109 protein-coding genes and 2 pseudogenes (2 of these 111 running past the window's edge) are annotated in these 114,469 nt (G+C 70.8%); 61 read left to right on the top strand and 50 right to left on the bottom strand.

The window, feature by feature from the left end; genetic code table 11:
• On the bottom strand, positions 1-121 hold the 5' portion of the coding sequence (locus ACFHW1_RS06995; RefSeq protein WP_416568495.1) for a helix-turn-helix domain-containing protein. The gene continues 929 nt to the left of window position 1, outside the view; only the first 121 of its 1,050 coding nucleotides appear in the window; it begins with the start codon at positions 119-121; the stop codon falls past the left edge of the window.
• 1,044 nt (positions 122-1,165) lie between these two features.
• On the opposite strand from ACFHW1_RS06995, the gene ACFHW1_RS06990 reads away from it, so the two are divergent.
• Positions 1,166-1,273, top strand: a complete 108-nt coding sequence (locus ACFHW1_RS06990) for a DUF397 domain-containing protein (protein ID WP_416615088.1) — start codon at positions 1,166-1,168, stop codon at positions 1,271-1,273.
• A gap of 221 nt (positions 1,274-1,494) precedes the next feature.
• Positions 1,495-2,598, top strand: coding sequence for a D-alanine--D-alanine ligase family protein (locus tag ACFHW1_RS06985; RefSeq protein WP_416568493.1), 1,104 nt, complete (start codon positions 1,495-1,497; stop codon positions 2,596-2,598).
• 65 nt (positions 2,599-2,663) lie between these two features.
• Here the strand turns inward: ACFHW1_RS06985 and ACFHW1_RS06980 are convergent, their stop codons facing one another.
• Together ACFHW1_RS06980 and ACFHW1_RS06975 are read right to left on the bottom strand one after the other, a co-directional pair.
• Complete coding sequence (locus ACFHW1_RS06980; protein WP_416568492.1) at positions 2,664-3,263, bottom strand: DUF3515 family protein; 600 nt, start codon at positions 3,261-3,263, stop codon at positions 2,664-2,666.
• Positions 3,260-3,493, bottom strand: coding sequence for an Lrp/AsnC ligand binding domain-containing protein (locus tag ACFHW1_RS06975; RefSeq protein ID WP_123600471.1), 234 nt, complete (start codon positions 3,491-3,493; stop codon positions 3,260-3,262). Before ACFHW1_RS06975 ends, ACFHW1_RS06980 begins: the two co-directional genes overlap by 4 nt.
• A gap of 112 nt (positions 3,494-3,605) precedes the next feature.
• On the opposite strand from ACFHW1_RS06975, the gene ACFHW1_RS06970 reads away from it, so the two are divergent.
• Together ACFHW1_RS06970 and ACFHW1_RS06965 are read left to right on the top strand one after the other, a co-directional pair.
• Entirely contained in the window at positions 3,606-4,544 is a 939-nt protein-coding gene (locus ACFHW1_RS06970) for a thiamine-phosphate kinase (protein ID WP_123600472.1), read from the top strand.
• A gap of 63 nt (positions 4,545-4,607) precedes the next feature.
• Complete coding sequence (locus ACFHW1_RS06965; RefSeq protein WP_416568500.1) at positions 4,608-5,093, top strand: GNAT family N-acetyltransferase; 486 nt, start codon at positions 4,608-4,610, stop codon at positions 5,091-5,093.
• Positions 5,094-5,189: 96 nt separating this feature from the next.
• Here ACFHW1_RS06965 and rpmB read toward each other — a convergent pair whose 3' ends face one another.
• Positions 5,190-5,384, bottom strand: a complete 195-nt coding sequence (rpmB, locus tag ACFHW1_RS06960) for a 50S ribosomal protein L28 (protein WP_123600473.1) — start codon at positions 5,382-5,384, stop codon at positions 5,190-5,192.
• 231 nt (positions 5,385-5,615) lie between these two features.
• Between rpmB and ACFHW1_RS06955 the strand changes: the two genes are divergently transcribed.
• Positions 5,616-7,316: a DAK2 domain-containing protein gene (locus tag ACFHW1_RS06955; RefSeq protein WP_416615086.1), complete on the top strand. Its 1,701-nt coding sequence runs from the start codon at positions 5,616-5,618 to the stop codon at positions 7,314-7,316.
• A 22-nt stretch (positions 7,317-7,338) separates the two neighbouring features.
• On the top strand, positions 7,339-9,552 hold the full coding sequence (gene recG, locus ACFHW1_RS06950) for an ATP-dependent DNA helicase RecG (RefSeq protein WP_416615084.1): 2,214 nt from the start codon (positions 7,339-7,341) through the stop codon (positions 9,550-9,552).
• Between the two features lie 147 nt (positions 9,553-9,699).
• On the opposite strand, the gene ACFHW1_RS06945 is transcribed toward recG, so the two are convergent.
• The gene (locus ACFHW1_RS06945) at positions 9,700-10,167 is read right to left on the bottom strand and encodes an LPXTG cell wall anchor domain-containing protein (protein WP_416590270.1); all 468 of its coding nucleotides are present in this window, start codon (positions 10,165-10,167) and stop codon (positions 9,700-9,702) included.
• Positions 10,168-10,602: 435 nt separating this feature from the next.
• On the opposite strand from ACFHW1_RS06945, the gene rsmD reads away from it, so the two are divergent.
• From rsmD to mutM, 8 genes are all read left to right on the top strand, one after another.
• On the top strand, positions 10,603-11,166 hold the full coding sequence (gene rsmD, locus ACFHW1_RS06940) for a 16S rRNA (guanine(966)-N(2))-methyltransferase RsmD (RefSeq protein ID WP_416553116.1): 564 nt from the start codon (positions 10,603-10,605) through the stop codon (positions 11,164-11,166).
• The gene (coaD, locus tag ACFHW1_RS06935; RefSeq protein WP_278167761.1) at positions 11,163-11,657 is read left to right on the top strand and encodes a pantetheine-phosphate adenylyltransferase; all 495 of its coding nucleotides are present in this window, start codon (positions 11,163-11,165) and stop codon (positions 11,655-11,657) included. Before rsmD ends, coaD begins: the two co-directional genes overlap by 4 nt.
• A 218-nt stretch (positions 11,658-11,875) precedes the next feature.
• On the top strand, positions 11,876-12,373 hold the full coding sequence (locus ACFHW1_RS06930) for a hypothetical protein (protein WP_123604406.1): 498 nt from the start codon (positions 11,876-11,878) through the stop codon (positions 12,371-12,373).
• Positions 12,374-12,454: 81 nt separating this feature from the next.
• Positions 12,455-13,018 (top strand): YceD family protein, encoded by a 564-nt coding sequence (locus ACFHW1_RS06925; protein ID WP_416553114.1) that lies wholly within the window; start codon positions 12,455-12,457, stop codon positions 13,016-13,018.
• A 5-nt stretch (positions 13,019-13,023) separates the two neighbouring features.
• On the top strand, positions 13,024-13,197 hold the full coding sequence (rpmF, locus tag ACFHW1_RS06920) for a 50S ribosomal protein L32 (RefSeq protein WP_123600480.1): 174 nt from the start codon (positions 13,024-13,026) through the stop codon (positions 13,195-13,197).
• A 133-nt stretch (positions 13,198-13,330) separates the two neighbouring features.
• Entirely contained in the window at positions 13,331-14,311 is a 981-nt protein-coding gene (locus ACFHW1_RS06915; RefSeq protein ID WP_416553164.1) for a phosphate acyltransferase PlsX, read from the top strand.
• A complete protein-coding gene (rnc, locus tag ACFHW1_RS06910) occupies positions 14,308-15,168 on the top strand; it encodes a ribonuclease III (protein WP_416553112.1) in 861 nt (286 codons plus the stop codon). Before ACFHW1_RS06915 ends, rnc begins: the two co-directional genes overlap by 4 nt.
• Positions 15,169-15,209: 41 nt before the next feature.
• Positions 15,210-16,064 carry a bifunctional DNA-formamidopyrimidine glycosylase/DNA-(apurinic or apyrimidinic site) lyase gene (gene mutM / locus ACFHW1_RS06905; protein ID WP_416590266.1) on the top strand — a complete coding sequence of 285 codons (855 nt, stop codon included), beginning with the start codon at positions 15,210-15,212 and terminating at the stop codon, positions 16,062-16,064.
• A gap of 11 nt (positions 16,065-16,075) precedes the next feature.
• Here mutM and ACFHW1_RS06900 read toward each other — a convergent pair whose 3' ends face one another.
• Positions 16,076-17,599, bottom strand: a complete 1,524-nt coding sequence (locus ACFHW1_RS06900) for a CAP domain-containing protein (protein WP_416615083.1) — start codon at positions 17,597-17,599, stop codon at positions 16,076-16,078.
• Positions 17,600-18,014: 415 nt separating this feature from the next.
• Between ACFHW1_RS06900 and ACFHW1_RS06895 the strand changes: the two genes are divergently transcribed.
• The gene (locus ACFHW1_RS06895) at positions 18,015-18,209 is read left to right on the top strand and encodes a hypothetical protein (RefSeq protein ID WP_123600485.1); all 195 of its coding nucleotides are present in this window, start codon (positions 18,015-18,017) and stop codon (positions 18,207-18,209) included.
• Positions 18,210-18,491: 282 nt separating this feature from the next.
• Positions 18,492-22,067 (top strand): annotated as a pseudogene (smc, locus tag ACFHW1_RS06890) (chromosome segregation protein SMC); the annotation flags it as partial.
• Between the two features lie 34 nt (positions 22,068-22,101).
• On the opposite strand, the gene ACFHW1_RS06885 reads toward smc, so the two are convergent.
• Complete coding sequence (locus ACFHW1_RS06885) at positions 22,102-23,883, bottom strand: alkaline phosphatase D family protein (RefSeq protein WP_416553106.1); 1,782 nt, start codon at positions 23,881-23,883, stop codon at positions 22,102-22,104.
• 251 nt (positions 23,884-24,134) lie between these two features.
• Here ACFHW1_RS06885 and ftsY point away from each other — a divergent pair, with 251 nt between their 5' ends.
• The 20 genes from ftsY to ACFHW1_RS06785 all read left to right on the top strand — a co-directional run bounded on the left by ftsY (position 24,135) and on the right by ACFHW1_RS06785 (position 42,570).
• Positions 24,135-25,346 carry a signal recognition particle-docking protein FtsY gene (ftsY, locus tag ACFHW1_RS06880; RefSeq protein ID WP_416553104.1) on the top strand — a complete coding sequence of 404 codons (1,212 nt, stop codon included), beginning with the start codon at positions 24,135-24,137 and terminating at the stop codon, positions 25,344-25,346.
• 6 nt (positions 25,347-25,352) lie between these two features.
• Positions 25,353-26,183: a phosphotransferase gene (locus ACFHW1_RS06875; protein ID WP_416553102.1), complete on the top strand. Its 831-nt coding sequence runs from the start codon at positions 25,353-25,355 to the stop codon at positions 26,181-26,183.
• Positions 26,184-26,514: 331 nt separating this feature from the next.
• Positions 26,515-27,768 carry an ammonium transporter gene (locus ACFHW1_RS06870; RefSeq protein WP_416553100.1) on the top strand — a complete coding sequence of 418 codons (1,254 nt, stop codon included), beginning with the start codon at positions 26,515-26,517 and terminating at the stop codon, positions 27,766-27,768.
• Positions 27,769-27,792: 24 nt separating this feature from the next.
• Positions 27,793-28,131, top strand: a complete 339-nt coding sequence (locus ACFHW1_RS06865) for a P-II family nitrogen regulator (RefSeq protein WP_199757473.1) — start codon at positions 27,793-27,795, stop codon at positions 28,129-28,131.
• Positions 28,132-28,165: 34 nt separating this feature from the next.
• Positions 28,166-30,421 (top strand): [protein-PII] uridylyltransferase, encoded by a 2,256-nt coding sequence (locus ACFHW1_RS06860; RefSeq protein ID WP_416615081.1) that lies wholly within the window; start codon positions 28,166-28,168, stop codon positions 30,419-30,421.
• Positions 30,422-30,599: 178 nt separating this feature from the next.
• On the top strand, positions 30,600-32,156 hold the full coding sequence (ffh, locus tag ACFHW1_RS06855; RefSeq protein ID WP_416553096.1) for a signal recognition particle protein: 1,557 nt from the start codon (positions 30,600-30,602) through the stop codon (positions 32,154-32,156).
• 20 nt (positions 32,157-32,176) lie between these two features.
• Positions 32,177-33,256, top strand: coding sequence for an amidohydrolase family protein (locus ACFHW1_RS06850; protein WP_416553094.1), 1,080 nt, complete (start codon positions 32,177-32,179; stop codon positions 33,254-33,256).
• Between the two features lie 105 nt (positions 33,257-33,361).
• Positions 33,362-34,768 (top strand): proline--tRNA ligase, encoded by a 1,407-nt coding sequence (proS, locus tag ACFHW1_RS06845; RefSeq protein WP_416553092.1) that lies wholly within the window; start codon positions 33,362-33,364, stop codon positions 34,766-34,768.
• 65 nt (positions 34,769-34,833) lie between these two features.
• On the top strand, positions 34,834-35,484 hold the full coding sequence (locus ACFHW1_RS06840) for a DUF402 domain-containing protein (protein WP_416553090.1): 651 nt from the start codon (positions 34,834-34,836) through the stop codon (positions 35,482-35,484).
• A gap of 230 nt (positions 35,485-35,714) precedes the next feature.
• On the top strand, positions 35,715-36,212 hold the full coding sequence (rpsP, locus tag ACFHW1_RS06835) for a 30S ribosomal protein S16 (protein WP_416553088.1): 498 nt from the start codon (positions 35,715-35,717) through the stop codon (positions 36,210-36,212).
• Complete coding sequence (locus tag ACFHW1_RS06830; RefSeq protein WP_199757474.1) at positions 36,187-36,447, top strand: RNA-binding protein; 261 nt, start codon at positions 36,187-36,189, stop codon at positions 36,445-36,447. Before rpsP ends, ACFHW1_RS06830 begins: the two co-directional genes overlap by 26 nt.
• Positions 36,448-36,449: 2 nt before the next feature.
• Positions 36,450-37,016 (top strand): ribosome maturation factor RimM, encoded by a 567-nt coding sequence (rimM, locus tag ACFHW1_RS06825; protein WP_416553162.1) that lies wholly within the window; start codon positions 36,450-36,452, stop codon positions 37,014-37,016.
• Between the two features lie 29 nt (positions 37,017-37,045).
• A complete protein-coding gene (trmD, locus tag ACFHW1_RS06820) occupies positions 37,046-37,819 on the top strand; it encodes a tRNA (guanosine(37)-N1)-methyltransferase TrmD (RefSeq protein WP_278174412.1) in 774 nt (257 codons plus the stop codon).
• 156 nt (positions 37,820-37,975) lie between these two features.
• Complete coding sequence (rplS, locus tag ACFHW1_RS06815) at positions 37,976-38,332, top strand: 50S ribosomal protein L19 (protein WP_416553086.1); 357 nt, start codon at positions 37,976-37,978, stop codon at positions 38,330-38,332.
• A gap of 320 nt (positions 38,333-38,652) precedes the next feature.
• Positions 38,653-39,501 carry a signal peptidase I gene (gene lepB / locus ACFHW1_RS06810; protein ID WP_416553160.1) on the top strand — a complete coding sequence of 283 codons (849 nt, stop codon included), beginning with the start codon at positions 38,653-38,655 and terminating at the stop codon, positions 39,499-39,501.
• On the top strand, positions 39,498-40,136 hold the full coding sequence (gene lepB, locus ACFHW1_RS06805) for a signal peptidase I (protein ID WP_416553084.1): 639 nt from the start codon (positions 39,498-39,500) through the stop codon (positions 40,134-40,136). The genes lepB (ACFHW1_RS06810) and lepB (ACFHW1_RS06805) overlap by 4 nt, the downstream gene beginning before the upstream one ends.
• Positions 40,137-40,226: 90 nt before the next feature.
• Positions 40,227-40,727, top strand: a complete 501-nt coding sequence (locus ACFHW1_RS06800) for an NUDIX hydrolase (RefSeq protein ID WP_416568482.1) — start codon at positions 40,227-40,229, stop codon at positions 40,725-40,727.
• Positions 40,721-41,569 (top strand): ribonuclease HII, encoded by an 849-nt coding sequence (locus ACFHW1_RS06795; RefSeq protein WP_416615080.1) that lies wholly within the window; start codon positions 40,721-40,723, stop codon positions 41,567-41,569. The genes ACFHW1_RS06800 and ACFHW1_RS06795 overlap by 7 nt, the downstream gene beginning before the upstream one ends.
• Entirely contained in the window at positions 41,566-41,889 is a 324-nt protein-coding gene (locus tag ACFHW1_RS06790) for a DUF2469 domain-containing protein (RefSeq protein ID WP_123604412.1), read from the top strand. The genes ACFHW1_RS06795 and ACFHW1_RS06790 overlap by 4 nt, the downstream gene beginning before the upstream one ends.
• Positions 41,890-42,012: 123 nt before the next feature.
• Positions 42,013-42,570 (top strand): M23 family metallopeptidase, encoded by a 558-nt coding sequence (locus ACFHW1_RS06785; protein WP_416553078.1) that lies wholly within the window; start codon positions 42,013-42,015, stop codon positions 42,568-42,570.
• On the opposite strand, the gene ACFHW1_RS06780 is transcribed toward ACFHW1_RS06785, so the two are convergent.
• The 5 genes from ACFHW1_RS06780 to ACFHW1_RS06760 all read right to left on the bottom strand — a co-directional run bounded on the left by ACFHW1_RS06780 (position 42,553) and on the right by ACFHW1_RS06760 (position 48,542).
• On the bottom strand, positions 42,553-43,755 hold the full coding sequence (locus ACFHW1_RS06780; RefSeq protein ID WP_416615078.1) for an aminotransferase class V-fold PLP-dependent enzyme: 1,203 nt from the start codon (positions 43,753-43,755) through the stop codon (positions 42,553-42,555). The two genes, ACFHW1_RS06785 and ACFHW1_RS06780, sit on opposite strands and share 18 nt — an antisense overlap.
• 415 nt (positions 43,756-44,170) lie before the next feature.
• Complete coding sequence (locus tag ACFHW1_RS06775) at positions 44,171-45,172, bottom strand: tyrosine recombinase XerC (protein WP_416553074.1); 1,002 nt, start codon at positions 45,170-45,172, stop codon at positions 44,171-44,173.
• Positions 45,169-46,425, bottom strand: coding sequence for a DNA-processing protein DprA (gene dprA / locus ACFHW1_RS06770; RefSeq protein WP_416615076.1), 1,257 nt, complete (start codon positions 46,423-46,425; stop codon positions 45,169-45,171). Before dprA ends, ACFHW1_RS06775 begins: the two co-directional genes overlap by 4 nt.
• On the bottom strand, positions 46,425-47,942 hold the full coding sequence (locus ACFHW1_RS06765) for a YifB family Mg chelatase-like AAA ATPase (RefSeq protein WP_416615075.1): 1,518 nt from the start codon (positions 47,940-47,942) through the stop codon (positions 46,425-46,427). The genes dprA and ACFHW1_RS06765 overlap by 1 nt, the downstream gene beginning before the upstream one ends.
• A gap of 237 nt (positions 47,943-48,179) precedes the next feature.
• Positions 48,180-48,542, bottom strand: a complete 363-nt coding sequence (locus ACFHW1_RS06760) for a YraN family protein (protein ID WP_416553068.1) — start codon at positions 48,540-48,542, stop codon at positions 48,180-48,182.
• Between the two features lie 205 nt (positions 48,543-48,747).
• Between ACFHW1_RS06760 and ACFHW1_RS06755 the strand changes: the two genes are divergently transcribed.
• The 8 genes from ACFHW1_RS06755 (at position 48,748) to ACFHW1_RS06720 (ending at position 56,917) form a co-directional block, all read left to right on the top strand.
• Positions 48,748-49,587, top strand: coding sequence for a hypothetical protein (locus ACFHW1_RS06755; protein WP_416615073.1), 840 nt, complete (start codon positions 48,748-48,750; stop codon positions 49,585-49,587).
• 223 nt (positions 49,588-49,810) lie between these two features.
• Positions 49,811-50,659: a 30S ribosomal protein S2 gene (rpsB, locus tag ACFHW1_RS06750; RefSeq protein WP_416553065.1), complete on the top strand. Its 849-nt coding sequence runs from the start codon at positions 49,811-49,813 to the stop codon at positions 50,657-50,659.
• A gap of 39 nt (positions 50,660-50,698) precedes the next feature.
• On the top strand, positions 50,699-51,529 hold the full coding sequence (tsf, locus tag ACFHW1_RS06745; protein ID WP_416568475.1) for a translation elongation factor Ts: 831 nt from the start codon (positions 50,699-50,701) through the stop codon (positions 51,527-51,529).
• 194 nt (positions 51,530-51,723) lie between these two features.
• The gene (gene pyrH / locus ACFHW1_RS06740; RefSeq protein ID WP_370461410.1) at positions 51,724-52,491 is read left to right on the top strand and encodes a UMP kinase; all 768 of its coding nucleotides are present in this window, start codon (positions 51,724-51,726) and stop codon (positions 52,489-52,491) included.
• A gap of 79 nt (positions 52,492-52,570) precedes the next feature.
• Positions 52,571-53,128 (top strand): ribosome recycling factor, encoded by a 558-nt coding sequence (gene frr, locus ACFHW1_RS06735; protein ID WP_123604413.1) that lies wholly within the window; start codon positions 52,571-52,573, stop codon positions 53,126-53,128.
• Complete coding sequence (locus ACFHW1_RS06730) at positions 53,128-54,519, top strand: phosphatidate cytidylyltransferase (protein WP_416615072.1); 1,392 nt, start codon at positions 53,128-53,130, stop codon at positions 54,517-54,519. Before frr ends, ACFHW1_RS06730 begins: the two co-directional genes overlap by 1 nt.
• Before the next feature lie 84 nt (positions 54,520-54,603).
• Positions 54,604-55,731 (top strand): 23S rRNA (adenine(2503)-C(2))-methyltransferase RlmN, encoded by a 1,128-nt coding sequence (gene rlmN, locus ACFHW1_RS06725; protein ID WP_416615070.1) that lies wholly within the window; start codon positions 54,604-54,606, stop codon positions 55,729-55,731.
• Between the two features lie 37 nt (positions 55,732-55,768).
• Positions 55,769-56,917, top strand: coding sequence for a DivIVA domain-containing protein (locus ACFHW1_RS06720; RefSeq protein ID WP_416553058.1), 1,149 nt, complete (start codon positions 55,769-55,771; stop codon positions 56,915-56,917).
• Positions 56,918-56,999: 82 nt separating this feature from the next.
• Here the strand turns inward: ACFHW1_RS06720 and ACFHW1_RS06715 are convergent, their stop codons facing one another.
• Positions 57,000-57,278: a DUF2631 domain-containing protein gene (locus tag ACFHW1_RS06715; protein ID WP_416553056.1), complete on the bottom strand. Its 279-nt coding sequence runs from the start codon at positions 57,276-57,278 to the stop codon at positions 57,000-57,002.
• Between the two features lie 163 nt (positions 57,279-57,441).
• Here ACFHW1_RS06715 and ACFHW1_RS06710 point away from each other — a divergent pair, with 163 nt between their 5' ends.
• Positions 57,442-59,034 (top strand): Rieske 2Fe-2S domain-containing protein, encoded by a 1,593-nt coding sequence (locus ACFHW1_RS06710; protein WP_416553054.1) that lies wholly within the window; start codon positions 57,442-57,444, stop codon positions 59,032-59,034.
• A gap of 37 nt (positions 59,035-59,071) precedes the next feature.
• Here ACFHW1_RS06710 and ACFHW1_RS06705 read toward each other — a convergent pair whose 3' ends face one another.
• Positions 59,072-60,736 (bottom strand): phytoene desaturase family protein, encoded by a 1,665-nt coding sequence (locus tag ACFHW1_RS06705; RefSeq protein ID WP_416553052.1) that lies wholly within the window; start codon positions 60,734-60,736, stop codon positions 59,072-59,074.
• A 54-nt stretch (positions 60,737-60,790) separates the two neighbouring features.
• Here ACFHW1_RS06705 and ACFHW1_RS06700 point away from each other — a divergent pair, with 54 nt between their 5' ends.
• Positions 60,791-62,986: an MMPL family transporter gene (locus ACFHW1_RS06700; RefSeq protein ID WP_416568470.1), complete on the top strand. Its 2,196-nt coding sequence runs from the start codon at positions 60,791-60,793 to the stop codon at positions 62,984-62,986.
• On the opposite strand, the pseudogene ACFHW1_RS06695 reads toward ACFHW1_RS06700, so the two are convergent.
• Positions 62,964-63,779, bottom strand: a pseudogene (locus ACFHW1_RS06695) (YhjD/YihY/BrkB family envelope integrity protein); the annotation flags it as partial. The gene ACFHW1_RS06700 and the pseudogene ACFHW1_RS06695 sit on opposite strands and share 23 nt — an antisense overlap.
• Before the next feature lie 178 nt (positions 63,780-63,957).
• On the opposite strand from ACFHW1_RS06695, the gene ACFHW1_RS06690 reads away from it, so the two are divergent.
• The 5 genes from ACFHW1_RS06690 to ACFHW1_RS06670 all read left to right on the top strand — a co-directional run bounded on the left by ACFHW1_RS06690 (position 63,958) and on the right by ACFHW1_RS06670 (position 70,700).
• Complete coding sequence (locus ACFHW1_RS06690; protein ID WP_416568469.1) at positions 63,958-64,584, top strand: Uma2 family endonuclease; 627 nt, start codon at positions 63,958-63,960, stop codon at positions 64,582-64,584.
• 63 nt (positions 64,585-64,647) lie between these two features.
• Entirely contained in the window at positions 64,648-65,841 is a 1,194-nt protein-coding gene (gene dxr, locus ACFHW1_RS06685; RefSeq protein ID WP_416568498.1) for a 1-deoxy-D-xylulose-5-phosphate reductoisomerase, read from the top strand.
• Entirely contained in the window at positions 65,841-67,088 is a 1,248-nt protein-coding gene (locus tag ACFHW1_RS06680) for a M50 family metallopeptidase (RefSeq protein ID WP_278167803.1), read from the top strand. Before dxr ends, ACFHW1_RS06680 begins: the two co-directional genes overlap by 1 nt.
• 6 nt (positions 67,089-67,094) lie before the next feature.
• Positions 67,095-68,267 (top strand): flavodoxin-dependent (E)-4-hydroxy-3-methylbut-2-enyl-diphosphate synthase, encoded by a 1,173-nt coding sequence (ispG, locus tag ACFHW1_RS06675; protein WP_416553046.1) that lies wholly within the window; start codon positions 67,095-67,097, stop codon positions 68,265-68,267.
• Between the two features lie 288 nt (positions 68,268-68,555).
• Positions 68,556-70,700 (top strand): cellulase family glycosylhydrolase, encoded by a 2,145-nt coding sequence (locus tag ACFHW1_RS06670; protein ID WP_416553044.1) that lies wholly within the window; start codon positions 68,556-68,558, stop codon positions 70,698-70,700.
• A 154-nt stretch (positions 70,701-70,854) separates the two neighbouring features.
• On the opposite strand, the gene ACFHW1_RS06665 is transcribed toward ACFHW1_RS06670, so the two are convergent.
• Positions 70,855-71,379 carry a MerR family transcriptional regulator gene (locus ACFHW1_RS06665; protein ID WP_416615068.1) on the bottom strand — a complete coding sequence of 175 codons (525 nt, stop codon included), beginning with the start codon at positions 71,377-71,379 and terminating at the stop codon, positions 70,855-70,857.
• A gap of 86 nt (positions 71,380-71,465) precedes the next feature.
• Between ACFHW1_RS06665 and ACFHW1_RS06660 the strand changes: the two genes are divergently transcribed.
• Positions 71,466-72,002, top strand: a complete 537-nt coding sequence (locus tag ACFHW1_RS06660) for a DinB family protein (protein ID WP_416553040.1) — start codon at positions 71,466-71,468, stop codon at positions 72,000-72,002.
• A 49-nt stretch (positions 72,003-72,051) separates the two neighbouring features.
• Here ACFHW1_RS06660 and ACFHW1_RS06655 read toward each other — a convergent pair whose 3' ends face one another.
• The 3 genes from ACFHW1_RS06655 to ACFHW1_RS06645 all read right to left on the bottom strand — a co-directional run bounded on the left by ACFHW1_RS06655 (position 72,052) and on the right by ACFHW1_RS06645 (position 76,737).
• Complete coding sequence (locus ACFHW1_RS06655) at positions 72,052-74,523, bottom strand: low temperature requirement protein A (RefSeq protein ID WP_416553038.1); 2,472 nt, start codon at positions 74,521-74,523, stop codon at positions 72,052-72,054.
• Between the two features lie 190 nt (positions 74,524-74,713).
• Positions 74,714-76,399, bottom strand: a complete 1,686-nt coding sequence (locus ACFHW1_RS06650) for a sodium:solute symporter family protein (protein WP_416553036.1) — start codon at positions 76,397-76,399, stop codon at positions 74,714-74,716.
• Positions 76,396-76,737, bottom strand: coding sequence for a DUF4212 domain-containing protein (locus ACFHW1_RS06645; RefSeq protein WP_416553034.1), 342 nt, complete (start codon positions 76,735-76,737; stop codon positions 76,396-76,398). Before ACFHW1_RS06645 ends, ACFHW1_RS06650 begins: the two co-directional genes overlap by 4 nt.
• 390 nt (positions 76,738-77,127) lie before the next feature.
• Between ACFHW1_RS06645 and ACFHW1_RS06640 the strand changes: the two genes are divergently transcribed.
• Positions 77,128-77,541: a hypothetical protein gene (locus tag ACFHW1_RS06640; protein ID WP_416553032.1), complete on the top strand. Its 414-nt coding sequence runs from the start codon at positions 77,128-77,130 to the stop codon at positions 77,539-77,541.
• Positions 77,542-77,649: 108 nt separating this feature from the next.
• Positions 77,650-78,030, top strand: a complete 381-nt coding sequence (locus ACFHW1_RS06635) for a hypothetical protein (protein WP_416553031.1) — start codon at positions 77,650-77,652, stop codon at positions 78,028-78,030.
• 35 nt (positions 78,031-78,065) lie between these two features.
• Here ACFHW1_RS06635 and ACFHW1_RS06630 read toward each other — a convergent pair whose 3' ends face one another.
• The 7 genes from ACFHW1_RS06630 to ACFHW1_RS06600 form a co-directional block, all read right to left on the bottom strand.
• A complete protein-coding gene (locus ACFHW1_RS06630; RefSeq protein WP_416553029.1) occupies positions 78,066-78,680 on the bottom strand; it encodes a hypothetical protein in 615 nt (204 codons plus the stop codon).
• On the bottom strand, positions 78,677-80,074 hold the full coding sequence (locus ACFHW1_RS06625; protein WP_416553027.1) for a hypothetical protein: 1,398 nt from the start codon (positions 80,072-80,074) through the stop codon (positions 78,677-78,679). Before ACFHW1_RS06625 ends, ACFHW1_RS06630 begins: the two co-directional genes overlap by 4 nt.
• The gene (locus ACFHW1_RS06620) at positions 80,071-80,874 is read right to left on the bottom strand and encodes an ABC transporter ATP-binding protein (protein WP_416553025.1); all 804 of its coding nucleotides are present in this window, start codon (positions 80,872-80,874) and stop codon (positions 80,071-80,073) included. Before ACFHW1_RS06620 ends, ACFHW1_RS06625 begins: the two co-directional genes overlap by 4 nt.
• Positions 80,875-80,978: 104 nt before the next feature.
• On the bottom strand, positions 80,979-81,788 hold the full coding sequence (locus ACFHW1_RS06615) for a zf-HC2 domain-containing protein (RefSeq protein ID WP_416553023.1): 810 nt from the start codon (positions 81,786-81,788) through the stop codon (positions 80,979-80,981).
• Positions 81,785-82,324 (bottom strand): RNA polymerase sigma factor, encoded by a 540-nt coding sequence (locus ACFHW1_RS06610; protein WP_416553021.1) that lies wholly within the window; start codon positions 82,322-82,324, stop codon positions 81,785-81,787. Before ACFHW1_RS06610 ends, ACFHW1_RS06615 begins: the two co-directional genes overlap by 4 nt.
• Positions 82,325-82,507: 183 nt before the next feature.
• On the bottom strand, positions 82,508-82,810 hold the full coding sequence (locus tag ACFHW1_RS06605) for a zinc ribbon domain-containing protein (protein ID WP_416553019.1): 303 nt from the start codon (positions 82,808-82,810) through the stop codon (positions 82,508-82,510).
• Positions 82,807-83,418 carry an RNA-guided endonuclease InsQ/TnpB family protein gene (locus ACFHW1_RS06600; protein ID WP_416553017.1) on the bottom strand — a complete coding sequence of 204 codons (612 nt, stop codon included), beginning with the start codon at positions 83,416-83,418 and terminating at the stop codon, positions 82,807-82,809. The genes ACFHW1_RS06605 and ACFHW1_RS06600 overlap by 4 nt, the downstream gene beginning before the upstream one ends.
• Before the next feature lie 167 nt (positions 83,419-83,585).
• Here ACFHW1_RS06600 and ACFHW1_RS06595 point away from each other — a divergent pair, with 167 nt between their 5' ends.
• A complete protein-coding gene (locus ACFHW1_RS06595) occupies positions 83,586-85,055 on the top strand; it encodes an SDR family NAD(P)-dependent oxidoreductase (protein WP_416553015.1) in 1,470 nt (489 codons plus the stop codon).
• Here ACFHW1_RS06595 and ACFHW1_RS06590 read toward each other — a convergent pair.
• The 3 genes from ACFHW1_RS06590 to ACFHW1_RS06580 all read right to left on the bottom strand — a co-directional run bounded on the left by ACFHW1_RS06590 (position 85,034) and on the right by ACFHW1_RS06580 (position 89,311).
• Positions 85,034-86,446: a hypothetical protein gene (locus tag ACFHW1_RS06590; protein WP_416553013.1), complete on the bottom strand. Its 1,413-nt coding sequence runs from the start codon at positions 86,444-86,446 to the stop codon at positions 85,034-85,036. The two genes, ACFHW1_RS06595 and ACFHW1_RS06590, sit on opposite strands and share 22 nt — an antisense overlap.
• Positions 86,446-86,877: a hypothetical protein gene (locus ACFHW1_RS06585; protein ID WP_416553011.1), complete on the bottom strand. Its 432-nt coding sequence runs from the start codon at positions 86,875-86,877 to the stop codon at positions 86,446-86,448. Before ACFHW1_RS06585 ends, ACFHW1_RS06590 begins: the two co-directional genes overlap by 1 nt.
• A 370-nt stretch (positions 86,878-87,247) precedes the next feature.
• Positions 87,248-89,311, bottom strand: a complete 2,064-nt coding sequence (locus ACFHW1_RS06580; protein WP_416553009.1) for a beta-galactosidase — start codon at positions 89,309-89,311, stop codon at positions 87,248-87,250.
• Positions 89,312-89,543: 232 nt separating this feature from the next.
• Between ACFHW1_RS06580 and ACFHW1_RS06575 the strand changes: the two genes are divergently transcribed.
• From ACFHW1_RS06575 to ACFHW1_RS06565, 3 genes are all read left to right on the top strand, one after another.
• Positions 89,544-90,527 (top strand): ABC transporter permease subunit, encoded by a 984-nt coding sequence (locus ACFHW1_RS06575; protein ID WP_416553007.1) that lies wholly within the window; start codon positions 89,544-89,546, stop codon positions 90,525-90,527.
• Positions 90,528-90,683: 156 nt separating this feature from the next.
• Positions 90,684-91,712, top strand: coding sequence for a LacI family DNA-binding transcriptional regulator (locus ACFHW1_RS06570; protein WP_416615066.1), 1,029 nt, complete (start codon positions 90,684-90,686; stop codon positions 91,710-91,712).
• Positions 91,713-91,769: 57 nt separating this feature from the next.
• Positions 91,770-92,609, top strand: a complete 840-nt coding sequence (locus ACFHW1_RS06565; protein ID WP_416615064.1) for a GNAT family N-acetyltransferase — start codon at positions 91,770-91,772, stop codon at positions 92,607-92,609.
• A gap of 282 nt (positions 92,610-92,891) precedes the next feature.
• Here ACFHW1_RS06565 and ACFHW1_RS06560 read toward each other — a convergent pair whose 3' ends face one another.
• Genes ACFHW1_RS06560 through ACFHW1_RS06550 form a run of 3 tightly spaced genes read right to left on the bottom strand, consistent with a single transcriptional unit; the run spans position 92,892 to position 94,207 of the window.
• Entirely contained in the window at positions 92,892-93,542 is a 651-nt protein-coding gene (locus ACFHW1_RS06560) for a DUF998 domain-containing protein (protein ID WP_416553001.1), read from the bottom strand.
• Between the two features lie 43 nt (positions 93,543-93,585).
• Complete coding sequence (locus ACFHW1_RS06555; RefSeq protein ID WP_416552999.1) at positions 93,586-93,903, bottom strand: hypothetical protein; 318 nt, start codon at positions 93,901-93,903, stop codon at positions 93,586-93,588.
• The gene (locus ACFHW1_RS06550) at positions 93,890-94,207 is read right to left on the bottom strand and encodes a hypothetical protein (protein ID WP_123600563.1); all 318 of its coding nucleotides are present in this window, start codon (positions 94,205-94,207) and stop codon (positions 93,890-93,892) included. Before ACFHW1_RS06550 ends, ACFHW1_RS06555 begins: the two co-directional genes overlap by 14 nt.
• A 141-nt stretch (positions 94,208-94,348) precedes the next feature.
• Between ACFHW1_RS06550 and ACFHW1_RS06545 the strand changes: the two genes are divergently transcribed.
• Positions 94,349-95,152, top strand: coding sequence for a Scr1 family TA system antitoxin-like transcriptional regulator (locus tag ACFHW1_RS06545; protein WP_416552997.1), 804 nt, complete (start codon positions 94,349-94,351; stop codon positions 95,150-95,152).
• Positions 95,149-95,331, top strand: a complete 183-nt coding sequence (locus ACFHW1_RS06540; RefSeq protein WP_281553935.1) for a DUF397 domain-containing protein — start codon at positions 95,149-95,151, stop codon at positions 95,329-95,331. Before ACFHW1_RS06545 ends, ACFHW1_RS06540 begins: the two co-directional genes overlap by 4 nt.
• A 79-nt stretch (positions 95,332-95,410) precedes the next feature.
• Here the strand turns inward: ACFHW1_RS06540 and ACFHW1_RS06535 are convergent, their stop codons facing one another.
• The 5 genes from ACFHW1_RS06535 to ACFHW1_RS06515 all read right to left on the bottom strand — a co-directional run bounded on the left by ACFHW1_RS06535 (position 95,411) and on the right by ACFHW1_RS06515 (position 103,011).
• Positions 95,411-100,972, bottom strand: a complete 5,562-nt coding sequence (locus tag ACFHW1_RS06535; protein ID WP_416615063.1) for an NACHT domain-containing protein — start codon at positions 100,970-100,972, stop codon at positions 95,411-95,413.
• Between the two features lie 104 nt (positions 100,973-101,076).
• A complete protein-coding gene (locus ACFHW1_RS06530) occupies positions 101,077-101,427 on the bottom strand; it encodes a hypothetical protein (RefSeq protein ID WP_416552992.1) in 351 nt (116 codons plus the stop codon).
• Positions 101,428-101,451: 24 nt separating this feature from the next.
• Positions 101,452-101,880, bottom strand: a complete 429-nt coding sequence (locus tag ACFHW1_RS06525; RefSeq protein WP_416552990.1) for a type II toxin-antitoxin system VapC family toxin — start codon at positions 101,878-101,880, stop codon at positions 101,452-101,454.
• A gap of 2 nt (positions 101,881-101,882) precedes the next feature.
• Positions 101,883-102,143 carry a ribbon-helix-helix protein, CopG family gene (locus ACFHW1_RS06520; protein WP_416552988.1) on the bottom strand — a complete coding sequence of 87 codons (261 nt, stop codon included), beginning with the start codon at positions 102,141-102,143 and terminating at the stop codon, positions 101,883-101,885.
• Between the two features lie 181 nt (positions 102,144-102,324).
• Positions 102,325-103,011, bottom strand: coding sequence for an aldo/keto reductase (locus ACFHW1_RS06515; RefSeq protein WP_416552986.1), 687 nt, complete (start codon positions 103,009-103,011; stop codon positions 102,325-102,327).
• Between the two features lie 198 nt (positions 103,012-103,209).
• Here ACFHW1_RS06515 and ACFHW1_RS06510 point away from each other — a divergent pair, with 198 nt between their 5' ends.
• Positions 103,210-104,496, top strand: coding sequence for a S1 family peptidase (locus ACFHW1_RS06510; protein ID WP_416552984.1), 1,287 nt, complete (start codon positions 103,210-103,212; stop codon positions 104,494-104,496).
• Between the two features lie 9 nt (positions 104,497-104,505).
• Here the strand turns inward: ACFHW1_RS06510 and ACFHW1_RS06505 are convergent, their stop codons facing one another.
• From ACFHW1_RS06505 to ACFHW1_RS06445, 13 genes are all read right to left on the bottom strand, one after another.
• Positions 104,506-104,862 (bottom strand): hypothetical protein, encoded by a 357-nt coding sequence (locus ACFHW1_RS06505; RefSeq protein WP_416552982.1) that lies wholly within the window; start codon positions 104,860-104,862, stop codon positions 104,506-104,508.
• 442 nt (positions 104,863-105,304) lie between these two features.
• Entirely contained in the window at positions 105,305-105,877 is a 573-nt protein-coding gene (locus tag ACFHW1_RS06500; RefSeq protein ID WP_416552980.1) for a GNAT family N-acetyltransferase, read from the bottom strand.
• 37 nt (positions 105,878-105,914) lie between these two features.
• Positions 105,915-106,412, bottom strand: coding sequence for a ribonuclease HI (rnhA, locus tag ACFHW1_RS06495; protein WP_416552978.1), 498 nt, complete (start codon positions 106,410-106,412; stop codon positions 105,915-105,917).
• Between the two features lie 11 nt (positions 106,413-106,423).
• The gene (locus ACFHW1_RS06490) at positions 106,424-107,041 is read right to left on the bottom strand and encodes a hypothetical protein (RefSeq protein ID WP_416552977.1); all 618 of its coding nucleotides are present in this window, start codon (positions 107,039-107,041) and stop codon (positions 106,424-106,426) included.
• A gap of 62 nt (positions 107,042-107,103) precedes the next feature.
• Complete coding sequence (locus ACFHW1_RS06485; RefSeq protein WP_416615061.1) at positions 107,104-107,910, bottom strand: IclR family transcriptional regulator domain-containing protein; 807 nt, start codon at positions 107,908-107,910, stop codon at positions 107,104-107,106.
• Positions 107,911-107,939: 29 nt separating this feature from the next.
• Complete coding sequence (gene pcaC, locus ACFHW1_RS06480; RefSeq protein ID WP_416615060.1) at positions 107,940-108,419, bottom strand: 4-carboxymuconolactone decarboxylase; 480 nt, start codon at positions 108,417-108,419, stop codon at positions 107,940-107,942.
• A complete protein-coding gene (gene pcaD, locus ACFHW1_RS06475) occupies positions 108,397-109,215 on the bottom strand; it encodes a 3-oxoadipate enol-lactonase (protein WP_416615059.1) in 819 nt (272 codons plus the stop codon). The genes pcaC and pcaD overlap by 23 nt, the downstream gene beginning before the upstream one ends.
• On the bottom strand, positions 109,215-110,609 hold the full coding sequence (gene pcaB, locus ACFHW1_RS06470) for a 3-carboxy-cis,cis-muconate cycloisomerase (RefSeq protein ID WP_416615057.1): 1,395 nt from the start codon (positions 110,607-110,609) through the stop codon (positions 109,215-109,217). The genes pcaD and pcaB overlap by 1 nt, the downstream gene beginning before the upstream one ends.
• A complete protein-coding gene (gene pcaG, locus ACFHW1_RS06465; RefSeq protein WP_416552967.1) occupies positions 110,584-111,171 on the bottom strand; it encodes a protocatechuate 3,4-dioxygenase subunit alpha in 588 nt (195 codons plus the stop codon). The genes pcaB and pcaG overlap by 26 nt, the downstream gene beginning before the upstream one ends.
• A complete protein-coding gene (pcaH, locus tag ACFHW1_RS06460) occupies positions 111,168-111,914 on the bottom strand; it encodes a protocatechuate 3,4-dioxygenase subunit beta (RefSeq protein WP_416552965.1) in 747 nt (248 codons plus the stop codon). Before pcaH ends, pcaG begins: the two co-directional genes overlap by 4 nt.
• 36 nt (positions 111,915-111,950) lie before the next feature.
• Positions 111,951-112,676 (bottom strand): CoA-transferase subunit beta, encoded by a 726-nt coding sequence (locus ACFHW1_RS06455; RefSeq protein ID WP_416553156.1) that lies wholly within the window; start codon positions 112,674-112,676, stop codon positions 111,951-111,953.
• Between the two features lie 38 nt (positions 112,677-112,714).
• Positions 112,715-113,554 carry a CoA transferase subunit A gene (locus ACFHW1_RS06450; protein WP_416552963.1) on the bottom strand — a complete coding sequence of 280 codons (840 nt, stop codon included), beginning with the start codon at positions 113,552-113,554 and terminating at the stop codon, positions 112,715-112,717.
• A 36-nt stretch (positions 113,555-113,590) separates the two neighbouring features.
• A protein-coding gene (locus ACFHW1_RS06445) for a 4-hydroxybenzoate 3-monooxygenase (RefSeq protein ID WP_416552961.1) crosses the window boundary here: on the bottom strand, positions 113,591-114,469 show its 3' portion. 345 nt of this gene lie beyond the right edge of the window; 879 of the gene's 1,224 nt are visible here — the last part of the coding sequence; its start codon lies beyond the right edge, outside the window; the stop codon is at positions 113,591-113,593.

Genomic DNA, 114,469 nt, shown 5'->3' with positions numbered 1-114,469 from the left:
ACGCCATGATGATCAGCGCCCGCCGCATCCGGACCGAATCGTGCTTGCCCCGGCGGACGAGTTGTTGCAGCTTACGGCCTTCTTCTTGCGTCAACCGCCGTGCCCGTACCGGCTCGGCCACCCCGCCACCTCACTCTCGACAGCCAATATCACCGCCGTCGAGAGTGAGCCGTGACCAGCGACTACCAGCGGACGCCGCCCGGCGTGTCGCCGACCCGGTGAACGTTCATGGACAACGCACTAGGGGGTAGTATTGGGGATTGGGTGTATGGCTGGGGCGAGTGTGGTCTTGGTTGGCATGTTGCTTATTCTGCGAAGGTGGTTGGTGGTGCGATGGAATGTGGTGACCGGTATCGCTTTTCGGTGCGGTTGCTCTGATGGGTAGCCCGAGTTGGCACTTTGTTATCGATGAAATGCGAAATGGGTGAATCGTGATGGGTAATGGTCGAATTCCTTTCTATTCGGAAATTGTTGTCGTCCGGGATCCGCAGCAGACTGGGCAAGATGGTCGACTTGGGGCGGTGGTTGGCGTATCGGAGAATTTCGACGAGGGTGGTAGTTATGCAATAATTCTTGATGGTGAAGACCACGTCGTCGTTTATGATTCAAGGGATATTCGACCTACGGGAAAAATGCGCACTCGTGACTTGTACTATCCCGATGAAACCTTAGAGTGAAAGTCGTACAGGGTTTGGGATCGACCTGCGGACTGGTCAAGTTTCTCGACCTATTTTACATCCGGTAGTGACGGGGGTTGTTTGGCATGTTGACGCCGACGTGATGGTCGTTCACAGGCTTGTGCAGATAGGTGTTCCGAATCTGCGGGTGTAGGTACCAGTAGCGCGGGTCGGCCCAGATCTCGGCCAGCTTTCCCTCTGGTTATCTAGGAAGTGCAGTAGTCCATAATGGTGGGTAGATCGTGATGAGGGGCACACGCGTCTGGCCGGCGCGACCGATACCGTCAACTGCGTGTTTGGGGCGAAGAACCGGGCCCTTGCAGGGACGTCGGGTTTCCCCTGTTTGTTGCTGGGGCGAGGCCCCTCAGAACCGGGCGGGCCCTAATCGGTCGTCGTAACCGTGATGGAATCGTCCCCAGTAGCGAGCCTGGACCCATCATTTCCCTTGTTCGGATGTCCAGTCGCGTCGCTGCTCAAAGGCAATGCCGGTGCTATGGGACAGCAAGGACGCGTCCGGCCCGGTGCTGCGGTTCGAGCCGGGCACGTGGTCGACCTTCGTCGACGGGGCGAAGGCGGGCGGGCTCGCCCACGCGTGACCACCGGTAGGCCGCCGCCCAACGAACGCGGGTCCCGGGTCCTCAGCTACCCGGCGGTTACTCCTTGCATCATCAGGAGGATCCCGGGCCGGTCAGGGCCCGGCAGGCGGGTACGCAGAGTAGGGTCAGCCGCGTGAGCGCGAAGACGTGAACCGCGTACCGCCGGGCTCCCCCGACCTCGCCCGGCGGGCGCGTGCAGGCCGCGAACGAAAGGCACCCCTGTGACCAGCCCAGCCAAGACCCGCGTCGCCATCGTCTTCGGCGGCCGCAGCACCGAGCACGCGATCTCCTGCGTCAGCGCCGGCAGCATCCTGGCCGCCCTGGACACCGACGAGTACGAGATCGTTCCGGTCGGCATCACCCGCGCCGGGCGGTGGGTGCTCACCACCGGCGACGGCAGCCAGCTGGCCATCACCGACCGGCAACTGCCGGAGATCACCGACCGGTCCGGCTCGGCCGTGGTGCTGCCCGCCGACCCGACCGGCAACGGGATCATGGTGCTGGACCCGGCGGACGGCCCGGCCGCCGCGCTGGCCGGCGTCGACGTCGTCTTCCCGGCGCTGCACGGCGCGTACGGCGAGGACGGCACCATCCAGGGGCTGCTGGAGATGGCCGGCATCCCGTACGTCGGGGCCGGGGTGTTCGCCTCGGCCGCCGCGATGGACAAGGAGTTCACCAAGAAGCTGGCCACCGTCGAGGGCATCCCGACCGGCCCGTACGCGGTGCTGCGCCCCGGGGTGAGCCTCAGCGACGCCGACAAGGAGCGCCTCGGCCTGCCGGTGTTCGTCAAGCCGTCGCGCGCCGGTTCGTCGTACGGCATCACCAAGGTCTCCGACTGGGCCGACCTGGACGCCGCCGTCGCCACCGCCCGGGAGATCGACCCGAAGGTGCTGATCGAGGCGGCGATCGTCGGCCGTGAGGTCGAGTGCGGGGTGATCGAGGGCGAGGCCGGCGGCGGCCCCGAGGCGTCCCTGCTGGCCGAGGTACGGGTGGTCACCGACCACGAGTTCTACGACTTCGAGGCCAAGTATCTCGACAACTCCTGCGAGTACGACATCCCGGCCGGGTTGTCGGAGCAGGTGACCCGGCAGGTGCAGGACTACGCCTGCCGCACCTTTACCGCGCTGGACTGCGCCGGTCTGGCCCGGGTCGACTTCTTCGTCACCGACGACAACCAGATCTACCTGAACGAGATCAACACCATGCCGGGGTTCACCCCGACGTCGATGTTCCCGCGGATGTGGGCGGCCGCCGGCCTGGAGTACCCGAAGCTGGTGGACCGGCTGATCCGTACCGCGCTCAGCCGGGGCACCGGGCTGCGCTGACCGACCGCCGGGACCGAGACCGGACCAGAGGAGCGGACCGGACCGGATTCGGACCGGACCCAGAGTCAGGCGCGGCAGCCGCGCGGGGCGGCGTCCGCGTCGCTGGGCACCGTCTCGATCAGCGGGTCGGCGAACGCGGTCACCCACTGGCCCGGTTCGTCGTAGGAGCCGGGCACGCTCACCCGCACCGGGATCTCCCGGTCGACGGTGGTCCAGACGGTGGCGTCGGCCTGCTCGGCGGCGTGCCAGCAGACCCCGTCAAGCGCGTAGACCAGGTCGGTCGGTGGGAACTGCGCCGCCGGCACCCCGCAGGCGACGGTGATCGGCGGTTCGCCGTACGCCGCGTTCTGCTCGGCGCCGTCGGTGACCCGCCGCTGCGGCAGGTCGCGCAGCGTACCCGGCAGTTGGGAGACCAGCGCCCGGCAGACGATCTCGGCGCGTTCGTCCAGCGTCGGGGCGGCGATCTGCACCGGCGTGGTCGGCACCGGCGCGACACCGGCGGACGCCGACGCCGACGGGTCCGCGGCGGCCCCGGGGTCGTCGTCGGACCCGGCCGGGGCGAGCCGGCTGAACGCGGCGAGCGCCACGATCACGGTCAACGGCAACGCCACCACGGTCGCCCAGATGGCCGCCTGCCTGGTCGTCCGGTCCGGCCCACCTGTCACAGTCGTACCACCGAACACGTCAGGGTCCGGGTGATGCCCGGCACCATCTGGACCCGGCTGACTATCATCGTCCCGAGTTCGTCCACGGTGTGCGCCTCGGTGAGCACGACCACGTCGTACGGCCCGGTCACCGCGTCCACCCGGACCACGCCGGAGATGTCCGCGATCGCGTCGGCGACGTCGCGTGCCTTTCCGACTTCGGTCTGGATGAGGATGTATGCCTGGACCACGACCCGACTCCTATCCGCCGCCCGGGAGCGGCTCGAACGTGAAACTACCGTACGGAGCAGGCCGGATTCATGACGGTGCCCGAGTGGAGACGACAATGATCGAGGTGGACCGGTGAATGTGGCACAGGCCGGTGAATTCGGGCTCATCTCCCGGGTCACCGCGCGGCTGCACCCGGGGGCCGCCACCCTGCTCGGCCCCGGCGACGACGCGGCCGTGGTGGCCGCCTCGGACGGCCGGGTGGTCGCCTCCACCGACGTGCTCGTCGAGGGCCGGCACTTCCGGCGGGACTGGTCCAGCGCCGTCGACGTCGGCCACCGCGCGGCCGCCGCGAACCTCGCCGACATCGTGGCGATGGGGGCGGTGCCGACCGCATTGCTGGTGGCGCTCTGCGCCCCGCCGGAGACCGACGCCGGCTGGGCCGAGGACCTGGCGGTCGGCCTGTCCGACGAGGCGGCCAAGGTCGGCGCGAGCGTGGTCGGCGGCGACATGTCGGCCAGCCCGACCCTGACCATCGCGGTGACCGCCCTCGGCGACCTGCACGGCGCGGCCCCGGTGCTGCGCAGCGGCGCGCACGCCGGTGACGTGCTGGCCATCGCGGGCCGGCTCGGCTACGCCGCCGCCGGCTACACGGTGCTGTCCCGCGGCTTCCGGTCACCGAAGCTGCTCGTGGAGGCGTACCGACGCCCCGAGGTGCCGTACGCCGCCGGCCCGGCCGCGGCGAACGTCGGCGCCAGCGCCATGATCGACATCTCGGACGGGTTGATCGCCGACCTGGGTCACGTCGCCACCGCCAGCCGGGTCGGTATCGACCTGCGCCGGGCCGCGTTCGAGGTGCCGCCGCAGATGCGCGACACTGCCAACGCGCTCGGCGTCGACCCGTACCAGTGGATCTTCGGCGGTGGTGACGACCACGCCCTGGCCGCGACGTTCCCCGAGGATCTGCCGCTGCCGAAGGGCTGGCGGCGGGTCGGCCACGTGGTCAAAGGCGCCGGGGTCACCGTCGACGGCCAGCCGTACCAGGGCGTCGCCGGCTGGGAACACTTCCAGTGAGCCCGCGCCGGTCACCGCTGAGCCACCGCCGGTGACCGCACTACGCTTTACCGCGTGACTGATCTGCTTCAGGCCGGCGTCGAGATCCGCCGGGTCCGCTACACCGACGCGGTGGCGCAACGTCTGGTGGCCGCCGCCATGGCCGATCTGGGTGCCCGCTACGGCGGCACCGGCGACGACACCCCGGTCGACCCGGCCCACTTCGACCCGCCCGGCGGTGCCTTCCTGATCGCCCATCTGGACGGGGCACCGGCCGGCTGCGCCGGCTGGCGCAGCCACGGCAGCTCCGGCGAGGACGCCGAGCTGAAGCGGATGTACGTCGCCGACGCCGCCCGCGGGCGCGGGGTGGCCCGCGCGCTGCTGGCCGCCGTTGAACGCTCCGCCGCCGGCCAGGGACGCCGCCGGGTCATCCTGGAGTGCGGCGACAAGCAGCCCGAGGCGATCGCGCTCTACAGCAGCAGCGGGTACGCCCGGATCCCGAACTTCGGCTACTACCGGGACTCGCCGGGCTGCCTGTCCTTCGGCCGGGTGCTCAGCGCCGACTGGTGACGGATGCTCACCGCCGGCTGGTGACCGTACACAGTCAGCCGCCGGACCCGATCGGGTCCGGCGGCTGCTGAAACGTCGAGGTCGTGGGCGGCGCGGTCAGGCGCCCCGGACCACCTTGCCGGCCTTGAGGCAGGAGGTGCAGGCGTTCACCTTGCGGGTGTTGCCGCCACCGGCCGGGGTGCGAACGGTCTGGATGTTCGGGTTCCAACGGCGGTTGGTCTTCTTCTTCGACCACGGCACGTTGTGACCGAAGCCCGGCCCTTTGCCACAGACGTCGCACACGCTAGCCACGGGATACTCCTGGGGATTTGTCGTTCATCAGGTCGCCGGTCGCCGGGACACACCACGCCCAGACAACCTGGCCAGGCTACCCGATCGACCACGCGGGCGGCCAATCGCCCCGCCCCGACCGTCCCGCTGCCGCCGCCCGGCCGCACCGGGTCGTCTCCGCGCGCCGGCCGCCCGGCCGCACGCGGGTCGTCTTCACGGCGGCTGTCGGCGTGCGCCAGTAGGCTCATCGCCGTGCTGGACACCCTTGACGCCGCCGCCGTGCGCCGGTGGTGTTCGGGTGCGCTGGCAGCGCTGCGTCGCCACCAGGGCGAGATCGACGCGCTCAACGTCTACCCGGTGCCGGACGGTGACACCGGCACCAACCTGGTCCTCACCCTCACCTCGGCCCAGCATGCCCTGGCCCTCGACCTGGACAACTCCTCCGAGGGGGAGCAGACCTCGCACGGACGGGTGCTGCGGCTGATGGCCCGGGGCGCGCTGCTCGGCGCCCGGGGCAACTCCGGGGTGATCGTCTCGCAGATCCTGCGCGCGCTGGCCGACACGCTCACCGACACCGCCGTGGTGCGCGGCCGGGCCCTCGCGTCGGCGCTGACCGCCGCCACCGACGCGGCGTACGCGGCGGTCGCCCGCCCGGTCGAGGGGACGGTGCTGACCGTGGTCGCCGCCGCCGCGCGGGCCGCCGACCGGACCGGCTCCGACGACCTCGCCACCGTGGTACGGGCCGCCGCCTCGGCCGCCCGCGACGCCCTCGCCGCGACCCCCGGTCAGCTGCCGGTGCTGGCCCGCGCCGGGGTGGTCGACGCCGGTGGTCGCGGCCTGTGCCTGCTGCTCGACGCGTTGGCCGCCGTGGTCGGCACCCCGGTCCCCGACAGCACCGGCGATCACGCGGCCGACCCCGGCGATTCCGCCTACCGGGTACCCGGTGACCCCGGCGGCGCCGGTTCCGCCGTCGACTCGCACAGTGGGGCCGGTTCCGAGGGGTACGGCTACGAGGTGCAGTTCCTGCTCGAAGCGCCGGCCGGGGCGGTCGACCGGATGCGGGCCGCACTCGCCGAGATCGGCGACTCGCTGGTCGTCGTCGGCTCCGACGCAGGGGACGATGACGACGAGGGCTACGACGCAGGGGACGGCGACAGGGACGATGCCGACGGGCACGGTCCGGTGTGGAACGTACACGTGCACGTCGACGACATCGGCGCCGCCATCGAGGCCGGCATCGCCGCCGGTCGCCCGTACCAGATCTCCGTCACCCGGTTCGCCGACCAGTCGGCGCCGCCGCTCGCCGGCCGGGCCGCCGTGGTGGTCGCCGCCGGCACCGGCCTCGCCGCCCTGTTCACCGGTGAGGGTGCCGGCGTGGTCGGCGGCTCACCGTCCACCGCCGAGCTGCTCGACGCCATCCGCCGCACCGGCGCCGCCGAGGTGGTGGTGCTGCCCAACGACCCGGACACCCAGGCCGTTGCCAACCTTGCCGCCCGGGAGGCCGAGGCCGGCGGCGTCACCGTCGCCGTCGTGCCGACCCGGTCACCGGTGCAGGCCCTCGCTGCGCTTGCCGTCCGCGACCCGCGACGCCGCTTCGACGACGACGTGATCGCGATGGCCGAGGCGGCCGGGGCCTGCCGGTACGCCGAGGTCTGCCACGCCGCCCGGGAAGCGCTCACCGTCGCCGGCCGCTGCCGCCCCGGCGACGTGCTCGCCCTGGTCGAGGGGGAGGTACTGCTGATCGGCACCGACCTGGCCGGCACCTGCCGCAACCTGCTGGACCAGCTGCTCGGCGGCGGCGGTGAACTTGTCACTTTGATCGTCGGCGAGCAGGCACCGGACGGCCTGGGCGACGCGGTGGCGGCGCACGTCGCCCGCTGCTGGCCGTTCGTCGAGGTGCACACCTTCGTCGGCGGGCAGCCGCACTACCCGCTGATGGTAGGGATCGAATGACGCAGCCGTTGTTGGAGGCCGGATGACGCAGCCGTGCACGATGGACACTCCGCTGAAGGTCAACCTGGGCGCGAAGACCGCCAAGGCGATGGCCGACCACCTCGACCTGCACACCGTCGGGGACCTGCTCTACCACTTCCCGCGCCGCTACGACCAGCGCGGCGAACACACCGACATCCGCTCGCTGGAGGTGGGGGAGCAGGTCACCGTCCTGGGCCAGGTGCGGCGGACCACCGTACGGCCGATGCGCCAACGGCGCGGCAAGCTGCTCGAAGTGGTCGTCGAGGACGGCACCGGCGGCACCCTGACGTTGACCTTCTTCGGCAACCAGGCGTGGCGGGAACGGGACCTGAAACCGGGCCGCTGGGGGCTGTTCGCCGGCAAGGTGACCGAGTTCCGGGGCGTACGCCAGCTCAACGGCCCCGAGTACGTGCTGCTCGGGGACGGCGCCGCCGACGGCGAGGTGGCCGCCGAGGACCCGGTGGAGGAGTTCGCCGGTGCGCTGATCCCGGTCTACCCGGCCGCCGCCGCCGTACCGACCTGGGTGATCGCCCGCTGCGTCCGGACCGTGCTGGACGTGCTCACCCCACCCGAGGATCCGATGCCGGCGGCGGTACGGGCCAGCCGCAACCTGCTCGGCCTGCACCCGGCGCTGCGGCAGATCCACCGCCCGGCCGACGAACCCGAGCTGTTCCAGGCCCGGCGGCGGCTCAAGTGGGACGAGGCGTTCGCCGTACAGCTGACGTTGGTGCAGCGCAAGCTGCGCGCCGCCGACTGGCCGGCGCGGCCCCGGCCCCGCGCGGACGCCGGCCTGCTGGCCGCGTTCGACGCCCGCCTGCCGTACGAGCTGACCGACGGTCAGCGGCGCATCGGCGAGGAGATCGCCGCCGACCTGGCCACCGCGCATCCGATGCACCGGCTGCTGCAGGGCGAGGTCGGCTCCGGTAAGACGGTGTGCGCGCTGCGAGCGATGCTGCAGGTCGTCGACGCCGGCGGGCAGGCGGCGCTGCTCGCCCCGACCGAGGTGCTCGCCGCCCAGCACCACCGGGGCATCCAGGAGCTGCTCGGCCCGCTGGGGCGGGCCGGTGAGCTGGACGGCGACCCGGCCGGCACCCGGGTGACGCTGGTCACCGGGTCGCTGGGCGCGGCGGCCCGCCGGGCCGCCCTCGACGAGGTCCGCGACGGCCGGGCCGGCATCGTCATCGGCACCCACGCCCTGCTGTACGAGGGCGTCGACTTCGCCGACCTGGGCCTGGTCGTCGTCGACGAGCAGCACCGGTTCGGGGTGGAGCAGCGCGACTCGTTGCGGGCCAAGGCCGAGCAGCCGCCGCACGTGCTGGTGATGACCGCCACCCCGATCCCGCGCACCGTTGCCATGACCGTGTACGGCGACCTGGAGGTCTCCGCGCTCACCCAGCTGCCCGGCGGCCGGTCGCCGATCGTCTCGCACGTGGTGCCGGCGGCGGAGAAGCCGGCCTTCCTGGAGCGGGCCTGGCGGCGGGTACGCGAGGAGGTGGCCGCCGGCCATCAGGCGTACGTGGTCTGCCCGCGCATCGGTGACGCGACCGGAACCGGCGCCGACGAGGAGCCCTCCGGCGACGGCGACGATCCCGGGGCGCGGCGGCCGCCGCTGGCGGTGACCGAGGTGGCGCCGCTGCTCGCCGACGGGCCGCTGCACGGGCTGCGGATCGAGGTGCTGCACGGTCGGCTGCCGGCCGACGCCAAGGACGCGGTGATGCGCTCCTTCGCCGCCGGTGACGTCGACGTGCTGGTCGCCACGACGGTGGTCGAGGTGGGGGTGAACGTGCCGAACGCCACCGTGATGATCGTGCTGGACGCCGACCGGTTCGGGGTGTCGCAGCTGCATCAGCTGCGCGGCCGGGTTGGTCGGGGCTCGGCGGCCGGGCTGTGCCTGCTGGTCACCGACGCCGCCGAGGGCACGCCGGCCCGCGAGCGGCTGGACGCGGTCGCGTCGACCACCGACGGGTTCCGCCTGGCCGAGCTGGATCTGGAGCAGCGCCGCGAAGGTGACGTGCTGGGCGCGACCCAGTCGGGTCGCCGGTCCCATCTGCGGCTGTTGTCGCTGCTGCGCGACGCCGACCTGATCGGGCAGGCCCGGGCCGAGGCGATCGACCTGCTCGACGACGATCCGGAGCTGACCCGGCATCCGGCGCTGGCGGCATCCGTCGGCACCCTGGTCGACGCCGAACGCGCCGAGTACCTGGAGAAGGGCTGAAATCACGGCCGGGAGCGGCTGCGGCGGACCGGGGTACGGCTGCGGCCGGACAGGCGGAAGGGCGCCGACCGGGGGGATCGTCGACGCCCTTCCAGGGGTGGTGCGGGGGGATGACTTGTCAGTCAGTCACGACCCAGGGTGGCTGACTCAGGCGGTGAAGGTGACCCGCCGACGACGCGCCAGGTAGAACAGCACGCCACCGATGGCCAGCAGCGCGATGGCGCCAGCGGCGAGACCGCCAGCGGCGGCACCGGTGACCGGCAGGGAACCGCCGCCCTCGCCACCGGTGTCACAGTCCTCCGGCAGCTCCCAGGCGAAGGCCTCGGACTCGTCCTCGAAGCCCTCGACGACCAAGGTGACCGCAAGGCCCTCGAACGCGTCGAACTCGGCCACGCCCGACTCACCGGGGCCGACGGTGACGGTGCGGGTGTCGCCCTCGTTCGGTACGAAGTCGACGGTGATGGTCTCGCCGTCCTCCGGATTGTTGATCGTGAAGATCAGCTGGTCGCAGGTGGACTCGATGATGCGCTCGGGCTCGCTGGGCTCCACCGCCGGCGGCTCGGTTGGCTCCGGCGTGACCGGCGCGGTCGGGCTCGGTTCGACGCTCGGCTGCACGGTCGGCTCGGTAGCGGAGACTTCAGACGGTTCACAGGTACTCCCGAGTGAGGGGTTCAGGGGCCCGGCGCGGACGTGCGGCAACCTGACTGGTGAGGTGCAGTCGATGATTGGTGCGACAACGACCCGTGTCGTGCGTCGTGTCGGCGTTGTCCCACCGGCACAGCGCCTGACCTTAGCTGTTCCTGAACTGACAGGGTGCCCCACAGGTCCGGCTAAGGATGATGTTGTCGTTCCGAGATATTTCATAGACGCAACGTGTTTGCCGTCCGCTTTCCGAGTGGTCGTTGCCCACTCGGGTGTCTCTTTGCAACAACAGACGCACCTGGTCACACGAGGGCGGATTAAGCCGTCCGGGTCGGCATTCGACCGGTTCGGCTGATCGCGTAGCGTGCCGGGGATGAGTGCACCGGCCGCCGTGGGGGTCCGCCGCCGATGACCCGGATCATCTCCGGCCGGCTCGGCGGCCGGCGGATCGCCACACCGCCTGGCGCGAACACCCGGCCCACCTCCGACCGGGTCCGTGAGGCACTGTTCAGCACCCTCGGCACGATGACCGACCTGGTCGGGGCGCGGTTCGCCGATCTCTACGCGGGCAGCGGCGCGGTGGGTCTGGAGGCGCTGTCCCGGGGCGCCGAACACGTCCTGCTGGTCGAGTCCGACGCGCGGGCCGCCCGTACCGTGCGGGCGAACATCGCCGCGCTGGGAGCTGGCACCGGTGCGCGGCTGATCACTGCCAAGGTCGCGACCGCGCTGGCCACGCCGCCGGACGGCGGCGGCTACGACGTGGTCTTCGCCGACCCGCCGTACGCGGTGACCGACACCGAACTCCGGACCGCCCTGGACAGTCTCGTCGGCGGCGGCTGGCTCGCCCCGTACGCCGTCGTGGTGATCGAGCGGTCCGCCCGGGGACCGGCGTTGACCTGGGTGGAAGGCGTCACTGCCGAGCGCGGGCGGCGTTACGGCGAGACCATGCTTTGGTACGGTCGGCGATCATGAGACGAGCGGTGTGCCCCGGCTCTTTCGATCCGGTCACCAACGGACATCTCGACATCATCGGCCGGGCCAGCCGGCTGTTCGACGAGGTCATCGTGGGTGTCCTGATCAACCAGTCCAAGGCTGGCCTGTTCACCATCGACGAGCGAATATCGATGCTCCGCGAAGTAACCGGGTCGTACCGCAACGTTCGGGTCGCTTCGTTCCGTGGCCTACTGGTGGATTTCTGCCGTGCTCAGGAGGCGGCCGTCGTGGTCAAAGGCCTGCGGGCGGTCAGCGACTTCGACTACGAACTGCAGATGGCACAGATGAACATTGGCCTGGCCGGGGTGGAGACGCTGTTCATGCCGACCAACCCGCTCTACTCGTTCCTCTCTTCCAGCCTGGTCAAGGAGGTCGCCAAGTGGGGCGGTGACGTCTCGGCCCACCTGCCCGAGGCGGTCCACGACCGGCTGCTCGCCCGGGTCACCGCGCCGCCGACCCAGCAGGTGTGAACCGGGCTGGCCCGGCAGCTCCGGGCGGGCCGACCGAGCCGCGATGAACCGCCCGGCGCGTCGCGACGCGCCCGAACTCGGGGTGGGATGGACCACATGTCGTCCTGGGTCGCATCATGATGGAGCGCCGACCGGTCCGGCAGTTGGGATGATGACGTTCTGGCCCGGCCTTGCCATCATGGTGGGTCGACCCTCCGACAACAGGGAGTGAGATGCCGGTGGATCCATTCGACCGCATCGACGAGATCATCGCGATGGTGGAGACCGCGCGGGCCGTGCCGATGTCCCGGAACAACTGCATGATCGACCGGGCCGAGATGATCGGTGTCCTGGACCAGTTCCGGGCCGAGCTCCCCGCCGACCTGCGCCGGGCGGCGGCGCTGCTGGAGGAACGCGACAAGATCATGGACGCCGGCAAGCGCGAGGCGGACCGCATCATCAGTGAGGGCGAGGCCGAGCATGCCCGGCTGGTGTCGGTGAACGAGATCACCGTCTCCGCCGAGCACGAGGGTGCGCGGATCGTCGCCGAGGCCCGCGCCGAGGCGCAGCGGCTGCGCGCCGAGGTCGACGACTACGTCGACACCGCGTTGGCCAACTTCGAACAGTTCCTTACCCGGGCGCTGGCTTCGATAGAGCGTGGCCGGGACAAGATGCACGCGTTGCGGGAGATCGGTACCTTCTCCGGTGAGGAGAACGAACGCCCGCTGCCCTTCTGACTGACCGGTGCCCCGGTTCGACGCCGTCGCCGCTGCTCGGGTAACCTGTTTTGTCGGCCTCTACCAGGCCGGAGTCCAACTATGCGCAATCACTCGTCGAAGACACTCAACCCCAGGTCGCCGCTGGTTCTCGACACCCGGGAACTGCCGCGTCGCCCTGGCGCGTTGCGTACGGTGAGCCGGGTGGTGCCCGCGCCGGCGGACCTCGGGCTGGAGCTGAACGGCGTACCGGAAGGTGCCGACCTGAGCCTCGATCTACGGCTCGAGTCGGTCTCCGAAGGGGTGCTCGTTTCCGGGACGGTCTCCGGACCGGTCTCCGGCGAGTGCGGGCGGTGCCTGCGCTCGATCAGCGAGTCGCTGACCGTCCCGATCCAGGAGCTGTACGCATACGAGAACAGCACCACGGACGAGACGGCCGACATCGACGAGGTGGGCCGGTTGCAGGGCGATCTGATCGACCTGGAGCCGGCACTGCGGGACGCGGTGGTGCTTGCACTGCCGACCACCCCGCTGTGCCGCAGCGACTGCCCTGGGCTGTGCCCCGACTGCGGGGTGCACTGGGACGAGCTGCCGGACGACCACAACCACCAACAGGTCGACCCGAGGTGGGCCGGCCTGTCGCAACTGACCCGCCAAGAGGAGTAAGAACCGTGGCCGTTCCCAAGCGCCGGATGTCCCGCAGCAACACCCGTTCCCGCCGGTCCCAGTGGAAGACCACGCCGGTGGTGACCGTCGAGTGCCCGCAGTGCAAGTCCGCGAAGCTGCCGCACACCGCGTGCACCGTCTGCGGCACCTACAACGGCCGCCAGGTCATCGAGGTCTGATCCGGTCGTCGTGACGCCGCCGGTCTTCGACCGGGCGGCGCGGATCTCCCGGCGAACGCCGGGTGCCTCGTCCCAGGAGCCGGCCGGTCGGTCGGCACCGGCCGGCGCTGACTCCGGGACCGGCACCTCGCGGATCGCCGTCGACCTCCTCGGCGGGGATGGGGCACCCGCCGTCGTGGTTGACGGCGCTCTGCGCGCCTGCCGCGCCGATCCCGATCTCCAGCTCCTGCTCGTCGGCCCGCCGGATGCGGCGGACGACGTTCGCGCCGCGCTGCCCGACGAGCAGCGGAGCCGGATCACCGTACGGCCGACGGGTGACACCGTCCGCGCGGCGGCCGACACCGGCGAGCTTTCCGTCACCGCCGCGGGTTCTGTCACCGGCCGGGCCGACGAATCGATCCGGGCCGGCATGGCCGCCGTCGCCGACGGCGCGGCCGACGCGTTCATCTCCGCTGGGTCCAGCGGCGCGATCGTCACCGCCGCCGCGCTCGGTCTCGGCCGGTGGCCGACCGTACGCCGGCCCGCCCTGGTCGTCACCCTCCCGGCGGTCGCCGGCCCGGTGGTGCTGCTCGACGTCGGCGCCACAGTAGAGGCGCGCCCGGCCACCCTGACCCAGCACGCCCTGTTCGGGGCCGCATACGGTGCCGTGCGGCTCGGCCTGGACCGGCCCCGGGTCGGACTGCTCTCGATCGGCGCCGAGCCAGGCAAGGGCGACCGGGTCCGGCGTACCGCCGACACTCTGCTGCGGAGCCTCACCCTGCCCGCCGACGGCCGGTATGTCGGCTTGGTCGAAGGACACGACGTCATGCTCGGCGACGGCATCGACGTGGTAATCACCGACGGCTTCACCGGGAACGTGCTGCTCAAGGGCATCGAAGGTGCGTACGCGATGGCCGGCGGCCCGGAACCGGGCCGGGTCGCGCCCCGGGCGGCGGCCCTGCTCGGCGTCGCCGGGACGGTGGTCGTCTGCCACGGTGCCGCCACCGGTGCCGACATCGCCACCGGTATCACCCTCGCCGCCGGACTGCACCGTGGCCGGGTGACCTCGACTCTCGCCCGGATGCTCGATGACATCACCCGGCTGATCGCAGAACAGGACGAGGTATCGCCATGAGTAACAACCAGTCCCGTCGTCCGCCGGTTGCGCACCTGGAGGCCGCGTTCGGTGTGGCGTTCGAACCGGATCTGCTGGAACGGGCGTTGACCCACCGGTCGTACGCGTACGAGAACGGCGGTCTGCCCACCAACGAGCGGTTGGAGTTCCTCGGCGACTCGGTGCTCGGCGTGGTGATCACCTCGGCGCTGTTTCACAGCCACCCCGACCTGCCGGAAGGGCAACTGGCCAAGCTTCGGGCCAGCGTGGTCAACATGCGGGCGCTCGCCGAGGTGGCCCGGTCTCTCGGCCCGCAGGGGCTTGGCCCGTACCTGCTGCTCGGCAAGGGGGAGGAGAGCACCGGCGGGCGGGACAAGGCGAGCATCCTGGCCGACACCCTGGAGGCGCTACTCGGTGCGATCTACCTGCAGTACGGGCTGGACACCGCGTCAATCGTGATCCGCCGGCTGTTCGACCCGTTGATGGCGGACTCCGCGAGCCGGGGCGCCGGGCTGGACTGGAAGACCAGCCTGCAGGAGCTGACCGCGACCCTCGGGCTGGGCGTACCCGAGTACCGCATCGACGACGCCGGTCCGGACCACGCAAAGACCTTCACCGCCTGGGTGGTGGTCGCCGGACAGCGCTACGGCGGGGCCGAAGGCCGCAGCAAGAAGGAGGCTGAGCAGCGGGCCGCCGAAGCCGCGTGGCGTACCCTTTCCGCGCAGATGGTGGACTCCACCGCGGTCGCCGGCACCGCAGCGGCCGTTGACCAGCCGGGTCCGGCTTCCGACGCCGACGCCGGTCCGCCGGGCGAGGTCGCTGCCGGTCCGCCGGAGCCCGAGGACGGGCCGCCGGCCAGCCCGTCCGCCCAGGTCTGAGCACGAGAACACCACCGGCACCGGTCGGAGAAAGGCATGTCATGCCAGAGCTGCCCGAGGTCGAGACGGTCCGGCAAGGGCTGGCTGGCTGGGTGATCGGCCGGCGGCTGGACACCGTGGAGGTGCGCCATCCCCGGGCGATTCGCCGGCACCTGCCCGGCCCGGTGCACTTCGCCGCCGTACTCGCCGGCCGGCAGATCATCGACGTACGCCGCCGTGGCAAGTACCTGTGGCTGCCGCTGGACAGCGGCGACGCGGTGGTCGGCCATCTCGGCATGTCCGGACAGCTGCTGCTGCAGCCGGCCCACGCCCCGGACGAGACGCACCTGCGGGTCCGTTTCCGGTTCGTCGACGGCGACCCGCAGCTGCGCTTCGTCGACCAGCGGACGTTCGGCGGGCTCGCTGTGTCGGCCGGTGGCGCCGAGTTACCGGCCGAGATCGCGCACATCGCCCGGGATCCGCTCGACCCGGACTTCTCCGACACTGCGTTCGTCGCAGCGGTACGCCGACGTCGCACCGAGATCAAGCGGGCACTGCTTGACCAGTCGCTGATCTCCGGGATCGGCAACATCTATGCCGACGAGGCGCTGTGGCGGGCCGGCCTGCACGGCACCCGACCGACCGACCGGCTGCCGGCCGCGACGGTCACCAGGCTGCTGGCACAGGTACGGGACGTGCTGCGGGCGGCAGTTACCGAGGGCGGCACCAGTTTCGACGCGCTCTACGTCAACGTCAACGGCGAGAGCGGCTACTTCGACCGGTCACTCAATGTGTACGGGCGGGAGGATCAGCCCTGCGCCCGGTGCGGGGCGCTGATCCGCCGGGAGTCGTTCATGAACCGGTCGTCGTTCAGCTGCCCGCGCTGCCAACCTAGGCCGCGGGCCGTTCGCCGCTGACCGACGTCAGCTCAGCGCGCCGACCCGAACATCTGCGTCCAGTAGAGGGTCCCGTTCGACGAGGTGGCCGTGCCGACCCCCATGGCGACCGCGTCGCAGTTGAGGATGTTGGCCCGGTGGCCCGGGCTGTTCAACCAGCCCTCCATGACCGCCTCGGCGGTGGGGTAGCCGGCCGCCACGTTCTCGCCGATCGCCTGCTCGTAGCCGGCCCGCTTGGCGCGTTCCCACGGGTCGCTGCCGTCGCTGCCTTCGTGCGACATGTCGTTGTTGGTTGCCTGGTCCTCGCTGTGCAACCGGGACGCCTCGGTCAACTGGTCGTTGATTGTCACCGCGCCGCACCCGTTGTCGTCGCGCGCCGCGTTGACCAGCGCCAGGACCTGCTGCTGCCGGCTGGTGTCCCCGGTGGCGGTCTGCTGCGGCGCGGCGCTGGTCTTCGCCGGCGCGGCGGTCGTGCGCTCCGGACGGGAGCTTTCCGGGGCGGCGGCGCTACGGCGTGGGCTCGGGGCAGCCGAGGTCGGCGGTGGCGGTGCGGGGCTCACAGCCGGGGTCGGGGCGGCACCGAGTTCGGCGTCGAGCACCTCCGGCTCGCCGATCTGCGGGTCCTCCGTACCAGCGGACTGTTCGGTGAGTGGGTCGGTGACCGGATCGACATCCGTTGCCACGACGGTGTCGTCGGTGCCATCGGTTGAGTCGTCGCCGAACCCGGCGCGTAGCATCGCGCCGCCGCCACCGATCGCCACCAGCAGCACGACGACCAGCGTGGCCAGGGTGACCGGCCCGACGGCGAGCCGGCGCCGTCGGCCGTCGGCAACCTCCGGGTCGGAGTCGTCGCGCGCGTCGGACCGCCGCCGACGGGCGACGCGGGTCAGCGACCCGGTGTCGGTCGGGACCTCACGCGGACCCCGGTCGTCGTCGGTCCAGCGATCGTCGCCGCTGGCCCAGCCGTCGTCACCACCGGGCCAGCCGTTGGCCTCGCCGGGTCCGTCGGCCAGGTCTCGCAGCACGCTGTACCGGTGCGTCTCGGTCTCGTCGTGCCGGGTGTCGCGGCCGGCCCCGTCGTGTCCGTGCGGAGCCCCGGCGTACCCCGGTCCGTCGGCGTACCCCGGTCCGTCGACGTACCCCGGCCCGTCCGGGCGGGCGGTCAGGTGGGTGTCGTACCCGTCGTCGGTGGGGAGGCCGTACGGCTGCGGGTGGTGTTCCGCCCCGCCGGGGAGCTGTCCGGTCGGGTCGGCGGGGTAGCCGCCGTGGTCCACGCCGTCGTACGCCGGGTGACCGCCGCCGCCGTAACTGCCGAGGTCGTAACCGCCGTCGCCGGGGAACCGGCCGGCGGTCGGGTAATCGTCGGCCGTCGCCAGGCCGGAGTACTCGTCGGCCGACGAAGGGCCGGGTCGCCAGCCGGCGTCGAGGTGGCCACGCCAGGAACTCTGTCCGAACCGGTCGGTGTCCCAGCCGGCATCACCGAATGCGGTGTGGCCAGCGGGCGGCGTCGGATCGCCGGGGATGGATCCATCGACCCGGTCGTTGCGCCGGTACAAGGTCGTTGCCTCCGCAGGTGGGTGGTCGGCCCAACGGGCCGCGTCCGGTGGGACCGGGGCGCTGTGCCGGGTGCGACGCTAAGGCGTCCGGTCGCGCCCGGCAACGCTGCTAAGACAAACCGGCGATGCCGCTAAGGAAGAGATAAGGCGGACAGCTGTCCGGCTGAGGTTCTGCCGTTGACACTGTGATCTGTGCCGCTAAACCACCGCTCTTCGTACCTTTTGGGCGATAGATTCGTGAAGGAGGTGGGGATCCACGTCTGGTGGAACTTGACGAAGCGGCGACTTCGGCGGACCATGGGGGTGTCGCCAGTCGCGCCCAGTCGCGCCCCCGCATGCCCGGGGGTTGACCGACGTGAGGGTTCACGGGCGCGCGTTGGCCGGCCTTTCCGGCAGCGCATTACAAGGAGACGAAATGGCGAAGGCCCTCTACGGCCACGTTGGTGCAGCACCCGACCGGCGCCTGCTCGACGAGGTCACCCGATTGCGTGCCACTGTACAGGCACTGGAGTTCGAGATCACCCGACTGCGGGCGGAGAACGACCGGCTCGCCGCAGCGGTCGCCGAAAGCGACGACCTGCTGCGGATCCCCGAGCCTGCGCTCACCTGATCTCCACGGGCGCCGGTGCAGGCCGGCGCCCGCCGCCAGTGACCGTACGTACCGCTGATCGCACGCACCCCGCGCGCCGACACTCAAGTGCCGGCGCGCAGCTTTTTGTCCGGCCCCGTCCGTTGCCCCGTTCACGTCCGTCCGTCTGCGGCCCGGTCCGGGCCCCGGCCACGGTGTCCCAGCCGCGTCGGATCCGGTGCCCGTCCGACCGACGGGTTAGCCTGTGCCGTACTGACCAGCACTGACGGCCGCACGGCGACCCGTCGGACGAGGAATCGGACCGTGCATCTCAAGAGTCTGACGGTGAAGGGCTTCAAGTCCTTCGCCTCCGCCACCACCCTGAAGCTGGAGCCCGGGATCACCTGCGTGGTCGGCCCGAACGGCTCCGGCAAGTCCAACGTCGTCGACGCCATCGCCTGGGTCCTCGGCGAGCAGGGCGCGAAGGCGCTGCGGGGCGGCAAGATGGAGGACGTCATCTTCGCCGGCACCGCCGGTCGGGCCCCGCTGGGCCGGGCCGAGGTCACGTTGACCATCGACAACACTGACGGTGCGTTGCCGATCGAGTACACCGAGGTGTCGATCACGCGCCGGATGTTCCGCTCCGGTGAGAGCGAGTACGAAATCAACGGCAACCACTGCCGGCTGCTCGACATCCAGGAACTGCTCTCCGACTCCGGCATCGGCCGGGAGATGCACGTCATCGTCGGCCAGGGTCAGCTCGACGCCGTACTGCACGCCAAGCCGGAGGACCGGCGGGCCTTCATCGAAGAGGCCGCCGGCGTGCTGAAACACCGCAAGCGCAAGGAAAAGGCGCTGCGCAAGCTGACCGCGATGCAGACCAACCTGGATCGGCTGACCGACCTGACCGGCGAGCTGCGCCGCCAGCTCAAACCGCTGGGCCGGCAGGCCGAGGTGGCCCGCCGGGCCGCCGGGATCCAGGCCGATCTGCGCGACGCCCGGCTGCGGCTGCTCGCCGACGACCTGACCACCCTGCGGACCACCCTCGACAAGGAGATCGCCGACGAGACGGCGCTGCGGCACCGACGCACCGAGGTGGAGTCCGAACACACCGAGGTGCAGTCCCGGCTGGCCGAACTGGAGTCGGCGCTGGCCGAGGACGCGCCGCTGCTCGCCGCCGCCCAGGACACCTGGTACAAGCTCGCCGCCCTGCAGGAACGCTTCCGGTCGACCGAGCAGCTGGCCGGGGAACGGCTGCGGCACCTGTCGGGGATGCCGGACGACGAGCGACCCGGGCGTGACCCGGACCAGCTCACCGACGAGGCGCACCGGGTCCGTGAGCAGGAGGAGGAGCTGCGGGCCGCGCTGACCGAGGACCAGATCCGTCTCGCCGAGGCAGTGGAGGGCCGCCAACAGCTGGAGACGCAGCTGGCCCAGGCCGAGCGGGCGCTGGTCGCCGCTGCCAAGGCGATCGCCGACCGGCGGGAAGGGCTGGCCCGGTTGACCGGACAGGTCAACTCCGCGCGGGCCCGTACCTCCAGCGCCGCTGACGAGATATCCCGGCTCACCGCCGCGCACGCCGATGCGCAGGCCCGCGCTGACCAGGCCCAGCAGGACCTGGACGCGGCCACCGAACTGTCCACCGAGGCGGACCGGGACAACGCCGACCTGGACGCCCGGTACGCCGAGGCGGTCGCCGCACACGACGCGGCCGCCGCGCAGGTACGGCAGCTGTCCGACGCCGAGCGGAGGGCGGAGAAGGAGGCCGCCACCTGGCAGGCGCGGGAGGACGCGCTGGCGATGGGGTTGCGCAGGGGCGACGGTGCCGGCGCGCTGCTGGCCCGGGCCGACCAGGTGCCCGGCCTGCTGGGCAGCCTGGCCGGCCTGCTCACCGTCGCGCCCGGACACGAGGCGGCGCTGGCCGCCGCGCTGGGCGGTCTCGCCGACGCGGTGGCGGTCACCGGCGTCGACGAGGCGGCCGAGGCGATGCGGCTGCTCAAGATCCAGGACTCCGGTCGGGCCAGCCTGCTGGTCGCCGGGCCCGCCGGGCCGGGGATGATCGGCTCGCCGGACACCCTGCGGCCGGCCCTGCCGCCCGGGGCGACCTGGGCACCGGACGTGGTCAGCTGCCCCGACGAGCTCCGGCCGGCACTGCACCGGGCGCTGCGGGACGTGATCCTGGTCGGCGACCTCGCGGCGGCCACTGCGGCCGCCGCCGACCATCCGCAGCTGCGGGCGGTCACCCCGGACGGCGACATCGTCGGCGCCTACGCCGCCGCCGGCGGATCCGCCAAGGCCCCCAGCTTCATCGAGGTACAGGCGGCGGTCGAGGAGGCCCGCAGCAACCGGCTCACCGCCGAAGCCACCGTCGCCGAGCTGCGCGGGCAGCTCGACACCGCGCGGGAGGCGGCGGCCGGCCTCAAGGAGCAGGTCGCGCAGGCCGCCGCCGACCGGCGGCAGGCGGAGGGGCAGCGTAACGCCGCCGCTCGCCGGCTCGCCGAACTCGGCGCTGCGGCCAGGTCGGCACGGGCCGAGGCGGAGCGGCTCGGCGCCTCCCGGGACAAGGCCGCCGAGTCCCGGGACCGAGACTTGGCCACGCTGGAGGAGCTGGAGGAGCGGCTCCGGCTGGCCGAGGCGACCCCGATCGACGAGGAGCCGTCGACCGCCGAACGGGACTCCCTCGCCGCGATGCTGCCCGGTGCCCGGCAGAACGAGATGGAGGTCCGACTCGCCGTCCGCACCGCCGAGGAGCGGGTATCGTCGATCGCCGGCCGGGCGGACTCACTGCTGCGGCAGGCGGCGGCCGAGCGGGCCGCGCGGGAACGCGCCGCCGCCCGCCGGGCCGCCCGGGCCCGGGGCGCGCAGATCGCCCGCGCGGTCACCGCCGGGGCCCGGTTCGCGCTGACCAGGCTGGCCGACTCGATGGTCGACGCGGCCGCCGCCCGTGACGAGATCGCCAGCGCCCGCGCCGCGCGGGAGGCCGAGCTGCAGGAGGTACGCGGCGCGGCCAAGCGTCTCGGGGCTGAGCTGGAGCGGCTGACCAGCGCGGTGCACCGCGACGAGGTGGCCCGCGCCGAGCAGCGGCTGCGCATCGAGCAGCTGGAGGCGAAGGCGGCCGAGGACTTCTCGCTGGACGTGGAGACCCTGCTCGTCGAGTACGGCCCGCACCAGCCGGTGCCGCCCACCCAGGCCCAACTGGCGGCGGCCGCCGCCGAGGGCAAACCGGAACCGCAGCCGGTGCCGTTCGACCGGGCCACCCAGGAGAAGCGGTCGGCGAAGGCGGAACGGGAGCTGGCCCTGCTCGGCAAGGTCAACCCGCTGGCGTTGGAGGAGTTCGCCGCGCTGGAGGAGCGGTACAAGTTCCTCTCCGACCAGTTGGAGGACCTGAAGGCGACCCGCAAGGACCTGCTCACCGTCGTCGCGGACGTGGACGACCGGATCCTCGAGGTTTTCTCCAGCGCGTACGCCGACACGGCCCGCGAGTTCGAGCAGGTGTTCACCGTGCTGTTCCCGGGTGGCGAGGGACGGCTGGTGCTCACCGACCCGGACGACCTGCTGACCACCGGGGTGGAGGTGGAGGCCCGGCCACCGGGCAAGAAGATCAAGCGGCTGTCGCTGCTGTCCGGCGGGGAGCGGTCGCTGACCGCCGTCGCCATGCTGGTAGCCATCTTCCGGGCCCGGCCCAGCCCGTTCTACATCATGGACGAGGTGGAGGCGGCGCTGGACGACGTCAACCTCGGCCGGTTGATCACCCTGATGGCCCAGCTGCGGGACCGCAGCCAGCTGATCATCATCACCCACCAGAAGCGGACCATGGAGGTCGCCGACGCACTGTACGGCGTCACCATGCGCAACGGTGTCACCCAGGTGATCAGCCAGCGGCTCAAGTCGGCCGACGAGTCGGCTGGTCCGACCGTGCCGGAGCCGCCAACGCCTACTGCGGAAGCCCCGCAGCCTGCTGAGGAGGCCGAGGCGCCGGCTGCACCGTCGGATCGGTGAGCTGGCGGCGGGCCACCTCACGCAGCGCGCCGTCGGCCGTTGTGCCCTCCAGCGTCACCTCGGCCGTCGCGCCGTTGTGCAGCAGCGTACTGACCGCGTTGCCGAAGTACGGACCGTCCAGTTTGCGCCAGCGCACCGACGGCCTCGGCAGTCCGGCGGAGCGGGCCAGCGCCCGCAGCGCCGCCGTCGGCCCCCGCCACCAGCCCAACCGCATCAACGGCCGCATCAGCGCCGGCACCTGGTTGTGGATCGGTGAGCAGGTGAGCTGGTGCACCGGGGTGCGAACCTGCCCAGGCAGCGCGGCCCGCGCCACGTACGAGTGGTGCACGTCGCCGGAGAGCATGCTGATCGAGGCCGGCGGCGGGTGACCTGGCCCGGCACCGACCCGGGCGAACAACTGCCCGAGGTCGTCGAAGGAGCGCCGGAACGCGGCCCAGTGCTCCAGGTCCAGGACCTGGCGCAGCCACTCCGACGACGCCGCGACCCACCGCCGGGGCGACTCGGCCAGCCGTTCGTTCCACGACTCGAGGTGGTGGATGCCGGGCGGCATCAGCCAGGGCAGCGACGCGCCGACCACCAGATGGTCGTAGCGGCCGTGGGCCCGATCGGTGAACCAGGCCCACTCACCGGCTGGCAACATGCTGCGTGCCCCCGGCCGCAGTACCCGGCTGCACCGGTTGTCCAGCACGATCACCCGGGTCCGGCCGACGTCCAGCGAGAAGCTCCACTGGTACTGCACCTGCGACCAGCGCTGCGGGTCGTGCGCGACGTCCGCCTCGGCGTCCACCCGGGCGCCGAATTCGCGCAGCACATCGGTGGCGTCGTCGGCGGCGGTGACCGCCCGGAACACCGGGTCGGCGGCGACCTCGTCCGGGGCCAGGTTGCCCAGGTGCTGGTAGACCCAGTAGGAGGCGAGTCCGCTGCTGATCCGCTCCGGCCACCAGGGCTCGCCGCGCATCCGCGCCCGCCAGGCGGCCGAGGTGTTCCAGTCGTCGATCACCTCGTGGTCGTCGAAGATCATCACGCTGGGGACGGTCGACAGCAACCAGCGGATCTCCGGGTCCCGCCACGACTCCAGGTACAGCCGGGTGTACTCGGGGAAACTGACCACCTGGTCGGCTGGGGCACCGGGCGGCAGCCCACGATGTCGCCGCCGCCGCCGCAGGAACCGTCGGATCACCGGCGACGTCTCGTCGGCGTACACCTGATCGCCGAGCAGGAGCAGCAGGTCGGGCCAGTCGCCGCCGGCCGGGTCCAGGCCGGCCAGCCGCCGGGCGTACGCGTCGAGCGCGTCCGGCGGCAACCGTCGGGCGGTGGAGTGCTGGGTGGTCTCCCGGCAGGATCCGAAGATCAGCCGCACCGGCTGGGCGTCGTCGTCGGCCCGCCGGGTCCGGATCACACTGCCCGGGTACGGCGAGTCCGGCTCCGGCCAGACCCGCCGGTCGTCGAGGAAGACCTCGTAGCGGTGGCTGGAGCCGGGGGCCAGCCCGTCGACCACCACGAGCGCGTAGTGGTGCCCGAACGCGCTGAAGGTGCGGGCCGAACCGCCCGCCGTGCCCGTCGTCGCGACCCGTACCGTGGCCGGGGCGTCGGTCTCCACCCAGACGGTGGCCTGCCCGCCGACCACCCGCCGCAGCAACGGCCCGATCAGTAGCCGGGGGCCGGCCGCCGGTCGGAGCTGCGGGTCCGGTCCACCGGCGGTTGTGCCGTCGGTCACCGGTGGTCCCTGCCGGGCTGGTGTGCAGACATGGTCGACCTTTCGCCAGGGACGCGGGACGGCCTCTTTTGTACCCCGCATGCAGGCCCGTCACCCAGTTCCCCGACCTGTTCCTGTGGGGTGTGGTCGCCGGCCGGCGACGCGGGTGGTAGGGGTGTGGTCGCCGGCCGGCGACACTGTACCGGGGGGCGGGTGTCACCGATGGGTGCGGTGGGCGGGACGCGGTCGCGGCCATCTGTCAGGATTTCCGCATGGATTACCTCGTCCTTGCCGCGATCCTGCTCGGTGTGCTGCTGCTCGCCGGTCTGGGGCTGGTGGTGCCCCGGTTGCGCCGGCAGCCTCCGCTGCCGCCCGCGCCGCCGACCCCGCTCGGCGGCGAGCAGCCGCAGGAGCGCCCACCGACCGACGCCGACGGCGAGCGTCCGGTCGGCATCGCGGTCGAGGACCGTCCGGTCGCGCCACCGGCCGAACCGGAGCAGGCACCCGCGGAGCCGGTGGCACCGGCCCCGCCGACCCTGGAACGTCCGGAGCCCACGGCCGGGCGGCTGGTCCGGCTGCGGACCCGGCTGTCCCGGTCGCAGGGCCTGCTCGGCAAGGGGCTGCTGAACCTGCTCTCCCGGGACCGGCTGGACGAGGAGGTCTGGGAGGAGATCGAGGAGAGCCTGATCACGGCGGACGTCGGCATCGAGCCGACCCGGGAGATTGTCGACCGGCTGCGGGAGCGTACCCGGGTCCTCGGCACCCGCAGCGCCGCCGAACTGCGTACGCTGCTCACCGAGGAGCTGGTCGCCGCGCTGGACCCGCAGCTCGACCGGGCGTTGAACACCGGCGGCGAGCCGAGCGTGGTGCTGGTCGTCGGGGTCAACGGGGCCGGCAAGACCACCACCTGCGGCAAGATCGCCCGGGTGCTGGTCGCCGACGGCCGTACCGTGCTGCTGGGTGCCGCCGACACGTTCCGCGCCGCCGCCGCCGATCAGCTGACCACCTGGGCCTCCCGGGTCGGGGCCGAGGTGGTCCGCGGCCCGGAGGGCGCGGACCCGGCCAGCGTCGCCTTCGACGCGGTGAAGCGGGGCATCGACACCAAGGTCGACGCGGTGCTGATCGACACCGCCGGTCGGTTGCAGAACAAGATCGGCCTGATGGACGAGCTCGGCAAGGTCAAGCGGGTGGTGAGCAAGCATGGTCCGGTGCACGAGACACTGCTCGTGCTGGATGCCACCACCGGGCAGAATGGGTTGGAGCAGGCCCGGGTGTTCACTGAGGCGGTGGAGGTGACCGGGGTGGTGCTGACCAAACTCGACGGCACAGCCAAGGGCGGTATCGTCATTGCGGTGCAGCGCAAACTCGGCATTCCGGTCAAACTGGTCGGTCTCGGGGAAGGTCCGGACGACCTCGCCCCGTTCGATCCGGCGCAGTTCGTCGACGCCCTGATGGGCGCCGATCCACGTGAGATGGATGCGTAGCCTCGGGTGACGTACCGCAATCAGGAGCCACGTCTCGGGAGACCGTACGTGACCCAGCAGGAAATCCCACTGCGTGGCGGCAACGTCAGCACCGTGGTGCGGGTCGGAGACACCGTCCGGCGCAACGTCGGCCCGTGGACCCCCTCGGTGCACGCGCTGCTGCGGCATCTGGAGTACGTCGGGTTCACCGGCTCGCCCCGGGCCCTCGGCATGGACGAACGCAACCGCGAGGTCCTCTCCTACGTCGAGGGGGAGTGCGGCGAGTATCCGCTGGCGCCGCACTGGGTAAGCGACGAGGCGCTGGTCACCGTCGCGACGATGTTGCGGATGTTCCACGACGCCCAGTACGGGTTCAATCCGCCGCGTAGCGCGGTCTGGCGTTCGTTCGGCCCGCCGCCGCCGGACACCGAGGTGATCTGCCACCACGACGCGGCCCCGCACAACGTCATCTGGCGTCCGGACGGCACCCTCGCCCTGATCGACTTCGACCTGGCGTCGCCGGGGGCGCGGATCTACGACGTCGCGTACGCCGCGTGGACCTGGGTGCCGCTCTTCTCCGACCGGGACTCCTACACGCTGGGCTGGCGGCAACCGGACCGGCCGCGCCGGCTACGGCTGTTCGCCGACGCGTACGGGCTGATCCCCCGCGACCGGCACCGGCTGGTCCGGACCATCCGTAAGCGGGTCGTTGACCATGTGGAGGGGATCCGGCGGATGGCCGCCGCCGGAGATCCGGCGTTCGTCCGGATCGTGCACAAGGGCCATCTCCGCCGGCCGATGCGGGACCTGCGGCTGCTCGACTACGAACGACACATCCTGGAGTACGCGTTGCGCTGACCCGCGGCGGGCCGGGGCGGCAGTGGTCCGGGGACAGGTGACGAGTTCTGTCGTCCTCCGGACAGCCGGCGGTGGCTAATCGGTTGATCTGGCCCTGCCTGATCTGGCGATAGTGAAGTGTTCTTCACATGTTGGAAACAACCCGTCACGTGTTGGAAACGGCACGGGCACCCTGCGTGAAACAGCTGCCCAGCAAGCTTCGCGCAACCGGCGAACGGGCGATGCTGCCTCTTGGAGCCGGTTATGTTTCCAACTGAGAGGAGGCAGCGTGCCGGAACTAGATTCTGGTGCCACCGCCTGGATTTTGACTTCAGCCGCCCTGGTGTTGCTCATGACGCCCGGATTGGCGCTGTTCTATGGTGGCATGACGCGGTCCAAGTCCGTGCTCAACATGATGATGATGAGCTTCGGTGCGATCGGCCTGGTCAGCCTGCTGTGGGTCTGCTACGGCTACAGCATCGCCTTTGGCACCGACGTCGGCGGTGTCACCGGTGACCTCTCCATGGCCGGCCTGCGCGGCATGCTCGAGTCGGGCTCCGAGGGCGGCATCCCGGACCTGCTGTTCGTCGTCTTCCAGATGATGTTCGCGATCATCACCGTCGCACTGATCAGCGGTGCGATCGCGGACCGGGCGAAGTTCGGCGCCTGGCTGCTCTTCGCCGGCCTGTGGGCCACCCTGGTCTACTTCCCGGTCGCGCACTGGGTGTGGGGCGGCGGCTGGATCTTCGAGCTCGGCGTCCTCGACTTCGCCGGTGGTACCGCGGTGCACATCAACGCCGGTGCTGCGGCGCTCGCGCTGGCCCTGGTGCTCGGCAAGCGGGTCGGCTGGCCGAAGGACAAGTTCAAGCCGCACAACCTGCCGATGGTCCTGCTCGGCGCCGGCCTGCTGTGGTTCGGCTGGTTCGGCTTCAACGCCGGCTCCGCAGTCGCCGCCGACGGTGCCGCCGCGGTCGCCTTCATCAACACCCAGGTGGCCACCGCGGCCGCCGTGCTGGGCTGGATCGTCGTCGAGTGGTTCCGTGACGGCAAGCCGACCACCCTCGGCGCCGCCTCCGGTGCCATCGCCGGTCTGGTCGCCATCACCCCGGCCTGTGCCTTCCTGGAGCCGCTCGGGGCGATCGCGCTCGGCATCATCGCCGGTGTGGTCTGCGCCCTGGCGGTCGGCCTCAAGTACAAGCTCGGGTACGACGACTCGCTCGACGTGGTCGCCGTGCACATGATCGGCGGCATCATCGGTTCGCTGCTGATCGGCTTCCTGGCCGTCGAGGTGCTGGCCGGAGAGGGCAACGCCGGACTCATCTACGGCGGTGGCATCGACCTGCTCGGTCTGCAGGCGCTCGGTGTGGTCGCGGTGCTGGTCTACTCGTTCGTCGTCGCCTACATCATCGGCTTCGCGATCGAGAAGACCATCGGCTTCCGGGCCAGCGCCGACGCCGAGGTCGAGGGCATCGACACCGCCGAGCACGCGGAGAGTGCCTATGAGTTCGGTAGCACCTCGGGTGGCGGGTTCGCCGCCGCCGGCATCGGGAAGGCGCCCGCCGGTTCGGGCGAGTCCGCACCGGTCAGCGAGAAGGTCGCCGGATAACGTTCCCTGATGGAGGGGTTAGACATGAAGCTGGTGACCGCGGTCATCAAGCCGTACCAGCTCGACGCGGTCAAGGAGGCCCTGCACGCCCTCGGCGTCGCTGGCCTGACCGTGAGCGAGGTCCAGGGGTACGGACGTCAGAAGGGCCACACCGAGGTGTACCGGGGTGCCGAGTACACCGTCGAGTTCCTGCCGAAGATCCGGATCGAGGTGCTGACCGACGAGATCGACGTCGAGAAGGTCGTCGACGCGGTCGTCACGGCGGCCCGCACCGGGAAGATCGGCGACGGCAAGGTCTGGGTGACGGCCGTCGAGGACGTCATCCGGGTCCGCACCGGTGAGCGCGGTCTCGACGCGCTCTGAGCCGGCGAGCCCACCGAACCGGTAGGGAGAACACATGACCGACGGAGTCGGGGTCCGGCAGCGTTCAGCGGCCGGCCCCGGCCCGTCGCTGTCCGACGGCATCGGTGCCGCCGCCCGCGTGGACCGGGCGGCGGCACTCGATGTCTGGCTGACCTCGCTGATGCCGGCCGGGCTGACCGGTATCGCCCTGGTAGCGGTCGGCGGACTCGGCCGGCTGCAGTGCTCCCCGTACAGCGATCTCGATCTCGTGCTGCTGCACCGCGGCGTCGCCGGGATGGACGAGATCGCCGCCCGCCTCTGGTACCCGATCTGGGACGCCCGCCTCGGGCTGGACCACTCGGTGCGTACCCTGCCGGAGGCGCTGTCCGTCGCCCACGACGACGTCAAGGTCGCGCTCGGCCTGCTCGACGGCCGGCACGTCGCCGGCGACCGGCAACTCACCGCAGAGCTACAGGCCGCCGCGACCGACCAGTGGCGGCGCACCGCCGTCCGCCAACTGCCGGCGCTGCGCGAGGTCACCGAGGCCCGCTGGCGTACCCACGGCGAGCTGGCCTTCCTGCTGGAAGGCGATCTGAAGGAGGCCGCCGGCGGGCTGCGCGACGTCGGCATCCTGCGCGGCATCGCCCTCGCCGGCATCGCCGACAGCATGCGCCCGGCCGCCCGCGCGGCCCACCTGCGGCTGCTGGACACCCGCGACGCGCTGCATGTCGCTGTCGGCCGGCGGGTCGACCGGCTGGTGGCCCAGGAGCGTGTCACCGTCGCCGGCCTGCTCGACCTGGACGACCCGGACACCCTGCTGCGTCGGGTCGCCTCCGACGCACGCACCATCACCCACGCCCTCGACGACGCCTGGCGCAGCGCCGAGCGGTTGCGCTCGGGCCGTCGGCGCGGCGGCGGACCGCCGGTGCGCCGGCCGGTGGCCCGTGACGTGGTCGAGCACGACGGTGAGCTGGTCCTCGCCCGGACCGCGATCGGGGCCCGCCCGGACGCCAGCCTGTCGTTGCGGGTCGCCGCGGCCGCCGCCACCAGCCGGCTGCCGATCGCCCGGGCGACCTGCGAGTGGCTCGCCGCGTACTGCCCGCCGCTGCCGGCGCCGTGGCCGGACGCGGCCCGGGCCGCGCTGATCACCCTGCTCGGTGCCGGTCCCGGTCTGGTGCCCACCTGGGAGACCTGCGACCGGTACGGGCTGGTCGACGGCTGGCTGCCGGAGTGGCCCCGGATGCGCAGCCTGCCGCAGCACAACCCGGTGCACCGGTTCACCCTGGACCGGCACCTGGTTCAGGCGGCGCAGGAGGCGACCGGGTTCACCCGCGAGGTGGACCGGCCCGACCTGCTGCTGCTCGGTGCCTTCCTGCACGACGTGGGCAAAGGGCTGCCCGGCGACCACAGTACGGTCGGCGCCCCGGTGGCGGCGCGGATCGCCGCCCGGACCGGGCTGCCGCCGACCGACGTCGACATGATCGACAAGCTGGTCCGGCTGCACCTGCTGCTGCCGGAGGTGGCCACCCGGCGTGACCTCAGCGATCCGGTGACGATTTCCCAGGTCGCTGCTGCGGTGGGCGACACCACCACGCTCGGCCTGCTGCACGGGCTGGCCCGCGCCGACGCGCTGGCGACCGGTCCGGCGGCCTGGTCGGACTGGAAGGGACGGCTGATTGCCGAACTGGTCCGCCGAGTACACACCGCGCTGGACACCGGGGTGCTTCCCGAGCCACCGAGACCCGATCCGGCGCTGGTGGCGGGTCCGCTACCGGCCGTACACATCGATGGTGGCAACCGGGTCGCGGTGGCCGCCGCGGACCGGCACGGCCTGCTCGCCGCGGTCGCCGGCTGCCTGGCCCTGCACCGGCTGGACGTGCTGACCGCCGACGCCTCCACGGTCGACGGGCGGGCGTTGGTCGAGTTCCGGGTCCAGCCCCGGTACGGCACCCCGCCGGACACCATCGCGCTCACCGCCGACCTGCGGCGGGCGGTCACCGGTGACGTCTCGGTCACCCAGCGGCTTCGGGGCCGGGCACTCGCCGCCCGCCGGGCGGGGGCCGATTCCCGGGTGGTGTGGCACCGGGAGGCCGCCACCGACGCGGTGGTGCTGGAGCTGCGGGCGGCCGACTCGGCCGGCCTGCTCTACCGGGTGACCAGCGCGCTCGACGAGGCCGGCGCCCAGGTGCGGGCGGCCCGGATCTCCACCCTGGGTGGCGACGTGGTCGACGCCTTCTACCTGGTGGGGGTCGGCCCGGACGACGCCGAGCGGGCCCGACTCGAAGCCGCGGTGCTGGCCGCCGCCGGATGACCGGGCGGCGCAGCGGCGGAGCCGGGTGCCGGAGTGGCGAAAGCGGTCGGCTGATGCGGGCGGTGGAGTGGCAGAAGCGGTCGGTACGGACGGCGGCTAGGCTTGCCAGGTCGGGCGGAGTCCCGTCCCGACACCGCCGTGAGTTGCCCTGCCGGATCGACATACAGGATGTTGCGTCGTGTTTGACACTTTGAGTGATCGACTGTCCGGGATCTTCGGCAAGCTCCGGGGCAAGGGTCGGCTCACCGACGCCGACATCGACGCGACGGCCCGGGAGATCCGGCTGGCGCTGCTGGAGGCGGACGTCGCGCTGCCGGTGGTGAAGGCGTTCATCGGCCGGGTCAAGGAGCGCGCCCGTGGCTCCGAGGTCTCCCAGGCACTCAACCCGGCCCAGCAGGTCATCAAGATCGTGCACGAGGAGCTGGTCGGGGTCCTCGGCGGCGAGCAGCGCCGGCTTCGGTTCGCCAAGCAGCCGCCGACGGTGATCATGCTGGCCGGGTTGCAGGGTTCCGGCAAGACCACCCTCGCCGGCAAACTGTCCAACTGGCTCAAGGCGCAGGGGCACCAGCCGCTGCTGGTCGCCGCCGACCTGCAACGCCCGAACGCGGTCGGCCAGCTGCAGGTCCTCGGCGAGCGGGCCGGGGTCGAGGTGTTCGCCCCGGAGCCCGGCAACGGGGTCGGCGACCCGGTGGCCGTCGCGAAGGCGTCGATCGAGCACGCCCGCCGGTCGGCGCGCGACGTCGTCATCGTCGACACCGCCGGCCGGCTCGGCATCGACGCCGAGATGATGGCCCAGGCCGCCGCGATCCGCGACGCGGTCGCCCCGGACGAGGTCATCTTCGTCATCGACGCGATGGTCGGTCAGGACGCGGTCCGCACCGCCGAGGCGTTCCGCGACGGCGTCGGCATCACCGGCGTGGTGCTGTCCAAACTCGACGGCGACGCGCGCGGTGGTGCGGCGCTGTCCGTCCGGCAGGTCACCGGCGAACCGATCCTGTTCGCCTCCACCGGGGAGAAGCTGTCCGACTTCGACGTCTTCCACCCGGACCGGATGGCCAGCCGGATCCTCGGCATGGGCGACGTGCTCACTCTGATCGAGCAGGCCGAGCAGGCCTTCGACGCCGATCAGAAGGAGAAGATGACCGCCAAGCTGATGGGCGGCGAGCAGTTCACCCTGGAGGACTTCCTCGACCAGCTCATCGCGGTGCGCCGGATGGGGCCGATCGCCAACGTGCTGGCCATGATGCCCGGCATGGGGCAGATGAAGGACCAACTGGCCGAGGTCGACGACAAGCACTTCGACAAGGTCACCGCGATCATCCGCTCGATGACGCCCGGGGAGCGGAGCAACCCGAAGATCATCAACGGGTCGCGCCGGGCCCGGATCGCCAACGGCTCCGGGGTCACTGTGATGGACGTCAACCAGCTGCTCAACCGCTTCGCCGAGGCGCAGAAGATGATGAAGCAGATGGGCGGGATGATGGGTCTGCCCGGTGGCGGGCGGCGCAAGGCGACCAAATCGCCGAAGAACAAGCGCAAGGGGAACAAGGGCGGTAACCGTGGCGGCGGTGCCCGCCAGCGCGGCGGCGGGGTGCCGGCCGGCTTCCCGGGCGGTATGCCGCAACTGCCGCCCGGTCTCGACCCGAACGCGCTGGGCGGCGGCGACGGTCTGCCGCCCGGCTTCAAGCTTCCCAAGATCGACTTCAACAAATTGAACAAGCGGGAGAAAGGCTGAGCGCCGTCGACCCCGCAACCGTGCCGCTGCACGTCCGCGGGGTCGTACTGCCCGAGGACCGGACCCGGGACCTGTGGCTGGTCGGTGACCGGGTGACGCTGCACCCGGTGCCCGGCGCGACCACCGTGGTCGACGGCGGCTTCATCCTGCCCGGCTTGGTCGACGCGCACTGCCACCTCGGGATCGCCCGGGGCGGGACGCCGATCGACTCGCTCGACGACGCCCGCCGGCTGGCCGGGGTCGATCGGGACGCCGGCGTACTGGCGCTGCGCGATGCCGGGTCCCCGTACCCGTACCCGCAACTCGACGACGAACCGGATCTGCCCCGGCTGGCCCGTGCCGGCCGGCACGTCGCGCCGCCCCGGCGCTATCTTCGCGACATCGGCGTCGAGGTGCCAGCGGAGCGGTTGTCCGACACGGTGGCCGAGCAGGCCAGGGCGGGCAACGGCTGGGTCAAGTTGGTCGGCGACTGGATCGAGCGGTCCGCGGGGGACCTCGCCCCGGCCTGGTCGGCGGAGGCGATGACCGACGCCATCGCCACCGCGCACCGGGCCAACGCCCGGGTCGCCGCGCACACCTTCGACGAGGAGGCGGTACGGATCCTGGTCCGGGCCGGGGTCGACTCGGTCGAGCACGGCACCGGGCTGAGCCCGGACCTGATCGACGAGATGGCCCGCCAGCGGACCGCGCTGATCCCGACGATGATCAACATCGCGACGTTCGGCGGGATCGCCGACCGGGCGCGGGAGAAGTTCCCCCGGTACGCCGCCCACATGATCAGCCTGCGGGACGGGTTCCCCGAGGTGGTACGCGCCGCGCACGAAGCCGGCGTACCGGTCTTCGTCGGCACCGACGCCGGTGGCGGCATCGCCCACGGCCGGGCCGCCGACGAGATGCTCACCCTGCACACCGAGGCGGGCATGCCGGCCGAGGCGGTGCTGGCCGCCGCCTCCTGGGGCGCCCGGGACTGGCTCGGCTTCCCCGGCCTGGTCGAGGGCGGGCTCGCCGACCTGGTCGTGTATCCGGCGGACCCGCGCGCCGACCTGCGGGTGGTCCGCGCACCTGAGCGGATCATCCTGCGTGGGCGGGTGCTGCGCTGAGCTGGCCGCTGGTCTCGCGCTCACCGTGACGGCCGGTGCTGCGCTGACCCGTCGGCGGCGGGTGCGTCGCGCAGCCGCCACCGCCGGCGCATAGGATGTCCGGTCATGGCCCGCGTGCTCACACCTCGTGCGGAGGACTTCCCCCGCTGGTACCAGGATCTGATCGCCAAGGCGCAGCTCGCCGACAACGGACCGGTGCGCGGCACCATGGTGATCCGGCCGGCCGGGTACGCCATCTGGGAGCGAATGCAGTCCGAGATGGACAACCGGATCAAGGCGGCTGGCGCGGAGAACGCGTACTTTCCGCTGTTCATCCCGGAGAGCTACCTGCGCCGCGAGGCCGAGCACGTCGAGGGCTTCTCACCGGAGCTCGCGGTGGTCACCCACGGCGGCGGCAAGCAACTCGCCGAGCCGGTGGTGGTCCGGCCGACCAGCGAGACGGTGATCGGCGAGTTCATGGCCAAGTGGGTCGACTCCTACCGGGACCTGCCGCTGCTGCTCAACCAGTGGGCCAACGTGGTGCGCTGGGAGCTGCGCCCCCGGGTGTTCCTGCGGACCAGCGAGTTCCTCTGGCAGGAGGGGCACACCGCGCACGCCGACGAAGCCGACGCACGGGCGTACGCCCGACGGATCCTGCACGAGGTCTACCAGGACTTCATGGTCAACGTGCTCGGCATCCCGGTGCTGGTCGGGCGTAAGACCGCCCGGGAGCGCTTCGCCGGAGCCACCAGCACGTACACCCTCGAAGGGATGATGGCCGACGGCAAGGCGCTGCAGCTGGGCACCTCGCACGAGCTCGGGCAGAACTTCGCCCGCGCGTTCGACATCACCTACACCTCCGCCGAGCGGGCCGTCGAACACGCCTGGACCACCTCCTGGGGGGTCTCCACCCGGATGCTGGGCGGGCTGATCATGGTGCACGGCGACGACAACGGGCTGCGGGTGCCGCCACGGCTGGCCCCGGTCCAGGCGTACGTCATGGTGGTCAAGGCCGGCGACGGGGTCGCCGAGGCGGCGGCCAAGCTGCGCGGCGCGTTGCGTGACGCCGGCGTTCGGGTCGGCCTGGACGACCGGGTGGACACGCCGTTCGGCCGCCGGGCTGTCGACGCCGAGCTCAAGGGATACCCGGTACGCGTCGAGGTCGGCCCGCGCGACCTGGCCGCCGGCAACGCGGTGCTGGTCCGGCGTATCGACGGGTCGAAGACCCCGGTGCCGGTCGCCGACGTGGTCGGCGCGGTCCGCGACGCCCTCGACGCCGACCAGCAGCGGCTCTACGACCAGGCGCTGGCGCTGCGTCAGACGCGCACCGTCGAGGTCGGCACCCTCGCCGACGCCGTCGCCGCCGCGGCGACCGGATGGGCCAGGGTGCCGTGGTCGGTGGTCGGCCCGGAGGGTGAGGCCGAGGTCAACGCGCAGGGCGTCACCGTACGCTGCCTGCTGCGTCCGGACGGCTCGGTGCCCGACTCCGACGACGAGCCCGACCTGGTCGCGGTGCTGGCCCGCTCGTACTGACGCTCTGCCCTGCCGTTCGTGGGCGGTGTCGCTGTCGTTGGGCATGGTGAGCGAGGGAGATGAGCATGCGGTTTCAGCCCGGTCAGTTGATCATGCATCGGAATGTGCGGCGCGGGCGTCTCGGCTGGGTCCGTCCGGCCCGGGTCGTCGTCGACGACGAGCGGGGCCTGCTGGTCTGGGTCGACCGGGGCTCGCCGGTGGTCAACGAGGTGGCCGACGACGGCCGTGGCATGCGGGCGATGCCGTTCACCGAGTGGATCACCCGGTCGTACCGGATCAAGCACGGCCGCTGGCTCGGCCCCCCGGTGCTGAAGTTCCTACCCGCCGGAGCCGCCCACTCGGTGTGGTGGTTCCGCGACGACGCCGGGAACTTCCTCAACTGGTACGTCAACCTCGAAGAGCCCGGCGTGCGCTGGGCCGACGGCGACCTCGCCGGGGTGGACGTGGTCGACCAGGACCTGGACGTGGTGGTCCGCCCGGACCGCAGTTGGGTCTGGAAGGACGAGGAGGAGTTCGCCGAGCGGCTCGCCTTCCCGGAGCACTACTGGGTGCGTGACGAGGCGGCGGTACGGGCTGAGGGACGGCGAGTGATCAAAATTGCCGAGGCGGGTGATTTTCCGTTCGACGGCACCTGGTGCGACTTCCGGCCGGACCCGGCCTGGACGCCGCCGGCCGAGCTGCCGCCCGGCTGGGACCGCCCGCCGGCAGCAGGCTGACCGCCGGGCACCGGACTGGCCGGCGACCCACCGGGGCCACCGGGTGTGGCGGTACGCCGCGGGTCTGGCACAATAGCGTGTTGGTATCCGGTACGTGTTCGGCGCCCTCTACCCGGGCACGTCGCCAGTCCACCCGAGCTGCCTCTGGCCCAACCCCACTGTGCCGGTCGGCGTTCACCCGCGCACCGCCCTCGGGGGCCGGTGAAGATCGCAACAGGAGCGAACAAACCGTGGCCGTAAAGATCCGGCTTCTGCGGATGGGCAAGATCCGCAACCCGCAGTACCGCATCGTCGTCGCCGACTCGCGTACCAAGCGCGACGGGCGGGCGATCGAGTTCGTCGGGATCTACCACCCGAAGGAAGATCCGTCGGTCATCGAGGTGACCTCGGACCGTGTCCAGTACTGGCTCTCGGTCGGCGCCCAACCGAGCGAGGCCGTCCAGCGCCTGCTGGAGAAGACCGGCGACTGGCAGAAGTTCAAGGGCCTGCCCGCCCCGCCACCGCTGCTGGTGGCGCCCGAGCGGGCCGACCGCAAGGCGGCGTACGAGGCGGAGGCCAAGGCCGCTGCGGGCGTCGCGGACACGCCGACCAAGCCGGCGAAGAAGGCCGAGAAGAAGGCCGAAGCGAAATCCGGGACGAAGGCCGAAGCGAAGTCCGAGCCGGCGGCTGCCGAAGCGCCGGCCAAGACCGAGGAGCCCACCGGTGCCGGCTCCGGCGAGCAGGCCTGACATGGTCCTCCGGCCCGCGCTGGAGCACCTGGTCAAGGGGATCGTCACCCACCCCGACGACGTACGGGTCCGGCTGGTCGACTCGCGCCGGGGCAAGCGCCTGGAGGTACGGGTGCACCCGGAGGACCTCGGCACCGTGATCGGCCGCGGCGGGCGCACCGCCAAGGCGCTGCGTCAGGTGATCGGTTCGATCGGCGGGCGTGGTGTGCGGGTCGACATCGTCGACTCGTACTGATGCTGTTGATCGTCGGTCGGATCGGCCGACCACACGGAATCCGTGGCGAGGTCACGGTCGAGGTCCGGACCGACGAACCGGAGATCCGGTTCGCCGCCGGATCGGTGTTGATCACCGATCCGGCGGCGGTGCCGGCCGCCCGCGAACCGCAGCAGCCGCCACCGCCCGGCGCGACCCTGGTCCGTGTCCCTGACCGGTTGACCATCGAGGCGGTCCGCTGGCATCAGGGCCGACCGTTGGTGCAGTTCGCCGGGGTTGTCGACCGCGACCTTGCCGAGGCGTTGCGGGGCGTACTGCTCTGCGTGGACAGCAGCGAGATCGCCACCCCGGAGGATCCGGACGAGTACCACGATCACCAATTGGTCGGCCTGTCGGCGGTCACGCCGTCCGGTGAGGCTCTCGGCGAGGTGGCCCGGATCGACCATGCGCCCGCATCCGATCTGCTGGTGCTCCGCCGGCCGGGCGGCGGGTCCGCCCTGGTGCCGTTCGTCCGGGCGATCGTGCCGGAAGTGGATCTCGCCGGTGGACGGGTGGTCGTCGACGCCCCACCCGGCCTGCTCGACCTGTGAGCGCCCCGATGCCGTCCGGCGCGGCGGCGCTGCAGGTAGACGTCGTCACCATATTTCCGGACTATCTGGCGCCGCTGGACCTGTCGCTGATCGGCCGGGCGCGCCGGGCCGGCCTGCTCAGTGTCGAGGTGCACGACCTGCGCCGCTGGACGCACGACGTGCATCGGACGGTGGACGACACTCCGTACGGCGGTGGTGCCGGAATGGTGATGCGCCCGGAGCCGTGGGGTGCGGCGTTGGACGAGTTGGCCGCTGCCGGACGGCCGCCCGCGCGGCTGGTGGTGCCGACCCCGGTGGGGGAGCGGTTCGACCAGGCGATGGCGCAGCGGTTGGCCGCCGAGCCCCGACTGATCTTCGCCTGTGGCCGCTACGAGGGGATCGACCAGCGGGTGATCGACGAGGCGGCGGCAGCGCTGCCGGTGACCGAGGTGTCCCTCGGTGATTTCGTCATCTTCGGCGGCGAGGTCGCCGTGCTGGCCATCCTGGAGGCGGTGACCAGGTTGATTCCCGGAGTGCTCGGCAACGCCGGATCGCTCGTCGAGGAGTCCCACTCGGACGGGTTGCTGGAGGGGCCGGTCTACACCAAGCCGCCGCAGTGGCGAGGACGCGAGGTGCCGGAGATACTACGATCGGGCGATCACGGCCGGATCGCCCGGTGGCGGCGAGATCAGGCGCTGCTCCGTACGGCGTCGCGTCGGCCGGATCTGATCGCCGGACTGCCTGCCGGAAAACTCGACAAAAAAGACATTGCGCTGCTGGTGGCGGCCGGATTTCAACTGCCGGCCGGTGATGTGGCAGAGTAGTGGGGTTGCCGCAGACGGGCATGCGTGTCCGGCTGCGAGGATCCCGCCAGCGGGAAGGCATCGAACGTTGAGGCATCGAGCGTTCCGGCCCGGGATCAGAATCATCCATCCGCGCACCGCGAGACGGTGCGCCTTGAGTAGCCCAAGGATGCAGCGATGAACACGCTGGACGCTCTTGACGCCCAGTCGCAGCGGACCGACCTTCCGGACTTCCGCGCCGGTGACACGCTCAAGGTGCACGCCCGGGTCGTCGAAGGTAACCGTTCCCGGGTGCAGGTCTTCCAGGGCGTGGTGATCCGCAGGCAGGGTGCCGGCCTGCGGGAGACCTTCACTGTCCGCAAGATCAGCTTCGGTGTCGGAGTCGAGCGGACCTACCCGGTCAACAGCCCGGCCATCGACCGGATCGAGATGGTGACCCGTGGTGACGTCCGTCGCGCCAAGCTGTACTACCTGCGGGAACTCCGTGGCAAGGCCGCCAAGATCAAAGAAAAGCGGGAAAAGCAGGTCAGCTGAGCCCGCTGATCCCGGTTCCCGATCTCAGGACTGCCGCTGGGAGCTTTCGCCAACTACCCTTGCGGTAGTGACCGATGGGGAGCGCTACGTCCGCGGCGATCGTCGCGGCGGCGGGAGTCAACTGTGCTACCGCTCGTGGCGCCTGACGAGAGGCGCCGTGGGCGGTAGCGCCGTGTCTCGGGACCGGGGAGATGCGTAGCGTGTATCAACAAGGAGACCAGGATCAGTGGCAGCGGCGGGCCGCGTCGGGCGCGCGCTCGCAGCGCAACCGTCGGGACGGCCGGTCGGTGGCACGCCCGCGTCGGTCGGGCCGGTCCGGCATGCAGATGGTGCAGCGCAGGCGTCGGCAGATGCCACTGTGGCAGGAGTTGCCGCTGTTGCTGGTGGTGGCCTTCTGCCTGGCGGTATTGATCCGCTCCTTCCTGCTGCAGGCGTTCTTCATCCCGTCCGGCTCCATGGAGGACACGCTGCTGGTCGGTGACCGGGTGTTGGTCAACAAAGTTGTTTACGACGTCCGGGATCCGGTGCGCGGCGAGGTCATCGTCTTCCGGGGCACCAACGACTGGGCACCGGAGCCCACCGACGACCCGGACCTCGGTTTCGTCGCTAAACTCGGCCGCACCGTTGGCGATCTGGTCGGGGTTGGTCGACCGGGTGAGAAAGACTTCATCAAGCGGGTCATCGGCGTGCCGGGTGACCGGATTCGTTGCTGCGACGACCAGGGCCGGTTGACCGTCAACGACCAGCCGCTGGACGAGGCCGGCTACGTCCTGGAGGACTCGCCGCTGGACGTCCCACCGAGCCCAGGTGAGTGCCGATCCCGGCAGTTCGCTGAGGTCGTGGTTGAGCCTGGACAGCTGTTCGTGATGGGCGACCATCGACTGGTCTCACAGGACTCCCGCTGCCAGGGCCCGGTGCCGATCGACAACGTCATCGGTCGGGCCTTTGTGATCGTCTGGCCCCAGGACCGCTGGGACGGACTGTCCGTGCCGGACACCTTCGACAGCCTGCCGCCGACGGCTCCGACCCCGGCGGCGGTCGACCAGCCGGCGGACGTTCCGGAGACCTCCGGTGACCTGGTGATCGTGCTACCGGTGATGATTCCGCTACTTTTTGCTTCGCGCTCCGTGCCGCTGTTGCCAGCCAGACGTCGTAGGCTCCGGTTGTGATCGACGAGCAGACCGAGAAAAAGCCCAGTTCCTTCTGGCGCGAACTACCGATCCTGTTGGGTGTGGCGGTCCTCGTCGCGGTCCTGGTCCGGGCGTTCGTCCTGCAGACCTTCTACATTCCGTCGCCGTCGATGGAGCACACCCTCGACATCAACGACCGGGTGCTGGTCAACAAGGTCGTCTACCACTTCCGATCGCCCGAGCGCGGCGAGATCGTCGTGTTCCGGGCGCCACCGGAGTGGAGCAGCAACCCGGACGGCGAGGACTTCATCAAGCGGATCATCGGGGTCGGTGGAGACCGGGTCGAGTGCTGTGACGCCGAGGAGCGGTTGATCATCAACGGCCAGCCGCTGGACGAGCCGTACATCTACTCCGAGGGCGGGATCAGCGATCCCGCCGCGGTCGGTCCGTTCGACATCACCGTGCCGGAAGGACGGCTCTGGGTGATGGGCGACCATCGGTCGGCCTCGGGCGACTCGCTGGAGCACTGGGACCGCAGCGGCGACATCGACTACGCGACCATCTCCGAGGGCGCCGTGGTCGGCCGAGCGTTCACCGTCTTCTGGCCACTGGACCGGGCCACCTGGCTCACCGTGCCGGAGCCGTTCGAAACCGTTCCGAGTTCGGGACCGTGACCGGTCGGTCCACGCCAACCCGGACGGTGCGCTCGGCAGCGGCTGCGGCCACCTGTCGTGCCGGCCGGCTTGTTCTCCTACTCTGGTCGGATGACCGACGCGGAGCTGACGGTGGACCGCGCGCCGGAGCAGGCGCGCAACCGGTACGCGGCCCGGGTCCTGCTCGTCGACTCTGCGGGTCGTGTGTTGCTGCTACGCGGGTGCGATCCGGCCCGTCCCGGACACCGGTACTGGTTCACCCCCGGCGGTGGACTGGAGTCCGGCGAGAACCCGGTCGACGGCGCGGTCCGCGAGTTGGCCGAGGAGACCGGCCTGCGCGTGAAACCTACCGAGTTGGGCGCGCCGGTCTGGCGGGAAACCGTCGAGTTCCCGTTCGACGGCTGGTGGTACCGCCAGGAACAACACTTCTTCCTGCTGCGGGTGCCCAACTGGCAGGTCGACACAAGCGGGTTCGACGACATCGAACGCCGTACGATCGACGCCCATCGGTGGTGGTCGGTCGGTGAGCTCGCGACCACCCGGGAACGGGTCTATCCGCCGGAGCTGCCGACCCTGCTGCGCCGGCTGACGGGAGAGGCCGAACTGTGCTGACTCCACCGCGTACCGTGGTGCGTCGCGACGCCGGGCTCTATGCGTTGGAGCAGGCTCTGCGGCGGCGCGGGTTCGCCCATGTGGCCGGCGCTGACGAGGCCGGCCGGGGTGCGTGCGCCGGGCCGCTGGTGGCGGCCGCAGTGGTGCTCGCGCCGGGCCGCCGGGGCGAGATCGACGGACTGGCCGATTCGAAGTTGCTCACCCCGGCGGCGCGGGAGCGGGTCTACGCCTCGGTTCGTGACCGGGCACTCGCCCACCGGATCGTGGTCGTATCAGCCGACGAGATCGACCGTCGGGGCCTGCACGTGTGCAATCTCGCCGCGATGCGCCGGGCACTGGCCGGGCTCAGCCCCGCACCTGAGTACGTGTTGATCGACGGGTTCGGCGTTGACGGGCTCGGTGTGCCCGGGCTCGCGGTGTGGAAGGGCGACCGGGTGGCAGCTTGCGTGGCGGCGGCCAGTGTGCTCGCGAAGGTCACTCGGGACCGGTTGATGGTCGAGCTCGACGGGCGGTTCCCGGGTTACGGCTTCGCCGAGCACAAGGGCTACGCCACCGCCGAGCATCAGGCCGCGTTGAGTCGGCAGGGGCCGTGTGTCGAGCACCGGTTCTCGTACGTCAACGTGGCGGCCGCCTCGGGCCGGTCCGCGAGTCCACCCCGCTCCCGCCGACCGGCCGCTGAAGCTGGCCGGGCCGATGGAACCGGCTCGGCCGAGATCGGCATCCGTGAGCCGATGGGGCGTCCGGACCCCATCCGGGGTACCGTCGGCGTGGCGTTGGACGAGCAGCTTCGCCAACCGGCGCTACTGGGGAAAGATGTGGTCATGGAAGGCGGATGGCGATGAGCGCCGAGGATCTCGAGAAGTACGAGACAGAGATGGAGCTGCAGCTCTACCGGGAGTACCGCGACATCGTCCGCCAGTTTTCGTACGTCGTCGAGACCGAGCGTCGCTTCTACCTGGCGAACCAGGTCGACCTGCACGTGCGCAATTCTGACGGCGAGGTGTACTTCGAGGTCGAGATGCACGATGCCTGGGTGTGGGACATGTATCGTCCTGCCCGTTTCGTGAAGAACGTCAGAGTAATGACGTTCAAGGATGTAAATGTGGAAGAGTTGGACAAGCCGGAAATCTCACTACCGGCAGATTCCGGATTCAGCGGCTGACATCAATGGCCGGTCCATAGCAGATCGACTGCGGCGAGTTCCGTTTTCCACAGCTGAGCCAGCATCCACAGCCTGTCGTCCGCCCATCGAGGCCGTACCCCGGTCGGGTGCCAGCCTGTCGGCATGAGATTCCTGCTCCTGCCGATACTGGTCGCGGCGATCCTGTTCAGCACTGCGCCCGCAGTCCCCGCCACGGTGTCGGTCGCCGCTGCCAAACCACAACCGACCGGGTCCGCGCGCCCAGCCGCAGACCCGCGTTTCCACCTGCCACTGGCCGGCGCCGTCATGCTGAGCCGCCGATTCGACCCGCCCCCGGTGCCCTGGGGGCGCGGACACCGGGGCGTCGATCTCACCGCTGACGTCGGTGCCACCGTGTACACCGCCGGAGCCGGTACGGTCAGCCACTCCGGTCGGATCGTCGACCGGGGCGTGGTCAGCATCAGCCACCCGGGTGGATTCAGGACCACATACGAACCCGTGGACGGCTGGCTCGCTGTCGGCACTGCGGTCAGCGCCGGCCGTCCGATCGGCGCCGTCACCGAAGGCCATCCAGGCTGTCCTGCCGACGCGTGCCTGCACTGGGGCCTGCGGCTGACGGACGGCAGCTACCTCGATCCGTTGCTGTTGCTCGGCAACGGACGTGTCCGCCTGCTGCCGCTCGGGTCAGCCGGCCCGGTGTAGCAGCGCGGGCAGCAGCTCCGCGAGCCGGTCGTAGTCTGCTGCCCGGTTGTAGACCTGAGCGCAGATTCGCAACCACGCCCGATCGGACCACCAGGCGACCGACACCTCAGTGGCCAGGTCGTCGGCGATCCGACGACGCAGCGCGGCCGCTGCGACAGCGCTGTCGGCCACGCCGGTCGGTAGCGGGACCAGGCGCATGGCCAGCTGGGCCGAATCCGGTCGGTGCGGATCGGGTACCGGCAGCCGCTGCGGCGGGACCCCTAGCGCGTCGGCGATGGTCCGCTGGCCGTAACCGACCAGTGCGGCGTTGTGCGCTCGGACCCGGTCCAGGCCGAGGCTGCGCAACGCGTACAGGCCAGCCGGCGCAGCCAGCCACGCGGTGTAGTCGCGGGTGCCCTGCCACTCCACCCGCGACGGGAACCCGGATTCCTGCTCCCAGGAGACTCCCAGCGGCTCAAGCCGTTCCCGCCATCGGGGCGCGACCGTCAGCAGCGCCGTGCCGCGCGGCGCGAACGCCCACTTGTGCAGGTTGCCCACCCAGAAGTCGGCGCCGATCCGGTCGACCTCGACCGCCAGCATCCCCGGTACGTGGGCGGCGTCGACCAGGACCGGTACGCCGGCGTCACGGGCCACCGGGACCAGCTCGGCGACCGGAAACACCTGCGCGGTCGACGAGGTGACCTGGTCGACCACGAGTAGTCGGGTCCGGCCCGGCCGGAGCGCGGCGCGCAGCCGCTCGACGACCTCCTCGGCCGGTGCCCCCAGCGGCACCGCTACGACTCGTACCGTCGCGCCAGTACGCCGGCACTCCCGCTCGACCGAGAGCGCGACCGCGCCATACCCGTGGTCGGTCAACAGCACCTCGTCACCGCTACCCAGACGCAGCGTCTGCAGCACGGTAGCGGCGGCGACGGTGATGTTGTCGACCAGTGCGGCGCATTCCGGGTCGGCGCCGAGGAAAGCGGCCAGATGGCGGCGGGTGTGGCCGATCCGATCCAGCAGACCCTGGGTGAAGAACCGCGGCGGGTCGGCCTCCATCTCGTCGCGTAGCCGCTGCTGCACCCGCTGTACCGAGACCGGGACCGCGCCGAACGCGCCGTGGTTGAGGTGGGTGACCGCTGGGTCGAGGGAGAACAGCATCCGTGCGCCGGGTAGCGGTTCGGGTGGGGCCAGGCCGCCGCTCATCAGATGCCTTCCGTGGATACTCCGGCCGTCCGGCCGGGGAGGAAACGGACTCCTGCGGAGCAGGACAGGGGAAGTCGATTCGTCGCCGAGGCGGATCGACGTCCAGTACCCGCGCGCCAGGGCACCCGGCGTGCGGACAGGTGTGCTAACGAGGCGTTGCCCTTCCGACGACAACCAAGCCGGTCGGCCTACCTCCGGGCTGGTGGGAAGTAACGTCTGTGGAGTCTGTGTAAGACCGATGGGCGGTACTCTGTCCCTTGCCGTTGATTCGGGTCGGCTGTGGTCGGCGAAGCAGGGAACTCGACCCGTGAGGGTCGAATCTCCCTGCTTCAGCAGGGGGGAGATGCCAACGGCACATTCTAGGCGAGCCGTCTCGGCCCGGTCCGGCGAGCGGCCCCTCCCCGGGCCGGCAGCCTCAGGCCCGCGGATGTGCCTGCCGGTACGCCGCCCGCAATCGCTCCACCGACACGTGGGTGTAGAGCTGGGTGCTGGCCAGCGAGGCGTGCCCGAGCAACTCCTGGACCGACCGCAGGTCGGCGCCACCCTCCAACAGGTGGGTGGCCGCCGAGTGGCGCAGTCCGTGCGGGGTGACGCGGGGTAAGCCCGCGTCGCGGGCAGCCGCGGCGACGATCCGGCGCACCACCGTGGCCTGGAGCCGGCCACCCTTCGCGCCGAGCAGTAGCGCCCCGCCGGAGCGGGGCGACTCGAGCGTCGGTCGCCCCCGGGCCAGCCAGTCGTGGATTGCCGCCCCGGCCGGCACCCCGTACGGCACGGTCCGCTCCCGGCCGCCCTTGCCCAGCACCCGGAGTACCCGTCGGCCCGGGTCGAGGTCGGCGAGGTCGAGCCCGCAGAGTTCGCTCACCCGGACCCCGGTCGCGTACAGCAGCTCCAGGACCAGCCGGTCGCGCAGCCGCAGCGGGCCGTCCGGACCGGTGCCGGTCGGTTCCCGGGTCTGTTTCCCGGCCGGCTGAGCCTCCGAGTCGGTGCCGTCGCCGTCCGGCATCAGCTGCGCGGCCTGCTCGACCCGCAGCACCGCCGGCAGCGTCCGGTGCGGTCGAGGGCTGGCCAGCGCCGCACCGGGATCGGCTCTGGTCAATCCGGTTCGGTGCGCCCAGCCGCTGAAGGCACGGGCGGCCGCCGCCCGCCGGGCCAGCGTGGCGCGGGCGGCGCCGAACGTCCGTTGCCGAGCCAGCCAGCTGCGCAACACCGTGATGTCGAGTCCGGCGGGTGAGTAGACCCCCATCCGGGCGGCGTGGTCGAGTAGCGACACGACGTCACCGACGTACGCCCGTACGGTGTGGGCCGAACGGTTGTCGACCAGAGCGAGGTGCCGCGCGAAGGCGTCCACGGCGTCGCGCAGGCCGGACGGCAACCCGGCGTGCCGCGCGGCGGTGCCCCGGCTGCCGTCGTCGCTCATCCCCCGACCGTCGGCCCGGCGGCCTGATCGGTCAAGTCGCCACGCCGACCGACCCCGGTGGCGGACCGGGGCGGCAACCGGTAACGCCCATCCGCGCCGGTGAGCAGGCCTCGGGCCTGCAGAGCGGAGACCTTACGCATGGCGGTGCGGATGTCGACGCCGGCTCGGCCGGCCAGCTCGTCCAGGTCGACCGAGCCACGGCCGGGAACCGCTTCCAGGACCCGCGCCGCCTGGGGGTCGAGCGAGTCACGGGGACGCTCGGGCCCGCGTGGTGGTGGTGCGAGGTCGATACCGATCCGGCCGATCTCCTCCTGCACGTGGGCGACCCCGGCGACGAGCCGGGCCTGCGGGTGGTCGCGCAGAATCTCGTGACAGCCGACCGACACGGCGGAGGTGATCGGCCCCGGCACCACCATGGTCGCCCGGCCCAGGGCCAACGCGCGCCGGACTGTCTGGGCGGCTCCGCTACGGGCACCGGCCTCGACCAGCACGGTCCCGGCCGTCGCGGCGGCTATCAACCGGTTGCGGGTGAGGAACCGGTGCCGCAGCGGCTCGGCGCCGGGCAGCCACTCACTGACCAGCAGCCCGGACTCGGCGATCTGGTCGAACATCGCGGTGTTGCCGGCGGGGTACGGCCGGTCGATCCCGCAGGCCAGCACCGCTACCGTGCAGCCGCCAGCGGCGAGCGCACCGCGATGGGCGCAGGCGTCGATGCCGTACGCACCTCCGGAGACGATCGTCCAACCCTGCTCGGCAAGGCCGTGGCCGAACTCCATGCTGACGTGACGTCCGTACTCGCTGGGTGCCCGGGAACCGACCACGGCGACCGAACGGGCCAGCGCCTCGGCGAGCGGCCGTGGCCCGCGTACCCACATGGCCAGCGGTGGCGCACCGTCGCGGGAACCCCGGTAACCGGCACCGCCCGACCCGCCGCCGGGGCGACGGGCCAGCCGGGTCAGGTCCTCGACCTGGCGCGGCCAGTCCGGATCCTCCGGCGTCACCAGCCGGGCGCTGACCCGCGCCGCCCGGTCGAGAGCGGCGGCGGCCACCTGCAGCGGATCGGCGGTCGCCAGCCGCGCGGAGCTCGCCGTCCGGGTCGGTTCGTCCGGACTCCACCCGCTGCGTAGCCGGGCCAGCGCCTCGACCGGACCGACCGCCGCCACGAGCCGGTGAACGGCTTCGTTTCCGGGCTCGGCGAGCCAGGTCAACGCGATCCGGGCCAGCCGGCTGCCGGCCGGTTCGGTGCCCGGCATCACAGCTCGCCCGTCCGCAGCTGGATGGCTTCGTCGATGTCGGTCGAGTCCGGCCGGGACCGTCCGTCCAGGTCCGCGATTGACCAGGCGAGTCGCAGAATGCGGTCGAAGCCGCGGGCGGAGATCGCCCCGACGTCCAGCCGCCGCCGCAGTGCGGCGGTCTCGCCGGCGGCCAGCCGCCACGGCGGGCGTCGTAACGCGGGCCCGGGGACCACCGAGTTGGTCCGCCAGCCCTGGCCGGCCCAGCGCTGCCGGGCGGCCTCACGGGCGGCGGCCACCCGGGCGGCCACCGTCGCGGTCGGTTCCGCCGGCGGCTGGTTCGTCATCAGGTCCACGGCCCGCAGCGCGGTGAGGCTCACCTGCAGGTCGATGCGATCCATCAGGGGACCGGACAGCCGGTTGCGGTAGCGGCGCCGTACCACGGGCGGGCACTCGCAGAACTGATCGCCCGCCGGCCGGGCGCACGGGCACGGATTGGCCGCGAGCACGAGCTGGCACCGGGCGGGGTACTCGGTGACCCCCAGGGCACGGGTGATCAGCACCCGCCCCTTCTCCAGCGGCTGCCGCAACGAATCCAGCACCCGGCTGTGGAACTCGGGTGCCTCGTCGAGGAACAGGACACCATGATGGGCCAGTGAGACCGCGCCGGGGCGGGCCAGCCCGGAACCGCCGCCGACCAGCGATGCGACGGTCGCCGAGTGGTGCGGGGCCTGGAACGGCGGTCGGCGTAGCAGGGCGCTGCCCGGTGGCAGCACTCCGGCGATCGAGTGCAGCGCGGAGACCTCCAGCGCCGCCGTGTCGTCCAACGGCGGCAGCAGACCGGGGAGCCGTTCCGCCAGCATGGTCTTGCCGGCACCGGGCGGCCCGATCAGCGCCAGGTGGTGGCAGCCGGCGGCGGCGATCTCCAGGGCCCGCTTGCCGAACGCCTGCCCGGCGACGTCGGCGAGGTCCGGACCGGCCTGGACGACGCCTGGCTTCGGTGGCGGGGGATCGAGCAGCTCGTCGGCGCCGCGGATGAACGCGATCAGCCGGTGCAGCGTGTCGACGGCCTTGACCCGCACCCCCGGCACCACCGCCGCCTCGGCCGCGTTGGCGGCCGGCACCACCACCTGGGTCACCCCGGCCCGGGCCGCTGCCACCACCATGGGCAGCAGGCCGCGCACCGGCCGTACCGTGCCGTCCAGGCCCAACTCGCCGAGCAGCGCCACACCGTCGACCGGGGCAAGCGGCAGCTCTCCGGTGCCGCCGAGCAACGCGGTGGCCACTGCGAGATCGAACCCCGAACCGATCTTGGGCAGCGTCGCCGGTAGCAGGTTGACGGTGATCCGCCGGCTCGGCCAGTGCTGCCCGGAGTTGACGATCGCGGCGCGTACCCGGTCCCGTGCCTCGTGCAGGGTGGTGTCCGGCAACCCCGAGATGATCACTGCGGGGAGCCCGGCGGCGAGGTCGGCCTCCACCTCCACGAGATGCCCGGTGACGCCGACCAGGCCGACGCAGAGCGCCTTCGCGTAGCTCATCGTCCGGTCTCCAGCGGTCGGTCGTCCTCCGTGGATGGTGGTGGTCGGTCGTCGGCGCGCGGCGGGCGATGGATGTCGTTTCTCATGGCACGACGGTGGCTGTCCACGACCGGGCCGCCGGGCCGGGCAGGGGCGCGCCTGTGGACGAAGGTCCCGCTGTGGACAACGCGGCAACCGGTTGACGCCGGCTGCTAGGCGGCGGCTGCCGGGCGACGCCGACGGGTCGGGCGATGCTGGTCAGAAGGCCGCCGTCAGGCGCCGGACCTGGGCCGCGCCGGACCGACCGACGGTCACGCAGATCAGATCGAATCGCACCGGCCGCCGGCCATGTCCCGGGTTGGCGGCCAGCCAGCCAGCGGCCAGCCGGCGGATCCGCCGGGCCTTGGCTGCGGTGACCGCTTCCTCCGGCGCGCCGTAGCGGTCACTGCGTCGGGTCTTCACTTCGCAGAACACGATGGTGTCGGCGTGCCGGGCGATGATGTCGATCTCGCCGGCCGCACAGCGCCAGTTGCGTTCGATGACGATGAGCCCGGCGTCAACGAGGTGCCGTACCGCACAGCGTTCGCCGTAGGCGCCGACGGCCTGCCTGATGTTGGTCATGTCCGGCAAAGTGCCCGGCGGTGCTGGCTCACGCCCGGTGCGGTACGCCGTGGTTGTGGACGGCGGGCTTGCTGTGGATGCCGCGAGGGCACCGGCCGCCGACCTGCTAGCGCCGGTCTACCAGCACCGGTACAAGATCGCCCGAGAGGTCAGTGGAGCGGACCCGAGTGGCGGCGGCGGTTGCGGTGACATACGGTCCCTGTCCGTGGACCCGAACCGAAACTATCCGGACGACCCCGATCCCCGGTGGTACTCCGAGCGCACCTACGTCGATCCGTCCTGGCAATCCACCGAGTCGAGCAGCGACCGCTTCGGTGACGATCCGTTCGGCGGCACCAGCCGGTACGCCAGTGGCGACAGCACCGGTGAACTGCGGGCAGCCCGGGCTGCCCGGGCGGATACGACGGAAGGTGGCCGGCGGCGCGCGGCGCCGGAACCGGCGTCGGCACCGCCGTTTGCTCCGCCGGCGTCGGCACTGCCCGGACCGGCGAGCGGTCCACCGTTCGCGACCCCGGAGCCCCGGCCGGAGCCGGGTCCAACGGTCGATGCCGGCCGCCGGTCCGAGTCCGCAAGGCGGCCCGACCCCGGTCGGCGGTCCGACCCGGCGCGGCCGGACGAGTCGGCTAGTTCGGTCGACATTCCCACCGGGCTCATGCCGCCGGTCACCCCCCGTCCGGCCGGTGATCCACCGTCGATGGGGGAGTACGGCGGCCGGCGGGCACCGGTGGGCAGCGTAGTCAGCGACGGGGTGTACCGCAGTCGACGTCCTGCGCTGGGGATCCTGTTCGCCGTCCTGGTGATGATCTTCGAGGTGCCGGCGTTGCGGCTGTTGCTGGACGGAGCGCTGGCCGATCCGGCCGAGGTCGGCGCGGTGGTCGCCGGTACGGCGCTGATGATCGGACTGCCCGCGTTCGGTATCGGTCTCTACGCGCTGGCCACCGGGGCGACCAAGGTGGGTTCCCCGGTCGAGGCGTGGCTGCGTCCACCGACCGCGCATCTGCTGGTCGGCCTGCTGCTGTTCGTGGTGGCCGGACTCGCGGGCTGAACCATGCGGGCTGGCCGGGTCGTGACCCGGCGCAGGGCGTACACTTGACAACCGGCGACCGCCTCGTGCGGTCGACCTCGCGCGCCCTTCTCCCCGGCGACAGCCGTGGGGGCGACGGTCCCCTGGTCCTGATCATTCAGGCCCACCATGACCGCCGACCGGGCGCCAGGACGCCCGGCCGCCGGCCGGCGTGACAACCAGGGACGTACAGGGAGAAGACACCATGGCCGTGGTGACCATGCGTCAGCTGCTGGAGAGCGGTGTGCACTTCGGGCACCAGACCCGGCGCTGGAATCCGAAGATGAAGCGGTTCATCTTCACTGAGCGTAACGGCATTTACATCATCGACCTGCGCCAGACCCTCGACTACATCGAGAAGGCGTACACCTTCGTCCGTAACACGGTGGCCGACGGCGGCAACATCCTGTTCGTCGGGACCAAGAAGCAGGCGCAGGAGGCCATCGCCGAGCAGGCGACCCGGGTCGGTCAGCCGTACGTCAACCACCGCTGGCTCGGCGGCATGCTGACCAACTTCCAGACGGTGTACAAGCGACTGCAGCGGATGAAGGAGCTGGAGGCGCTGGACCTGACCGGCACCGCGCAGGGCTACACCAAGAAGGAGACCCTGCAGCTGTCCCGGGAGAAGGACAAGCTCAGCCGTACGCTCGGCGGCCTGCGGGACATGCAGAAGGTGCCGGCGGCGATCTGGGTCGTCGACACGAAGAAGGAGCACATCGCCGTCGACGAGGCCCGCAAGCTGGGCATTCCGGTGATCGCGGTGCTCGACACCAACTGTGACCCGGACGAGGTCGATTTCCCGATCCCGGGCAACGACGACGCGATCCGCTCCGCCGAGCTGCTCACCCGGGTCGTCGCGACCGCCGTGGCGGATGGTCTGATTGCCCGTTCCGGCAAGTCGCGTGGTGCCGAGGAGAAGCCGGAGCCGGGCGCCGTGGCCACCGACGAGCCGCTGCCCGAGTGGGAGCGCGAGCTGCTTGAGGGGCCGGCCAACAAGGAGAACGAGCCCTCGGCCGGCAAGGAAAACGAGCCCGCTGCCGCCGCTGCGGAATGACGACCACCCAAGCCGTCTGACGAGACTGAAGAGAGAGTCATGTCCAACTTCACCGCCGCGGACGTCAAGAAGCTCCGCGACCTCACCGGCGCCGGCATGATGGACTGCAAGAAGGCGCTGCAGGAGGCCGAGGGCGACTTCGACAAGGCCGTCGAGATTCTGCGGATCAAGGGTGCCAAGGACGTCGGCAAGCGGGCCGGCCGCACCGCCGCGAACGGCTTGGTGGCCCACGCCGGGTCGGCGCTGCTGGAGCTCAACTGCGAGACCGACTTCGTCGCGAAGAACACCGACTTCATCGATTTCGCGCAGTTGCTGGTCGAGCACGGCGAGCAGATCAAGGCCACCGACGCGGAGGCGCTGCTCAGCTCCACCCTGCCGGACGGTCGGCCGGTCGCCGACGCGGTTCAGGAACAGTCCGCCAAGATCGGCGAGAAGCTGGTGCTCAACCGGTTCGCCCGGCTCGACGGCACCGTCACGGTCTATCTGCACCGCAAGGCGCAGGACCTGCCGCCGCAGGTGGGCGTCCTGGTGGCGTACTCCGGCAAGGAGGACGAGGCGGCCGACGCCGACGCCCGCGGTGTGGCGATGCAGATCGCCGCGATGCGGCCGCGCTTCCTCACCCGTGAGGAGGTGCCGGCGGAGACGGTCGAGTCGGAGCGCCGGATCGCCGAGCAGACGGCCCGCGAGGAGGGCAAGCCGGAGGCGGCCATGCTGAAGATCATCGAGGGCCGGGTGAACGCCTTTTTCAAGGACTTCGTCCTGCTGGAGCAGGCCTCGGTGGCGGACAACAAGAAGACGGTCAAGAAGGTGCTGGCCGAGGCCGGCATCGATGTGACCGGGTTCGTCCGGTTCGAGGTCGGCCAGGCCTGACCCGGTCCGGGCCGGGTGTCGGCGCGTCGGCCGGTCGGCGGCCGCGCAGGCAGGTCCCCGGTGAGGATCGAGACGATCGATCGACAGAGGAGGCCGTTGGTGTACGTGACAGGCACCACGGCCTCCTCGTTCCGTAGTGTGGGCACGAGGGTGAGTACGGCGGCGCTGAGGGCAGCTAACGAAGGGCGGGTCGGATGACGCAGGTAATGAGTGGACACACGCTGGCGGCGGACGACCCGACCGCGCCCCCACCCGGTCGGTCCCGGCGGGTGGTGCTGAAACTGTCCGGAGAGGTATTCGGCGGCGGAGCGATCGGCGTCGATCCGGATGTGGTGCAGGACATCGCCCGGCAGATCGCCACTGTCTCCCGGCTCGGGGTCCAGGTTTCGGTGGTGGTCGGCGGCGGTAACTTCTTCCGCGGTGCCGAGCTGCAGAAGCGCGGTATGGACCGGGCCCGAGCCGACTACATGGGCATGCTGGGCACTGTGATGAACTGCCTGGCCCTGCAGGACTTCCTGGAGAAGGAAGGCGTCGAGACCCGGGTGCAGAGCGCCATCACGATGGCCCAGGTCGCGGAGCCGTACATCCCGCTGCGGGCGATCCGGCACCTGGAAAAGGGCCGTGTGGTGATCTTTGGCGCGGGCGCCGGTATGCCGTACTTCTCCACCGACACCGTCTCGGCGCAGCGTGCCCTGGAGATCCACGCCGACGTGGTGCTGATGAGCAAGAACGGCGTGGACGGGGTGTACACCGCCGATCCACGGACCGACCCGACCGCCAGCAAGCTCGACACGGTGACCTTCGCCGAGGCGCTGCGGCGCGGGCTGCGGGTCGCCGACGCCGCCGCGTTCAGCCTCTGCATGGACAACGACCTGCCGATGTTGGTCTTCGGCGCGCAGGGCGACGACACGATCGTGCGCGCAGTCGCCGGCGAGCGCATCGGTACCTTGATCACGACCTAACCGGCCGGACCGTGCGGCGGATCCGTACCGGCAGGTGCCAGCAGGGACACCGGACCATCAGAAGGAGGCGACGGAACAGGTGATCGAGGAGACTCTGCTCGAAGCAGAGGAGAAGATGGAGCGCGCCGTCGAGCACGCCAAGGAGGAGTTGGGCGCGATCAGGACCGGTCGGGCCACTCCGGCGATGTTTTCCCGCATCGTGCTTGACTACTACGGAACCCCGACGCCGATCACCCAGATGGCATCCGTCGGGGTGCCCGAGCCGCGGATGGCCATCGTCAAGCCGTACGACATGTCGCAGCTCGCCGCGATGGAGAAGGCGATCCGCGACTCGGACCTCGGAGTCAACCCCAACAACGAGGGGACCCAGCTCCGGATCCTGCTGCCGCAGATGACCGAGGACCGCCGGCGAGAGATGATCAAGGTGGCGCGCGGCAAGGGCGAGGACGCCAAGGTCGCCATCCGCAACGTCCGTCGCAAGGCCAAGGAAGAACTCGACCGCATCGTCAAGGACGGCGAGGCCGGCGAGGACGAGGGACGCCGGGCCGAGAAGGAACTGGACGATCTCACCCACCGGTACGTGTCCAGCGTCGACGATCTGGTCAAACACAAGGAAACCGAGCTGCTCGAGGTCTGATGTCCTACCCCGAGACCGCTGGCGGCGATCAACCGGACGCTCGAACGAGGGCGCGGCACCCCGGCGCCGCGCCCGAACCGTCAGCTCCGGAGACCCGTAACGGCCACCCGCTGGCCGAGCGGTCCCAGCCGTACGGCGGCCCGAACGGAGTGCCCGGCGCCGGTTACGGTACCGCCGGTTACGGGGGCGCCGCGTACGGGGGTGCGGCCCATGGCGGTCCCCTCCCCACTGGGCCGTACACCGGTACCGGGGATTTCCCGAATGCCGGTTCCCACCTCGGCAACGGCGGTCTGCCCCAAGCCGGCGCGCCGACCGGCAACGGTCACTGGTCGACCGGGTACCGGGACGGCGAGCAGACAGAGCCGTCGACGGACCCGGACCCGCAGGTCGGGCCCGACAGCTCGGCAGCGCGTCGGCGGGCCGGCGCGCGACGCCGTCGATCCGGCCGGTCTGGTCCGGCCCGGCCGGCGACCGAGCGCTCCGACCCGGATCAGCCGCTGCCGGAGCCGACCGGCTCTCGTCGGGCCGGTCAGAATCCGTCCGGCGAAACCGGGAACGCATCGCCGGCTGCCGACCGTCGGCCGTCAGCCGGTCGAGATCTGCCGGCCGCCATCGGCGTCGGCCTCGGGCTGGTCGTCGTGGTGCTCGGTTCGTTGTTCCTGTGGCGGCCAGCCTTCCTGGTCGTCCTGCTGGCCGCCGTCAGCCTGGGCACCTGGGAGATGATCCGAGCGGTGCGCACCAGCGGCGCCCGCCCGCCGATGACCCCGTTGCTTGCCGGTGGCGCGCTGATGTCCGTGCTGGCCTGGCGGATCGGCCCGGATGCTCTGGCGCTCGGGCTGCTGGTGACGGTCCTGGCGATGCTGATCTGGCGGCTGGGCGACGGACCGTCCGGGTATCAGCGGGACGCGGCCACGGCCACGCTGATCACGGTCTACGTCCCGTTTCTGGGCGGTTTCGCCGCGTTGCTGGCCAGTCGGCCGGACGGCGACCTGCAGATTCTGGTCACCCTGGCCGCGGTGATCCTCTCCGATACCGGTGGCTATGCCGCTGGCGTCTTCTACGGCAGGCACCGGATGGCACCGACGATCAGCCCGAAGAAGTCCTGGGAAGGCTTCGCCGGGTCGGTGGCCGCCGCCGGGATCGGCAGCGCGGTGCTGCTGTTTCTGTTGCTCGACGTCATGCCGCTGTGGGGGGCGCTGTTCGGCGTGGCGGTGTCGGTCGCGGCTGTGCTGGGGGACCTCGGCGAGTCCATGCTCAAGCGGGATCTCGGGGTCAAGGACATGAGCAACCTGCTACCCGGACACGGCGGGCTGATGGACCGGCTCGACTCGATCCTGTTCGCGTTGCCGGTCTCCTACCTCGTGCTGTCGTTGATCGCGTTGGCCGGCTGAGCGGTCGTTCAGAAGGGGGTGGCCGGTCGATTCGCCCACCGTGGCGAGCTGGCCACGGCGGGATCGTGGGAGACTGGTCCTGCCATGAGAAGTCTGCCACTGACCCCGAGCCGTCCGGTGACCGCCGCGTCCGACGGTCGCCCCGCCCTGCCGCCCCAGCACCTGGCCGATCTCGATCTCGGCCAGCGGCAGACGCTGCTGGCCGGGCTCGGCCAGCCCGCGTACCGGGCGAAGCAGATCTCGACGCACTACTTCGGCCGGCTGACCCGGGACCCGCAGGCGATGACGGATCTGCCGGCCGCCGCCCGGGCCGGGGTCGCCGAGCGGCTGTTGCCGACCCTGCTCACTCCGGTGCGCGAAGACGCGTGTGACAGCGGTGCCACCCGCAAGGCGCTCTGGCGGTTGCACGACGGAGCCCTGGTGGAGAGCGTGTTGATGGGTTACCCGGACCGGGTGACCGTCTGCGTGTCCAGCCAGGCCGGGTGCGGGATGGCCTGTCCGTTCTGCGCCACCGGTCAGGCCGGGCTGACCCGAAACCTGTCCACCGCGGAGATCATCGACCAGGTCGTCCACCTCGCGGGAGTAGCCGCGGCGGGTGGCGTCACCGGGTCACCGCCCCGGCTGTCGCACGTCGTCTTCATGGGGATGGGCGAACCGTTGGCCAACTACGGCCGGGTGATCGCCGCCGTCCGCCGGCTCTGCGCGCCACCACCGGAAGGGCTGGGCCTGTCGCAGCGGCATGTGACCGTCTCGACCGTCGGACTGGTGCCGGCGATGCGCCGTCTCGCCGGGGAAGACCTATCGGTAACTCTTGCGCTGTCGTTGCATGCGCCCGATGATGATCTGCGCGACGAACTCGTGCCAGTCAACCAACGGTGGAAGGTCGCCGAAGTCCTGGACGCCGCGTGGGAATACGCGGACCGTACAGGTCGGCGGGTGTCCATCGAGTACGCGATGATCCGGGATGTGAACGACCAGCCATGGCGAGCCGATCTGCTGGGTCGATTGCTGGCTGGTCGCATGGCCCATGTGAATCTTATTCCGCTCAATCCGACTCCGGGCAGTCGTTGGGACGCCAGTCCCAAGCCGATCGAGCGGGAATTCGTTCGTCGGCTGCGTACAGCCGGCGTCGCGGTGACCGTCCGCGACACCCGGGGCCGGGAGATCGACGGAGCATGCGGGCAGCTCGTGGCCGCTGAGACGGCGTCGTGAGCTACCGGTGTGATCAGCGAGTGAATCAGGAGACGTAGTGGCGAGTCAGGGACAGCGCTTCCGGCGCCGGGCGCTTCGTCGGGGCTACAAGGTCGACGAAGTGGATGCCTTCCTCGACCGTGTCGAGGCCACACTCGCCGGCGAGCCGGTGGGGTCACCGGTTTCCGCACAGGAAGTGCACGATGTCGTATTCAGAGTCCGGTTCAACGGCTACGACGAATGGCAGGTCGACCTGCACCTGGACCGGGTGGAACGACAGCTGACCGAGCTGGAGGAGCGTGGCCCAGCCGGTCGTGGCGCGGACACCCGTGCCGGCCGCCCCGACCGGCTGACCCCGGCCGGGCGTGACGATCGTCCCGTGCCGTCGGCCGCCGCCGCGCTGCCGCCGCGGCCGATGCCCGGTCAGCCGGGGCCGATGCCCGGTCAGCCGGGGCCGATGCCCGGTCAGCCGGGGCCGGCCCCCGATCCGTACGGCCACTACGCCGACCAGCCGACCGGCAGTTACGGCCGCTACGAGGACCCCCGGGGCAGCTACCCGCCGGGAGCTCCGGCAGGCGGCCCGCCGGTCCCGGCACCGGGCGGGCCGCACCGCGGCTTCGGTCCCGGCCCGGACGGTCGGTTCGACGGCTTCGAGCAGGGCCGGCATGGCAAGGCCGACATGACGGCCGAGGTCTACTTCCCGGATCGGCGATCTGGCCCGTCCGGTCCGCCGCCAGGTGGACACCCCGGCCATCCCGGCATGGGTGGTTCCCCCGGCGGCCACCCTGGGATGGCTGGCGGCCACCCCGGCATGGGCGGCCCTCCCGGCGGTGGCCACCAGGGCATGGCGGGCGGCCGCCCGGCGATGCCGGGTCAGCCAGGCGTCGCCGGCTACCCGGGTGGGCCGGGCAGCCCCGGCCACCTGCCGGGCGGACCGGCGGGACCGTCCGGTGGTGGCAGCCTGCAGCGGGTGGACCAGATCCGGCGGACCTTCCAGGTCCGCCGGTTCGGCAGCGGCTACGACCCGGCGCAGGTGGACCGGCTGTTCGAGGAACTCCTTACCGCGATGGCCGGCCGGGGACCGATGCCGGTGGACACGGCGGAACTCGACACGGTGCAGTTCGGGCTGGTCACCGGCGGCTACTTCGAGGCCGAGGTCGACGCCGCACTGAAGGAGGTACAGGACATCCTGCAGCGCGGCCGGTGACCGCCGGCTGCGGCCGCCCTTGGCTGGATCAGCGCCAGCGGTCAGGCGCCGGATCAGCGCCAGCGGTGCGGCCCGGGCCCGGTCAGGAACGCAAGCCGTTGCGTCGTAGCACGGCGTCGCCGACAACGATGGCCAGCAGTCCAACGGCCAGGCCGATCAGCCAGATGTCCTCGACGCGGCCCTCATGGTTGCCGATCAGCATGGAGAGCAACACCAACGCTGAAACGACAGCACCGATCCGCCCCAACTTGCGATGGCCCGGCTTGTGCTGGTCGGGTGAGGTCACCGGCTCGGTTCCGGCCACGGCTGGTCCTCCTCTCGAACCGGCCCGTTCCGATGAACGGAGCCCGGTCACTCGCATGGATCCCGCCCAGTCTGGCATGGTGCCGGCGGGCGCGGCATCGCGACCCCGCCGTGGGACCCGTGCGGGAGCTGGTGGATCCGGACGTCGCCAGCCGGGGCGACTGCTGCCTCCGGTAGCGTTTCCGGCGTACACATCGCTTGTGACCGAGGGGGTCTGTACGGTGCGACTGACGGGAACCGGGCACGCCAGTATGCGGATCGACACGGCTGCGGGCAGCATCCTGTGCGACCCGTGGGTCAACCCGGCCTACTTCGCCTCATGGTTTCCCTTTCCGGACAACTCCCAGTTGGACTGGGAATCCCTCGGACAGGTCGACTATCTGTACGTCTCCCACCTGCACCGGGACCATTTCGACGCGGCGCACCTCAAGCACTTCGTGTCGAAGAAGGCGACCGTGCTGCTGCCCGAGTACCCCACCTCGGAGCTGGAGGACGAGCTGCGTGAGCTCGGCTTCACCAGCTTTCTACGGACAAAGACCAACGAGGTGGTCGAGCTGGACGGCGGCCTCAACGTCATGATCCAGGCGTTGACCAGCCCGACCGACGGCCCGATCGGTGACTCGTCGTTGTGGGTCGAACACGACGGCATCCGACTGCTCAACCAGAACGACGCCCGTCCCACCGATCTGTCGGTCTTCGCCGCACTCGGCCACGTGCACGCCCACCTGCTGCAGTTCTCCGGCGCCATCTGGTACCCGATGGTCTACGAGCTGCCCACCAACGCCAAGACCGCCTTCGGCAAGCAGAAACGGGAGCGCCAGTTCGATCGCACCTGGCGGTACATCGATGATCTAAAGGCATCGTACGTCTTTCCGATCGCCGGGCCGCCCTGCTTCCTCGACGACGCGCTGTGGCAGTTCAACGACATCCACGGCGACGAGGGCAACATCTTCCCCGACCAGCAGGTCTTCCTGTCCGAGTACACAAAGGTCGGCGGCACCAACGGAGTGGTGCTCCTGCCCGGTTCGGTCGCCGAGGTCACCGCCGACGACTGCCGCACCACGCACCCGCAGCCGGTCGACGAGTTCTTCGCCAACAAGCAGGCCCACCTGGTTGAGATGCGGGAGCGCAAGCGCCCGGTCATCGAGGCCGAGAAGGCCTCCTGGCGGCACCCGGAGATTGACGTACTGGGCGAGATGAAACGTCGTATCGAGCCGTTGCTGGAGGAGTCGGTCTACCTGGCCAAAGGGGTCGGCGGCCCGGTCCGGTTCGACCTGGTCGACTACGACGGCGAGTCGGTCGAGTCGATCGTGGTGGACTTCCCCGGCAAGCAGGTGCGGCCGTACGCCGACGAGAAGGTCCGCTACCGGTTCCGCACCGACCGGGCACTGGTGGAGCACCTGCTGCACACCGGCGAGGTCGACTGGGTCAACTCGCTCTTCCTGTCCTGCCGGTTCTCCGCCGCGCGGATCGGCCAGTACAACGAGTTCGTCTACGCCTTTTTCAAGTGCCTGTCCACTGAGCGGCTGCAGTACGCCGAGGGCTGGTACGCCGAGCAACGCCCGGACGCCGAGGACGTCAAGATAGGTGACTGGATCGTGCAGCGCCGCTGCCCGCACCTGAAGGCCGACCTGACCCGGTTCGGCATCATCGACGGCGATCAGCTCACCTGCCAGCTGCACGGTTGGCGGTTCGACCTGACCAGCGGGCGGTGCCTGACCAGCGTAGGGCACGAGATCCGGGCCCGCCGGGCGGGCACTCCGGCACCGGCGGAGTGCCAGATCCCGGCCGGCGAGCCGGCGGCGCAGGCCTAGCACCTGCCTGGCGCCGACGGCCTGGGGACCGCCGCGCCTAACGTCCGCCGCGCCCCAGGTCGGTGAGGATCCGCCGGGCGGCGTTGTGCCCGGCGGCGCCGATCACACTGCCCGCCGGGTGACAGCCGGCGCTGCCCGCGTACAGGCCGGGCAGCCCGGTGGCGTACGGCATCCGGTCGGTGAACGACACGGTGTTGTCCACGTGGTGGATGTGCCCGCCGGTGATGCCGAAGTGCGCCTCGATGCCGGGTGGGGCGAGCGGCACCGCGTCGGCGACCAGCGTGCTGGTGCCCGGCGCGTACCGGTCGCAGACGGCCAGCAGCTGTTCGACGTACCCGGGCAGTTCGGTCGACCACGACGAACCCGTCGGCTGCCACGGCACCGACTGGACGAACAACGCCGACGAGTGATGTCCGGCGGCGTCGCGCAGTGACGGGTCGGCCGTGGTATGCAGGTACCACTCGATGGTTGGCTCGGCCGGCAGCCGGCCGGCCCGCACATCGGCCCACATCGCCCGCAGCGCGGTCATCGGCGACTCGCCGCCGCCGGGCAGCAGCGACGCCGACCCGGGCAGCAGATGGATGGTGGCCCCGAACGGGCTGGGCGCGGCGTCCGGCAGGCAGCTGAACCGGGGCAGCCCGGTCAGCGCCAGGTTGACCTTCAACGTGCTGCCCGGCCGGCGGGTGGCGGCCATCCGGTCGGTCAACATGGCCGGCAGCGCGCCGTCGGGGGCCAGCTCCAGCAGCCGGTACGGGTCGCAGGCACCGAGCACCACCTCGGCGGCGACCGACCGGCCGTCGGCGACGACGACGCCGCTGGCGTTGCCGGCGTCCACGGTGATCCCGGTGACCGGTGTGTCGGTGACGATCCGCGCCCCGGCGGCTCGGGCGGCGTCGGCGAAGGTCCGCGACACGGTGCCCATCCCGCCGGCGGCGATCATCCAGGTGCCATCCGCGCCGGGCAGCCGGCACATGTTGTGGACCAGGAAGTTATGGCCGGTGGCGGGATCGTCCGGGCCGGCGGTCAGCCCGCTCAGCCCGTCGGTGACGGCGTACATGGCGACCAGCAGCTCGGAGCGGAACTCGAAGCGGGCCAGGTAGTCGGCGACCGAGCCGCGGACCAGGTCGATGAAGACCTGCCGCAGCGCCGGGCGGACGTAGCGCTGCGCGGTCTGCTCGACCGGCAGCGGCTCGGCCAGCCAGGCCGGTGCCAGGTCGTCGCGTAGCGCCGCCAGTTCGGCCTGCATGGCGTCGTCGGCGGCCACGTCGGCGGCGGAGAGAGTCGCCGCCATCTGCGCCCGGGTCGCGGCCCGGTCCGTGCCGAACAGCAGGTACGGCGACCCCGGCCCACCCGGGGTGGGCAGGAAGTAGTGCGGGTCGCGGCGCAGCACCGGGATGGTCACGTCGAGGGTGGCCAGCAGTTCCGGCGGCATCAGCCCGAGCAGGTACGAGCCGGTCGAGTGGCGCAGCCCTGGCACCCGGGTGAACGGCTGCTCGGTGCGGGTGGCGCCGCCGATCACCTCGGCCGCCTCCAGCACCAGCACGTTCAGCCCGGCCCGGGCCAGCAGGACCGCCGCGACCAGACCGTTGTGCCCGGACCCGATGACGACCACGTCGGCCCGGGCCGGCAGGCCGGCCGTGTTGGGCAGGTCCGCGCGGTCCGACGTGTCGGGTCGCGGTGCCGGAGACTGTGACGTACCCATGTCCCGACCCTAGTCGCCGTGCGGCGTCCATGATGGGCCTGCGATTGTCGAGACGTGTTCGCATGGTGGGGACGGACCGTGGTCCGGTTGCGATGGGTGGTGCTGGCCGCCGCCGCGTTGCTGGTCGTCGTCGGAGTGACCTGGGGGACCGGCCTGTTCGGGGCGGTCTCCGGTGGCGGTTTCGCCGACCCGGCGGCCGAGTCGACGCAGGCCCGGGAGCGGATCAACGCCGAGCTGGGCAACCAGGACGTCGACGTGCTGGTGCTGTACCGCAGTGACACGGCCACCGTCGACGACCCGGCGTTCCGCGAGCCGGTCACCGAGACCCTGGCGTCGCTGGCCACCCGGCCGGAGGTGACCAGTGTCACCAGCTACTACGACACCGAGTCACCGGCGCTGGTCGCCACCGACCGGCTGGCCACCTACGCCCTGGTCCAGCTCGCCGGCGACGACGAGGACGCCAAGACCGCCGCCTTCGAGCAGATCCGACCGCTGCTGGACGCGCCGGGGCTGACCACTCGGGCCGGCGGTGCCGTGCCGTTCCTCGACCAGGCCAACGAGCAGACCATCCGGGACATCACCCGGGCCGAGCTGATCGCCCTGCCGATCCTGCTGGTGCTGCTGGTGCTGATCTTCGGTGGGCTGGTCGCGGCGTCGATGCCGCTGCTGGTCGGCGTGCTCGCCATCCTCGGCGCGTTCGTGGCGGTCCGGGCCCTCACCCTGGCCACCGAGGTTTCGGTGTTCGCGATCAACGTGATCACCCTGATCGGGCTGGGCATGGCGATCGACTATGCGCTTTTCGTGGTCAGCCGGTTCCGGGAGGAGTTGGCCGCCGGCCACCCGACCCCGGAAGCGCTGGTGCGCACGGTCGCCACCGCCGGGCGTACCGTCGCGGTCTCCGGCCTGATCATCGGTACCTCGCTGATCAGCCTGCTGATCTTCCCGCAGCCGTTCCTGACCGGGATCGGCTTCGGCGGGATGGCCGCGGTGCTGGTCGCCATGCTCGCCTCGGTGACCGCGCTACCCGCCCTGTTGGCGGTGCTCGGCCCGCGGATCAACGCGCTCACCGTACCGTTGCCGTGGCGCCGCCGGGCGGTGCCGCCACCGCCGGGGGAGGCCGGCCGGGCCGGCGCCTGGGCCCGGATCGCCCGCAGCGTGATGCGGCGTCCGGTGCGCTACGCCACCGTCGTGGTGGTCGGGCTGCTGCTGCTGGCCACCCCGTTCCTGCGGGCCGAGTTCGGTGGCTTCGACGAGCGGGTGTTGCCGGCCGGTGCGCAGTCGCGGGTGGTGGCCGAGACGATCGCCGGGGAGTTCCCCGACGGCGCCAGCATCGGCCCGATCGAGGTGCTGGTCTCCGGCGCCGGCCCCGACTTGGTGCAGGCCTTCGCCGAGGACATCGCCGGGCTGCCGGGCGCCACCGGTGCCCAGATCGCGGCGGTACGCGACACCTCGGCGCTGATCCGGGTCAGCTACGTCGGCGAGCCGACCGGCGACGAGGCCGAGGCACTGGTTCGGGCCATCCGCCACCTGCCGCCCCCGGCCGGGGCCGAGGTCCTCGTCGGCGGCCGCACCGCCGCAGACATCGACATGCTGGACAGCCTCGGCAGCTACCTGCCGTGGATGGCGCTGCTGATGGCCACCGCCACCATGGTGCTGCTGTTCCTGGCGTTCGGCTCGGTGGTGTTGCCGGTCAAGGCGGTACTGATGAACCTGGTGTCGATCGGCGCCTCGTTCGGCGTGGTGGTCTGGGTGTTCCAGGACGGGCACTTCGCCGACTGGCTCGGCTTCACCCCGACCGGGTTCATCGATCCGACCAACCCGATCCTGATGTTGGCGGTGCTGTTCGGTCTGGCGACGGACTACGAGGTGTTCCTGCTGTCGCGGGTGCGGGAGGAGTGGGACCGCACCGGCGACAACACCGCGTCGGTCGCCGCCGGGCTGCAGCACACCGGACGGATCATCACCGCCGCCGCACTGCTGCTGATCGTGGTGGTGGCCGGCTTCGCCACCGGCGGCATCTCGTTCATCAAGCTGATCGGGGTTGGGATGATCGTGGCGATCGTCGTCGACGCGACCCTGGTGCGGGTGCTGCTGGTGCCGGCGACGATGCGGCTGCTGGGTCGGTGGAACTGGTGGGCGCCGGGTCCGTTGGGCCGGCTGTACCGCCGGTTCGGGCTGCACGAGACCCCGGCGCAGCCGCAGTTGGCATCGGTCGGCTCCGGTGCCGGCGCCGACGGCGCCACCGGCTGAACGCCAGCGTGGCGGAGTAGCCGGCCAGCACGATCACGTGCAGCAGGTAGAGCCAGAGCAGCACCGCGACCGCCGCGCCGACCTGGTCGAGCCCGCCGAACGGCACCCCGAGGTCCAGCGGCAGCGAGCAGAACAGGATGAACCCGTGCAGGAAACCGGACAGGTTGGCGGCGGTGAACGAGCCGACCGCGACCGTGGCCAGCCAGTCCGGTTTGCCTGGCCCGACCACCCGGAACACCCACACCAGCACTGGGCTCAGCCCCAGCCAGACGGCCAGGAACGACACCACCACCCCGAGCGCGCCGGCCCAGCCGCCCCGGGCGAACAGCCCGGCGGCCGACGGTAGGGCCAGCAGCACCAGCAGCATCAGCGCCGGTGCTGCGCCGAGCAGCGGCAGCAGCAGCACCCGGCCCCGCCAGCCGACCATCGACTCGGCCGGCTCCGGCGGTGGTGCCACCGACACGAACGCTCGGCGCAGCCCTTCGCCGTACAGCGAGGCGGGCAGCACGGCGGCCAGCGCCAGCACCGGGGTAAGGTGCAGGCCGGCGTCGATCAGGGCGGCGGCGGCCCGGTCGGCGCCGAGCTGTCCGGGCAGGGTGTCGATCGCCGGGTCGGTGAGCCGGCGGATCCGGCCCGCACCGGCGAACAGTCCGGTCAGCCAGATCGCCAGCAGCACCACCGGGACGACCGCGATCGCGCCGAAGAAGGTGATCGAGGCGGCGTGCAATGACAGGTCCCGCCCGCGCAGCGGCCGGAACGCTGCCCGGACGAGCCGGCGACCTCGGGAGACCATGTCCCTCAGCATTCCCCACCGGGGCGGTCGCCACTCCCGTACGGGCGGTCGGCCGGCGCGGGGTGGCCGTCCGGTCCGGCGGCGGTTGGCTTGCCGACATGGCCCGGTGCGCCGCCGTGGCGGGGCGGCGCGGCTAGTCTGGTCGGTGCATCATGTCCCGCGGAAAGGGGTGAGCACGTTGGCACAGCCGGCATTCGTGCCCGATCCGGAGCCGCGGCGTGAGCCGTCGTTCGACGTACTCGGCGATTTCGACGAGCCGTGGACCGCGCAGCTCGCCCTTGACCTGTTGCCGGAGACCAATGGTCCCAAGGTCGAGGTCCTCAGCGGGAGCGTGATCGTGACACCATATGCCGGAGTTGACCACCAGTCGGTCGAGCGAGAGCTTTCCTACCTGCTGCATCGGGCTGCGCGCAGGGCCGGCCTATGGGCCTATCCGGAGATCAACGTGGTTTCCGGGGCTGACCTGTTCATACCCGACCTGGTCGTGCTGCGGACGTCCGGTGGCGGCAGGACGACCGTTGACGTGGCGGACGCCGTACTGCTGGGCGAGATCGTGTCGCGCGGCAACCGGCGCAAGGACGTGATCGACCGGCCCCGGCAGTACGCCGCAGCCGGCGTTGCCTGGTTCCTCCGAGTGGATCTTCGGAACCGAGTGCCGGCGCTGGTGTTGCACGAGCTGAGCGACGGGGAGTACCGGCCGGTGGCGGCGGCTGCGGCCGGGACCACGTTCGTGATGAAGGAGCCGTTCGAGTTCACCATCGATCCGGCCGATCTGCTCGACGAGGCCGACGACGGCGTACGGTGACGCGGTGTCCGGGCGGCTGCGCCGCTACGGGACAATGAGTCGGTGACTTCCTCCCCACGGGATATCGTCCTGCTCGGCTCCACCGGCTCGATCGGCACCCAGGCGGTCGACATCGTCACCCGCAGCCCTGACCGGTTCCGCATCGTCGGGCTCGGTGCCGGCGGCGGCAACGTCGAGTTGCTCGCCGTACAGGCACTGCAGTTGCAGGTCGAGGTGGTGGCGGTGGCCCGGGCCTCGGCGGCGCAGGACCTGCAGCTCGCCTTCTACGCCGAGGCGTCCCGGCGCGGCTACCCGACCGGTGGGTTCCGAATTCCGAAGATCCTGGCCGGCCCGTCGGCGATGGCCGAACTCGCCGAGTGGCCGTGCGACGTGGTGCTCAACGGGGTGGACGGCTCCCGGGGGCTGGCCCCGACGTTGGCGGCGTTGCGGGCCGGTCGGACCCTGGCGCTGGCCAACAAGGAGTCGCTGATCGCCGGCGGCCCGATCGTGCGGGCGGCGATCCAGCGCCCGGACCAGATCGTGCCGGTGGATTCCGAGCACTCGGCGCTCGCCCAGTGCCTGCGCTCCGGTGCCGCCGACGAGGTGCGCAAGCTGGTGGTGACGGCGAGCGGCGGCCCGTTCCGGGGGCGGGCGCGCGCCGAGCTGACCGAGGTCACCCCGGAGCAGGCGATGGCCCACCCGACCTGGAACATGGGCCCGGTCATCACGATCAACTCGGCGACGTTGGTGAACAAGGGCCTGGAGATCATCGAGGCGCACGAACTGTTCGGCATCCCGTACCCGAGGATCGAGGTGGTGGTCCACCCGCAGTCGGTGATCCATTCGATGGTGGAGTTCGTGGACGGTTCAACGATCGCCCAGGCCAGCCCACCGGACATGCGACTGCCGATCGCGCTGGCCCTGGGCTGGCCGGCCCGGGTGCCGGCGGCGGCCGCCCCGGTCGACTGGACCCGGGCGCAGAGTTGGGAGTTCGCCCCGCTCGACGAGACGTCGTTCCCGGCGGTGGCGCTGGCCAAGCAGGCCGGCGCGGACGGCCGCTGCCGGCCGGCGGTCTACAACGCCGCGAACGAGGAGTGCGTGGCGGCGTTCGTCGCCGGCAGGCTACCGTTCCTCGGCATCGTCGACACGGTGGAGCGGGTGCTGCAGTCGGCACCGGATTTTGGTGAACCGGGTACGGTCGACGATGTGCTCACTGCGGAATCCTGGGCGCGAACCCGGGCGCATGAGCTGATCGGTGCATCGGCGGAGGGAGCTTGATGGCGTACCTGCTCGGGGTGGTTCTCTTCGCCCTCGCGATTCTCATCTCGGTCAGCCTGCACGAGGCCGGTCACATGGTGACCGCGAAGAAGTTCGGGATGAAGGTGACCCGGTACTTCGTCGGTTTCGGCCCGACCATCTGGTCGTTCCGGCGCGGTGAGACCGAGTATGGCCTCAAGGCCATCCCGCTGGGTGGCTTCTGCAAGATCGTCGGCATGACCCCGCAGGACGACGACGTGGCACCCGCCGACGAGTCCCGGGTGATGTGGCGCTTCCCGGTGTGGAAGCGGACGGTGGTGATGTCCGCCGGTTCGGTGACCCACTTCGGGCTGGCGATCGTCGCCCTCTGGCTGGCTGCGGTCTTCATGGGTTTGCCGAACCCGGACTTCCCCGCCACCGAGGAGCAGGCCCGTCAGGAGCCGGCGGTGGTCGCGGTCACCGACTGTGTGGTCGTCGAGTACGTGGCCCGTGCCTGCGAGGCCGGCGACCCGGCCAGCCCGGCCGCGCAGGCGGGCCTGCGCGACGGCGACCGGATCCTCGCGGTGAGCGGCACCCCGGTCGACACCTGGGGTGACATGCTGGAGGCGATCCGGGGTGCCGATCCGGGGCCGGCGACCGTCCGCTACGAGCGGGACGGGACGACCGGCACCGTCGAGGCGGAGCTCGCCGCGGTGCAGCGTCCCGAGCTGGGCACCGACGAAGGCCCGTTGAGTACGGTCGCCGCGCTCGGTGTCGGGTTGCGGATCGAGAAGCCGGGCATGGTGACGTACGGGCCGATCGAGGCGTTCGGCGCGACCGGCGACTACCTGCGCCAGATGGCGGTCGGCACCGTCGAGGCGATGATGCGGATCCCGGAGAAGATCCCGGCGCTGTGGGCGTCGATCACCGGCGCGGAGCGCGACATCGACACCCCGATCAGCGTGGTCGGTGCCAGCCGGCTCGGCGGGGAGGCGGTGGCCAACGACGCCTGGGAGCTGTTCGTGCTGCTGTTCATCTCGCTGAATTTCTTCGTCGGGGTGTTCAATCTGCTGCCGCTGCTGCCGTTGGACGGCGGGCACATCGCGATTGCCTGGTTCGAGAAGGCCAGGTCCTGGCTGTACGCGGTGCTCGGCCGGCCCGATCCGGGCCGGGTCGACTATTTCAAACTGATGCCACTCACGTACGCGGTTCTGCTGATCGGTGGCGCGTTCACGCTGCTGACCATCACCGCGGACGTGGTCAACCCGATCACGCTGTTCTCGAGGTGAGTTGAAGTGACCGCAGTCAGTCTGGGCGTGCCCGCAGTGCCGCCGCCGCCGTTGGCGTCGCGCCGGGCCAGCCGGCGGATCATGGTCGGTCCGGTGCCGGTGGGTGGCGGTGCGCCGGTCTCCGTACAGTCGATGACCACCACGGTGACCTCGGACATCAACGCCACCCTGCAGCAGATCGCCGAGCTGACCGCGTCCGGCTGCCAGATCGTGCGGGTCGCCGTGCCGTCGCAGGACGACGCGGACGCGTTGCCGACGATCGCCCGTAAGTCGCAGATCCCGGTGATCGCCGACATCCACTTCCAGCCGAAGTACGTCTTCGCGGCGATCGACGCCGGCTGCGCGGCGGTACGGGTCAACCCGGGCAACATCCGGCAGTTCGACGACAAGGTGGCCGAGATCGCCAAGGCGGCGTCGGCGGCCGGAACCCCGATCCGGATCGGCGTCAACGCCGGTTCACTGGACAAGCGGTTGCTGGCCAAGCATGGCAAGGCGACCGCCGAAGCGCTGGTGGAGTCGGCGTTGTGGGAGTGTTCGCTGTTTGAGGAGCACGACTTCCGGGACATCAAGATTTCGGTCAAGCACAACGACCCGGTGGTGATGATCCGGGCGTACCGGCTGCTGGCCGAGCAGTGCGACTATCCGCTGCACCTCGGGGTGACCGAGGCCGGCCCGGCGTTCCAGGGCACGGTGAAGTCGGCGGTGGCGTTCGGCGCGCTGCTGGCCGAAGGGATCGGCGACACCATCCGGGTGTCCCTGTCCGCGCCGCCGGTGGAGGAGATCAAGGTCGGTACGGCGATCCTGGAGTCGCTCGGGTTGCGTGAGCGGGGCCTGGAGATCGTTTCCTGCCCGTCCTGCGGGCGGGCGCAGGTGGACGTGTACACCCTGGCCGACCAGGTGACCGCCGCGCTGGACGGGTTTCCGGCGCCGCTGCGGGTGGCGGTGATGGGTTGCGTGGTGAACGGGCCGGGTGAGGCTCGGGAGGCCGACCTCGGGGTGGCGTCCGGCAACGGCAAGGGTCAAATTTTCGTCAAGGGTGAAGTGATCAAGACGGTGCCGGAGTCGCAGATCGTGGAGACCCTGGTGGAGGAGGCGCTACGGATCGCCGAGGAGACGGGTGCCGAGTTGCCGGAGGAGATGCGTGAGCTTCTTCCTGGGCCGACGGTCACGGTGCACTGAGGCGTGACGCGCGCCGGCCCGGGGCCGGCTGTCGTTTCTGATCCCGTTGGCGGACGTCGGTCCGCCAACGGGATCGTCTTTGTGCCGGTCAGGGGGGCGTCTGCCGGCAGCGGCGGATTGGTGGGGGGTGCACCTCCGGCGACATTCTCATCGGCGTACGCCGATTGACAAAGTTTAGGCTCCCGACTTAGTCTGCGGCCACTTCGCTGGTGCTGGCTGCTCGTTGCGACCGCCGGTGCCCGTCCCTCCGTGCCTGACCCGCAGGCACACCCCACGGCGAGGAGCGACATGACTCAACAGACAACGACGGCTCGCGGCAGACGGTGGCGTGCTGGCCTGATCGCCGGCGGTGTGACCGCCGCGCTGGTCGGCGGTAGCGTCGCCGTCGCGGCCAGCGCGCACGCGGCCGCCGGCTGCCGGGTGGTCTACTCGGCGCCCGCCCAGTGGCCCGGCGGCTTCACCGCCAGCGTGAACGTCACCAACCTGGGTGACCCGCTCAATGGCTGGCAGCTGACCTGGGCCTTCCCGTCAGGACAGCAGGTCACCCAGGCCTGGAACGCCACCATCACCAGCTCGGGCAGCCAGGTCACCGCGACCAACGTCAGCTACAACGCCAACCTCGGCACCAACGCGACCGTCTCGTTCGGCTTCAACGGCTCCTGGTCGGGTAGCAACACCGCGCCGACCTCGTTCGCGCTCAACGGTGTCACCTGCACCGGCAGCGTGGGTCCCAGCACGCCGCCGCCGACCGACCCACCGTCGCCGACGGTGCCGCCGACCACCGCGCCGCCGTCCCCGACACCGACCGCGACCCCGCGTCCGCCCGGCAACCCGCAGGACGTCGTCGACGCCATGCAGCCCGGCTGGAACCTGGGCAACACCCTCGACGCGACCGGCGACAACGTCGGCGGCAGCGGTGAGACCTCATGGGGCAACCCGCTGGTCACCCGGGACCTGATCCGCACAGTGAAGTCGCAGGGCTTCAACAGCATCCGGATCCCGACGACCTGGACGCACCACCACGGCGGCGCGCCCAGCTACACGATCGACCCCACCCGGCTCGCCCGGGTCAAGCAGATCGTCGACTGGGCCCTCGCCGAGGACCTGTACGTGATGATCAATCTGCACCACGATTCGTGGCAGTGGATCAACACGATGCCCAGCAACCGTACTGGCGTCCTGGATCGCTACTCGGCGCTGTGGACCCAGCTGGCGAACACCTTCCGCGACTCGTCGCCAAAGCTGCACTTCGAGAGCGTCAACGAGCCGCAGTTCAGCAACAGCTCCGGCGATGCCCAGAACGCCCAGCTGCTCGACGAGCTGAACCGCAGGTTCCACCAGATCGTCCGCAACTCTGGCGGTAACAACGCCACCCGGCTGCTCATCCTGCCGACCCTGCACACCTCATCCGACCAGGCCCGGCTCGACGAGCTCGCCAGCACTTTCACCGCGCTGAACGACCCCAACCTGATCGCCACGGTGCACTACTACGGCTACTGGCCGTTCAGCGTCAACGTCGCCGGTGGCTACCGCTTCGACGCCACCGCCCAGCAGGACGTGATCGACTCGCTCAACCGGGTACAGAACACCTTCGTCTCCCGGGACATCCCGGTCGTCATCGGTGAGTTCGGCCTGCTCGGCTTCGACCGGCACACCGGCACCATCCAGCAGGGCGAGAAACTGAAGTTCTTCGAGTTCTTCGGCTACCACACCCGGACCCGCGGCATCGCTACCCAGCTGTGGGACAACGGCCAGCACCTCGGCCGGACCAGCTTCCAGTGGAGCGACCCGGAGCTGATCGCCCAGATCAAGTCGGCCTGGACCACCCGCTCCGGCACCGCCGCCAGCGACATGATCTTCGTGCCGCGGACCGGCGGCGTCACCGCGAAGACCCTCGCGCTGAACCTCAACGGGCTGACCTTTCAGGGGCTGCGGCAGGGCAACACCGACCTGGTCCGGGGGACCGACTACACGGTCAGCGGCAATCAGTTGACGCTGACCGCGTCCACCGTCACCCGCCTGGTCGGCAACCGGGCGTACGGGGTGAACGCCACCCTGCACGCCCGCTTCTCGTCCGGCGTACCGTGGCGAATCAACATCATCTCGTCCGACCCGCCGGTGCTGAGCAACGCGAGTGGTACCACCTCGTCGTTCAACATCCCGACGACCTTCCGCGGTGACCAGTTGGCCACCATGGAGGCGCGGTACGCGGACGGTTCCAACGCCGGCCCGCACAACTGGACGTCGTACAAGGAGTTCGACGTCACCTTCCGGCCGAACTACGCCGCGAACAGCATCACCCTGACGTCGGAGTTCTTCGCCGAGGTCAACGACGGCTCCCCGGTGACGCTCACCTTCCACTTCTGGAGCGGCACGACGATCACCTACACCGTCGTACGGAACGGTTCGTCGGTGACCGGCACCGCCTCGTAACATCTTCCCAGCACCCGGTGGGTGCCGCCGACACACCCGGCGGCACCCACCGGCCCGGTACCTACCCGGCCCTGAGGGCCGACTGGTCAGCAGCAGTCCGGCCCGCAGCAGTCCGGCTCGCAGTCGCAGCGCGTGGTCAGCTCCAGCATCGTGATCACCTCCCGTCCCCATCCGGTGGGCACCATCGCCCTGGTACCGGCGGCGGGCAGGCCGCCGTCGGCAGCTTCTCGGCCATCTCAGTCATCTCCGCCCGTAGCGCGGTCAGCCGGGCCAGCTCCACGTCGACCTCGGCGATTCGGCGGCGCAGTAGCTGCTCCGCCGGCTCACACGGGCAAACACCGGTGTCCCGGACGGCGAGCAGATCGGCGATCTCCCGCAGCCGGAGCCCGAGCCGCTGACAGCCCCGGATGAACCGGAGCCGGTCGACCGCCGCGGCGCCGTACACCCGGTAACCGGTGGGGGTCCGCTCCGGCGGGTGCAGCAGCCCGGCCCGTTCGTAGTAGCGGACGGTGTCCGGCGACACGCCGACAGCGGCGGCGAGGGCGGCGACCCGCAGGCCGGGCCGCTCAACCGCCGTCTCGAATGTGTCGGCCCCGGATCCACCGGTCCCGGACGCGTCGCCCGCCCCGGCGGCGCAGCTGGTGCGGTCGAGAATCTCGACTCTGGTGCCCGTGGTCATGATGACGACGGTAGACCTTGGAGCGCGCTCCAAGGTCAAGCCGAATTTGCTGGCCGTGCCGGAGCAGCCCGTCGATGATGGCCGACATGACGATCGACATGTTCACCGACCCGGCCGCCGATCCGCGTGCCATTCCGCCCCGGCTCGGCGACGAGCGGGCCACCCTCGCCGGGTTTCTCGACTGGCACCGTCGGACCCTGGAACTGAAGTGCGGTGGACTCGACCCGCAGCAGTTGGCTCGCCGGTCGGTGCAGCCGTCGGCGCTGTCGCTGCTCGGGCTGGTGCGGCACCTCGCCGACGTGGAACGGTACTGGTTCCGGCGGGTGATGGCCGGCGAGGACGCCCCGCCACGCTTCTACTCCCAGACCGCACCCAACGACGACTTCGACGGTTCCGTCGCCGACCCGGCGGCCGTCACCCAGGCGTGGGCGGCATGGCGGGAGGAGATCGAGTACGCCGAACGCTTCGTCGCCGACGCCGCCGGACTGGACGTCACCGGCTCCGCCCGGCGCGGCCCGATCTCGCTGCGCTGGGTGTTGATCCACATGATCGAGGAGTACGCCCGACACAACGGCCACGCCGACCTGTTGCGGGAATGCATCGATGGGGCGGTCGGCCAGTAGAACGCGGCCGATCCACCGCTGGCAGCCCGCCGGCCGCCCCCGTCGAACGTCAGCGGGTCGGCTGGGGCGGCTGAGTCCGCAGGTCGCCGACCCGCAGGAACTCGGCCGCCGCGGAGATCAGCACGAACACGGTCAGCGCCGGCAGCGTCCAGGCGGCGGGCAGTGCGGCGGTCGGAAACGCCAGCACGATGACCACGCTGGCGCTGGCGATCCGGTACCAGCTGAGTGCGTGCCAGGTCCGCCACCAGTACATTTGGTTGGCGAGCAGATAGAACCCCACTCCCCAGTAGAAGGCGTAGTGGCCGAACCGGGTGCCGGTGTCGTCGTGCGGCACTGCGGCTTGGTGCAGGCCGTACGCGATCAGGATGACGCAGGCGACCATCGGCAGGTGCAGGTAGGTGAACCCGTCCCGGGCGAGTTTGGCCCGGTCGACGCCGGTCTGCGCCTCCAAGGCGAGCCGGGCCGAGTCGATCGTGGTGAAGTACGGCCACCAGAGAACTCCGACGGCGACCGCCGACGTGACGACGATGACCATGACTTTGGTGGAGACCGGCTGGTCCGCGACGGCCAGGCCGACCGAGATGATTGCCTCGCCGAACGCGATGAGCATGATCAGCGCGTACCGGTCCACCCAGTGCCGGGTGGACCGGGGCCGCCAGGATTTCACCCCGACGGGGTAGCTGCCGGCGAGTTGAATGGTGAGCGCGGCGACCCAGAGCAGCGTGACGGCCGGGTTCGCGGCCAGCCGCTCGGGTGACGCCAGCTCGACCACGGCGAACCCGGCGAGCAGCAGCAGCGCGGCGGTGGACGGTACGGCGTTCTGCCGGGCGAGCGCCCGCAGCACCGGCTCGGTGCGCGACGCCTGCAGGATCAGCAGGGTCTGCATGAGCTGGCTGGCGAGATAACTGGCGACGATGATCAGCGAACCGGGCAGACTTCCCGGGGCCGGCTCGAAGGCCTGGGGGGTGGCGATGCCGATCACCAGGATCGAGGCGGCGATGCCGATCGTGGTGCAGCGGACCAGGACCGTCTCGGTGTGGACCGCGTTGGTGAGCCAGGAGAAGGAGGTCCAAGCCCACCACAGCAGCGCCAGCAGGGTCAGCCCCCGGACGATGCCCAGGGCTGAGGCGTTGCGGGTCATCAGGGTGGTGACCTGGATGAACGCGAAGACGAAGACCAGATCGAGAAAGAGTTCCCGGGGGGTGACCCCGTGCAGCCGGGACGTCTCGGATTCGGCCAGCCGGTGCAGTTGGGTGTGCCGGCGATGGAACACGGTCCGGTCGGCGACCACCATCGCCACGACGCAGACGGCCAGCAGCGCCAAAGCGCCCAGCACCGGGACCCGGGTGGCCACCGGGAGCAGACCCAGTAGCAGAGCGATGCCGAGGATCGGGCTGCGACCGAGCAGGCGTCCGGACAGCCATTCGAAGGCGACCAGCGCCAGCAGATAGAGCAGTACCCCGCCGTACAGGATGACCACGTCGGCGGTGTCCCAGGGGTGCTCGGAGCTGCCGGAGGTCCAGGGATGCTCGGGGCCGCCGCCGATGGTGGCGATCGCGTGTTTGAGTCCGAGAGCGAAGAAGATCAGCCCACCGATCATCGGCAGGTGCAGTCCGCTGTACACGTCCCGGGCCATCCGGGTCTGACCGGCACCGGCGCGCCGGGACAGGGCGTGTTCGGCGAGGATCTTGGCGAGGTCGAAATAGGTCCACCACAGGGCCGACACGACGATCAGGCCGAGCGTGGCGGCGGCGAGCAGCGACCAGGTGACCGGGATGTCGGCGCGGACCGCGCCTCCGGTGCCGACCGAGATGATCGTCTCGCCGAGCGCGATCAGGACGATCAGCGCGTGCCGTTCCGCCAGGTGCCACGCGGAGACGAGCTGCCAACTGCCGCGACCGACCGTGGTCAGCACCACGAAGTCGATGGACAGCGCTACGGCGAACAGGACCAACCGGACCAGGTCGGCGTCGAACCGGGCCGGCAGGTGCGGCGGCAGCAGCGCCGAGGTCAGCAGGACCGACGCCGACGCGGCGAGCGTCAACCAGGCGATCGCGGCCGGACGCCGTCCGGCCGGACCTTCCGACCAGCGGGACCGGGTGAGGACCGCGAGTACGCCGACCCGGATCGCCAGGTAGCCGACCACCACGATGACCGGCCCCGGCAGCCTGCCTGGCGTGTCGAGGAACGTCTCGGGCACGGAGACGCCGATCACCAGCAGGATGGTGGCGATGCCGGCCATCATCAGCGGCATACCGCCCCGGTCCAGGTGGACCACGTTGCCGAGCCAGACAACCGGGGTCCAGCAGTGCCACAGCAGCAGGATCACCATGACCCCGTGGAGCATGCCGACTGCGGTCAGATTGGCCGCCATCAAGGTGGTGATCTTCAGGAAAGCGAACACGAAAAACAGGTCGACGAACAGTTCCATCCAGCTGACGTCGCCGGTCACCAGCGGGTTCCGGCGCACCAGGCGGAGACCGCCGGCGGTCGGATGCGGGTGCGGGCTGTCGTCGTGCACGCCCCAACTCTGGCAACCATCGCCCCGGACCGGAGCGGATCGCTGAATCCTCGGCTGTCCGGATGGGGCCGTCCGGACAGCCGAGGTGCGGCGGTCGGGTCAGCGTGGCCCGGAGCGGCCGGAGGGCGGGCTCCGACGTCGTTGTCGGGGCCCGCCCTCCGGGGCTGTCAGGGGTAGATGACGGTCCGGGTCAGGCCGCGTCGCCGGTGGAGCCGGCCGACACGGCGCGGCGGGCCGCCGGGTAACGGATGCTCTCCACCATCTCGGAAATTTCCTCCGGTGGCGGTGCCGTCATCTTCGACACGACGATCGTGACGATGAAGTTGACGATCGCACCGATGGTGCCGATGGCCTCCGGGCTGATGTCGAAGATGTGCGGATTCGCCGAGGTGCCGAAGACCTCCAGGGTGTAGATCATGTAGCTGGCGGTGAAGACGAGACCGGCAATCATGCCGGATGCCGCGCCGACCGCATTACATCGCTTCCAGAAGATCCCGAGCACGATGACGGGGAAGAAGGTCGAAGCGGCGAGACCGAATGCGAACGCCACCACCTGGGCCACGAACGCCGGCGGGTTGATGCCGGCGTACACCGAGATCAGGACCGCCAGACCCATGGCGATCCGTCCGGCGAGCAGCCGCTGCTGGTCGGTCGAGTCCCGCTTCACCCGGCGGAAGTACAGGTCGTGCGAGAACGACGAGGAGATGACCAGCAGCAGACCGGCGGCGGTCGACATTGCGGCCGCCATGCCGCCGGCGGCCACCAGGCCGACGATCGGTGCCGGCAGGCCGGCGATCTCCGGACTGGCCAACACCAGGATGTCGTTGTTGACGATCAGGTCCGCCCCGGACGTGGGGCTGTTGCTCACCGTCTGGATCGTCTGCGCGTTCTCGTTGACCGTGACCAGGCCGGTCGCCGCCCAGTTCTCGATCCATCTGGGCAGCGAGTCCGCCGCCACGCCGTTGACGTCCTGCAGCAGGTTCAGCTTGGTGAACGCACCCACCGCCGGTGCGGTGGTGTAGAGTAACGCGATGAAGAACAGCGCCCAGAACGCCGAGTAGCGGGCGCCCCGGACCGTCTTTGTCGTGTAGAACCGGATGATCACGTGCGGCAGGCCAGCGGTACCGATCATCAGTGACATTGTCACCAGGAACACGTCGATCTGCGGTCGGGCGGAGAACGCCTCGGTAAACTGGCTCAGCCCCATCTGGGTGCTGAGCGCGTTGAGTTCGCCGAGGATCTGCCCGAAGGTGACCTGCGGGATCGGCAGCCCGGTCATCTGCTGTGCCACCGCGATCGCCGGGATCAGGTAGGCGATGATGAGTACCGTGTACTGCGACACCTGGGTCCAGGTGATGCCCTTCATGCCACCGAGCACCGCGTACGCGAAGATGATCAGCGCCGCGACGATGACGCCGCCGGTGATGTCCAGCCCGAGGAACCGGCTGAACACGATGCCGCCGCCGCGCATCTGTCCGACGACGTACGTGAAGGAGATGATGATCGCGGCCACGGCGGCGATCGTCCGGACGGTCTCCGAGTAGCGGTCGCCGACGAATTCCGGGACCGTGAACTTGCCCCACTTACGCAGGTAGGGGGCGATGAGCAGGGCCAACAGTACGTAGCCGCCGGTCCAGCCCATCAGGTAGATGGAGCCGTCGGAACCGAGGAACGCGATCAGGCCGGCCATCGAGATGAACGACGCGGCCGACATCCAGTCGGCGGCGACGGCCGCACCGTTGGCGACGGTCGGGATTCCCTGACCGGCCACGTAGAAGCCGGTTGTTTCCTTCACCCGGCTGCGCCAGGCGATGCCGAGGTAGAGGGCGAAGGTGAGGATGATGAAGCCGAGCGTCCAGCCCTGGATCTGGGTCACTTCTCTCCCCCTTCCGCCGGTCGCTCACTGACACCGAACTGGTCGTCCATCCGGTCCATCATCTTCGCGTAGACCAAAATCAGGATGACAAAGGTGTAGATCGATCCCTGCTGGGCGAACCAGAACCCCAGTGGAAACCCGAGGATCTCGATGTTGTTCAACGGCTGGATAAGCAGGATTCCGCAGACGAACGACACGACGAACCAGATGGCGAGCAGGATCACCATGAGGCGTAGGTTCTTGCGCCAGTACTCCTGGCGCCAACCATTGTCCGGTGGTGACGTCGTCGGTGGCGGTTCCCCGCCACCGGCGTTCTTATCGGGGGTTACGTCAGTCACTGTGGGGCCTCCTAGTCGTTATGGGAACGGCAGGTGACGGGTCGTGGCGCGGCGACCGGCAGGCCACCGTGCCGCGACTGTGCCGCTGTCCGATCCGCACCTCCGTCGGTCAGTCGGGACCGCCCGACGGCTTGTGCGGTCGGTCACACCCTTAATCTGGGAAGAGAACGTGACCCGGCCCGGACAGGCAATAGTTGATCTGCCTTACGCCGGGTTGGGGCGGTGAACGGTCTACCCGGGCCTGCGAGCGGTCGGCGGTCGTGGACGAGCGGGGGAGCGTCGCCCGGTTCGCGCGTTTTGTGATGACTATCTGGCCGTCCAGCGGCCCCGCTCGACCACTCACCGATTGCCGGCTGGGGCACACCAGGGATCCCGGCCTAGCATCCGGTCATGGCTGACACCGCATCCACCGCCGCCCCCGCCCGTCGGCGCATCCTGCACGCCGGCAGCCTCGGCATGATCATCGGCGGTCTGCTCGCGCTGGTCGGCTCGCTGCTCCCCTGGGTGATCACACCGTTCGGGCCGCTCTCCGGCACCGCCGGACCCGGCCTGTGGACGCTGTCCGCCGGATTCATCGCCGTAGCCGGCGCGCTGCTGCCGTACCGCAAGGTGGCCATCGCACACGCCCTGCTACCCGGGCTGGCGGTCGCCGTCATCATCGGCTGGCAGGCTGCCCGGCTGATCTACCTCAGCTCGACCACCGGCAGCTGGGGGCAGCTGATGCCCGGTATCGGGATGGTCATGGTCGCCGGCGCCGCCGTCGTGCTGCTGCGTACTGCGATCCGGCTGATCTCGATCCGCTGACGGCCCGGTGGACCGGCCACCGGCCGGCCACTGAGCAGCGACGGAAGACCGGCGGCGGACGACCGAACGTACGGTGCTGATCTCCATTGGAGCTGGGAGACTGAGCCGGTGACCTACCCCAACCCATACCAGTCGGGGCCGCAGCAGCCGATGCCCACCTCGGGGCAGCCGTACCAACCGGGCGGCTACGCCTCCGTCCCCGGCCCCGCGGTGCCGAAGTCGGCCGGCGCGGCGGTCGCCCTGGAACTGGTGCCCGGCCTGTTCGGCATCTTCGGGATCGGCAACATCTACGCCGGCAAGATGGCCACCGGCATCGTACTGATGGTTTCGTTCTGGGTGTTCTTCTGGATCAACGTCCTGCTCACGTTCATCGTCATCGGCTTGATCACCCTGCCGATGACCTGGGTGGCATATCTGGTGGCCGGCCCGGTCCTGGCGCTGCGGGCGACCGAGCGGTACAACTCGCGGCTGCTGTCCGGCCACCGCTGACCGGCGGCGGGAAACCGCCGCCGGTCAGTCGCCACTCAGTTGTGCGGCACCGTCTCCGCCGCAGGCCGCAGCGGGCAGCCACGTACCGTATACGCCACCAGCCCGGCCACCGCCAGCAGTGTCGCGCAGACCGTGGCGGCGGAGGTCCCGGCCGGCTGGATCAGCCACGCACCGAGCTGCATCCGCAACTGTCCACTGGGCCCCATCCACGGCATGATCGCGACGATGGTCCAGACCAGCGGAGCGATCCAGGACAGCGCGGCACCGAGCAGCGCGGCACCGAGTGCGGTGAGCCCGAGCAGCCCGGCAGTGTTGCGGGCGACGACACCGAGCGGCTCGAACCGGGCGTCGGTGAGCGTGGTGACCAGCAGCAGCCCGATCACCGCGGCGGCGAAGAGCAGCAGATGTGCGGCCCGGCGGGTCGGCCAGCTGACCGACGCGGTGTGGTCGAGGGCGTCGTCGGCGCCGCTGAGCGTGGTGCCGATCGCGACGACCGCGAGCATCACGGTGACACTGATCATCCGGGTGTTGATGGTCTGTCCGTCGGAGAAGACCGGCCAGCTGACCCAGGTCAGCGCGATGACACCGACGACGACGGCGGCGGCCATCGGCACTCGACGGGCGCGTAGGTGCAGGCTCAGCCACCTCATTGGTCACCTGCCAGCAACAGCTCCTCGATCCGGTCGAAGTCGCAGTCGAGAGCCGCGTCGCGGGCCTGCCCGACGACCTGTCGCTGCTGCTCGACCGGCAGACCCGTCAGCGCCCGGTACGACGCGTCGGCCAGCTGCCGGTCCTCCGGAGACCACCAGCTCTGCGGTTGCGGCGGCTCGCCGACCAACCAGGCCACCGCAACCTCCTGAGCCAGGTACGGGGCCGGCTTGAACACCAGGTAGGGCTCGTCGCTCTCGCACTCCTGTGACCACGCGGACCGCAGCAACTCCGCCTGAAAGTACCCGCTGGACAGATCGGCCCGGCCCGTCCGGCTGATGTCCGGGGTATCGAAGACCAGCACGTCTGAGTCGTTGCGGACCGCCGTCTGCTCGGGTGCGGCCCAGGCGGCCAGCTGGTCGCTCTCCACCGCACGCGTAGGCGGATCCGGCAGCTTGGCCCCCAGCGCCGCGAGCGTCTCCCGGACCGGTCCGACGACGTCGGGCAGCACCGCCGCGTGCACCCTGCGGACACACACCTGCGGGCCGTCGTCGTCGCAGACCAGCTCGACGGCGGCGGGGTCGACGACAGCCGCCCCGGTGTATCCGTTGGTGGGCAGCAGCGGGATCGCCACGGCGGCACCGAGGACGGTGGGCAGCACCGCCAGGGCGAGCACACCACGGCGCACCGCGCCGATCAGCAGCAGCGCGGTGCCGGCGAGCGCCGTCAACCACATCGCCTGCAGCAAATTGACCGAGGTCGGGATGGTCTGGAAATTGTCGATTTCGTTGGGCGCCGCCGGGATGAGCAGCAACGCCGACGGGTCCGGCCGGGTCTTGACGAAGTTTTCGTCGAGGTTGGACATCGTGACGAAGTCCGGGATCAGACCGACCACGGCGAACCCGACGACTGCGAGGACCGGCGCGGTGACGATCCAGGGCACGGCCCGGCCGGCGGCCAGGCCCAACCAGCTGGCGGCGACCATCGCCAGCGCGCCGACCGCGGTGATGCCGAGGACGGTACCGGGGAAGTAGCCGGCCGTCGGCGCCACCCAGAACGTCCCGATGGCGAGGACCAATAGGTACACCGCGATCATGGCGGCGGCGTACCCGACGGTGAGCGGTAGGGTCCGTCGCCAGCGCGGCCGTACGGTGGTGGCGAACAACTCGCCGACCCGGTGCTGCCGGTCACGCCGGCCCAGCCACGCGCCGCCAGCCAGGGCCAGCGGGAACAACAGCAGCAGCGAACCACGTCCGTACATCGCCAGCTGCGTCCACCGGCCGGCGAAGGACTGGGTGGAGGCGAGGGTGACGGACGCGCCGACCACCACGAGCAGTCCGGCGAGGGCGGGTACCGCCGACCGGCGTACCTCGGTCCGCATGATCCGCCCGGTCATGCCGGGACCTTCCCCCGGTACGCGCGCAGCAGCGCCGAGTAGCCACGTTCGGTGGCGCTGTCCCCGGCGTCGCCGGCGCTGCCCTGCTCGGCCAGCTGCGCCGGGGTGCCCTGCCAGACCAACTGGCCCTCGTTGACCAGCACCACATCGGTGCAGGCCGCGGCGACGTCCTCGACCAGGTGGGTGGAGACCAGCACGCAGCTGTCCGAGCCGACCTCGCGCAGCAGCTCCCGGAAGTCCAGCCGCTGCTCCGGATCCAGGCCGACGGTCGGCTCGTCGAGCAGCAGCACCTCCGGATCGTTGACGATCGCCTGGGCAATTCCGGCCCGGCGCAGCATTCCACCGGAGAGCGTCTTCAACTTTGAGTCGGCCCGGCTGGTCAGACCGACCCGGTCGACGGCGCGCTGCACGGCACCGGGAACGGTGGCCTTCGGCATCTCTTTGAGCCAGGCCATGTACTCGACGAACTCCCGTACCGTGAAGCGCGGATAGAAGCCGAAATGCTGTGGCAGGTAACCCAGGCGCTGGCGGACTCGGCGCAGATCGGCCCGGCCGGTCACGTCCTCGCCGAGCAGGGCCAGCCGGCCACCGGCCGGCTTCAGCACCGTGGCGAGGGCCCGCATCAGGGTCGTCTTTCCGGCGCCGTTCGGGCCGAGTAGGCCGTGTACGCCGGTGCCCAGCGCCAGGTCCAGCCCGTTGACGGCAAGGTGCCGGCCGGCCCGAACGACCAGGCGCTCGGTGTGCACCGCCCACGCGTACGTGGAGGGTGCGGTCTCTGCCGCGCTGACCGCACGAATCATGAATCTCTCCTTGAGTGGACACTCTTGGTACCTGGCAGATCACCGCCAGGTGGGAAATGGAACCGATCGGCCGCACGTGCGTACGGCCCGGTCGGCGGGTGGAGTCAGGACCGGTCGGACGAGATCCGGCCGAGGTACAGCCGGTTGTGGTCGCCTGCCCGCACCGCCGTCACGGCCACCAACGCCACGGTGGCCAGCGCCCAGCCGGGCCAGCTGCCGGACCTCAGGATGACCGGGAGCTGCTGACCGACCAGGCTGGGCAGGATCACCCCGACCGCCCAGACGACCGTCAACCCGAGTGCGGCCCGGTCCACCCCGACCAGCCCGCCCAACGCGAGTGCGCCGGCGGTGAAGGCCAGACCGGGCAGCAGCCACAGCGCGGGGGACTGCCCGGTCGACCAGCCGGCCGCCGCGAGTACCGGCACGACCACGGTCAGTACCGCGAGGGTGCGGCGCAGCAGCAACGGCAGCCCGGTCCGGGGCATCGTCGCCATCAACTCCCAGGCCGGGTCGGTGCGGCGACTCCACGCCGCAGCCACCGGCAGCAGTGGAGTCACCGGAGCGACCAGCAGCACCAGTGAGGGCAGACTGGCGAAGGTCGTCTCGAACAGAACCGCGATCAGCATCAACGCGCCGGCGGTGGCCAGCCAGGGGAGGATCCGTGCGGCGAACCCGGAACGCCGCAACCGGCGACGGCGTACCGGTGCCGGGCCGGCCTCGATCCCGGCCGCGACGCCGACCGCCACCCGGTCGAGCAGTTGCCGGTCGGCCGGGCCGACGCTGTCGGACAGCTGCATCCGGCAGGGTGCGCAGGACTCCAGGTGGGCTTCGACTGCCCAGACGGTCGCCTCGTCGATCCGAGGGTCACCGGACGCGTAGCGGGAGATGAGGGTGGGGGTGGGGTGGGTGGTCATGACAATGCCTCCCGTAGCGCGATCCGGGCCCGTCGCGCGTACGTCTTCACGGTTCCTTCCGGCATGCCGAGCAGCACCGACGTCTCCCGGGTGGTCAGACCGTCGAGGACCATGGCGCGCAGTACCTGCCGCAGGTTGGCTGGCAGGGCCAGCAGCGCCTGTTCCAGGTCGGCGTTCATTCGGCCGGCCAGTGCCTCGTCCTCAGCGGCTGGGGCGACGGTGGCGGCGGTCTGCACCGCCGGGACCCGTTCCCGGCGGGCGCGGGCGCGGAACGCGTCGACCAGCCGGCGGGCGGCGATGGTCCACAGCCAGCCGACCGCACTGCCCTTCGCCGCGTCCTGAGCCTGGCTGCCGGCCGAGCGCCATACCGCCAGGTAGGTGTCCTGCAGTACCTCGGCGACCATGTCGTCGTCGGCGCACCTGCGGCGTAGCCGCGCGGTCAACCAGGGCGACGTCCGACGGTACAGTTCGTCGAAGGCCCGCCGATCGCCCCGGGTGATGCGGCGCAGCAGCTCACCCTCGTCGAGTGCGTCCAAGCTCCGTCCCACAACAGGCAAGACGATCCGCGCCCCCACGATGGTTCTTCACCTTGAGTGAGCTGGGTCACAGAGCGTCGTCAATGGCCGGTTTCGCCGGCGACAGTGGTTCCTTGATGTGCGCAACGCCGCTGTCTCCCGGCGCAACGCTCTCGCGGCTCACGCGGCCCGGTGCGTAGAGTTTCAGGTCGCATCGGTGACGCTCCAGGGGGGTTCCTCCTTCGTCGCCGACCGCCCCGTTCGAGAGGAGGACTCCCGGTGAGGTCTTACACCGCCTCCACAGGCGATCACGGAGAGCCCCTCCGTGAGGATGCTGCGGGCCGCGTTGATGTCCCGGTCGTGGGCCTGCCCGCACCGGCAGGTCCACGACCGGACGGCCAACGGCAGGGGTTCAGCCAGTTCGCCGTAGCCCGAGGACCGTCGGGTCGACGGGAACCAGCGGTCCACGACCACCAGGTCCCGGCCGTACCAGTCGTCCTCGATCACGATCGTTTGGGTTTCACGAACGAGCCGGGTGGTGAGTTGTGCAGGTGGTCGCGGCGGCGGTCGGCGATCCGGGCATGAATCCGGGCCACCGTCAGCCGGGCCTTGGCCCGGTTCGCGGAGCCTCTGGCCTTGCATGCGAGGTTCCGCTGGGCGCGGGCCAGCCGATCGCGGTCGCGGCGTTCGTGCCTCGGGTTGGGGATCTTCTCCCCGCTGGACAGGGTGAACAGGCTGTCGAGGCCGGCATCGACCCCCACCACAGCACCCGACGCCGGGGCCGGCTCGATCCGGTCGTCGCAGGGCGATTTGAACGTCGGGTACCGGGCGCGTTTCGCCCAGAGGTTGGTGGACGCGGTCTGCAGGTGCCGCAGCGCCTGCTGCAGAGGGACGCAGGAGACGTCGTTGAGGAACGCGAGGTCGTCGGTCTTCTTCCACGCGGTGAGCATCGCCGACGTGGCGTTGTAGGTGACCCGTTGCCGACGCGGGGCCCACGCCTCGGTGCGGGCGGCCAGCGCCATGTTGTAGACCAGCCGGACGCAACCGAACCTCCGGGCGAGCTCGGCGGCCTGCCCGGGGGTGGGGTGGAAGCGGTATCTGAACGCCCGCTTCACGGTCCTGGACGCAGTCCACAGTCTAACGATTCGGTCGTGAGCCGTGAGGTCGCGTGTGGGGTGCACGCCGGTCCACCTTGGTGGCGGACCGGCTCTCCCTGCCCTGCTCCGCAGAAGTTCCGGTTGCTTCCCGGCCGCAACGCCGGAGTATCCACGGAAGGAATCCAATGACGGTGGACGACGTACGGCCGCTTGGTGAGCCGGCTGCGGCCGGGGTCGACCCGGCGCAGCTGGCGGTCTGCCTCGACGTCATCGAGGCGCTGTCGGCGCTGCCGTCCGACCATCCGGACGTGGTACGGGTGCAGCGGGCCACCGCGAAGCTGTACAAGTCGGTGAAGCGCCAGCGGCGGGCCGAGCGACGCGACGCCGTCCTCTCCGCCGACCGGGCCGTCACCGCCGCGACCGCCACCGGGGCACCTGGGCGCATCGACGACGAGACCAAAGGCGTCCCGCTGGTGTCGTCGACCGTCGGCGCCACCGCCGGCATCCTGCGCCAGCCCCGCGCCTGCTACATCTGCAAGGAGCGCTATCGGGAGGTGGACGCGTTCTACCACCAGCTCTGCCCGCCGTGCGCCAAGCTCAACCACGAGCGCCGTGTCGCCCGTACCGACCTGACCGGCCGCCGGGCGCTGCTCACCGGCGGCCGGGCCAAGATCGGCATGTACATCGCGCTGCGGCTGCTGCGCGACGGCGCGCACACCACGATCACCACCCGGTTCCCGCAGGACGCCGCCCGCCGGTTCGCCGCCATGGACGACAGCGACCAGTGGCTGCACCGGCTGCGAATCGTCGGCGTCGACCTGCGCGACCCGGCCCAGGTGATCGCGGTCGCCGATGCGGTGGCCGCGCAGGGTCCGCTGGACATCCTGATCAACAATGCGGCGCAGACCGTCCGGCGCAGCTCCGGCGCGTACGCCCAGCTGGTCGCCGCGGAGTCGGCGCCACTGCCCGACGGGCCGCTGCCGGAGATCGTCAGCTTCGCCTCGGTCGGTGGCCGAGGCACCACCGCGACGGCGATCGCCGGACCGTCGCAGCCGTCGGCGATCACCCCGCAGGCGCTCACCGCGTTGGCGTTGACCAGTGGCTCGGCCACCCCGGACCGGATCGCCCTGGCCACCGCGATCGACGCCGGTGGGCTGGTGCCGGACCTCGACCCGGTGAACAGCTGGGTGCAGCGGGTGCACGAGGTCGACGCGGTGGAGCTGCTGGAGGTGCAGCTGTGCAACTCCGTCGCCCCGTTCATCCTGATCAGCCGGCTGCGACCGGCGATGGCCGCTGCGGCTGCCCGGCGCAAGTACGTGGTGAACGTGTCGGCGATGGAGGGAGTGTTCAGCCGCGGCTACAAAGGGCCCGGTCACCCGCACACCAACATGGCCAAGGCCGCGCTGAACATGCTGACCCGCACCAGCGCGCGGGAGATGCTGACCGACGGCATCCTGATGACCGCCGTCGACACCGGCTGGATCACCGACGAACGGCCGCACCCGACGAAGACGCGGCTGGCCGACGAGGGCTTCCACGCGCCGCTGGACCTGGTCGACGGCGCGGCCCGGGTGTACGACCCGATCGTCCGCGGCGAGCAGGGCGAGGACCTGTTCGGCTGCTTCCTGAAGGACTACGCACCGGCCGCCTGGTAGGCCGCAGCCGCAGGCGGGTGGTCACCGGCCGCGGACTCTCCCGACCGCTCCGGCGTACCGACCGGCCCGTCGCGGTCGCTCACGGCTGCCAGCAGCCACGACACTGCGCTCAGACAGGCGAGCATGGCGATCGGGACGGTGACCCGGTCCGCCGACGCGCCCAGCCACCAGTCGACGTCCGACGGCCCGGTCACATAGGTGGCCACCAGCGTCGTCGCGTACCCGCAGCTGAGTAGCCAGATCCAAAGGTCCGACCCGGCTCCGAGCGCGGCACGTCGCTGACGGACCAGCAGGGCCCCGGCCAGCGAACAGCAGACGGCCACGGCCACCAGCGGACCGACCGTTTCCCACAGCGCGTCGAGGGTGGGGGGCAGGCGGCTGGTCAGGCGGGCGGTGTCGCCGAACAAACTGCCCAGCGGCTCGGCCTGCTCGATGTCCGATGTCGAACCCACCAGGCGGGACAGCCCGACCCAGGCCAGGCCCGACCCGACCGGCAGCCAGACCAGCCGCGCCCGGCCGAGGTCACGGCGTTCCCGGACCGTCACCAGGGCGGCGAGGATGCCGCCGGCCACCAGTCCTTCGTTCTTGCTGAGGACGGCGGCGGTCAGCAGCACCAGCCCGAGAGCGGGACGGGCGAACGGATCGCGGCCGAGCAGCAGAGCCGCGGCGGCACCGACCAGACACGCCGACCACAGGGCGTCGGCGTAGCCGGCGGCCACGTACTCCGCTCCGGTCGCCCAGGTCGCCAGTCCGACCGCGACCCCGGCGGGCCAGGCGAGCCAGGGTCGGCTCCGGGTGAACGCGGTCGCGACCGCCACGACGGCGGCGGCGACCGCCGAGAACGTGGTCACGGCCGACACCACCTGCGCGGTCCGGTAGCTCTGGCCGAACAGGCTCCAGGCCGCGGCGACCGGTGCGGAGGCCAGTGGCGGGTAGTCGGTGTGCGAGAAGGCGAAGCCGGGGCTGGCCATCGCCGCTCGGGCGATCTCTGCGTCGTAGGTGAAGTACCCGGCGTGCAGCCACCAGATCGAGTGCGCGTCCCAACTTGTCGGCGGGTGCAGGACGAGAAGAAACGGTACGGCGAGCACACCGGCCGTGACGCCGACGGCCAGCCACGGTGCGCCGGCCAGCGAAGGTACGGTGGGTGGAGCCGGCTGTGGTCGGCGCAGCCACCAGCCGCAGGCCGCCCAGGTGATCATGAAGGCCGTTGCCAGCCAGCTGCGGAAATTGGCGCCGAAGACCAGCATCAGCACTACCGCGACCGTGCTGACCAGCGCCGTGGCGAGCGGAGCGAGCAGCAGGGCGACGGGCATGGACCGGACGATCGTGAACGTCAGCGGCAGCCCTGCTGCCACGATGAGCGCGACCGTCAGCAGGTGATCGGCGGACATCAGTCGAGCACCGCCGGCTGTGGCACCGTCGGCTGGAGCACGGTCAGCTCGACGTCGAACCGGCGGCCCACCGTGGTGTCCCGGTGGACGAGGCTGGCCCGGTATTCGGCGTCCCGGCGGTTGGTGACCACGGTGCCGCCGGCCAGCGCGGTGAACTCACTGAAACGCTGCAGCCAGAGATGCTTGAGCGGCGGATCGATGAGCACTCGGCTGCCCGGCGGCACGGTCGCGACGAACTCGCGGCGGATCTTCTCGAAGTCGTGGTGCAGACGTCGGTCCGACGCCAGTTGACCCGGTGACCGGGCGTATCCGACACCAGTGACCCCGGCGTCGTAGGCACCCCGGCCGGCGAGCGCCACACACGGCAGGGCGAGCATGACCACGAGCACCTGAGCCAGCTGCCGGCTCGGGCGTGATCGTCGTAGTTCCACTGGTGCTCCTGTTCCTGGTCCGCGAGGCAGGCGACAGGTGGGTAAACGCTCAGCTGGGCCGACGGGTAACTCGGTCGGCGGATCTGGTGACCAGCGACTGACCGCCCGCCGCCCGACTGCCAGTCGGCGATCCGCGCGCTGTCGCGCAAATGGGGCAACGAAGCCGATGACGTCCGACATCCTGGTGTCGACGACTGCCGCGTACGCCGGATCGGTGTGCGCCCTCCTCGACAGGGACAAGCCCTGGGAGCGCTTACGGCCGCACCGGTCCGCTGTGGAGTGGTGATGTGCCCGGTGTGAGCCGTCGCAACGATGAAGTACTGAGAGCGCTCCCAGAATCATCACCGCCGATCCCTGTCATCAGGTGTCGTCACCCCCGGCGTACCACCCGTACCTGTCCGGCCGGCACCGTCACCGTCCCGGCGCAGCTCGCGCCGGTGATCAGCTCCGCCCCGGTGCCCGGCAGTTCCGCTGGGAGCGGCACCTTGGCGTCGGTGGCGGAGTGGTTGATCGCGATCAGGTAGTCGGCTGCCGGCCCGGTCCGGCGGACCAGCTCCACGCCGTCGGGGACGCCGGCCGGCGGTGCGATGCCCGCGTCGGCGTACACCTGGGTCATGACCGGGGCGAGCGCGGCGGCGCCGAGGCGGGTGGAGATGTACCAGGCGGTGCCGGCGCCGTACCGGTGCCGAGTGACCGCCGGACCCCCGGCCGCCGGGCCGTCGGTGTAGCGCAGCACCGCCTCGGCCCCGGCCAGCTCCACCGCCTCGGCCCACACATCACCGGTCAACCGGCCGTCCGGCCCGGCCAGGCTCTGCTCCAGCACGGTCCGGCCCTCACCCAGCTCGACCGACTCGTCGGCGCGCAGCGGCAGGAACTCGTCCACGGTCAACCCGAGCAGGTCCCGCAACGCGCCCGGGTACGCGCCCGGGTGGACGGTGTCGGTGGCGTCCACGATGCCGGAGAAGTACGACACCAGCAGAGTCCCGCCGTCGGCGACGTAGCGGCGCAGGTTCTCCGCCGCCGCCGGGGTGGTCAGGTACAGGCTCGGCACTACCACCAGCGGATACTCGTCCAACGCAGCCTCGGGGTGGGCGAAGTCGACGGTCAACCGGTCGCGCCACAGCCGCTCGTAGCAGGCCTCGACCCGTTCCCGGAAGTCCAGGTCGACCGAGGGACGCCACTCCAGCTCCACGGCCCACCAGGACTGCCAGTCCCACAGGATCGCCGCGTCGGCGACCACCGTCGTGCCGCGCAGCTCGTCGAGGCGGGGCAGCACCTCGGTGCCGAGCGCGACCACCTCGCGCCAGATCCGGGTGCCGGTGCCGCCGTGCGGCACCATCGCCGAGTGGAACTTTTCCGCCCCGAACCGGGCGGCCCGCCACTGGAAGAACAGCACCGACTCGGCGCCGCGCGCCAGGTGGGCGAGGCTGTTGCGGGCCAGCTCGCCGGGGCGTTTGGCAATGTTGCGGGGCTGCCAGTTGACCGCCGAGGTGGAGTGCTCCATCAGCAGCCACGGCCGACCGCCGGCCACCGAGCGGGTCAGGTCGGCGCACATCGCCAGCTCGATCGCGTTTTCGGCCCGCTCGGCCTGCAGGTAGTGGTCGTTGGCGACCACGTCGACCTCGTCGGCCCACCGCCAGTAGTCCAACGTCTTGCAGTTTGCCAGCATGAAGTTGGTGGTCACCGGCACGTCGGGGGTGTGCCGGCGCAGGATGTCGCGCTCGCGGCGGAAGTTGGCCAGGTGTGCGTCGGAGGAGAACCGCAGGAAGTCCAGCTGCTGGGCCGGGTTGACGGCGGTCGGCGCGGCGGTCGGTGCCTCGACCTCCGCCCAGTCGCCGTAGCGCTGCCCCCAGAAGCTGGTGCCCCACGCGGTGTTCAGCGCAGCCAGGTCGTCGCCGTAGCGCTCCCGCAGCCAGTCGCGGAACGCCTGAGTGGAGCCGGTGCAGTAGCAGAGGGCGTTGGCGCCGCCGTACTCGTTGTGCACGTGCCACAGCACCAGCGCCGGGTGGGCGGCGTACCGGGCGGCGATCGCTTCGGTGATCCGGGTTGCGGCCTGGGCGTACGCCGGTGAGCTGGGGCAGAACGACTGCCGAGCGCCGCCGCCGAGCACCGCGCCGGTGCGGTCGACCAGCCGGGCGTCCGGGTACGCGCGACGCAACCAGGCCGGCGGTACGGCGGTCGGGGTGGCCAGGTCGACGGCGATCCCGCCGTCGTGCAGCAGGTCCAGCACCTCGTCCAGCCAGCCGAAGTCGAACTCGCCGGGGGCCGGTTCCAGCAGCGCCCAGGAGAAGATCCCGACGCTGACCAGGTTGACTCCGGCCGCGCGCATCAGTGCCACGTCCTGCGGCCAGACCTCGGCCGGCCACTGCTCGGGGTTGTAGTCCCCGCCGTACGCCAGCCGGTCCAGCCGGGGGATCGGTGGTCTCTGCACCATGTGACACTCCGAAACTGTGCGCGCTCCCAACACAACACCGACATGATTTCACATGCCACAGCAGCGGAGTCAGCCCCGATGTGGCTTTCGACACAGCACGTAGGGCACCAACACCGTGAGCGCTCACAGCTGTTTTCCCCTGTCACCATCTGACGGCTTCTCGATCGCCGAATGAGCGCCGAATGAGTTCAGTGACGCCGCTGTTCGTGCTGACCTTCCTGCTGCCCATCGGGTGCGCCGTCCACCTGAGCCTGCACAAGGTGCAGGTCTCCGGCCTCGGGCTGGCCGGGGCTCGCGCAGCGAGGTCTTCGCCGGCCTGGCGAACTATCGGGCCGCGCTGGCGGACCCGACGCTGCTGACCGGGGCGTTGCGGGTCCTCGGCCACGGCGCGCTGCTGATGCCGGTGATGCTCGGCCTGGCGCTGCTGTTCGCCCTGCTGCTGGACCGCCCCCGGCGCGGCCTGCAACGCTTCAGCCGGGTCGCGATCTTCCTGCCGTACGCCGTCCCGGCGGTGATTGCCAGCCTGCTCTGGGGGTTCCTCTACCTGCCCGTGACCAGCCCGCTCAACGACATGCTCGACTGGCTCGGCGGGCCGCAGCCCGACCTGCTCGACACCGGCACGGTCTTCCAAGCGGTCGTCAACATCGCGCTCAGGGGTGGCGGCGAATTTAACATGATCGTGCTGTTCACCGCCCTGCGGGCCATTTCGCCGGAGCTGTACGAGTCGGCCCGCATCGACGGCTGCTCGGAGCTGCAGATCGCCTGGCGGATCAAAATCCTGCTGCTCACCCCGGCGCTGGTAATGACGTACCGGGGTGGGCAGTTCTGGCGCTGGGTGGCCAACACCGCGCTGCTCGCCGGGGTGCTGGTGCCCGGGGTGATCCTCGCCGTACCGCAGTACCTGCTGCTGGCCAAGGTCGGGCCGGCCGACACCTACTGGTCGATCCTGCTGCCCAGCATCATCAGCCCGTCCGGCATATACCTGGCCCGGATCTACGCGGCGGCGGTGCCGGACACCGTCATCGAGGCGGCCCCCACCGACGGCGCCGGCGAGTTCCGGATCTTCCGCCAAGTGGCGGTGCCGATGATGGTCCCCGGCCTGATCACGGTGTCCTCTTTCAGTTCGTGGCGATCTGGAACAATTTCCTGCTGCCGTTCATCATGCTGGCCGACGACGACAAGTTTCCCGTTACCCTTGGCCTGTACACCCTGCTGAACCGGGGTTCGACCACCCCGGCCCTGTACAGTTTGGTGATCACCGGATCGCTGTTGTCGATCATTCCGTTGGTGGCGCTCTTCCTCTCCCTGCAGCGGTACTGGCGGATCGACCTGCTATCCGGATCGATCAAGGCCTAAGGAAGACAATGTGACCGTGGCCGGAACCGAGCGTAACCGGGCCCGCCTCGAGCGGGCCCGCCCCACTATGGACGACGTCGCCGCGGTCGCCGGGGTGTCCCGGGGGACCGTGTCACGGTGGCTCAACGGCGGACACAACGTCAGCGGCCCGGCCGCCGAGGCCGTCGAACGGGCCGTTCGCAAGACCGGGTACGTGGTCAACCAGCACGCCCGCAGCCTGGTCACCCAGCGGTCCGACTCGGTGGCGTTCATCCTGTCCGAGCCGCAGGACCGGCTCTTTGAGGACCCGAACTTCAACGCCCTGCTGCGCGGCTGCACCCAGGCGCTGGCCGAGCGGGACATCACCCTGCTGCTGACCATCGCCGGTACCTCCGAGGACCGCAAACGGGTCGGCCGCTACGTCACCGCCGGCCACGTCGACGGCGCGCTGCTGGTCTCCACCCACGCCGGCAGCCCGCTGATCGACGAACTGAAGGGGCGGGGCCTGCCGTTCGTGGTCTGCGGCAAACCGCTCGGTCACGAACGCGACGTCAGCTACGTCGCCGCCGACGACCGCGACGGCGCCCGGCAGATGGTCTCCTATTTGCGCTCCCGGGGGCACCGGACGATCGCCACCATCACCGGCCCGCTGGACACCCCGGGTGGGGTCGAGTGCCTCGCCGGCTACCACGACGTGCTTGGCGACACCGACCCCCGGCTGGTGGTCACCGGCGACTACACCCGGGCCGGGGGAGAGGCGGCGATGGAGCAGCTGCTGCGCCAGGCCCCCGACCTCGACGCCGTCTTCGTCAGCTCCGACCTGATGGCCGCCGGGGCGATCGCCGCGCTGCACCGGGCCGGCCGCCGGGTGCCGCAGGACGTCGCGGTCGGCGGCTTCGACGACTCCGAAGTGGCCACCGCGTCGCTGCCGCCGCTGACCACCATCCGCCAGCCGCTGGGGCGGATCAGCGCCGAAATGGTCCGGCTGCTGCTCGGCCACCTGGCCGGCGACTCATACGCCGCAGTGATCCTGCCGACCGAACTGGTGGTGCGGGGCAGCGCCTGACCCCTGGTGCCCGGATCGGGTCTGCCGGGCGGCATCGGATCTGGCAGGCTGGTAACTGTGCTGACGGTGCCGGTGCGGCAGCTCGGGGAGACCGAGCGTGGGGCGGTGGAGCGGATCCTCGACCTCGACCCCTATGCCGCGCCGCAGGTCGCGGAGCGGATCGCCGCGCGCGGACTGGCCTGGTGGCGTACGGACGGCCGGGTCTTCGGCTACGGGCCCCGCCGCCAACTCGAGTCGCTGTGCTGGCTCGGCGGGCATTTGACCCCGGTGCACGCCTCGCCGGCTGCGGTCGCGGCGTTCGCCGACCGGCTCGCCAACGAGGAACGGGTCTGCTCGTCGATCGTCGGTCGGGCCGATGCCGTACTCGGGCTGTGGGAACGAATCGGCGGGCAGTGGGGCCCGGCCCGGGAGATCTGCACCGACCAGCCGTTGCTGATTGCCGACCGGCCGCCGGCGGTGCCGGCCGACCCGGGGGTGCGCCTGGTCCGGCCCGACGAGATCGACCTGCTCTTCCCGGCGGCGGTGGCCATGTACACCGAGGAGGTCGGCGTCTCCCCGGTCGCCGAGGACGCCGGGCGCGGCTACCGGCGGCGGGTCGCCGAGCTGGTCCGGGCCCGTCGCACGTACGCCCGGATCGTCGACGGCACGGTGGTCTTCAAGGCCGAGCTGGCCGTCGTCACCCGGCACACCGCGCAGGTCCAAGGAGTCTGGGTCGATCCGGTCTGGCGCGGCCGGGGGCTGGCTACCCCGGCGATGGCGGCGGTGGTCCGCGACGCGCTGCGCCGGATCGCCCCGACCGTCAGCCTGTACGTCAATGACTACAACACCGCCGCCCGCCGGGTCTACGACCGGTGCGGGTTCCGCCGGGTCGGCTCCTTCGCCACCGTCCTGTTCTGACGGCGGCCGTCCGGTCGGAGTCGGACGCGCGGTCCCGTCACCGGCTCGGGCTGGTCGAGAGCTAGACGAGCGACACCCGGTAGAGCCGGCCCACGGTGGCACACGGATCCGGGGTCACCCGCGCGGTGGTACCACCAGGACGGCCAGTACGCCGACGAGCACCGTCCAGCCGGCGGTGGCCAGCCACCTGGGCACCGACAGGAACCGCCCGGCGTCGGACGGGTGATCGGCCGGGCCGACGCCGGGCGGGTGGTCGCCCGATGCGCCGGGTGGTGAGCGTGCTCATCTGGTGGGCCGGACCGGCGGGATCACGTAGTTTCGGCGATCGGAGTAGGTCGGGTCGCGGGTCACCTGCCCTGCCGTCGCCACGCACCACACCACGATCAGTAGCAACAGCAGCCGCTCCAACGTGCCGACCAGCAGCCCGCCGCCGACCAGCAGCATGCCCAGCCCGACCGCGGCGGACAGCGGCAGCGCGGCGGCGGCCCCGAGCAGCGCCAGCCGACGCAGCGGGTAGGTCGACACCGGCGACCAGAACACGGCGATCATCGCGAAGACGCAGCAGGCGACGGCGACGATGCTGGCCCCGCCGTGCACCAGGTCCGTCACGGTGACCGGATCGTGCGGCGGCAGCGGGCAGCCGTCCCGGCAGGAGACGGTCGCCGAGACCGTCGTCGCGCCGGCCGCCGCGACCAGCAGCCAGGCGGCGGCGCGGACCGGGCGCAGCGCCCCGGCGAGCAGCAGCAGGCTCACCGCCAGGGCAAGCAGCCCCGACTGGTACGCCACCACGGAGCCGCCCTCGCCGACCCCGGACTCGCTGACGTACCCGCGCAGTCCCGGACCGGGACCGGCGACCACCGCGACCGTCACGGTCACCGCCCCGCCGACCGCGCCGACCGCCGCCCCGACCGCCCACCACCTGGTACGCCTCACCTGCTTACGGTGTCACGTGGTCCCGGCTCACGTGGTTGCGGTGTCACGTGCGCCAGCCCGGGTCGGTGTACCCACCTGCCGGATGTGCCGGTGGTGCCGGCCGGTGGTGCCGGACCGGCCGGATCACCGCCCCCGGTCGCAGCAGCGCCACCAGCCGGGCCTGGATGTGTCGGGTGACGCCGTCCCGGCCGTCGTAGTTGATCTGTGCGCCGATCAGTTGCACCCATCGGATCCCGTCTTCGATCGACACGTCGCCCACGTGCTGCACCCGCAGTCGAAGCGCGCCGATCCCGTACCGGTAATCGGTTTCCGACATCTTGATCACGTCGCCGACCTCGACCGGAAGATCACTGTTGCTCATTGTCGTCCATCCTTTCGGGCACCATTTCCGGTGGTTGCAGGCCGTGTAGTTGCAGTACCGCGCGGACCCTTCTGGCCGCCGGATCCCGGTGCCGGTCGAGGTAGGCCAGTGCCTTACGGAACGGCCGGCAGTACACCTGCCCGCACGGCAGGCAGCCGTCGTTGCGGCGGGGCATGTGCCGGGTGACCAGCCGCCGGGCGTGGGTGATCACGTCATCGTGTGCGGTGGTGTGCTGCGGGCCGGCGTTGCCGGGCAGCCGGCGTAGTTGTCGCGGTAGTCCGCCGATCCCGTCGTTTCTCGGCATCCGTTCACCTCCCTGGTGGAGTGTCGAGTCGAAATTCCCTCCGCTCCACCCTGGACTTCTCCAGCCGCTAAGCGGAAGATAGGTCAGCGGCAATCCGCACCCATCTACCGGACAATCACCTGTATCCGAAAGGTGTGCACCGTGAATACACTTCCGGAAATCCTCCGTCAGCTGCGCAGCGAGCGCTCCGTCACCCAGGATCAGGTCGGTGAGGCGATCCTGGTCTCCGGCTCGCTGATCGCCGCCTTCGAGCAGGGCCGGCTGGTCCCGCAACCGGACACCGCCGCGCGACTGGACGAGTTCTTCGGCTCGGGCGACCGGGTCCGCAAGGCGGCGGCCGAGGCGGCCGAGGCCCGTGAGCTGGAGCGGGAGCGGCGCAGGATGGCCCAGGCGGTGTGGTTCCGCCCGTGGGCCAAGCTGGAGGAGTCTGCCACCGCCCTGCGGTACTACCAGTCGTCTCTCGTTCCCGGCCTGCTGCAGACCGAGGAGTACGCCCGGTCGGTGCTGGACAGCGGCCTGCGCAGTCAGCGCGAGGTCGACGAGCTGCTCGCCGTCCGGATGGAGCGCCAGTCCGTCGTGCTGGGCCGCGAGGATCCGGCGATCTGCGTGTTCATGATGGACATGGCGGCGCTGCGCTCGGCGCACCCGGCGATGGCAAAGGCACAGTTGGAGCGGCTGCTGGCCGAGTCGGAGCGCCACCGGACCTTCGTGCACGTGGTGCCGGACGGAGTCGGCATGCACATCGGCCGGTCGGTGTCGTTCGTGCTCGCCTCGCTCGACAACGGCGCACTCGCTGGATACATGGAGGATATTTTCGAGGGCCGGCTGGTCACCGAGCCGGCGCGGGTGACCGGGCTCGATCGGGCGTGGCACACTGTCAACGCGCTCGCCCTGAACGCGGCCCAGTCCCGGGATCTGATCCGGCAACAGTTGAGGGAGCTATGACCACCGAGCCGATGTGGCGCACGTCCCGCCGATCGAACGCCTCCGGCGGTGACTGCGTCGAGGTCGCCGACAACCTGCCCGGCCGGGTGCTGGTCCGCGACTCCAAGGACCGCACCGGCGGCACCCTGGCCTTCGACCCGCCCGCCTGGTCTGCCTTCGTCGCTACCGTCAAGCGCTGAGCCGCACCCCGCCGCCGGGCGTACCTCCGAGCCCGCCGCCGCTCGCCGGCTACCAGGCAGCAGGCCGGGCCCGGGCGGGCTATGACTGGTCTCCCTGTTGGGGAATCCAGTCTGAGCCGTTGGAGATGGAGGCTACGGATCGGTGCAGCCGGCGGCGGGCGCGCGGGTCGAGGTGGTCGCCGTCGAGCGTCTGGAGCGCGTCGCGGGCGGTGCACTGGTGTGAACGCGCCGTCTTGGCCAGGGCTTCGGCTGCCCATCGCCGGTGATCGAACAGGCTTTCGTCGTTGGTGATCACCGCGAGCAGGCGGCGGGCGCAGGGGCCCGCTTCCGCGAAGTCCACCTCGGGGATCGCGGCCAGCGCCATGAACCGCACGTACGGATGTGCTGCCGGGTTGTCGGCCAGTTGGCGCATCGTCGTCGCGGCGGCTGCGCGGTCCGCCCAGACTCCCGTGCTGCCGAGTGCCCGCGCGGCGGTCAGGATCGTGTAAGGCTTGGCACCCGGCAGCGCCAGCAGCTCTCGCATGCGCTTGGACGCCGACGGCTCCCGTGGGCATAGGCGAACGGCCGGCTCCGGACCGTCGGTGCGCAGCACCGCGACAGCTGCTGCCAGGCGATCGTCCGGGGCGGCGTCCAGTTCCAGAAGGCGTGCCCGGGTCTCCGCGCGCCGTGGTCCGGGCGCGTCGAGCAAGGTCTGACCGGCGAGCACCCGGAGGTAGCCGGGCGTGCCTGGGCTGTCCAGCAGGTCGTGGAGCACGTCGTGTGCCGGCCGCGCGGCGGCGCCCGATCCGAGGCCTAGCAGGATGGTGGCCGCTCGGATTCGGACGAACGGGGGCAGGCCGGCGTCGGCGGCGATGCCGGTCGCCTCGGTCACCACTCTGCGTACGGTGTCCGGGAGCATCCGCGCCAGCAGGGCGAGCAGCTCGGCCTGGCGCACTGGAGTGAGACCCGAACGTTCGAGGATCTCTTCCGTCGCCAGGCCAGCGCGAAGTCGCTGGACGGGTGTGCCCGCAGCCAGCGTTTGCACGATCTCGATGACGGTGCCGAAGGGGGTGTCGCTGGCGGTCAGCAGCGCGAGGAGTTCGGTGAGGGGCTCGTCTTGCTCGGGATCGATAGTCGCTATGGCCAGTTGGACGGTGGTCCGGGTAGTAATGCTGTCAGCGGCGGTCAGCATGCTGCGGAGCCGGTCAAGGGTGTCCGCCGTGGTGCCCGGCACCTCGTCTGCTCGCCGCACCAGGGCGGCGCAGCGGTCAGCCAACGACAGCCGGTCGTCACACGACTCCGCGAGGAACGACAGGTCGGCGTGCCGGAGCCCGTGCGGACCGCCGTCTTTTGCCAGGATGGCTCGGGCCTCGCGGCGGCGGTGCCAGGTCTCCTCGCTGTCGCCGACGACCGCCGCGATCGCCGCGCCGGCCTCGGCTCTGCTGTGGACGACCTGGTAGAGCAACCGGGCGGCGTCGATCGGATCGATCGGTGGTGGCACAAGGTCGTCATGCGGCGGGCACAGCGCGGCATGAAGTACTTCTACAGCGGGTACGCGGTGCGCTGGCGACAGGTCGAGTTGCAGTTCCAGAACCTGGGCTCGGTCCTCTGGCGTGGCGGCGGGCTCGTCCAGGATCCGCTGGATGCCGGTCAGCGCTGCGGAATCCTCCTCCGGGAAGGCCATGACGGCGGTGGTGACCGCCGCCGTTGTCGGCGGCCGGGCAGCCAGGGCGGCGCGGACCGCCGTTTCGGCACCGTCGATGCGGGCCAGTCGACGGCCGGTCTCGGGTGAGACGTAGCCGCCGAGGGGATATGGCCGCGTCAGCGATCGAAGAAGTAGGTCACCGATCGCCTGTTGCACGGCCGTGTCGCGCCCCCACTGCGAGCGGAACAGTATCTCGGCTGTGCGTTGGGCGTCGTAGACGGAAGGAACATTGGTCCACAGCAGATCGTCTGACAGCCGCAGAGGGGGAACGTGCCGGTCGTCCCCGTGGCGCAGGAGTGCCTGGAGCGCCTGTACCCGGTACTCGATCGGCTCGTACCGGTCGGAGAAGAACGACAGCAGCCCAGCGCGGTACCGGCCAGTTCCGTTCGTCTCGGTCTGCGCTAACCAGGCAAGGGCACCGATGCGGTTATGGTTCAGGGCGTAAACGTCGGCAGCGGCCGGCTCCAGCACCTGAGCGGCATCGGCCACCGCCCGGTTCTCCGCGAGCTTCATTGCGATCCAGCGGCGATCTTCGAGGTCGTTGGTCCGCTCCGACAGCATGTCCCGTAACAGCGACAGCCACCATGTCATCCGCTCAGGTGCGCGCTCGATGAGCCCTGGGATCATGTCAACCCGATCAATCAACGCTATGTGCGGATCTCGTGCGTATGTCTCCATGGCCCCGAGAGCGGGAGCGTGTCGGCCCACCAGGTTGCTGTAAGCATTGAACAGCCACCACCGTTTTGAGGGTGGGACGTGGATATCGAGCAAAACTTTTGTCGCGGCTGTGCGGTGCGTGGGATGGTCTATCAGATAAAGTGCGGCATTGAGACGTTCTTCCACCCGTGTCGACGACCCAATCATCAATCCGTGGAGCAATGACTCGACAGTCGGGTCAAAACCACGAGCCACGCGAGTTTGGTGTGCTACTGTGCGCACTGTATCATCGGGAAGATCGACCTCAGGGCTCGCAAGAATCCGTTTAATATGCCGATCGAACTCGGCGGCGACGGGTAGAGAACAGTCTCGGGACAGTGCGATAAGGCTTGATATCTCCTCGGCCTTCCATGAGCGGCCGGCGGCAACCCGCAGGACGACATCCGCATCGGGCTGAAAACGAGGGTCCAGGTCGACGGCTGAAGCTCGGATGCGGGATACGGCGGCGGTATCAAGCGTTGATTCACCGGTCAGCGTTTCGACCGCGTTCGCGATCCGATCCCGCAGATCACGTTCGATCATCCGCGAGGACCAAGCTGAAACGGTGCCTCTGGGCGACCTTCCGATGTCACGCAGTGCGCGGCATACTGCTTCGATCACCTCGGGCCAGTGGTCCTCGCCCACTCGTGCCAGGTTCACGGCAGCCTGCCTGCGGATGTAAGGACTCACATCGTCAGCGGATGACAGGTGGCGCAGACACCGGATCCCGTCCGGGCGATACTCCGGCCCCAACTCGGTCAACAGCCGTGCGGCCTGGATGCGCTCGTCGTCATCGATGTTCATTTCAGAGAGAAAATACCCACAGCGACCAGCGATTTCGGCCAGGCAGATTTGGTTGACGGCGAGCATGGTCTCCGCTATCTCGGTCAGCTCGTAGACGTTGAGTTCCGGCTTGTCGAGGGTGACGCGAAGCTCGGCGAGGATCAGCTGACGGGATGCGTCGTCCCACTCGGCAAGGGCCTCCGCCGCCACCTGTCGTTGGGACGGTTGCGCGGCGACATCGCCGAGGGTTTCCCGCATGACCTGGAGCGCCCGGTCCCTCGGGTCGCCCTCCCGGTCGATGAGGTGGCTCGCGACGTCGACCCGCTGCGAAATGGTGCCGCTGGCCGTCGTCAGTGCGTCCGCGAGCAGCCCGGCGAGCTCCGCCTCCTGGGTTGAGCCGATGTTCTCCAGGGCGATCACCGAGGTTAGCCGCGCGGTCAACGAGTCGCCCCCGCCTGCCTGGGCCAACAGTTCTGCCTCCAGGGCTGGCCGTCGTGAGCGATCCCGGTCGGCGAGCAGGGCGGCTAGCGCGGCCCACGCCGCCGAGCCAGGCTCCGCGATTTCGAGGTGTCGGGCGAGCCAGCCGACGAGGATCGGCGTGACCGGAAATCGGCGTAGTGGGGCGACCAGTTCGACCGCCCCGGGCGGTGAAGCCCTCCACAGCTGGTCGGAAAGCGAGTCCAGGCAGGCGGCGAGCTGCCGGTCGGAGGCTGCGGCACCCTCGGCGACCAGCCGCACCGCGGCGGCCCGGTGGGCGGCCCCGCCGCTGAGCAGCCAGCTCAGCAGGTCCCCGTCCTCTGGATGGAACCTGGTCCACCTGATCAGCACCGCCATCGCGCCCGGCTCGTTGCGGACGGCGAGGTGCAGCGCGCGGCGCCATCCCGTGTCGTCCGCGTCGAAACGGTCCGGCAGCTCGGCGGCGAACCGCCGGGCGGCGAAGTGCTCGGCGAACGTCAGGTGGATGAAGTCCGGTCCTGCATCCCGGCGGCTGAGCAGTCCCGTGCTGAACAGCACCTCGGAGACGAGTTCCGCCATGTCCTCGGGCGGTCTGCCGCTGACCGGACCGGCCTCGCGGCGCAGCCACTCCATCGCGGTCAGGACCAGCGAGCGGCGGCTGCGCACCCGTACCACCGCGAGCTCCTCGACCAGATCGTCCGTGCGGTCGCAGAGCGCGGCGACCAGTTCGGAGTTGTTGCGGTCACCGTCCATTGCGGCGGTCAGCGCAGTGCGGGCCGAGTTGCGGCGGGCCGCGTTGTGCTGCCGGAGCCAGTGCAGGCAACGCTCGTAGAGGTCGTGGCGGTTGCGTGGCAGGCGGGAGTCGGGATCGTCCGCGTACACGTTGATCGCGATGGTCGCCATCAACGGCACCGCCGCCATTTCGTGCAGGCCGGCTGACGCGACCTGAGACAGGAAGCCAGCGGCCTGGTCGGCGCCCTCCGGCGACGGACCGAACCAGCGGTGGGCGAACTCGGCGAGCATCCGTCGGTCGAACGGCAGCAGTGTGTAGTGGCCGATCGCTCCGGCGCCGAGCATCGCCGTGGCGTGCCCGACCAGCGGCCGGGTCGTGATCAGCAGACGCCACGGCCGATCGGCGGCGGCCGTCCATCCGGACAGCACCGCCATGAAGGTCTCCCGCTCATCGCTGGGGACCTCGTCCAAACCGTCGATCACTATCAGCCACTCGGTGCCGTCGACCGGACCGGCGAGCAGCGCCGGATCGACCGAGTCGCGGGCGGCCATGCCGAGGCCCTGCGACGCGGCCGCCGCCAGTGCTTCCGGCCACTTCCGGCCAGCGTGGGCGGCCAGCGATCGCGCCGTGACCAGCAGTGGCAGTAAAGGCTTCGCGGTCAACCGGCGCCCGTGCTCGTCGGCGTGCAGCCAGGCCCTGGCCAGCTGACGACAGATCTGCGCTGCCGTTGTCGACTTGCCGGTGCCGGGACCGCCCTCGATCAGCAGATGACGGTGCTGGTCGAAGACCTTCTCCAGCGGCCGGCGCACCGGGATCACCCGGGGGCGCTCGTCGAACGGAAGGAACAGCCGCTCGTCGGCGAAACGGCTCAGCCGGCGCCGCCGTTCGTCGGCGCGGCTCTCGGCGGACTGTGGCTGCTCCACTCGCTGCTGAACGTAGACGGTGGACACCTCGTTCCGGCGGTTGCGCAACAGCCGGCTCGGTGACCGGTCGGCGGCGGCCTCGATGTCCTGGAGCAGCCGCCACACGTCGTCGCGGAGCGGACGGCGGCCCCAGGCGGTCCGCTGCCTCCGAGTCCGCACCGGTGACGTAATCGTCCGGCCCTGACGCACAGCGATTACGGCCGCGCCGAAGGCGAGGACCCCGATAAACATCGCGACGACGCTCGCGAGCTGATCGGCGCGCTCCAGGCCGAGGCGGCTGAGGATTACGGCGAGGCCGCCCAGGAGAAGTGCGGTGAGGGCCAGGATCCCGGCGGCGATGAGTCGTCCGGACGAGGGGGTTCGCACTCGGTCATCATCCCAAGCGAACGCACCCATCAGTGTCCGTCACTGAGCAGCAGCGCGGACCGTACGAATGATCCACTCCATCAGCCGTATAGCGGCGGCGGCGATCAGCGACCTTTGTCCTGGCGGCTGCGCGCCAGGAGGTAGCCGACGTAGGCTGCCAGCGCCACGGCTGCCAACGCCGCAGGCGGGCCGATCAGCGCGCCAGCCCGCTCACGGGTGCCCATCACGGCTCCGAAGGAGCGGTCAGCCATCACCGACCAGCGGGACCGCCAGGACAGAGCCGACCCGATCGAGAGCGTGGAGCCGACGGACAGCACCGATCCTGCGGAGCCGACGCTGCCGACGGAGGCGATCGAGCCGACGCTGCCGATGGACAGCACCGAGCCATGGGATCCGATCGACAACAGCGAGTCGGTGGACCACAACGACAGCCATGACGAGCCGGTAGCTTTCATGGGGGGAGTATGCGCCCCCTGCTTTCACAGGTCGTCGGGCAGGACCCGGAACGCCGTGTGCCCGCTCAATGGACGGATGGCCCGAAAATCCCGGCGATCCAGTGTCAACACCGCATCCGTCTCGTACTGCTCGGCAACCACGACATTCACGGCGTCCGTGAGATCCAGGCGCAGTGCTGCGTACCGCGACTGGACGGTACGGGCTCCGCGCAGCACGGTCGCGGTCACTTCCGGGACCAGGACCCGCAGGTTCCGCTCCTGCCCCAGCAGCCAGTCCTGCACCGCGTAGGCCGTCCGGCGGTCCACGTTCCGAGTGATGATGTGCTCGATCTCACCGAACACCAATGGCGAGATCACCGTCGCCGACGCCTCGGCAAAGGCCCTGCGCGCAGTGGCATGCTCAGGATCGTCAATGTTGAACGCCGCCACCAGCCCGGACGTGTCCCCGACCACGATCATGCAGCGTGGCCGGACGAGCCGTACTTGCGGTCCTCGGCTTCCGCCACCGCCGCTCGCACATCGTCGTCACTCACCGGCCCGCCGAAACCGAATTCCGGTATGTCCCAGTCTCTCGACCAACGACGCGCCCGCAGCGCCGCGATATGGAACGCCTCCCGGAAGTACTCCGACTCCGGGCGCCCCTCCCTCGCGGCAGCCTCCTTGATGATCCTCAGGTCGTCTTCGTCGACCATTACTGTCGTCTTCTTCAAGGCCATATGGTTATGGTACCTCCACCACCCATCCGGCAGACCCGGCTGCCAACCGTCACGACGATCGGCGCTGAACCCGTCACCGGTCACCGGTCAGCTGCGTGGCGTGGTGCGGCTCGGCGGCCGCCGGAGGCGCGTCCGGGCCGTCCCGTACGACGTAGACGTCCTGAAGGTGTGACAAGCTCAGTCAGTTGCCGGTGCCGAGGTTGGCCATCATCGCGGCCGGGTAGCGGTCGCCCCGTGCCGAGCCAGCCGGGACGGCCTTCTCGATCTCGGCCAGGTCGTCCGCGGAAAGTGCCAGGTGGGCGGCGGGCAGAGCCTCGGTCAACCGATTGCGGGTACGGGCGCCGACGAGCGGGACGATGTCGCCGCCCTGGGCTGCCACCCACGCGATCGCCAGCTGGGCCACGGTGCAGCCCTTCTCCTCGGCCACCCGCCGCAGCGCCTCCACCAGGGCCAGGTTGTGTTCGACGTTGTCGCCCGAGAACCGTGGCATCCGGCTGCGGTGGTCACCCGGTCGCGCTTCGGTGTTCTGCCAGTGGCCCGAGATAAGGCCTCGGCTCAGGACGCCGTACGCGGTCATCCCGACGCCCAGTTCCCGCAGCGTCGGCAGCACGTCGGCCTCCACCCCGCGCGAGATCAGCGAGTACTCGATCTGCAGGTCGGCGACCGGGTGCACGGCGTGCGCCCGGCGGATCGTCTCAGCACCCACCTCGGACAGTCCCACGTGCCGCACGTACCCGGCTTCGATCATGTCCTTGACCGCGCCCACCGTGTCCTCGATCGGCACCTCCGGGTCCAGTCGTGCCGGCCGGTAGATGTCGACGTAGTCGACACCCAGCCGGGTCATCGCGTTGACGAAGACGAGGAGCATGATCCTGATCGGCTGCGAGAAGTCGCGCGGCCGGGTAGGACCCGCGAAGCAGGCGCCAGATGACCCGGCCGGCAGGGCCGCACGAGGTCTGTCTGCAGCCCGACCAGCCTCGATCAGTAGATCAGTTGAGAGGTTTGAATGTATCGATAACTGCCGGTAAGGTCGTGCTTGCATGTCGTTACCGAGATGGGAGCATCTGTGAGCAAGATCAGAAGCATCCTGGTAGGGGGCGTCATCGTCGCGTTGGTCGCAGCCGTGCCTGCGCCAGCCTCGGCAGAGCCTGGGAAGTCGGAGGTGTCTGACATCGCGCCGGCGATAGAACCGGCCACAGACGAAGCGCACAAGTACGCCCAGCTCTTCGCTCGCCAGGAGAAACTCAACGATGCGGCTGACGCCATCCGGGTGGCAGCCGGCGACCTGGCTCTGTCGGGTTTCGCTGGTGACCGAGTTGATCCCGCCGCCAACACCCTGACTGTTTACTGGCACGGTGAGCTGACAACGGCGGTCGAGATCGTTATCGCGAAGGTGCGCCGGGCTGGAATTGACGTCGAGGTGCGGGCCGCAGCCTACTCGCTGCACACCCTCGAAAAGGAGGCTGACCGTCTCGCGGGACAACAGTTCTCGTCTGGCCACGTCGTGCTCGTCGGCCCGGCCCCGGACGGCAACAGCCTTGAAGTCGGTGTCACACTGGCCGACGGCGACAGGCGCGCATCTACCGATCTGCGCCAGGTGTCTGACGAGCTAACCGGTAGCGTGAAACTGGACGTGTCGCTCGAGTCGCCCGCCGAGTTTACGACCCGGTTCGCGGACACCCAGCCCTACTGGGGTGGCGCGCTCATCCTGAATGGCGGTGCCTGTACCTCAGGCTTCGGTGTACGAGGCAACAACGGCGCAGCCCGCTACCTGCTCACTGCGGCGCATTGCGGTGCTGGGCAATGGCGAACGGGCAACGGCACCGTGATCGGCAACACCCTCTCCAACACGACGGTCGAGTACGACGGCATGCTGATCCTCACCAACGCTGGCTACAGCGTGTACGAGGGCCCATCCTTCGCCAGCGGCGACACCAACACGGGTCGCAACATCAGCGCTGCGTCCACCAACCACGTCGGCAACCTCGTCTGCTCCGGTGGATCCTTCTCCGGCTCCGCCTGCGGCTGGACCGTCCAAGCGCTCAACCAGACCCTCACGCCCATCGGCGGACCCACGATTCGAGGCCTGGTCCGAGCTGAGGGCGCGAACCGCGTCGCCGCTGTCGGCAACGGCGACAGCGGCGGCCCGGTCTATGTGCAGTCCGGCAACAGCGGCACGGCCCGCGGCATCATCAGCCTACGCTCGGCGAACCGCGACGAAATTGTGCCCTGCAGCGGAGTACCCAGCGGAGACATCAACGATCCCAACTCCCGGCAATGCTCGTGGAAGTGGTGGTACGTCGACATCAACGAGCAACTTTCCCGGCTCAGCGTGAACTTCCTCACCCCCTGACATTATTGTTCAGCTACTGGTCGGTCCGGACGGAATTCCGTCCGGACCGACCGAGAAAGGCGCGAACTCAGCCGAGCCCCGTTCCACCACGATCGGCTTCCGATAATGGTCAGATAGTCTCTCCGCCTCACCTGCTGCCCCATCCACCGTCATCACCAGAACAGCTGAGCCGTCGGGCGACGGACCCGCGCCGGAAACAGCGATACCTTCGCTGCGCCAGTACTCCACATCGGCCATGACCTGCTCGGTCAACACCAGCATCTCCTGCTCCGAGAGCCGGGCGTCCGCGAATCGGATTTCGACGTTGGCGAACTGATTTCGGACCACCACGTCGAGATCGCTGCCCGGCTTACGATAGACGGTCATCGTCCCGGCGGACTCATCCAGTATGATACCCGCATACCATCGTGCGTACCTTGTGCGCAGCAAATCCTCTACCTGCTCCGCAGCTTGGTCAGGCCTGGCCCCACCAACGTCGTCTCCCACGGCGCACCCAGTAGCGGCCAGCACCACGGCGACAACCAAGGCCAAGATTCTAGTTTTGCTGGGCACTACGCTTCTCCTCACTACACGAGTACTATCTCTCGCATTCGACGCTGCACGGGCTGCCCGGGTTCCCGTCCTGCTGCATCCCATGGGTCCTCGCATGGGGACGGTGAGCGCGCGGTGGGTCGGCGGATTGAAGCAGGCACAGAATGTCTTTGTCGACCATCACTGTTGGCATTACGTCGTCGGACACACCCTGGGCTCCCGGAAGCCGGCACGGACACGTCGCTGACAGCCTGAGCCGTCCGGCCGGCGATCGACGTCACAGCAGATCGAGCCGCATGAGCACCCGCGCGAACCCGGCGAGCACCGAGGTGGTGTCGGCTGCCTTCACGAAACCGGCGTGCTCGAAGACCGCGCGGGTCCCTACGTAGGCCATCGTGAGGTCCACCTTCTCGCCACGGTTGTCGACGGGGTAGCCCTCGATCGCCGGTGCGCCGCGCTCGCGGGCGAAGCCGACGGCACCGGCGAGCAGGTGGTGCACGATACCCTGCTTGCGGTGGCCCGGCCGTACCCGAAAGCACCACACGCTCCACACATCGAGATCGTCGAGGTGCGGGATTCGCCTGTTGCCGGCGAAGCTCGTGTCGGCTCGCGGGTGCACCGCCGCCCAGCCGACGACCTCGTCGCCGTCATAGGCGAGTACTCCGGGAGGGGGATCGAGCCCGATGAGTCCGCGTACCCGCTCACCGCGCATCGGCCCGCGCAGCTGCAGATTCTCCTTCGAGCCGATGCGGTAGCTCAGGCACCAGCACACGTTCGCGTCCGGTCGCTTCGGGCCGACGACAGTCGCGACGTCCTCGAACACCGTCGCCGGGCGGACTTCGATCGTCATGACGCCTACCCTGCCACCGTCCACCGACACACGGCGGTCAGCTGCGGCGCGGTGTCGCTCGGCGGCGCGGCTGCGGCACCGGCGGCACCGGGACGCCGGCGGCCTCCAGGGCCTCCCGCTGACCGCGAGCGGCGAGCCGGTCGGCGCGCTCGTTCTCCACGTGGCCGGAGTGGCCCTTCACCCAGTGCCAGACGACCTCGTGGTGACGGGTGACGGCCGCATCGAGCTCCCGCCACAGGTCCTCGTTCTTGACCGGCTCGCCCGCTTTCGTACGCCAGCCGTTGCGTTTCCAGTTCGCCATCCACGACATGACACCGTTACGGACGTACGTGCTGTCGGTGTAGAGGTCGACGGCGGATGCCCGGGTCAGCGCGGCCAGTGCCCGGATCGGGGCGGTGAGTTCCATCCGGTTGTTCGTGGTCGGGCTGGCCTCACCGCCGCACAGTTCCTTCTCGGCGTCGCCGTAGCGCAGCAGGGCACCCCAACCGCCCGGCCCCGGGTTGCCGCTGCACGCGCCGTCGGTCCAGATCTGCACCCGTGTCGTCCTCAGCCCCGCCACCCGGACAACCTACTGGTCGGCTTCACCGCGGTCGTCCCGGCATGGACGTTTTCCTCCAGTCGGAGAGTCCGCTCCGGCGCGGCCTGCCCCACCTGCTGACCGGGCACGACGTCGCGGTCCGGGGTCAGCGCCAGCGAGCGCCGCAACGACGCGGTCGAGCACAGCCCGACGAGCCCGGCCGCCAGCGCGCCGTAGAGCGCCTCGATCATCGACCGCTGCGGCAGCAGGACGACCTCCAGCAGGATCCATCCGCCGAGCGCGATGCCCGCCAGTCCGGTGGCGGCCCACGACCAGTGCCGGCCGGTCACCCGTTGCACCGGGGCAAGCCAGCGCCACCGTGGTCTGCGCAGCAGCCCGAACGCGCTGACCAGCGAGCCGAGCCCGAGACCGAGCCCCAGTACCAGGCCGGGTAGCCGCCAGGTGTCGACCAACGGCAGGTCGTGCAGCCATTCCGTACGGACGAAGTCGTTGCCGTACGGGTACAGCCACATCTCCACGCCACCGCCGACCGCCGTGACGCCGACGAAGATCAGCAGGCCGGCCGCCACCCGTACCGTCCACGGGCGGGCCCTGGTCGGCCCGGAAAGCTCGGTGGTTGAGCCCATACCTCAACGGTGGCCGGCCGGCCCTGCGCTGGCATCGGGCCGAAGGTCCCGGGACGCGGCGGTCAGGCGCCGGGCAGGCGGGTGGCGCGGCCCGGTGCGGCGATCCGCAGATCGGCTTCGATCTTGGCGGCGGTGGCCAGCAGGTGCGGCAGCAGTTCGCGGCGGATCGACTCGACGGTGTTGCGGCTGGCGTGCACCGAGATGTTCACCGCGGCGACCACTTTGCCGGCCCGGTCCCGGATGGGTGCCGCCACCGACCGCAGGCCCTCCTCCAACTCCTGGTCGACGATGGCGTACCCCTGGGCGCGGACCCGGTTCAGCTCCGCCCGCAACGCCGCCATGGTGTGGACGGTACGGCCGGTGAGCCGGTCCAGCCGGCTGCGCTCCAGCCGGATGATCGCCTCTTCCTCGGGCAGGTGCGCCAGCAGCACCCGGCCGACGGAGGTAGCGTACGCCGGGAACCGGGTCCCGACATTGATCGACACCGTCATGATCCGCGACGTCGGCACCCGAGAGACGTAGACGATCGAGTCGCCGTCCAGCACGCACACCGACGACGACTCGTGCACCTGGGCGACCAGCCGTTCCAGATGCGGTTCGGCGACCTCGGGCAGCGAGATGCTGGACAGGTAGGCGTAGCCCAGCTCCAGCACCCGGGGGGTGGGCGAGAACATCCGCCCGTCGGTGCGGACGTAGCCGAGGTCGACCAGGGTGAGTAGGAACCGGCGGGCGGCGGCGCGGGTCAGGTCGCATATCCGGGCCACCTCGCTGAGTGTCAACTCAGGATGCTGGGCGTCGAAGGCGCGGATCACGGCCAGGCCACGCTCCAACGACTGCACGAAATGAGCTTCCCGCCCATGCTCGCTCATGATTCTCCTGAGGTGATGGTCGCCGAACCCTAACCGGGTTCCACCGTGCCCGGATCCGCCGATGATCTTGCTTCGCTGTCGGGGATCCGACCATCCGGTTCCGGGTTCTCGGCCAGCACCTGCTGTGCCACCGCGTACGCGCTGTTCGCGGCCGGCACACCCGCGTAGACCGCGGTGTGCAGCAGCACCTCGTTGATCTCCTGTGCGGTCAACCCGTTGCGCAACGCGGCCCGCACGTGCATCGCCAGCTCGTCGGTGCAGTGCAGGGCGGTCAGTACGGCGAGCGTGACGCAGCTGCGGGTCCGCCGGTCCAGCCCGTCGCGGGTCCAGACGCTGCCCCACGCGTACCGGGTGATGAAGTCCTGGAAGTCGGCGGTGAACTCGGTCGTGTTGGCCACCGCCCGGTCCACGTGCGCGTCGCCGAGGACCGCCCGGCGTACCGCCATCCCGGCGTCGTACCTCGGATCCGACGACGGCGGTGCGGTGTCAGCCGGCGGGTCGGTCGCCATCGCCGGTCACCTCCTGTCCGGTGAGATGCGTCAAGATCAGCTCGGAGACCTGTTCGGCCTGCTCCACGCTGGCCAGGTGCGCGGCGTCGTCGACGATCCGCAGGGTGGCGTCGGGGATGCCGGCGACGATCGTCTCGCTGTGCGACGGCGGGGTGGCCGGGTCGTCGGCGCCGCCGATCACCAGGGTCGGTGCGGTGATCCTCGGCAGCAGCCCGGTCAGGTCCATCTGTCCGATCGCGACGCAGCATCCGGCGTACCCCTCGGCCGGGGTGGCCGCGATCATCGCGCGGGCGGCAGCGAAGACGTCGGGGCGCCGTACCGCGAACCCGGGGGTGAACCAGCGGGCCGCCACCGTGTCGGCCACCACCCCGGTGCCCCCGGCCCGCACCGTGGCCGCCCGGTCGGCCCACGCCTGCGCCGGGCCGAGCAGCGCCGAGGTGCAGCAGAGCACCAGCCGGTCGACCCGGGCGGCGGCGTGTCCGGCCAGCCACATCCCGGTCATCCCGCCGAGGGACACCCCGGCCACGTGGACCCGGTCCAGCTCCAGACGGTCCAGCAGGGCGAGCACGTCGGCCCCGAGATCGTCCAGACTGTACGGACCGGGCGGTACCGGGGAGCGGCCGTGCCCCCGGGTGTCGTAGCGCAGCACCCGCAGCCCGGCACCGGTGAGCACCGGCACCTGCGGATCCCACATCGCCCGGGTGCTGCCCAGCGAGTTGGCCAGCAGCACCACCGGCGCACCGTCGGGTCCGACGATCTCGTGGTCGACCGCCACCGGATGGCTGTCGGTGGTCATCAGCGGTCCTCCTGCGTCGGTCGGCTGCGGTGGTCGCGCAGCGCCCGGTCGATCAGCTCGCCGTACGCGCCGAGGTAGCCGGCCGGGTCGAGCAGCTCGTCCAGCTGTGCCCGGCTGAGCACCGCGCTGACCTGCGGGTCGGCTGCCAGCCGGTCGGCCAGCCCGGCGGCGGGCCCGCCGCCGGTGACCGCCGCCTTGACGATCTCGTTGGCCCGGTGCCGGCCGAGCTGCCCGGCCAGTGCCCCGCTGACCCGCTCGGCGAGCAGCGCCCCGCCGGTCAGGTCGAGGTTGGCCCGCATCCGTACGGCGTCCACCCGCAGCCCTTCCAGGCAGGTACGCAGCCAGTAGGCGGCCGAGCCGACCGACTCCAGCAGGTTGCGCAGCGCCCGCCACTCGGCGTGCCAGCCGCCGGCCGCCCGTTGGTGCTCCTGGGTCATCGCGGCCAGCAGGGTGGCGACCAGGCCGGGGGCCTGGCCGGCGCAGGCGACGGCGGTGACGGCCGCGACCGGGTTGCGTTTGTGCGGCAGGGTCGACGATCCGCCGGGGCGTTCCTCGGCCAGCTCGGCGATCTCGGTCTGGGCGTGCAGCGTGACGTCGCGGGCGATCTTGCTGATGCTGCCGGCGGTGCCGCCGAGCACGCCGGCCAGGTCGGCCAGCCGGCTCCGGTCGGTGTGCCAGGGCAGCTGCGGGGCGGCCAGGTCGAGCTCGGTGGCGAGCCGGTCGACCAGGGCCGGGCCGTCGGCGCCGAACGCGGCGAGGGTGCCGGCGGCGCCGCCGAGCTGAACGGCGGGGGCCTCGTCCCGGACGGTGCCCAGCCGGCGGACGGCGGTGTCCAGCGCGGTCAGCCAGCCGGCGGCGACCAGCCCGAAGGTGGTCGGCAGCGCCTGCTGCAGCAGGGTCCGGGCGGGCAGCAGAGTGTCCCGGTGCGTCTCGGCCAGCCGGGCGGCGGCCGAGGCGGCCCGCCGCACGTCGTCCAGCATCGGGCCCAGCGCCCGGCGGACCACCAGCATGGCGGCCGTGTCCAGGATGTCCTGGCTGGTGGCCCCGGCGTGCACGTACCGGGCGGTGTCCGGCCCGACGGCGGCGCGTAACGCGGCGACCAGCGGCACCACCGGGTTGCCGGCGCTGGTCGCACCCGCGCCGATCGCCGCCGGGTCGAACCGGTGGTCGCGGGCGGTGGCGGTGATCGCCGCGGCGGCCGCTGCCGGCACCGTGCCGCAGGCCGCCTGGGCGCGGGCCAGCGCCGCCTCGGCGTCGAGCATGGCACGCAGCCAGGCCCGGTCGTCGACGGCGGCCCGGACCCCGCCGGCGGCGAGCAGCGGGTCGAACAGACCGACCGGCGCGGGATCGTCGATGGTGGACTCCGGGTCAGACGGCGAAGAAAACGGTTTCATGCTCGCCCTGCAGTCGGATGTCGAACCGGTAGCCGTCCGGCTCGGCGGTCGCGATCAACGTGCCGCGTCGGGCCTGCGGCAGCCCGGCCAGCACCGGGTCGGCGGCGTTCGCCTCGACCTCGTCCGGGAAGTAGATCCGGGTGACGACGCGGTGCAGCAGGCCACGGGCGAACACCGACACGGCCACATGCGGGGCCTGTGGCCGCCCGTCCGGGCCGGGCACCGGCCCCGGTTTGCGGGTGCGTACCGCCCACTCGCCGGTCTCATCCGTGGGGCAGCGGCCGAAGCCGCGGAACCCGGCCACCGCGCCGCGCGGATCGTCCGGATGGTCGAACCGGCCCTGCGGGTCGGCTTGCCAGGTTTCGATCAGACCGTCCGGCACCGGGTCGCCGGCGCCGTCGAGGAGCCGGCCGCGCAGCCAGATCGCCGCCGGGTCGGTCTCGTCGACCACGAACGGCCCGTCCGGCCAGGGCAGACCGATCCCCAGGTACGGCCCGACGGTCTGCGCCGGGGTCAGCCCGGTCTGCTGGTCCCAGTCCGCCGCGGTCACGCTGGTGGTCACGATTCCTCCATCGGGGTCGCCTCGGTGCCGCGCAGCACGATGTCGAACCGGAAGCCGAGCGCCCACTCCTCGACCGTGTTGGCCAGGTCGAAGCTGGCGATCAGCCGTTGCCGGGCGGCCGGGTCGGGGATCGAGTTGAAGACCGGGTCGTAGGCGAACAGCGGGTCGTCGGGGAAGTACATCTGGGTCACCAGCCGCTGGGTGAAGGCCCGGCCGAACAACGAGAAGTGGATGTGCGCCGGCCGCCACGCGTTGAAGTGGTTGCGCCACGGGTAGGCGCCGGGCTTGATGGTGACGAACCGGTAGCGGCCCATCGAGTCGGTCATCGCCCGGCCGACGCCGGTGAAGTGCGGATCGAGCGGTACGTCGTGCTGGTCGAGCTTGTGCAGGTAGCGCCCGCCGGCATTGGCCTGCCAGACCTCCACCAGGGTGTCCGGCACCGGCCGGCCGTCGCTGTCGCGGATCTGGCCGTGCACGACGATCCGCTGCCCCTGGGCTTCGCCGTCGCCGCTGCGGCTCAGGTCCGCGTCGGCTGCGGTGACCCGGCCCTCGCCGAGCAGCGGGCCGGTGATCTCGGTGAGCGTCTGCGGGAGCAGCACCGGCGACTCGGCCGGGGCGCGCAGCACCGTGGACTTGTAGTCGGGGGAGAGCAGCGGCGGATGCACGGCGGTGTCGTCGCGCCGGTAGCGCGGCAGGAGCAGCCCGCCGGGGCGGTCGGCCTGTACGGGCGTGGTGTCGGGCATGGCGGTGCCTCCTTGGATCAGCTCTACCCGCCGGGGTCAGGGGTTCAGCAGCTGGCGCAGGGCGGCCAGCTCCTGCGGGGTGGGTTCGTCGGTGGTCGTCAGGTCGGTGGCGATCTTCAGCGGCCAGCCGGTGGCCGCCACGGCCTGCTCGACACCCACTCCGGGGTGCAGCTGGGTGAGGGTCAGCTCGCAGGTGTCCGGATCCGGGCGCAGCATGCCGAGGTCGGTGATGACCAGGGTGGGACCCCGGCCACGCAGGCCGAGGCGTTGCCGGTCGCCGGGGCCTGCGCCGAAGCCGACCGAGGTGACGAAGTCGACCCGGTCGACGAACGTGCGCCGGCTCTGCGGCACGATGACGATCACTTCGCCGCACGAGGCGGCGATCTCCGGGGCGCCGCCCGCGCCGGGCAGCCGTACCTTCGGGTCGGTGTAGTCGGTGCCGATCACCGTGGTGTTGATGTTGGCGTACCGGTCGATCTGCGCGGCGCCGAGGAAGCCGACGTCGATCCGGCCGGGCTGCAGCCAGTAGTTGAAGATCTCCGGCACCGAGACGACGGCGTCGGCGGTCTCGGCGAGTACCCCGTCACCGATGGACAGCGGCAGCCGGCCGGGCTTCGCGCCGATGGTGCCGGACTCGTAGACCAGCACCAGGTTGGGGGAGTGGGTTTGCCGGGCCAGGTTGGCCGCGGTGCTGGGCCGGCCGATGCCGACGAAGCAGCGGGCGTCGTCGCGCAGCGCCCGGGCGGCGGCGACGGTCATCATCTCGTCGCGGGTGAACCTGTCGACGGCCGGTTGCTCGTTCACTCGGCACCACCGTACGTCGCGTCGCTCCCCGCCGTGGCCAGGACGTGTTCGTCGAGCCAGCGGGTGAAGGTGTCCCGGTCCCGGCTGATCTCGTCCCACTGCTGGTAGTAGTCGTTGGCCCGGTCGCTGTAGTCCATCGCGTACGACGGGTACGCCCCGCCGGGCACCTCGGCGACCCGGGTGACCGCCCAGCCGGGCAGCACCACCGCGCCGGGCCGGGGGGTCAGCTCGTCGACGGTCTCCTCGACGGTGACCAGCGACCGTGCGGACGCCAGCACGACCTCCTTGTGCACGCCGGTGATGCCCCAGATCTGCACGTTGCCGTGCCGGTCGGCGCGCTGTGCGTGCACGATGCCGACGTCGGGGTTGAGCGCCGGTACGGCGGTGAGCACCTCGCCGGTGAACGGACAGGTGATCGGCGCGATGGTCGGGGTGCGGTCGACGAGGTCGGTGCCGACGTACCCGCGGAGTACGGCGAACGGCAGGCCAGCGGCGCCGGCGACGTACCGGTTGGCCATCCCGGCGTGGCTGTGCTCCTCGATCTCCAGCGGACGGGGCCAGCCGCGCTGCACCGCGTCGCGGAACCGGTGCAGCGAACCGACCCCGGGGTTGCCGGCCCAGCTGAAGATTAGCTTCTTGGCGCAGCCGGCGCCGATCAGCTGGTCGTAGACGACGTCCGGGGTCATCCGGATCAGCGTGAGGTCGCGTCGGCCCTGCCGGATGATCTCCTGTCCGGCCGCGGTCGGGATCAGGTGGGTGAATCCCTCCAGGGCGACGCTGTCGCCGTCGTGGACCAGGTCGGCGACAGCATCAGCCAGCGAGGAAATTTCAGCCATACATCATTCCCGGTGCGTGTGATGAACAAAAGTTCGCTAAGCGAACGGTACGGCCGGGGTTGCCGGCCTGTCAACGCGGCTGCTCCAGTCCAGCGGCAGCCCCACGTAGTTCTCCGCCAGGGTGGTCGCCGCCGCGGTGGAGGTCGACACGTACTCCAACTGGGCCACCTGGAGCCGGTGACTGAACTCGTCGGCGTCGGTGGGCCGGTGCAGCAGCCCGGTCATCCAGGAGGAGAAGTGCTGGACCCGCCAGATCCGGCGCAGGCACCGGGCCGAGTACTCGTCCAGCCCGGTCCCGCGTCCCTGACGGAACCAGGTGGTCAGCGCCTCGGCCAGGAAGCGGACGTCGGCGACCGCCAGGTTCAGCCCTTTCGCGCCGGTCGGCGGCACGATGTGCGCCGCGTCGCCGGCCAGGAACAGCTGGCCGTAGCGCATCGGTTCGGTAACGAAGCTTCGCATCGGGGTCACCCCCTGTTCCAGGATCGGGCCCTCCTTCAAGGTGAAACCGTCGTTGGTCGCCAGCCGGGTGTGCAGCTCGTCCCAGATCCGCGCGGTCGGCCAGTCGCTCAGCTCGGTCCCGTTGGGCACCTGCAGGTAGAGCCGGGTCACCTCAGGGCTGCGCATGCTGTGCAGGGCGAACCCGCGCTCGTGCTGGGCGTAGATCAGCTCGTGTGCCGAGGGGGCGGCCTGGGCCAGCACGCCGAGCCAGCTGAACGGGTACGTGTGCTCGACGGTGCGCCGGGCCGAGGCGGGGATGCTGTCTCGGGAGACGCCGTGGAAACCGTCACATCCGGCGACCATCAGGCAGTTCAGTTCGCGTATCGTGCCCTCGTGCGCGAACCGAATGACCGGGGCATCGCTGTCGATCCCGGCCAGCTCGACATCGGAGACGTCGAACAGGATCTCGCCGCCGGC

It is taken from the genome of Micromonospora sp. LOL_014, assembly GCF_048060245.1.
Lineage (GTDB): Bacteria > Actinomycetota > Actinomycetes > Mycobacteriales > Micromonosporaceae > Micromonospora_E.
This window is presented reverse-complemented; position numbering and strand designations above follow the sequence as displayed.

Excerpts from the sequence above, each read along its gene's own strand:
- recG (WP_416615084.1), top strand. The coding sequence starts at position 7,339 with ATGACGCAGCCGTGCACGATGGACACTCCGCTGAAGGTCAACCTGGGC.
- rsmD (WP_416553116.1), top strand. The coding sequence starts at position 10,603 with ATGACCCGGATCATCTCCGGCCGGCTCGGCGGCCGGCGGATCGCCACA.
- coaD (WP_278167761.1), top strand. The coding sequence starts at position 11,163 with ATGAGACGAGCGGTGTGCCCCGGCTCTTTCGATCCGGTCACCAACGGA.
- ACFHW1_RS06925 (WP_416553114.1), top strand. The coding sequence starts at position 12,455 with ATGCGCAATCACTCGTCGAAGACACTCAACCCCAGGTCGCCGCTGGTT.
- rnc (WP_416553112.1), top strand. The coding sequence starts at position 14,308 with ATGAGTAACAACCAGTCCCGTCGTCCGCCGGTTGCGCACCTGGAGGCC.
- mutM (WP_416590266.1), top strand. The coding sequence starts at position 15,210 with ATGCCAGAGCTGCCCGAGGTCGAGACGGTCCGGCAAGGGCTGGCTGGC.
- ACFHW1_RS06895 (WP_123600485.1), top strand. The coding sequence starts at position 18,015 with ATGGCGAAGGCCCTCTACGGCCACGTTGGTGCAGCACCCGACCGGCGC.
- ftsY (WP_416553104.1), top strand. The coding sequence starts at position 24,135 with ATGGATTACCTCGTCCTTGCCGCGATCCTGCTCGGTGTGCTGCTGCTC.
- ACFHW1_RS06870 (WP_416553100.1), top strand. The coding sequence starts at position 26,515 with ATGACGCCCGGATTGGCGCTGTTCTATGGTGGCATGACGCGGTCCAAG.
- ACFHW1_RS06865 (WP_199757473.1), top strand. The coding sequence starts at position 27,793 with ATGAAGCTGGTGACCGCGGTCATCAAGCCGTACCAGCTCGACGCGGTC.
- ACFHW1_RS06860 (WP_416615081.1), top strand. The coding sequence starts at position 28,166 with ATGACCGACGGAGTCGGGGTCCGGCAGCGTTCAGCGGCCGGCCCCGGC.
- proS (WP_416553092.1), top strand. The coding sequence starts at position 33,362 with ATGGCCCGCGTGCTCACACCTCGTGCGGAGGACTTCCCCCGCTGGTAC.
- ACFHW1_RS06840 (WP_416553090.1), top strand. The coding sequence starts at position 34,834 with ATGCGGTTTCAGCCCGGTCAGTTGATCATGCATCGGAATGTGCGGCGC.
- rplS (WP_416553086.1), top strand. The coding sequence starts at position 37,976 with ATGAACACGCTGGACGCTCTTGACGCCCAGTCGCAGCGGACCGACCTT.
- lepB (WP_416553160.1), top strand. The coding sequence starts at position 38,653 with ATGCAGATGGTGCAGCGCAGGCGTCGGCAGATGCCACTGTGGCAGGAG.
- ACFHW1_RS06800 (WP_416568482.1), top strand. The coding sequence starts at position 40,227 with ATGACCGACGCGGAGCTGACGGTGGACCGCGCGCCGGAGCAGGCGCGC.
- ACFHW1_RS06790 (WP_123604412.1), top strand. The coding sequence starts at position 41,566 with ATGAGCGCCGAGGATCTCGAGAAGTACGAGACAGAGATGGAGCTGCAG.
- ACFHW1_RS06785 (WP_416553078.1), top strand. The coding sequence starts at position 42,013 with ATGAGATTCCTGCTCCTGCCGATACTGGTCGCGGCGATCCTGTTCAGC.
- ACFHW1_RS06780 (WP_416615078.1), bottom strand. The coding sequence starts at position 43,755 with ATGAGCGGCGGCCTGGCCCCACCCGAACCGCTACCCGGCGCACGGATG.
- ACFHW1_RS06775 (WP_416553074.1), bottom strand. The coding sequence starts at position 45,172 with ATGAGCGACGACGGCAGCCGGGGCACCGCCGCGCGGCACGCCGGGTTG.
- dprA (WP_416615076.1), bottom strand. The coding sequence starts at position 46,425 with ATGCCGGGCACCGAACCGGCCGGCAGCCGGCTGGCCCGGATCGCGTTG.
- ACFHW1_RS06765 (WP_416615075.1), bottom strand. The coding sequence starts at position 47,942 with ATGAGCTACGCGAAGGCGCTCTGCGTCGGCCTGGTCGGCGTCACCGGG.
- ACFHW1_RS06760 (WP_416553068.1), bottom strand. The coding sequence starts at position 48,542 with ATGACCAACATCAGGCAGGCCGTCGGCGCCTACGGCGAACGCTGTGCG.
- rpsB (WP_416553065.1), top strand. The coding sequence starts at position 49,811 with ATGGCCGTGGTGACCATGCGTCAGCTGCTGGAGAGCGGTGTGCACTTC.
- tsf (WP_416568475.1), top strand. The coding sequence starts at position 50,699 with ATGTCCAACTTCACCGCCGCGGACGTCAAGAAGCTCCGCGACCTCACC.
- pyrH (WP_370461410.1), top strand. The coding sequence starts at position 51,724 with ATGACGCAGGTAATGAGTGGACACACGCTGGCGGCGGACGACCCGACC.
- ACFHW1_RS06730 (WP_416615072.1), top strand. The coding sequence starts at position 53,128 with ATGTCCTACCCCGAGACCGCTGGCGGCGATCAACCGGACGCTCGAACG.
- rlmN (WP_416615070.1), top strand. The coding sequence starts at position 54,604 with ATGAGAAGTCTGCCACTGACCCCGAGCCGTCCGGTGACCGCCGCGTCC.
- ACFHW1_RS06715 (WP_416553056.1), bottom strand. The coding sequence starts at position 57,278 with ATGCGAGTGACCGGGCTCCGTTCATCGGAACGGGCCGGTTCGAGAGGA.
- ACFHW1_RS06705 (WP_416553052.1), bottom strand. The coding sequence starts at position 60,736 with ATGGGTACGTCACAGTCTCCGGCACCGCGACCCGACACGTCGGACCGC.
- ACFHW1_RS06680 (WP_278167803.1), top strand. The coding sequence starts at position 65,841 with ATGGCGTACCTGCTCGGGGTGGTTCTCTTCGCCCTCGCGATTCTCATC.
- ACFHW1_RS06670 (WP_416553044.1), top strand. The coding sequence starts at position 68,556 with ATGACTCAACAGACAACGACGGCTCGCGGCAGACGGTGGCGTGCTGGC.
- ACFHW1_RS06665 (WP_416615068.1), bottom strand. The coding sequence starts at position 71,379 with ATGACCACGGGCACCAGAGTCGAGATTCTCGACCGCACCAGCTGCGCC.
- ACFHW1_RS06660 (WP_416553040.1), top strand. The coding sequence starts at position 71,466 with ATGACGATCGACATGTTCACCGACCCGGCCGCCGATCCGCGTGCCATT.
- ACFHW1_RS06640 (WP_416553032.1), top strand. The coding sequence starts at position 77,128 with ATGGCTGACACCGCATCCACCGCCGCCCCCGCCCGTCGGCGCATCCTG.
- ACFHW1_RS06630 (WP_416553029.1), bottom strand. The coding sequence starts at position 78,680 with ATGAGGTGGCTGAGCCTGCACCTACGCGCCCGTCGAGTGCCGATGGCC.
- ACFHW1_RS06625 (WP_416553027.1), bottom strand. The coding sequence starts at position 80,074 with ATGACCGGGCGGATCATGCGGACCGAGGTACGCCGGTCGGCGGTACCC.
- ACFHW1_RS06620 (WP_416553025.1), bottom strand. The coding sequence starts at position 80,874 with ATGATTCGTGCGGTCAGCGCGGCAGAGACCGCACCCTCCACGTACGCG.
- ACFHW1_RS06615 (WP_416553023.1), bottom strand. The coding sequence starts at position 81,788 with ATGACCACCCACCCCACCCCCACCCTCATCTCCCGCTACGCGTCCGGT.
- ACFHW1_RS06595 (WP_416553015.1), top strand. The coding sequence starts at position 83,586 with ATGACGGTGGACGACGTACGGCCGCTTGGTGAGCCGGCTGCGGCCGGG.
- ACFHW1_RS06590 (WP_416553013.1), bottom strand. The coding sequence starts at position 86,446 with ATGTCCGCCGATCACCTGCTGACGGTCGCGCTCATCGTGGCAGCAGGG.
- ACFHW1_RS06580 (WP_416553009.1), bottom strand. The coding sequence starts at position 89,311 with ATGGTGCAGAGACCACCGATCCCCCGGCTGGACCGGCTGGCGTACGGC.
- ACFHW1_RS06555 (WP_416552999.1), bottom strand. The coding sequence starts at position 93,903 with ATGAGCAACAGTGATCTTCCGGTCGAGGTCGGCGACGTGATCAAGATG.
- ACFHW1_RS06550 (WP_123600563.1), bottom strand. The coding sequence starts at position 94,207 with ATGCCGAGAAACGACGGGATCGGCGGACTACCGCGACAACTACGCCGG.
- ACFHW1_RS06540 (WP_281553935.1), top strand. The coding sequence starts at position 95,149 with ATGACCACCGAGCCGATGTGGCGCACGTCCCGCCGATCGAACGCCTCC.
- ACFHW1_RS06530 (WP_416552992.1), bottom strand. The coding sequence starts at position 101,427 with ATGAAAGCTACCGGCTCGTCATGGCTGTCGTTGTGGTCCACCGACTCG.
- ACFHW1_RS06520 (WP_416552988.1), bottom strand. The coding sequence starts at position 102,143 with ATGGCCTTGAAGAAGACGACAGTAATGGTCGACGAAGACGACCTGAGG.
- ACFHW1_RS06515 (WP_416552986.1), bottom strand. The coding sequence starts at position 103,011 with ATGCTCCTCGTCTTCGTCAACGCGATGACCCGGCTGGGTGTCGACTAC.
- ACFHW1_RS06505 (WP_416552982.1), bottom strand. The coding sequence starts at position 104,862 with ATGACCGTCTATCGTAAGCCGGGCAGCGATCTCGACGTGGTGGTCCGA.
- ACFHW1_RS06500 (WP_416552980.1), bottom strand. The coding sequence starts at position 105,877 with ATGACGATCGAAGTCCGCCCGGCGACGGTGTTCGAGGACGTCGCGACT.
- ACFHW1_RS06490 (WP_416552977.1), bottom strand. The coding sequence starts at position 107,041 with ATGGGCTCAACCACCGAGCTTTCCGGGCCGACCAGGGCCCGCCCGTGG.
- ACFHW1_RS06485 (WP_416615061.1), bottom strand. The coding sequence starts at position 107,910 with ATGAGCGAGCATGGGCGGGAAGCTCATTTCGTGCAGTCGTTGGAGCGT.
- pcaC (WP_416615060.1), bottom strand. The coding sequence starts at position 108,419 with ATGGCGACCGACCCGCCGGCTGACACCGCACCGCCGTCGTCGGATCCG.
- pcaD (WP_416615059.1), bottom strand. The coding sequence starts at position 109,215 with ATGACCACCGACAGCCATCCGGTGGCGGTCGACCACGAGATCGTCGGA.
- pcaB (WP_416615057.1), bottom strand. The coding sequence starts at position 110,609 with ATGAAACCGTTTTCTTCGCCGTCTGACCCGGAGTCCACCATCGACGAT.
- pcaH (WP_416552965.1), bottom strand. The coding sequence starts at position 111,914 with ATGCCCGACACCACGCCCGTACAGGCCGACCGCCCCGGCGGGCTGCTC.
- ACFHW1_RS06455 (WP_416553156.1), bottom strand. The coding sequence starts at position 112,676 with ATGATGACCGTCGCCGCCGCCCGGGCGCTGCGCGACGACGCCCGCTGC.
- ACFHW1_RS06450 (WP_416552963.1), bottom strand. The coding sequence starts at position 113,554 with ATGGCTGAAATTTCCTCGCTGGCTGATGCTGTCGCCGACCTGGTCCAC.